The sequence below is a fragment of the Undibacterium sp. Ren11W genome, assembly GCF_049340485.1.
In the GTDB taxonomy this organism is placed as follows: domain Bacteria; phylum Pseudomonadota; class Gammaproteobacteria; order Burkholderiales; family Burkholderiaceae_D; genus Undibacterium.
This window is the reverse complement of sequence record NZ_JBMPPB010000004.1, coordinates 288,358-403,700: the sequence shown is the minus strand read 5'-3', so window position 1 is coordinate 403,700 and position 115,343 is coordinate 288,358. Positions and strand designations below refer to the sequence as shown.

Sequence of the window (115,343 nt, the reverse complement as noted above, 5' to 3'; positions counted from 1 at the left end):
TCGACGTTGGCGATCAGGCGCTTCTCGGGTATCAAGGTAGGATGGACGCGTAATTCCACACCCTTATCGCTACGCTTGGTGATCCCCAACAGCTTGATGCGATAACCCAATTGCTCGGCATAACGGATATCGATCGCCTCTAACTTGGTGATCCCTTCCACATGCGCCTTATTAAACTGCATAGGAATACCGAAAGCGATCGAGGCCATAATCGTTGCCTTATGTGCTGCATCCACCCCTTCAATATCAAAAGTAGGATCAGCCTCAGCATAACCCAGGGCCTGCGCGTCTTTCAGTGCGGTGGCAAAATCAATCCCCTTATCGCGCATTTCGGATAAGATGAAATTCGTGGTGCCATTGATGATGCCGGCTATCCATTCGATACGATTAGCAGTCAAACCCTCACGCAAGGCTTTAATAATAGGAATACCGCCAGCGACGGCTGCTTCAAACGCCACCATCACACCCTTGTCTTGCGCGGCCTTAAAAATCTCATTGCCATGCGTGGCCAGCAGCGCCTTATTTGCGGTGACCACATGCTTACCGTTGGCAATCGCTTTCAAGACTAAATCTTTGGCAATCCCATAACCGCCTATCAATTCAATCACGATATCGATATCCGGATGATTCACGACCAGATTGGCATCATTGACGACTTCACATTCACCGTGAGTCAATTCGCGCGCGCGTTCCACATTCAGGTCTGCAACCATGGTAATTTCAATGGCACGGCCGGCTCTGCGCATAATCTCTTCCTGATTACGCTTTAAAACGTTAAACGTGCCTGAACCGACAGTGCCTATACCTAACAGACCTACTTTGATGGGTTTCATATTGTTTTCGCTAAGTGCTGATTAAAATAAATACACGTGAAGTATACAAACCTAGGAAAAATTTCCGGCTAGCCGTGCCGCCAACCGGTATTACCCAGGCCCTGAGTATAACAAATAGATAAAAAACTAATTGGTGCCGTGACGCTTGCGATAGTTTTCGAGGAAAGTGGCAATCCGTCCAAATGCTTCGGTTAGATCATCTGTATTTGGCAAGAATACCACGCGAAAATGATCCGGTTTAATCCAGTTAAAACCACTGCCCTGCACCAGTAATACTTTTTGCTCGGTCAGCAATTCGTGAATGAACTCCTGATCGTCCTCGATCGGATACATTTTTGGATCCAACTTAGGAAACATGTACAAGGCCGCTTTTGGCTTGACGCAAGTGACACCGGGAATCGCCGTCAGAAGTTTATGCGCCAGATCACGCTGCTTGAGTAAGCGTCCACCGGGGCCGACCAACTCATTGATACTCTGATGACCGCCTAAGGCAGTCTGAATTGCAAATTGGCCAGGCGCGTTTGAGCACAAACGCATCGATGCCAGCATGTTCAAGCCTTCAATATAATCCTTGGCATGTTTTTTCTCACCCGACACCACCATCCAGCCAGCACGGTAACCACAGGACCGATAGTTTTTCGATAGGCCGTTCAGCGTCAGAAACAGCACATCGTCCGCCAATGAAGCGATTGAAGTATGTGTGGCTTCGTCATATAGCGTCTTATCGTAGATCTCGTCCGCGAACACGATCAATTGATGTTGGCGCGCCACGTCGACGATTTGTTGCAAAATTTCCACCGGATACAATGCTCCGGTAGGATTATTTGGATTAATGACGACGATGGCCTTGGTATTGGGCGTGATTTTGCGTTTAATATCCTCGATATCCGGCATCCAGTCTGCGCTTTCATCGCAAACGTAATGCACGGGGGTGCCGCCAGATAAACTTACCGCTGCAGTCCACAATGGGTAATCGGGGGCTGGCACCAGAACCTCATCTCCGCTATTGAGCAGCGCGTTCATGCCCATCACGATCAATTCAGAAGCGCCATTGCCGATGTAAATATCGTCTATGGTCACACCGCGGATAAATTTCTCCTGGGTGTAATGCATAATGGATTTGCGCGGCGCAAACATGCCTTTAGAATCGGTATAACCGGCCGAATTATGCATATTTAAAATCATATCCTGCACAATTTCATCGGGCGGCCCGAAGTTAAAGACTGCCAAATTACCGATATTGAGTTTGATGATCTTATGGCCTTCGTCCTCCATCTGCTTGGCTTTTTCCATTACGGGACCACGGATGTCATAACAGACGTTGGCAAGTTTTTGGGATTTCTGTATAGGTCGCACTGAGCAATCTTTCAACAATTCTAATAGCGATGAGGGGCTAGCAAGGTGCAAAATGCTGCACTGCCAAATACCCTCATTCTGCCCAATGCGCTCCTTTTTATCAATCCGTTTTGTGAAATTGTCTAATAATATTTGCTTTTGAGACGATATTTCCGTCAATCGCAAGCTTTAATACGGAATAGCTCGCAGATAGCTCGATACACGTCGCGGATTTAGCAGTCGCTAGGGCCAATAAAAAATAGCAAAACAGTTAGCAGCATTTTTGTTAAGTTTCGATGAAAAACGCTACAATGCCGCAATTCGAATACTCTATCCGCGTCTTGTTTTTGTGAAAGATCTCAGATTAGCCCTATGAAGCTACACGCCACCAATACCCAGCAATACCAAACCGTCACCGCCTACGATGCACTGGGCGTAGAACTCAATGCACGACGTTTCCAACATAGCTTAATCGTGCTACCCGAAAGCGCGCCCATGGCATGGGAGGTCGCTAGCTTCGACGCTTTGACAACTAGCCACTTCGAACAAATTGCCGCTACTGAACCCGATGTTGTGATCTTAGGCACGGGGAATAAACAGCGTTTCGTTCATCCAAAATTGATTGTTGCGCTGACCTCGCAACACAAGGGCGTCGAGTGCATGGATAACCAGGCTGCCTGCCGTACCTATAACATTTTGATGGCCGAAGGCCGCAAAGTAGCGCTCGCTTTAATTATGGAAGCCGCATGAAAACAACATCCAAGCCCAACTCGCCCTACTCCTCCCCCTACGATACGCCCATTTTATTGGCGGCTATCGGCTTAGCGTTTCTGTTTATCTGGTTCTATATGTTAGGTGCGCGCGCACTGGTACCCACCGATGAAGGGCGTTACGCCGAAATGGCGAGAGAAATGGTGGCCAGTGGCGACTGGATTACCCAGCGCCTGAATGGCATTAAATATTTTGAGAAGCCCCCACTACAGAACTGGATGAATGCGCTCAGCTTTGAAATATTTGGTCAGGGCGAATGGCAGGCGCGCTTATGGACTGGTCTGTGCGGCTTACTCGGCATCGCCGTCAGCGCCTACACTGGCGCTAAGGTATTTAGCCGTCGGGTCGGCATCAGCACAGCATTCGTACTGGGCTCGAGTTTTTACTGGGCGGCCTTAGGCCACATCAATACTCTGGACATGGGCTTGTCCGCCATGATGACACTTGCCTTATGCGGGCTATTGCTCTCACAAAGAACTGATGCCAGCAGTACAGAACAACGCAATGGCATGTTGCTATGCTGGGCCGGTATGGCCTTGGCCACCATGTCCAAGGGCTTGATAGGCTTTGTCTTACCCGGTGCGGTGCTAGTGCTCTACACCTTGATCACGCGTGACTGGGCACTCTGGACCCGCCTCCATATGGGTAAGGGTCTGATCTTATTTTTTGCTATCACCACACCTTGGTTTGTCCTGGTCTGGCAAAAAAACCCTGAGCATCCGCATTTCTTTTTCATCCACGAACACTTCCAACGTTTTACCAGTACGGTGCACAAACGTGGCGGTGCCTGGTATTATTTTTTCCCTCTGCTGGTTTTGGGCATCGTGCCTTGGCTTGGTTTGCTGCTCCAATCACTGTGGCATGCAGTAAGAAATTTTAGTTTTAGTAAGCAAGCTGGTTTTCAGCCGCAAATGATGCTGCTGATCTGGACCGTGTTCATCTTCTTTTTCTTTAGTATTTCCGGCTCTAAGCTTCCCTCTTATATTTTGCCTATCTTCCCCTCAGTGGCCTTACTAATTGCATGCCAGTTAGAAAAAACCTCTGCTTTATCGCTCAGAATTTGCGCCTTGCTGTTTGCCGCCATGGGTTTGGCCGGGCTGATATTGGCCAACAAGATAGGCGACATTAGCGAGATCCCGTATGAAATCCCTTTGTATCAGGCCATGCTGCCATGGACTTATGCCGCAGCGGGCATCACTCTGGTGGGCGGCATCGCCGCCAGTTTGCTGGCGAAACAGCGTAAGGATATGAGCGTGATCATTCTGGCGGCAGCTGGCTTTGTGGCTGGCCAGGCTTTGTTTCTGGGGCACGATAGCTGGGGTCGTTACAATGCAGGTTTGCCGCATGTGGCGGCGATACAAGCTGAACTTAAGCCGGAAACGCCACTCTACGGGGTGGGCTTGTACGAACAATCCTTGCCGTTTTACCTGAACCGCACCATGACACTGGTGGAAGCAAGCGACGAATTAGGTTTTGGACTAGAGCAGCAACCAGAATTGTGGATACCTAAGCTGAGCGATTTTAGCCAGAAATGGCGTGCCGATCATCTGGCAGGTAAAGCAGCAATTGCCATCGTGCGCCCAAATGTGTACGAAGAATTACTCAAGAAACAACTACCCATGCGTGTGATCGCACAAGATCCGAAGCGTATTATCGTGTCAAATATAACGACAACAGCAGCACCGTAAGATCACAAACTATGCCGCATCAGTGCTAAATTTAGGGGGAGTATGACTAAAAACATAGGCAGTTACGCAATAACGACGTGCGTGTTTAAAATATACCCCACCTCAGTATGCTATTAAGTAAATTAAGTAGATAAATAGATTAAATAATTCATCCAAAAAATCCGCCTGACAAGCTGCTTGCAAGACCCAGGGGATTTTGTGCAAACCAGATTCAAGATAGGATAAGCCATGACCAGTGCACTGCCCTTTTTACCATTCACTAAACCGAGCATGGACGAAGAGACCATCGCCGCGGTAGCCAATGTATTACGCTCCGGCTGGCTCACCAGCGGCCCCAACGTACAGGCGCTGGAAGCGCAATTATCAGTGTATTTTGGCGGCCGCCCGGTGCGCAGCTTTAACTCTGGCACCTGCACCATGGAAATCGCCCTGCGCATCGCTGGCATAGGCGCAGGTGATGAGGTCATCACTACCCCTAACTCCTGGGTCGCCACTGCCAATGTGATTATTGAAGTAGGCGCGACGCCGGTATTTGTCGACATCGATCCACGTAGCCACAATATCGACCTCGACAAACTGGAGGCGGCCATCACGCCACGTACCAAGGCCATCATCCCGGTCCACATGTGCGGCCTGCCTTGCGATATGGATAAACTGTATGCGTTGGCCGAAAAATACAAATTACGCGTGGTTGAGGATGCGGCGCAAGCCATAGGTTCAAGCTGGAAAGGCAAGCGCATCGGCGCTTTCGGCGATTTCGCCTCGTTTAGCTTTCAAGTCAACAAAAACATCATGACCGGCGAAGGCGGTTGCCTGGTATTGAACAATGCGGCAGAAGCCAAACTGGCTGAGAAGTATCGCTTGCAAGGCGTCAGCCGCACTGGCCTTGATGGTATCGATGTCGACGTGCTAGGTGGCAAATACAATATGACCGATATCGCCGCGGCCATAGGTCTGGGCCAGATGAAGCATCTGGCTGAGTTCAATGCCAAACGGATGGAACTGGCAAAACACTATTTCACCCTGTTCGGTGCCGATTTCGAAGCGCAGACCGGGGCCGAATTGCCGATCGCCGATTTTGAAAACAGCAACTGGCACATGTTTCACATCGTGCTGCCAGAACGCATCAATCGCGCCGAGTTCATGCAGCAGATGATCGATGTCGGCATCGGCCTAGGCTACCATTATCGCGCCATCCACCTGTTCAGTTATTACCGTGCGCGCGGCTTCACCGACGGCATGTTTCCTATCGCTGAACGTATCGGTAAGCAAATCGTCACCCTGCCTTTATTCCCGGCGATGAACGAAAATGATGTGGCCAGAGTCGTCTCTGCTGTAAAATCCCGCCTTTCTTGAATTTGAGCGTAGCTTGATGAAACCAGAACTCACCGTCGTCATCCCGGTATACAACGAAGAAGCCGGCTTGGCGCAGTTGTATGCGCGCCTGTATCCTGCGTTAGACGCCTTAGCCCTGCGTGGCGTGACCTATGAGGTTATCTTTGTCAACGACGGCAGCCGCGATAATACGGCGCTGTTATTGGCAGACCAATATAGGCTGCGCCCTGACGTCACACGTGTCGTGCTTTTCAATGGCAATTACGGTCAACACATGGCCATTCTGGCGGGATTTGAAGCCAGCCACGGCGACATCGTTGTCACACTGGATGCAGACCTGCAAAATCCGCCGGAAGAAATCGGTGCGTTGGTCGACAAAATGCGCGAAGGCTACGACTATGTCGGGTCGATACGCCGTAAGCGCCAGGATTCGGCATGGCGCACCTACGCATCCAAAATGATGAATCAGGTGCGTGAAAAAATTACTCGCATCAAAATTACCGATCAGGGCAATATGTTGCGCGCCTATGGCCGCAACGTCATCAACCTGATCAATCAATGCCAGGAAGTGAGCACTTATGTGCCCGCTCTGGCCTACACTTTCGCGCGCCATCCCACTGAAATTATGGTGGAACATGAAGAACGTGCGGCAGGTGAATCAAAATATTCGTTTTATAGTCTGATACGCTTAAATTTTGATCTGATGACGGGTTTCTCCATCGTCCCTTTGCAACTGTTCTCCATGATGGGTATGGTCTTATCTGCCGCATCCGGTGCCTTAGTGGTATTCCTGCTGATACGCCGTTTTATTCTGGGTGCCGAGGCGGAAGGCCTGTTTACTTTGTTTGCGATTGCCTTCTTCCTGATGGCGGTCATCCTGTTTGGCATAGGTCTGTTAGGTGAATACGTGGGTCGGATTTATCAGCAAGTTCGCGGTCGCCCCCGCTATGTGGTGCAGACTATCCTTGAGCGCACTGCAGCCGATCACACCGAGAGTCACTGAGATGGCGAACCACACTAACAGCACAGTTGTGTTTGCCTATCACAGCGTCGGCGTGCGCTGCATTAAGACCTTGCTGGCACGGGGCGTACAGATAGACTTAGTGGTCAGTCATGAAGACAACCCGAACGAGACTATCTGGTTTGAATCGGTCGCCGATCTGTGTACAGAGCATGGAATTAAACGGATCACGCCAGAAAACCCGGCAAGCCCAGAACTGTTCGAGCAAATCAAGGCGCTTGCCCCGGATTTTATTTTCAGTTTTTATTATCGCCACATGTTGCCCACCAATATCCTGGCACTGGCCAAGCGTGGGGCTTACAACCTGCATGGCTCTCTGCTACCGAAATATCGCGGCCGGGTACCGGTGAATTGGGCGGTATTGCATGGCGAAACAGAAACCGGCGCCACTCTGCACGAGATGGCAGCCAAACCCGATGCTGGCGGCATCATCGCGCAAACCGCCGTCCCTATCTTGCCTGACGATACCGCCTATGAAGTATTTGGTAAATTAACGGTGGCGGCCGAGCAAATTTTATGGTTTGCCCTGCCCGCTCTGCTCGATGGCACAGCGAAGCTGTTAACGAATGATTTAAGCAAGGGCAGCTATTTTGGCGGGCGCAAACCAGAAGATGGCCGTATCGACTGGAGTCTGCCGGCACAGCAGGTATATAACCTGCACCGTGCCGTAGCACCGCCCTACCCTGGCGCATTTACCGAAGTAGGCGGCAACACTTACGTTATCGGAAAAGCACGATTAGTAGAATCTGTCGCATCTAACAACACGGCAAATTTGCCGCAAGGCTTGTCTGTAGTGGATAATGTCATCTTCGGCGGGTGCGGCGATGGCCGTGCTCTTCAAATAATTGAACTATTAATGAATGGCAAAGTGGTTTCAGCCTCAAGCCTCCAGCAACAGTTGGCCGCCCAATAATTCGCTGATTAGCTCAGCAGCAGCATTTTTAAATAAAGAAATTATCATGAAAAAAGTCCTTATCCTCGGCGTGAACGGTTTTATCGGTCACCATCTGTCCAAGCGAATTCTGGAAACTACAGACTGGCACGTCTACGGCATGGACATGCAAACAGATCGTTTGGGCGACTTACTCAGCCACGAGCGCATGCACTTTTTTGAAGGCGATATCACCATCAATAAAGAATGGGTCGAATACCATGTCAAAAAATGCGATGTTATTTTACCTTTGGTTGCAATCGCCACTCCGTCTACCTATGTAAAACAGCCTTTGCGCGTGTTCGAGCTCGATTTTGAAGCTAATTTGCCTATCGTTCGCTCCGCCGCCAAGTACGGCAAACATCTGGTATTCCCGTCGACCTCAGAAGTATATGGCATGTGCCATGACGAAGAGTTCGACCCTGAACAATCCGAACTTATTTGCGGACCGATCAACAAGCCACGCTGGATTTATTCTTGCGCCAAGCAGTTGATGGACAGAGTAATTTGGGGCTACGGCATGGAAGGTTTGAATTTCACCCTGTTCCGCCCATTTAACTGGATCGGTGCTGGCTTAGATTCTATCCACACACCAAAAGAAGGTAGCTCACGCGTAGTGACGCAGTTCTTCGGTCATATCGTGCGTGGTGAAAACATCTCCTTAGTCGATGGCGGCGCGCAAAAACGTGCGTTTACTTACATCGATGACGGTATCGATGCCTTAATGCGCATTATCGACAATAAAAATGGCGTCGCCAGCGGCAAAATCTACAACATCGGCAATCCTGTGAATAACCACTCAATTCGCGATCTGGCACACATGATGCTGACACTGGCCGCGGAATATCCAGAATACGCAGAAACCGCGAAAAAAGTCGAGTTGATAGAAACCACTTCCGGCGCTTACTATGGCACTGGCTATCAAGACGTACAGAATCGCGTGCCAAAAATCACCAATACCTGTGAAGAACTCGGTTGGGCACCAACCACCACGATGGCCGATAGCATGCGCAATATTTTCGACGCCTACCGCGGTCAGGTAGCCGAAGCTCGCGCCCTCATGGATTAAGTCAGGACTGCATGCCTTCTATCGTCTTAAAAATTGATGTTGACACCTACCGTGGCACTCGCGAAGGCGTACCTAATCTGGTACGCCTGTTAAAGCACCATCACGCTGGTGCCACTTTCTTATTTTCACTGGGAAAAGATCATACCGGATGGGCCTTGCGGCGCGCCTTCCGCCCTGGTTTTTTCCAGAAAGTATCGCGTACTTCGGTAGTTGAACACTACGGTGTTAAAACGCTCATGTATGGGGTTTTTTTACCCGCACCCGACATAGGCAAAGACTGCGTGGAAGAAATGCGTGCAGTACGCCGGGCGGGTTTTGAATGTGGCATCCACACCTGGGATCATGTGGTCTGGCAAGACAATGTCAGAACTCGCGGTGAAAGCTGGACTCAGCAACAAATGCAACAGGCTTATTCACGCTTTCAAGAGATTTTTGGAACCACTCCCAAGACCCATGGCGCAGCAGGTTGGCAAATGAATGACCATGCCTTCAGTCAACTAGCCAGCTTTGGTATGAAATACGCCTCCGATGGTCGCGCCATGCTCAATGACAACGGCTCCCTTGCAAATCCTGCCGCTGGTCCGTATCGCCTGCAAATCGACGGCAAAGTGTCGCCCTGCATACAAATGCCAACCACACTGCCAACCTTAGACGAGTTACTAGGGCGTGAAATCGACGGTGTCGTCATTAACGAGTCAAATATCGCCGCTAGCATACTCAATTTGACGGCAGAGCCAAGAAATCATGTATTTACCCTACATGCTGAACTTGAAGGGCAAAAACTTGCCCCCATATTCGATCAGTTGCTTACTGGATGGCAAGAGCAGGGTTATCAATGCATATCAATGGCGGATTATTACACCAGCCTTGAGGATCAAACACTACCAGAACATCCTTTAACATGGGCAGAATTGCCAGGTCGCTCAGGAGAACTGGTGGCACTGCATTCATAATGGCGGCGGATTTATGGTCGCTGGTGTTTATCCATGTAAATAGCTGGCAAGATCGAAACTGAAATTGGCGACAGACTTTTGCGAATTTCAGTTTCATAGAAAAAATTAAACAACAGCAAGACCAAATACAAAAACGCAACAGTATTTCTCCATTCACCTACAACAGATCAGGAGATCACTTTGGCCGACAGCCCATCTGCACTCAATTGCCTGGTTCCGGATTTTTCTGCCGTCATGACTGGCGACACGCAATTTCAGTTAAGTCACTATAGTGGCAAAACTGTCGTGCTTTACTTTTACCCTAAAGATAATACTCCGGGTTGCACTACTGAAAGCATCGCATTCCGCGACGCTTTCCCGAAGTTCGAAGACGCCAATGCTATTATTTTTGGTATCAGCCGTGATAGTCTGCGTTCACATGAGGGCTTTAAGGCAAAGTTAGACCTGCCTTTTGAACTCATTTCAGACCCAGATGAGGCTTTGTGCGCCATGTTTAACGTCATGAAATTAAAAAACATGTATGGCAAACAAGCTCGAGGCATAGAACGTAGTACATTTATCATTGACGGCAACGGCAAATTAGTGAAAGAATGGCGTGGAGTAAAGGTTGCCGTACATGTCGATGAAGTGTTGGAATTTGTGAGCGCACACGCATAATTGAAATCCTTATTTTTACCTGCCGGAGCCGTTGATGGAGATGATACAAAAGTCTTCCACAGCGGCTTTTTCACTTTTAATTCCATTAAAAGATCAAATCAGTTTCATCGATTTGCTCACCCATAAGCTCTCACACTTTTTATAAGAGGTTCTGATGCCCCTGCCCAAAATGCCGACTAAACCAGCGGCTCTGCTGTCCCCTAAGGACTATCCTAAAGCAGAAAACAAAACTCCGATAAAACCCAGCCAAACAGTGGCAAAACCGGCTGTCACAAAAACACCTGCCAGCACTGCCCGAGTACCAGTTGCAGCTGCGCCGAAAGCGATCGCTAACGTCGCACCAGTTTCGCGCCCGGTAGCAGCGCCGGTCGTCACAAAGGCAAAAGTAGACGTAGCCAAAGCCAGCCCAAAGGCACTCACTCCCGTCACCACCAAAGCGCACGTCAATCCAGTTAAATCGGTGGCCAGTCGCGCCGCAGATAAGTCAGGCATTACCAAGTTATTCGTACTCGACACCAATGTCTTGATGCACGACCCGTCATCCCTGTTCCGCTTTGAAGAACACGATGTCTACTTGCCTATGATCACCTTGGAAGAATTAGACGATCATAAAAAAGGCATGACAGAAGTGGCCCGCAATGCACGTCAGATCTCACGTTCACTCGATGCCTTGGTAGGCGACATCGACCATCACGACATAGACAAGGGTGTACTGTTGTCGAAACTGGGGAATAAAGACGCCAAAGGACGCTTGTTTTTCCAAACCAAATTACAAGGCGGCAGCTTGCCTGTGGGTCTGCCTCAGGGTAAAGCCGACAATCAAATTTTAGGCGTGGTACGTGCCCTGGAGGCAGAGTTCCCGGGGCGCCCTATCGTATTGGTATCGAAAGATATCAATATGCGTATCAAGGCGCGTGCCTTGGGCTTGCCAGCGGAAGATTACTTCAACGATCACGTACTGGAAGATTCCGACCTACTGTACACCGGCATCGTGCAATTACCAGAAGACTTCTGGAACAAGCATGGCAAAGGTATCGAATCGTGGCAAGAAAGCAAAAACGGCACCAGCACCACTTACTACCGTATCACTGGCCCCGTCATTCCTTCGCTACTGGTCAATCAGTTTGTCTATCTGGAACCGAAGAACGGTGAAGCTTCGTTCTACGGACAAGTGCGGCAAATTATGGGCAAGACTGCGGTATTGCAAACCCTGCGTGATTACGGCCACCCGAAACACAGCGTCTGGGGTGTCACTTCTCGCAATCGCGAGCAAAACTTTGCCCTCAATTTGTTAATGGATCCGGAATGCGACTTCGTCACCTTACTGGGACAAGCTGGCACAGGAAAAACCTTACTGGCATTGGCAGCAGGCTTGGCACAGGTGCTAGAGACCAAAACCTACAACGAAATCATCGTCACCCGTGTGACCGTGCCTGTCGGTGAAGATATCGGTTTCTTGCCGGGCACAGAAGAAGAAAAGATGTCGCCTTGGATGGGGGCGTTTGACGATAATCTAGAGGTATTGAATAAGTCCGATAATGATGCCGGCGACTGGGGTCGCGCTGCCACGCAAGACCTGATACGTTCCAAGATTAAGATCAAGTCGCTCAATTTCATGCGCGGTCGTACCTTCGTTAATAAATTTTTGATTATCGACGAAGCGCAAAATTTGACGCCTAAACAAGTCAAAACTTTGGTGACCCGTGCTGGCCCTGGTACCAAGATTATCTGTTTGGGAAATATCGCACAGATAGACACACCTTACCTGACTGAAGGCTCCAGCGGTTTGACCTATGTGGTCGACCGTTTCAAAGGTTGGGCGCATAGTGGCCATGTCACTCTGGCGCGTGGCGAGCGTTCACGCCTAGCCGATCACGCCAGCGAAATTTTGTAAACTTTCAATTTTCATTTCAATAAAAAACGGTGCCACTTACATGGCACCGTTTTTTTTCGACCTAATCCTAAAAACGGGATCAAAATACAAAATAGTACTGACGTACAGCCTCGAACGCTTTGTATCTTTAAAAAAACTTTTATGTGTATGCAAAGAATAAGCCCACAAAGAGAAAAAATATTTTCACATTTGTTTCACTTGAAGGGCATTTTCAATCAGAATGTTATCTGACTTAGCCTTGCCAATATCGCCACAACCAATAATAGTGAGATCTAAGTCAGGATTAACTAAAACAGAAGAAATCATCACTCGTCACTGAGCAAGAAGTGCAAATGAATTCGTCACCCTTACCTATTGGAAGAGATGCCATGCATAAGTATGTAATTCGTAGTCTATTCACGGTTGCAATGACGCTACCGCTCACTATGTCACTGAGTTTGCCACAATTGGCAATCGCAGCAGACACCGAAGAACATCGTTGGAACTTGCAGGATCTCTATGCGAGCAGCGCAGACTTCGATAAAGATGTCGCAAAATTACAAGGCCAGTTAAAAGAAATCTCTAGCTGCAGCGGCCATTTGGGCGACTCGCTGGCGCGCTTTAAAGCATGCATGGATTTGAATGCGGACATGCTCAAACGCTATGCCCGTATCGCCAGTTATGCCTCCCAGAGCCACGATCAAGATACTGGTGCTACGGCAGGACTGGATTTAAATCAACGTTCCGATATCTTAGGTAGCCAGCTTGAAGAAGCAACATCTTTCGCGCGCCCGGAAATTTTACTGATGGGTGAAAAGAAAGTTAAATCCTATTTAGCCAAAGACAAGTCGCTATCCATTTATGCGCACGGTTTAGAAGATATTTTACGCAGCGCCAGCCATACTCTAGATAAGAAAGGCGAAGAACTTATCGCTACTTTCGGCATGGCCACCAATACCGCTAGCGCCGTGTATAGCACTTTATCCAATTCAGATATGCCTTGGCCCAAGGTCAAGCTGTCCGACGGTCAGGAAGTGGTGATTGATCAATCCGCCTACACCAAATATCGCTCGTCAAACAACCGGCAAGACCGTAAATTAGTATTCGATGCTTTCTGGGGTAAGTGGAAAGAATTTGAACGCAGCTATGGCGTGACCTTTTATGAGATGCTCAAAAAAGATGCTGTGTACGCGAAGGTGAGAAATTACCCAGACTCATTGACCCAAGCTCTGGATGGCAATAAGCTTCCACGCGCCGTCTACGACACACTGATAGAGCAGACTCAAGCGAATCTGCCGACCTTACACCGTTACTTCAAATTGCGCGCCAAAATGCTAGGCGTCAAGGATATGGGCTACCACGATATGTACCCAGCCCTAGTCAGCAGCAATCTGAAATTTTCTATCGCCGAAGGTAATCAGTTAATGCTGGCATCGGTTAAACCCCTGGGCGAGGATTATGTCAAAGCCATGAGCAAGGCCACTACCGAGCGTTGGATCGATGTCTACCCACGAGCTAAAAAACGTTCCGGCGCGTATATGAATGGTGCCGCTTACGACGTTCATCCTTATTTGTTGATGAACTTTAACGATGACTATGAATCGGTCTCGACCCTGGCGCACGAATGGGGGCACGCTATGCATTCTTATCTGTCGAATAAAACCCAGCCGTTTGTGACTGCCGACTACCCGACTTTCACGGCAGAAATAGCCTCTACCACCAACGAGGTTTTCTTACTCGATCACATGCTTAAGATCGCCAAATCAGACGATGAGCGCTTATTATATTTGGGCTCAGCATTAGAAAATCTGCGTGGTACCTTCTTCCGTCAAGCGATGTTCGCTGACTTTGAGCGCACAGTACACGCCAAGGTCGATAAGGGCGAATCTGTGACCGGCGAAGCGCTGACTAAAATCTATGGCGACATTTTAAAACGCTATCACGGAGATCAAGATGGCGTGATGAAAATTGATGATTTATACGCGACAGAATGGGCCTTCATTCCGCATTTCTACAACCGTTTTTACGTCTTCCAGTATGCCACCTCGATCGCAGCCGGCTCCATGTTCGCGGACGAAATACTCAAAGGAAAAACTGGTGCCAAGGACAAATATCTGAACATCTTAAAAGCTGGCGGTTCGGCTTATCCATATGAACTGGTCAAGGCAGCCGGAGTCGATATGGCTACACCGGCGCCCTACCAGGCGGTATTTGTGCGGATGAATAAGATCATGGATGAAATAGAAGCTATACAAAAGAAACGTCAATAAAAAATCCATTAAAGGCGATTGCACAATCTCGCCTTGTAGCAAAAGAGCGCATGTACTGTAAAGTAAGTGCGCTCTTTTTTAGCATCTGACAAAATCTAAGCGGAAAAAATTTCCTGTAGAAAGGGTTAACCTAGGGCAGACCTTAAAGCGAGGAAATACGAAATACCAAGCAAGCTTGATCCGCATCAAAAGGAGGAAATGAACACCGGAGTAAAGTAGTAAAAAACACTAGAACGAGACTACCATGCCGGCACGTATTAGCACTCCCATTTCCATCACTATCATTCAGGAAGAGCACGAGCATCTATCGAACATTATGGAGCGTATGTTGAGCTTTGTTCGCAGCCTGCAAGAAGTTAATACTAATGTGGATCTGAGTGTATTCCGCGCAATGCTTTATTACATAGGTCAATATCCAGAGCGGGTACATCATCCGAAAGAAGATCAGTTTTTATTTGCAAAAATAAAAGATCGCACCCATCAACTCGACGTCGAATTAGATAACTTGAGTGAGCAGCATAGCAAAGGTGAATTACTCGCGCATCGATTGCTGACCGCCTTGCAGGCCTATGAATTCGGTGGAACTGAAGCCTTGCCCCACTTTAGGACCCTAGTGGAGCAATACACTCATTTTTATTTTGCCCATATGCGCATGGAAGAAGAGCGCATTATTCCAGTAGCACTACAGGTACTTAACGACGCCGATTGGAACATTGTTGACGCGGCTTTTCTTGAAAACCGAAAGGAAATGGATGACGATGGTCAGCGCTATCATTACGACCAGTTATTTTCAAGAATCATGAGTGCCAGCCCAGGGCCGCAATAATATAGCCTCAAGCAGAAATCTAGCCCTACTTTTTCTTGCGCAATACGGCCAGGGCTGCCACTCTTTTTAACAGCTCTCTATCGTTCCAGGGTTTTTTAAAAATTCCAAACAAACCCTGATACTCGTGAACCCGCGCTTGCAGCTCATCATGTCCGGTAATGGCGATGATAGGAAGATCTTCGGTCTCCATACTACCCTGCACCGCTGCAATTAATTCCAGCCCATTCATGTTTGGCATTTCCAAATCCGTCAATAAGACAGAGAAAAATTCTTGACTTAATTTTTCCATTGCCTCCAAACCGTCTTTTGCCAACTCGACCCGGTAACCTGCGATCTCAAAAATTTTAGCCAATTTAGCCCGTGCTACCGCAGAATCATCGACCACCAGAATTGCCACGCGAATATCAAGTACGGGCGTTTCAGTATTGCTTGAATTGGCACTGTGCCGCGCTCCATCATCCGAGTCCAGCATCTCGATACTTTTCCCGCGTCCAATAAAAAATAAAAAAATGAACACACCTAACAGGATACTGAGCGAAACAGGCAGCAAATACAGACTCAAAAATTCTTGAATCTGCATACCTAAATAAGCAAAAGAAGACGGATTTGTATTCATTCCAGCTTGCTTTAAAAATGTCAAATATCCTTGCTGCTTTGTAAAGCAACAGCAATACCAAAGATAACAAGGCCTAGCTTAAAGAGATAAGCCAGCGCTGTCCAACAAAGCGGTTGCGACTAAGGCTTTGTGTTGCGAAATTGTTTAATGTAGCGTCATCATTTTCCTTGTTGTTTTCAAAGAATGTCGGGCGCAACCCAGTCCTGAAGCATATTTAACCGATAATTAAAAAACAATGCAAAAACATCTATAATTAAACGCTATTGAGCTGTCGTTTTTTTTATTTGTCGAAACAATCATGGAATTTTTAGATTATTTTTGTCGCCTGTTATTCCTTAAATTAACGTATAACAATAAGAGCGGCGATAACACGCGATTTCAGCAAGGCAAATTGAAATAGTTTTCTGCGTCTATCGCCATGCTTAGCTTTCAGTCTATGCTTCTCAGATTTTCATCTATGTCACTCATCGCCTAACGAATAGCGTATCACCGACAAGTCAAAGGGATTGGCGTGAAGACTAATTCACCTCACGAGATAGCGACTATTAGCAAGCATCTGGCACAAGGCCTGCTGCTCGTTTTATGTTACGTATTTCTGTCCAAGCTGGTACTCAGTTTTTACTCGGTCAATGGTCTGGTAACGGTGCTCTGGCCCGCTAGCGGCGTAGCGCTGGGGGGAATGCTATTAGCCGGAAGGCGATATTGGCTAGCCGTTTTCGTCGCTGCCCTGATTACCCAATTATGGGTCATCGATCAAGCACTGCTGGTGTCGCTGCCGATAGCAGTCGCAGCCACGATAGAGCCGGCACTGGGTGCCTGGTACCTAAGACGCAATGAAAAATTCAATTTCGAATTGACGACCATGCGTAGCTTTCTATTACTCACTTTTGTCAGTCTGTTCGCACCTTCTATTTGCGCGTTAAGTGGCACCACAGTATTGTCTATGGCCGGCGACGTTCCTGTATCAGCTTATTCCCGCACGGTGATACACTGGTGGATGGGCGACAGCCTGGGTTTGTTATTGATCACGTCCCTATTACTAATCTGGAGAACCCCGCCAAAAAACTGGCGTCAGTATCCGCGCATGCTGGAGGCGGCGGGGATCGTCACAATGTCGTTTCTAATGGGCCAAATCGTTTTTTTTGACTGGTTTCACGCGCTATTTGGCTATGTCAATCGTGGTTACTGGATGTTCTTGTTCGTCATCCTTGCCGCCGTCAGATTAGGCCGCCATGGGGTTCTCATCATTTTAAGTATAACGACACTACAAGCGTTAGTGGGTGCGGCAACAGGTAAAGGTTTCTTCGGCGACGATCTGACAAAAACCGGGCTTATTAATTTATGGAATTACATTACTATCCTCACCATGTCAGGAATGTTGCTGGCTTTCGTATTAAAGGAAAGGTTCATAGCAGAGAACCAGATTAAGCGTAGCGAGGCAGACCTACAATCCGCCCAGCATTTAGCCCAAATTGGCAACTGGGAATGGAACATCGAGGCCAACACACATACTTGGTCTAGGGATACTTATGAGATTTACGGCCGTGATCCGGCATTGCCAGCAGCTATTTATCCTGAAGTGCTGCAATACTTTACGGCTGACAGTTGGAGCCGACTTTCTGCAGCAGTAGAACAATGCATGGCGCAAGGTATGCCCTACGAATGCGATGCCGAGGTGGTACGTCCGGATGGCAGCCATCGTTGGGTGATAGCACGCGGCGCAGCGAGCTTCAACGAGCAGGGCGAGGTAGTCAAAATGCACGGAACAGTACAGGACATTACCACCAGAAAACTCGCGCAATTAAGTGTGACGGCAAACGAAGAAAAATTTAGGGCCTTGTTTGAGAACTCACCTATCGGCATCATCGCCATCAACCCGACAAATGGTGAAATCGTCAAAGCCAACATTGCAGTGTTAAGAATGTGGCAGATTGACTCACTTAAATCGCTGGGGAATACGATAGAAGAACTGGTTCACCCGGGTGATCTGATCACTTTCAAAACGGGAATACATCAGCTAACCATTGGTGGGGCGGACAACCAGCAATTTGAAATACGTTGCCTTAAAAAGGATGGCAGTTATTTTTGGGCGGAAATCTCGGTTTCCATGCTCAAAGACGCCAGTGGCGAACCCTTGCAATTGATCACCAGTATTGTTGACGTCTCCGAGAGAAAAATTCTGGCAGAAAGTCTGACCAGCTCATTTGAAGAAATTGAAGACCTCTACAATAGTGCCCCCTGTGGCTATCACTCCACCGGCACAGATTTCACTTTTTTTCGCATCAACGATACCGAGCTTTTGTGGATGGGTTATACGCGTGAAGAAGTCATAGGAAAAATGAAGCTATCCGACTTTTACACTTTAGAAAGTAAAAAAACATTTGAAATAAATTTTCCGATTTTTTTACGCGATGGGTACATCAAGGATGTGGAGTTTGAATTTACTTCCAAGGACGGCACAGTAAGAAATATTCTTTACAGCGCGACCGCCATCAAGGACGAGCACGGCAACTACAAAAAAAGCAATGCCGTCATGTACGACATTAGTGAACGAAAAAAAGCCGAACTAGCCTTGCAACTACGCGATCGCTATCAGCGTGCCCTACTGGATAATTTTCCTTTCATGGTATGGCTAAAGGATAAGGATAGCCGCTTTCTGGCCGCCAATCAGCGCTTCGCCGACATGCTCAACGTTGACGACCCGGATGACATGGTGGGCCGCACCGATCTCGATTATTGGGCGCCTGAATTGGCCGCGCAATACCGCGCGGATGACAGGGCGGTGCTAATGAGCGGATTATCGAAAATCGTCGAACAGGAAGTCTCAGAGTCAGGTCGTAAATTATGGATAGAGACCTACAAATCACCGGTAAAATTGGATGGACGGGTGATCGGGACGGTCGGTTTCTCGCGCGATATCACAGCACGTAAAGCCGATGAACAACAATTACGCAAACTCTCACTGGCAGTCGAGCAAAGCCCGGAGAGTATCGTCATTACCAATACCAGCGCCATTATTGAATACGTCAACGAAGCTTTTGTGCGAAAAACTGGTTATCAGCGGGAAGAACTGCTAGGAAAGAATTCGCGCATGCTGCAATCGGGCAACACCGCGAAAAACACTTACGATTCACTTTGGAAAAACTTATCAGAAGGCCGCATTTGGGAAGGTGAGTTCTTTAACCGGCGTAAAGACGGTAGCGAATATGTAGAGCACGCGATCGTCAGTCCAGTTCGTCAAGCAAACGGGCAAATCACCCACTATCTGGCCGTCAAAGAAGATATTACAGAAAAAATCCGCTCCAAAGCGGAGATCCATAGACTGGCGTATTACGATGAGATTACCGATCTGCCGAATCTGGCATTTTTACTCGACAGAGTGACGCAATTACTAGTAACCAACAAACATTCCGACCAGATCAGCGCCTTGATTGCGATCAACCTCGATCGTTTCAAAACCATCAACGACGCCACCGGACAAACGACCGGCAACGCCTTGCTGAAAGCGGTAGGCCAACGCCTAGTCCATATCCTGCGTGACACCGACTTAGTGGCCAGTATCGCGGGCGACGAATTTTGTGTACTGCTGCCAGAATTGGGATCGCAAAATCAAATGACTGCCAATCTGGCATTACAGATTTCGCAGAAAATTCATTCTAGCTTGCATGAAACCTTCGCGATAGGCCGCGAAAAAATTACCCTCACAGCCTGCCATGGCATCGCGCTGTTTCCTAGTGGTAATGAGGACACGCCACTAGAAGTATTGCGGCGTGCCAATACCGCTCTACATCACGCCAAAGCCAGCGGCACCGAGCAAACAGTATTTTTTGAAGAAAGCCTGGAAGAAAGCGCACGGCAACGCTTCTCCATAGAAAGCGAGTTGCATGATGCGATCACGTCAGGCCAATTGCGCCTTTACTTGCAGACACAGGTAGATGCCAATGGCTTGGCAGTGGGTGCCGAAGCGCTCGTGCGCTGGCAACATCCGATACGGGGATTAATACAGCCAAATAGCTTCATCCCAATTGCTGAAGAATCCAATCTCATCATAGAGATCGGAAATTGGGTGCTGACCCAGGTCTGCCAGTTGCTCGCGCATGAAGATGTGGCAGACCTGCCACTACGAATTTCGGTCAATATTAGTCCGCGTCAATTCCGCCAGACGCAATTCGTTGATCAAATAAAAAATGCCTTAGCTAAATCCGGTACGGATCCCAACCACCTGACACTAGAAGTCACCGAGGGTTTGGTGATCGACAATATCAATGACGTCATCGCCAAAATGCACGAATTGAGTACCATGGGTATCCATTTTTCTATGGATGATTTTGGTACCGGCTATTCGTCTCTGTCGTATCTGAAGCGATTACCAATACACGAACTGAAAATTGACAAGAGTTTTGTGCAGGATGTCACGACCGATATGAACGATGCGGCCCTGGTAGAAACCATACTGTCGGTGGCCAAACATTTGCATCTCAGAGTAGTGGCCGAAGGGGTAGAAACGAGCGAGCAGGCTGATTTCTTGAATCAACGCGGCACCGTGATTCATCAGGGATATTTTTTCCACAAACCAGAACCGCAAGCGAGCTGGCTGACAAAATTACAGCAACATCCTGCCAGACTAGAGAATTTTGCAAAACTCTCGCACTCACAAGAACTCGATTCACTTAATGATAAGGACTAGCTCAGCATCACCGCCGAGGTGGAGTGATGTTCGCCTTGGTATTATGGTAGCGGCAAGGGAACGTCTAAAAACCCCATACTCGGGCGCATCGCGGCATCGATTGTACGATGCGATACTCGCAATACCGAGGTATTGCTCCGGTTTGCACCTTGCGCTGCATCCCGATTAAAGGTTTTTTAGAAGTTCCTGCACGCCAGCGCGCATATTCCATGCGGGTTTTCAGCCTATTTTGGCCTGCAGGGCGCATGGAATATGCGTCTTGGGCTTGCCCTTGAAATTATTATGAATGATCGATTGCGCATTTTCTCAAAAAGAAAAGTGCAGCGCTACTTAGTTTCTATCCTGGCATCGCTGCCGCTGCGATAATCAGCTAAACTAGCCATGCTTTTATGCAATATTGTGCAGAATTCAGCAATTAATTTACCCAGCTAGCAAAACCGTTCCAAAATGAACTTATTTGGACTTAGTACTTGTAATTGAGCATGCATAGACCATGCGTGTTATTTTTCGGCCAACAGCCAATTGCTTCAGGAGTACTAACGATGATACAAATTACCGTCGTTTCGTATAATAACGAAACGCCATTCGTAGCAAATACTGCCGTCTTCGGCGCAGAACCCAAAACTTTAGGACGCAGCGAGGATAATTTTTTGGTGTTGCCTGACCCAAAACACAATGTCTCGCGGCTGCAAGCGCAGATTAGCAGTAATGGTAGCGAGCACAGCCTGACCAATCTCAGTCAGGCCAATCCTATGCGCATCAACGGACAAGAAATCGAGGCCGAGCGCGACTACCAGATCCATGCTGGCGACCAGATACAAATTGGCTTATATCAGTTGCGCGTTGATACCTATACCGAGCAATCTAGCGAGTTAGCGCCCCTTGCCGCGGCACCAGTATCAGTATCAGTGCAGCAGGCTCACATCAAGGCTGCACCTGTGGCTGAAGTGCTGCCGCAAGCAAGCACATCCATCGAGGCCGCCACGCCAGTCGAGTCGAGTGACTTATTGCAGGCTTTTTTGAAGGGCGCTGGCTTGCCAGCCTTAAGTCTGACTGCCGGCCTGACGCCAGAACTGATGGAAACCCTTGGCAAACTGGTCGCCACCTCAGTACAGGGAACCATGGATTTAATCGCTCAACGTGCGCTGGTAAAACGTGAAGTAAACGCGGATGTCACTCTGGTCGTATTAAGGAAAAACAATCCTCTGAAATTTTTCCCGGATAGCCAGACTGTCCTGACGCAAATGTTGCGTAAGAAAATGCCCGGCTTCATGGCACCGGACGAGGCGATGGAAGATTCGTATCATGACCTGCACGCCCATCAATTGGCGGTAGTGGCTGGTATGAAAGCGGCGATGGATGCCTTATTGAAAAAAATTCAGCCCGCACTGTTTGAAAAACGTCTGCCCCCTCCTACCCTGCTCGACCATCTGAATCCTGCGCGTCGCAAAGCGGCCATGTGGAATCAGTTCTCTCAGTTGTTTGACGGTCTGACGCTAGACGCCGCAGATGAATTTCAAGCTTTGTTTGGCAAAGACTTTTTGACTGCCTATGAAAAAGAAATTGAGCGTGTCAAGCATGCACAATACACACAGCAACGACAGCAGACATCCTGAAACGAAGCAACGCTATCATGATTTTAGACACGGCTTACATTAGCGCTATTGGTGACCGCAGTTCCAATCAGGACGCTTTGACGCAGGCTAGTGAAGATGAGCTCAGTTGCTTCGTGGTAGCCGACGGCACTGGCGGACACGCGGGCGGTGAAGTTGCAGCTGATCTGGTAACGCAAGCCATCGTCGAAAAATTTTTACAGGAAGCCTCGTTCAGCGCGCATGCGCTACGCTCGTATCTAGATTGGGCCGCTATCAAAGTCGAGCAACACCAGCAGCTCACGGCCAAACACGCCGATATGAGCGCGACCGTAGCCTGTCTGCTGATAGACCAAAGTAATTGCTGTGCCTTGTGGACACATTTGGGCGACACCCGCATTTACCTGTTCCGCTTAGGGAAAATCATCCACGTATCGAAGGATCACAGCATGGCGCAGCGCCTGGTCGACGCCGGTTATGCCAAGTATGAGGAGTTACGCCAGCATCCGCAGCGCAACCAGTTGTACGCAGCAATCGGTGCGCAAGGTGACAGTTTTCCTGATCTCACGCCAGAACCCTTCGCGGTACAAGATGGCGATGCGTTTTTGCTGTGCAGCGACGGTTTTTGGGAATGGGTTAGCGACGATGAAATGGGGCAAAGTCTGCGCCAGGCCTCTAGCAGCGATGCCTGGCTTGCCAACATGAACAAGATCGCAGAACAAAATATTGCAAGAACCAACAGCCGGCGCGATAATTTTTCTGCCTTTGCGATCTGTTTGCATGCACCCACAGTAGCGAGCTAACATCTAGTCCATGAGCATCCAGCACCCAACCATTTCCTCCTCTAGCCAGAGTACAACTTGAATACAGCAGCCCCCCAGGATTTCGTATTGCCACAGGCAAGTGACATGGGTAATGAAAATGCATTGGCTATCGGTACCCGCTTGTCCGACTTTGAAATCACTGGCGTACTGGGTGAAGGCGGCTTCGGTATTGTCTATCTGGCGTTTGATCACTCCTTGCAACGCACCGTCGCCATCAAAGAATACATCCCCGGCACTTTAGCTGGCCGTGCCGCTGACGCATCCGTCGCCGTACGTGCCGAACGCCACAAAGGAACTTTTGAGGCTGGACTGAAAAGCTTCATTAATGAGGCCAGGCTGCTGGCACAGTTTGATCACGCCTCACTGGTCAAGGTTTATCGTTTTTGGGAGCAGAATAAGACCGCGTATATGGCGATGCGCTATTACGAAGGCCGTACCCTCAAAGAAATTATCAAGAACCACCCGGAACTGGTCAATGAAGCCTGGATGAAGTTTATTTTCAAACAAATTCTCGATGCATTAGAAACTCTGTACCAGTCGCGGATTTTGCATAGGGATATCTCGCCGGACAACATCATCGTACAAAAAAATGGCGATGCGGTACTGCTAGATTTCGGCTCGGCCCGCAAAATTATTGGCGATCTAACCCAAGGTCTGACGGTCATATTGAAACCGGGATTTGCCCCGATAGAACAATACGCTGACGACGGCTCCTTGCAACAAGGCCCCTGGACCGACATTTATGCGCTCGCTGCGGTTATGTATTTTACTATCGTCAAAACAGCGCCACCGATGTCCATCGTACGGGTAGTCAAAGACTCCTTACTGCCGCTGCAGACTGAAAGCCATGCGGGATATAGTAAAAAATTCCTGATGGCGATAGATATGGGACTATCGATACAACCGGAGGACCGGCCTCAAACGGTAGACGAATTTCGTCGTTTGCTGGGCATTACAGCTTTCGACTCGGCACGCAATGCAAGTGATAGCAAAACGAGGCGCCCTACTCGTCACGCCGACGTACTCGCGGACGATGAGCCGAGCGCAGGACTTGTATCGCCCCGCTCGGCGACATCGTTCACGGCAGCCCACGCTAAGCCAGGCGATAAGAAGTCTATACTAATAGCAGCAGGCCTTATTTTGCTGTCGTTGCTTAGCGCGGTATATTTTTTTAATGCTCACGACAAGAACAAAACAGCGCCAGTATTGAACAATATCGATATGGAGGCAACGGCGGCAGGCAGTAGCGAGGTAAAACTTGCTATCAAACCTTGGGGCATGGTGTTTGTCGATGGTGAGCAAAATGGCGTTAGCCCACCACTTAAAAAGTTAAATCTCAGCGATGGCAAACATACGATACGCGTTAGCAATCCCGGCTTTCCAGATTTCAGCGCAGAGATAGAGGTAGGCAGGGATAATCCGACTATCATAGAACATGAATTCACCTCAAAATAAACTTATCCCTCGATGAAAAACATTGGCATCAGCAGTATTGTAAAGATCTGGATCGTTGCGTTAGCTTGCATATCGGTGATTGGCTGCGACACAGCCCCTAAATCCCACACATCGAAAACACCAGTTAAAGCAAAAGAGAGCAAAACCACCGCATCATCATCGACTGCACCTAGCGAAACCAGCGCAACGAGCCCAACTAGCGCCTTGCCAACTGCGAGCACGGCCACCCCAAGCAATAGTGCTGCCGATGCCCAAGCATTAAAGGACGGTGTGCTTTTGTACAATAATGGCGACTACAATGCGGCCATAAAATTACTGGCGTCTCCGGCTATTGCGAATAGCAAGAATAAGGCAGTCAAACTAGATGCATTTAAATACGCGGCATTTAGTTATTGCGTCACGGCCAAAGCACAACTGTGCCGTCAACAATTTGATCGCGCATTTAAACTAGATCCAAACTTTGACCTCAGCCCAGCAGAAATCGGTCATCCGATATGGGGTCCAGAATTTTCTAGATCTAAAAACGCACAAAAAAAATAGCCACTCTCAATACCTAGCCTAAATTGAATAGCTCTCGAAGCTTAAGCGTATTTACTAAACGTATTTAATCAGGCCGATTAAAGCAAAAACTGTAATGGCAACGACTAGCAATAAGCGACCAGGTAAAACGTGCTTAGCACGTTTGTTAATCAAGCTAATTTCTTCATTTGCGGATTCTGCTGGAATTAAAGCCAGCAGGGGTGCGGCATCTAGCTTGAGTAATTTAGCATAAGATCGAACGAAGCCACGGGTAGTTGCCAGTCCGGGCAATGCAGCGTAATCATCCATTTCCATTGCCCGAATTTGGCGCGTCGCCAAGTAAAGTTGCGCGGCGACCGCCTCCACGGTCCAACCCAGCGCTTTACGCGCTTCCATTAGTCGTAGTCCGGGAGATGAGATCCCTCCCCCTGCGGCGCCCTGACTTAATTTGGACGAAATAGGCTCACCTAAACGAGAGCCAATTAACTCCGCGTACGCGGTGGGTTCAGCTTTTTCTGGAGCAGTCGCGTTGATCAAATCAGTATCATCCATCAATAATCCCACTCGCGTAATTCAAACCTACTCCTTTAGAAGTCAACCCGCGCCATGCACGACTAACATAAATTTTGCTTACTTTCACACAGTTTTCCTCATCCTTACTAAACATAAGTCATCATCCTAGACCGTTAGTGACAACGAATGCCTAGGTGTACATCGCGGGGCTCATATTCATCGGAAAGAAAAACTAAAGACCGAGCCTCAAGCATAATAGACTTCAATTATTACAAATCTAATAATTTGTAATAATTTAGTAATTATCGTAAGAGTTTATAATGCAAGGACTCTCATAGATAATAAGCCAATTATGATCTTAACTGGAACAGCACAGCCAGTTTTTATCAACATTAGCATAAACATCGAAACTCACTTGCATAGATCACTAGAACAACGTTTACAAAGTAATTCTGATGATTAAGATAGTCGCAATATCGTATGACAATCAGCCTTTAATCCCCAGTCTTAACGCGATTTCTAATGATAAGCCTAGAGGCATTGGACGTCATGATGAAAATTTTTTAATTTTGCCCGATCCTAAGCACTATGTGTCACGTTTTCAGGCGTCGGTTAGAAGTGAGGGAGGCCATCACTTTTTGATCAACTTAAGTCTAGCCAATCCAATTTTAATCAACGATATGGAAATAACTCCCGAGTGCGAGTATGCCATCTCACCCGGTGACAACATTCAAATTGGATTATATCGATTACGTGTTGACGGGGTTCTTTCAAGCAGCATTGAGCGATCGACTAATCGAATGAGGAAACCAGTGTTAGCACTAAAAAAACAAATGACGAAAATCGACGCGTCTGTTAGCACTGGCATAGCAGCGGCGCAGATACCGCCCAATTTTCTTTTACGTAGAGAAAGCGACTTCCTAGCCTTAAACGAAATCGCATTTTCAAGCGAAAAGATGCCACCAAACGCGACATCAAATCTAAAATCAACAACAAAACCAGACTTAGCAGTAAAAGCGATAGATGTCCCGGTAGTATCAGACGAGTTATTCTTAGCGTTCTTGTCTGGTGCTGGACTATCGGGAGTAAAAATTACTTCTAGCCTCACTCCACAACTAATGAAAACGATAGGTGAACTACTCAAGACTCTCGTTGACGGTAGTATGGAGTTGATCTCTCAACGAGCGCTGCTTAAGCGCGATGTTTGCAGTGATCTCACTGTAGTGGTAGTGGAAAAAAACAACCCTATGAAATTTTTTCCAGACAGCCAGAGTGTCTTGACACAAATGTTGGGAAAAAAAATCCCTGGTTTCATGGCGCCAAAAGACGCCATAGCGGACACGTTTTTAGATTTAAAAAGTCATCAATCAGGATTAATAGCTGGCATGAAGGCGGAATTAAATGATCTGTTTTGCCAATTACAACCCGCTAATTTTTCGAAAAAGTTGGATGCAACACATCTTATCGACCTCATTATTCCAAGTCGAAAAAAGGCGAGAATGTGGGACGAATTCTGTGCTTATCACGAGCAATTATCCAAATTAGTAAACTCTGAAGCTGACAATCAGGCCAAGTACGGAAAAAAATTCCAAAGCGCCTACGAAAAAGAGGCTGAAAAGAGAAGCCAACCTCAAGACAAATAAATCGTGCGCGTAGAGAACTGAACAGTGCCAACTACCTCTGCATGCTTTCCCACACCTTTTGCAGGCGTTTGGCGGAAACTGGCATAGGCGTGCGCAACTCTTGTGCGTACAACGAGACGCGCAGTTCTTCCAGTAACCAGCGGAACTCCTGTAATTTAGGATCGGCATCCTGGCCCGTCTTGCGCGGAGTACGCTGCCAAGGCTGCGCTACCGCATTCCATTCGGCCATCAGCTTGGCGTCGCGTGCAGGGTCGGCACGCAACTTATCCATCCTCACCGTCATGGCTTTCAGGTAACGCGGAAATTGCGATAGCTGAGTGAACTCATTGTCAGCAATAAAACGCTTACTGACCAACATCTGCAATTGGCTTTGCATATCGGCCGCGGCTTGCGGATGCGCTTTGAGCGCCTGCAGCTTCTTAGGCAGACCATGATACTCGGCCAAAATCAGTGCTGTGAGTCGCGCGATTTCATTGGCTAAAAGATTTAGCCTGGCCTTGCCGGCATCGCGACGCTGATTAAATTCGCCAGAATTACTCGGCAAGGGCTGTTGTAAAAAGGCACTTTCCAGAGCGACTTGCACGATCTGCTCGCGCAACTCTTCTTGCGAACCCAAAGCCATAAATTGCATCCCCATTTGCTGTAATCCAGGGATGTTTTTTTCAAGAAATTTGACTTGTTCTTTGATCTGCAAGGCAAACAAACGGCGCAAGCCTATACGATGAATGCGCGCTGCCTCGTCAGGGTCGTCGAAGACTTCGATATGGCAATGCGTGATTTTATCGACCAGGGCCGGGTAGCCGATCAGGGTTTGCTTACCTTGCTGTACTTCGAGTAACTCCGGCAGGCTATCGAAACTCCAGCCGGTCAGCTTCTCTTGCCGAATTGCGATAGCTGGATTTAGATTGGTGGCGAGCGCGTTGGGCTGCGCTCCAGCACGCGCAGGGCTTGCGCCAGGCGCGCTCGCAATTTTGCCGGAATCGAGCACGCTGAGTTTTTCTGCGCTGGCAATACGTTGAAAACTCTCGCGCGCCTGCCCGCCGAACTCGGCGCGCAGGTTTGCCAGGGTGCGCCCCATTTCCAGTTGCCGCCCATGCTCGTCAACAATCTTGAAGTTCATCGACAGATGTAATGGTACGACCTCAAATTTAAAATCGGTGCTCATGCAGATCAGGCCAGTCTGTTCGCGGATATCGGCAATCACGGCATCGAGGAAGTTACCTGTGCCGAACTCCTTGCGCTCACAAAATCCAGCCGCATAATTTGGCAGAGGCACGCAATGACGGCGTATTTTTTGCGGGAGCGACTTGATCAAGAGATGTACTTTTTCCTTAATCATCCCAGGCACCAACCACTCACATCTATCGGCAGAGACTTGATTGAGTGAAAACAGCGGCACCGTCAAGGTGACGCCGTCGCGCGCGCTTCCCGGTTCGAAGTGATAAGAAAGCTGCAGGGCGACGCCTGAGACTTGCATGGTTTTCGGGAATAGGTCGGTAGTGATACCGGCCGCCTCATGCCGCATCAACTCGTCTTTATTCAAATACAGGAGTTTGGCATTTTCTTTGCTCGCGTCCTTATACCATTGCTCCAGCAAGACCGCGTTAAACACGCCCGGAGGTAGCAACTTATCGTAAAAGGCGACGATCAACTCGTCGTCCACCAACACATCGATGCGGCGCGATTTGTGTTCGAGATTTTCGATCTCACGTACCAGTTTTTGGTTGTGGGCAAAGAAGGACAAACGGGTCTCTAGCTCTCCTTCCACTAACGCTTCGCGGATAAAGATATCGCGCGCCTCGGCCGGATGGGTTAAGCCGTATTGGATGCGGCGCTGGCTATACACCACTAAACCATACAGAGTAGCCCGTTCGAAGGCCGATACCTGCCCTGCACGCTTCTCCCAGCGTGGTTCGCCGTAGGATTTTTTCAGCAGGTGGCCGCCGATTTTTTCTAGCCATTCTGGCTGTATCTGGGCGATGCAACGCCCGTACAGACGCGTGGTATCGACCAACTCGGCAGCGATCACCCAGCGCCCTGCCTTTTTCGCTAGGCTAGAACCTGGCCAGATAAAAAACTTAATACCACGTGCGCCCAGGTAATGCGCGTCTTCATCGGATTTGTAACCAATATTACCGAGCAAACCGGTCAGCAAAGCCAGATGGAGTTGCTCGTAAGTGGCGGGCGTTTCGTTCAGACGCCAGCCCTGCTCTTTCACGATGGTAAGCAACTGGCTATGCACTTCGCGCCATTCGCGCAGGCGCATCTGGCTGAGGAAATTAGCACGGCAATTATCCTGCAACTGGCGGTTGGTTTTCTTGTGCTCGATTGCTTCTTCAAACCATTTCCAGATTTTCAGGTACGAGATAAATTCCGATTTTTCATCGGCGAATTTCTTATGCGCGGCATCCGCTGCTGCCTGGGCTTCCATTGGCCTGTCGCGCGGGTCTTGCACCGACAAGGCGGCAGCGATGATCAAAACCTCGTGCAGAGCCTGATTGTCGCGCGCAGCCAAAATCATGCGTCCGACGCGTGGATCGAGCGGCAATTTGGCGAGTTGCCGACCAACTGGCGTCAGGTGATTGCCCTCATCCATAGCGCCCAGCTCTTGCAGCAATTGATAGCCGTCGGCAATCGCCCTTCCTGGAGGAGGTTCGATGAAGGGGAAACTCTCTACATCGGTCAGGTGCAAGGACTTCATGCGCAAGATCACCGCCGCCAAGGACGAGCGCATGATTTCTGGCTCGGTAAATTTAGGCCGATTATTGTAGTCTTGCTCTTCGTATAGACGGATGCAAACACCGGCAGCGACGCGGCCGCAACGACCAGCGCGCTGGTTGGCAGCCGACTGCGCCACCGCCTCAACTTGCAGTTGCTCGACCTTATTGCGGTAGCTGTAACGCTTGACGCGTGCCAGACCTGCATCAACGACATAGCGGATGCCAGGCACGGTCAGCGAAGTCTCGGCCACGTTGGTCGCAAGTACTATGCGACGCGCATTCGACACTTTGAAGACGCGCTCTTGTTCCTGTGCCGAGAGGCGCGCAAATAGCGGCAGAATCTCCACATGTGCAGGATGATGTTTGCGCAACGCTTCGGCGGTGTCGCGAATCTCGCGTTCACCCGGCAAGAACACCAGCACATCGCCTGAACCTACGCGGCACAACTCATCGACTGCATCGGTGATGGCTGTCATCAGGTCGCGTTCTTTATCCTTCTCATCATTTTGCACTGGGCGATAACGTATCTCAACCGGATACAAACGCCCCGACACTTCAATCACCGGTGCCGGTTTATCATTGGCATCGGCAAAGTGATTCGCAAAACGTTGTGCATCGATGGTGGCTGATGTAATGATCAGCTTTAAGTCGCGCCGCTTGGGCAGAATTTGTTTTAAATACCCAAGCAAGAAGTCGATGTTAAGGCTGCGCTCATGCGCTTCATCGATAATGATGGTGTCGTATTGCTTGAGCAGCGGATCAGTCTGCGTTTCTGCCAGCAAGATACCGTCGGTCATCAGCTTGACGGAGGCGCCTTTGCTCAAGGTATCGGTAAAACGCACCTTAAAACCTACGTGTTCACCGAGCGGAGAATTAAGTTCCTGGGCGATCCGCTTGGCAGTTGAAGATGCCGCGATACGACGCGGCTGGGTGTGGCCTATCATGCCTTTTTGGCCGCGCCCAAGCTCAAGACAAATCTTCGGTAATTGCGTGGTCTTGCCCGAGCCGGTTTCGCCGCAAACTATAATCACTTGGTGTTTGCGCAAGGCTTCGGCGATTTCCTCCCTACGGCCCGAGACTGGCAATTCTTCCGGATAGCTAATGGTGGGCGGCGGATTGCGAAACGGCAAAGAGACTTGTGCCACTTGAACAGGCACTGGCTCCGGCGTCTCTTTGGGCGTATCCGCCAATGGTCTAGGGCGATGTGGCACAGATTGCTGAGCTTTGCCTTTTTGCGGCAAGCCAGCACTCTCCTTGCCGGGAGTGCGACTATCTCTTAGTTGATCGCGCAACTGACGCAAGTCAGACATCCCGCTTAGCGCTGTGGGTACAGATTTCGGAATGATTTTTTTGGGTGGATTATTCTCTGGCATATCGCTGCGCATTATCCCAGATTTTGCTGCATGGCAGTAAATTGCGAACCACTGTCAGACGGTTTGACAGCAAGGAAACAGGCGAGGATACTGAAATATGGATACGAAGTTGGGAAAACTGATGAGGAGCTGCAAAATGCGACATTTTATCATTGCTTTTTTATCATTTTCACTACTGGCCTGTGCCAGTCCAAAACCACAGCAAGGCGCGCAATATTTACTCAACGACCAGTTGTTTGCGCCCACGCAAACCCCGATTGATGCCGAAAACATTTTCGCCTTGAACGACGAAATGCGCCTCTATCTGGAAGCGCTACTCAATAAAAAAAATCAAAATAAAAGTGCTCAGTTAACATTGTTTGAGGCCCTAAGGAATCAGGCCTACCTGCGTATCGAATATGATTCGGCAATGACAAAAAAAGCAGTACAGACTTTTGAGTCACGTTCGGGTAATTGCTTGTCTCTAGTCATCATGACAGCAGCACTTGCCAAACAACTAAAACTCACAGTGCAATATCAAAATGTTGACGTGGAGCAAGCATGGAGTAGTAACGGCGATCTGCATTTCTCGGCCGGCCATGTCAATATCATTCTTGGAAAAAAAGACAATATTTGGCGCGAGGGCTATGACGCGAGCGCGTCCCTGCTTATTGATTTCCTTCCGCCGGACGAGTTACGCGGTCAAAAAGCGAAACAAATCCACGAAAATACCATCGTGGCCATGTATATGAATAACCGAGCTGCAGAATTATTGGCGAATAAACAGATAGACGACGCCTACTGGTTTGCGCGAGAGGCAATACTGCGAGACCCCGAATTTTTAAGTGCCTATAACACCATGGGGGTGATTTATCTACGCCATCATAATTTGCCGCAGGCAGAACAAAATTTCAGGGCAGTGCTGTTACGCGATCAAAAAAACACCATGGCCATGCACAACCTGGCCGCCACTTTAGGTTTGCAAGAGCGCCAGCCTGAAGCTGCCCTATGGCAAGCTCAATTAAAAAAGCTACAACCATCACCACCTTTTTACTATTTAAACTTAGGCAAACTTGCCATGGATCAGGGCGACTACCAGAAAGCCAAGGCGCTATTTCTCAAAGAACTAGAACGCGATCCGTATTATCACGAACTCCATTTCTGGTTGGGGCTAGCGCATTTCCATTTGGGTGAACTCAAGCTCGCCACCGAGCAGTTAATTTCTGCTCGAGATAACAGTACCAGCAGCGATAGCTACCAGTTGTACCGCGCCAAGCTAGACCGAATAAACTCAAGCGTGCGCCCCTGATTTCCATCAGATGACTGCCGGAGCTATTTCCCAGCCGTAAACTTGTTAACAATCGGCTGTATATAGACGCGCCCTGATTATCGGCGCGTCGATATGTGCAATTGCGCGCGGTATTGTCTATCTGAGCGCTTTTCTCAGTTTATAATTCGCCCATGGAAAATTCTGTTCAATTCGTTCATTGGTTGCGCTCGGTCGCGCCCTATATTCACGCCTTTCGTGGCAAGACCTTTGTGGTTGCGTTCCCGGGAGAACTGGTGATGGCCGGAGCCCTCCCCGTGCTGGCGCAAGATTTATCCTTATTGCATGCGCTGGGCATACGCGTCGTGATCGTGCATGGCTCGCGACCACAAGTAGCTGAGCAACTGGCATTGCGTAACGTAGAAGGCCATTTCCATAATGGCATTCGCATTACAGATATTGCCGGGCTCGAATGCTCGAAAGAAGCGGCCGGTGAATTGCGTCTCGATATTGAAGCCGCCTTTAGCCAAGGCTTGCCAAATACGCCTATGGCACATTCGGCAATACGCATTATTTCTGGTAATTTCGTTACCGCTAAACCTATAGGCATAGTCAATGGAGTGGATTTTCAATTAACAGGCGTCGCCCGCAAGGTTGCCTATGACACTATCCATACTATTTTAGAAGCCGGCAATTTAGTCTTGCTGTCGCCTTTAGGATTTTCACCTACTGGTGAAGCATTTAATCTAACCATGGAAGACGTTGCGGTTTCAGCCGCAACGGCCTTGCGCGCCGACAAATTAATTTTCATCTCAGAAACACCGATGATGGTCGATCTGGATGGCGACGAGATACGAGAACTGTCCTTTATACAGGCGGAGCAAGAACTAAAACTGTCCTACTTGCCAGCAGACTCCGCATTCTATTTAGAGCACGCGATTAAAGCCTCGCGCGGCGGTGTGCCAAGGATCCATATTGTCCCATACCAGACCGATGGCTCGGCATTGCTGGAGCTGTTCACCCATGATGGCGTCGGCACCATGGTGTCATCTGAGAATTTGGAAAGTTTAAGGGAGGCGACGATAGAAGATGTAGGCGGTATCATTAAACTGATAGAACCGCTGGAAGCCGATGGCACTCTGGTGAAACGCGGGCGTGAACTACTGGAGCGCGAAATCAATTATTTCTCCGTCATTGAGCATGACGGTGTAATTTTTGGTTGTGCAGCCCTGTATCCCTTCCCCTTTGAAAAGATGGGAGAAATGGCTTGCCTGACCGTCAATCCTGAAGTGCAGAGCCAGGGCGATGGCGAACGCATACTGAAGCACATGGAAAAACGTGCGCGCCGCGCCGGTTTTCACTCGCTCTTCGTGCTCACTACGCGTACCGCGCACTGGTTCTTAAAACGCGGCTTTGTCAATGCCACGGTTGATGATCTACCTAAAGATCGCCAGAAAATGTATAACTGGCAGCGTAAATCCCTGGTCCTGATCAAGCAGCTATAAATGCCCACTAACACTGATAAATACCATTTGACGGATACACCGTATAATTCTCACCATCGTAAGATTAATTCATAGGAGTTACCATTATGGCCCGTACGGTCCACTGCATTAAACTAGACAAAGACGCCGAAGGCTTAGATTTCCCTACCTATCCTGGCGAACTTGGTAAAAGAATTTACGAAAACGTCTCAAAAGAAGCCTGGGCCGGCTGGCTCAAGCATCAAACTATGCTGGTCAACGAGAATCGTCTGAATCTGGCGGACACACGTGCCCGTAAATATCTGGCAACCCAAATGGAAAAACATTTCTTTGGCGAAGGCGCTGATGCTGCCACCGGTTATGTACCTCCAACCGAGTAAGTCAAGATTCTTCAAAACATAAAAAAAAAGCGACCCGATTACAGGTCGCTTTTTTATTCTCCGGATTTATTTCCCATTTTTACTGCCCGCTTTTATTGCAGATTAAGCGGGCAATGTGAAGAAATCAAATTTCTTCGTACAGTGGCAAAGTCAAGAATTCTGCGAAATCTTCTGAAGTCGACATCTGTTCAAAAATCTGTGCTGCACGATCATATGTTGCACCACCTCCAACTGACTCTTTAACTTTAGCCAATTCTTCAGGGATCATGGCGCGTACCATTTCAGCAGTGATCTTGCGGCCGTCTTCCAAATTACCTTTGCTTGAGCGTATCCATTGCCATACTTGCGAACGGCTGATCTCGGCGGTGGCAGCATCTTCCATCAGATTATGGATTGGGACGCAACCGTTACCCGCCAACCATGCACCCAGGTAATGGATACCGACATTGATGTTATAACGCAGACCGGCTTCGGTGATCGGCATTTCTGGTTGAAAGCTCAATAAATCTTTAGCTGTTACGCTGACATCTGGACGCTGTTTAGAAATTTGATTTGGTGCGTCACCCAATACTTTTGTGAATTCGCTCATTGCCAGCTCAACCAAGCCAGGATGTGCCACCCAACCACCATCGTAACCATCCGTCGCATCACGCGCTTTGTCATTTCGCACGCCAGCCATAGCGATCTCGTTTTTCTCAGGATCGTTCTTGATAGGTATCAATGCTGCCATGCCACCCATTGCAGGGGCATTACGTTGATGACAGGTCTTCAACAACAACAGGGCATAAGAACGCATGAATGGCGCGGTCATAGTGACTTTAGCCCGATCGGCTAAACAGAAATCTTTATCGTTCTTGAATTTTTTGATGCAAGAAAAGATGTAATCCCAACGACCGGCATTTAAGCCTGAACTATGTTCGCGCAATTCGTACAGAATCTCATCCATTTCGAAGGCCGCGAGTATAGTCTCAATCAACACGGTCGCCTTGATGGTGCCTTGCGCTAAGCCGATATCGTTTTGCGCCATGACAAAAATATCGTTCCACAAGCGCGCTTCCAGATGCGATTCCATCTTAGGCAAATAGAAATACGGACCTGCACCACGTGCCAGTTGCTCTTTCGCGTTATGGAATAAGAACAAGGCAAAATCAAAGATTCCGCCAGAAATACGCTTACCATCTACCAGCACATGTTTTTCATCCAGATGCCAGCCGCGTGGGCGCACTACCAGAGTCGCGATCTTATCGTTGAGCTTATAGCTCTTGCCATTTTGTTCCATGCTGATGGTACGGCGTACCGCATCGCGCATATTGATCTGACCGGTGATCTGGTTATCCCAGTTTGGCGTATTCGAATCTTCAAAATCAGTCATGTAGCTATCAGCACCCGAGTTAAAGGCATTGATAACCATCTTGCGTTCTACTGGACCGGTTATTTCTACGCGGCGGCATTCCAGTGCTTTTGGAATAGGCGCAATTTTCCAGTCACCGTCACGGATGTGCTTAGTCTCAGGTAAAAAGTCTGGTAGTTCGCCTGCATCCAAACGCTCAGTGCGTGCCACACGTGCTGCCAGCAATTCCTGACGGCGCGGTTCAAATGCACGGCTCAGTTTAGCAACCAGTGCCAGCGCCTCGGGTGTTAATATTTGTTCAAAGCCAGCCTTAATTTCACCAGTAATTTGCATGCCAGCAGGTAGTGTCAGTTGAGTCATCGTGCTCTCCATCAGATTAAAAAACAATAAAATTGAACGTAAAATTTGAAATTAAAATAGAAATTTTTATGTATACGAACTTAAACACCATTAAGTTTCTCTACAAAGGGAATAACATCTACCAATGTGCGCCCTTCACCATGGGGAACAACACCTAACTCCTCTAATGGAGCGGCAGTACGATTCACCCAAAATGTGGTGTAGCCAAACCATGTGGCACAACAGGCATCCCAACAATTACTAGAAACAAACAATATGTTTTTCGCAGGCATGGCAAACACATCCGGACCTAATTGATACGCCTCCGGCGATGTTTTAAATTTGCTCACGGCATCGACCGACAATAAGTGATGAAACACGTCTTGCATATCAGCCGCATCAACCGATGATTGCAACATATGCGGATTACCGTTCGACAAAATCGCTAGTTTTAAACCTCTAGCGCGCAATTGCTGTAAAACAGATAAATTTTCTGGAAAAGCATGTAGTCGCGCATATTGCCCCATCAAAGCATTCTGCCCCTCCAAATCCAAGATCAAGCCCAAGCGACGACATGAGAATATCAAGGCATCCTGAGTAATTTCCCAAAAAGGCTTATACATACTGCACATACTGCGCAAATGTGTATATTCAATCTGTTTATCACGCCACATTTCAGCTAGGCTAGCGCCACTACCCGGGAAGATTTTCTCACTCAGCTCACGGATTGAATAAACATCGAACAGCGTGCCGTAAGCGTCAAATGCAATTGCTTGAATAGTCATAAGCGAAATATTGAAGTGCAGGCAAAGTATAAAAAACAGTGAAAAAAATCATTTAAACCTGTACGTGTCAGTATATTCATATAATTTAATAGAACTAGCCTAGATTTATCACTTGATCTTTGCGTTTTAGTTAAAGATGAAACGGTTTATTGATTAAAGCATCTATTTTTGTAACAATAGTGCATTCACTTCCAAACAAAAACTTCAACGACGAGCTATGGATCAATTCAAACAAATATCAACATTTGCCGAAGTGGCCACGCGTGGTAGCTTATCTGCGGCAGCTCGTGCCGAAGGAGTCGCGCCAGCCATGATAGGGCGCCGGCTTGATGCATTAGAGGAAAGACTGGGAGTTAAATTACTACAAAGAACAACTAGAAAAATAGCTTTAACGAATGAGGGGGCCGCGTTTCTCGAAGATTGCCAACGCATATTGACAGAATTGGAAGAGGCGGAAACTTCGGTATCAGAACGCAGCGCTCGCGCCAGTGGGCAACTAACTATCTCCGCACCAGCCGGTTTCGGCCGCCAGCACATTGCGCCACTAGTTCCTTCTTTTTTAAGCGAACACAGAGAGGTTAAACTAACACTAAGTCTCAACGACAGAGTGGTCGACTTAATCGGCGAAGGAATTGACGTGGCGATACGCATTGCATCTCTGACTGACTCCAACCTTATCGGAGTCAAATTAGCAGATAACAAACGCGTTGTAGTGGCCTCACCCGGCTATCTAAAGCGACATGGCACACCAGCGAGTTTAGATGAATTAAGTAACCACAATTGCCTGGCATTTAGCGGTGACGGCAGTCAACGCGGTTGGACTTTCCGGCAAAATGGAAAAAATATGGTGATCAAAGTTGATGGCAATATGGTATGCAATGACGGCGAGGTTTTACACGATTGGGCGCTCTCAGGGAAAGGGCTAGCGTGGCGGTCAATGTGGGAGGTTGGCAGCGAAATAGAGGCAGGTAAATTAGTTACCGTATTAGATGAGTTTAACGCACCTGGAAACGATATTTACGCCATCTTTGCCCAGCGCCGCCACCTCCCATTGCGAATACGCGCATTTGTGGATTTTTTAAGGCACGCTTATAGTGATCCTCATTACTGGCAGAAAAAAACGTAGACATAGATGTGCTCGTCACTTGTTTCTATGCTCGTACGCTCAGCCTGAACAAATAAAACTGGAGGTAAAATTAAAACTCTTCCCAGTCATCCTCTTTCGGTTTAGCGACAGCTCGCTTAACTTGAGTCCCGGTACCATTTTCTATTGATTTGATATTGCTTTTTACGCCAGCAGCCTTACCTTGAGGTGCTGGCTTGCTAAGCGGCTTCATCGTCGATGATTTTGAGTCAGAAACATCTACTTTAAAAATACTTACCGCCATGTTCAAGTTATTCGCCTGCTCCTCCATGCTACCGGCCGCCGCCGCCGCTTGCTCCACCAAAGCAGCATTTTGTTGAGTCGCCTCATCCATTTTGGTAATAGCTATATTTACCTGCGATATGCCATCGCTCTGTTCCGCGCTGGCGGCCGTGATTTCGGCCATGATGTCGGCAACTCCTTTAATAGAAATGACAATTTCATCCATGGTTTTACCAGCATCATCAACCAAGCGGGTACCGACATCCACTTTATTGACGGAATCGTCAATCAGGGCCTTGATTTCCTTAGCCGCACTGGCGGAGCGTTGCGCCAAATTACGTACTTCACTAGCAACAACAGCAAAGCCGCGCCCCTGCTCGCCGGCACGCGCAGCCTCCACAGCGGCATTCAATGCAAGAATATTGGTTTGAAATGCAATACCATCAATTACACCAATAATATCGACAATTTTTTTCGAACTATCTTTGATCGATGACATGGTGTGAACTACGTCACCTACAACTTGTCCGCCTTTTTTAGCAACCTCAGATGCAGTCTGGGCCAGAGCATTCCCTTGTCTTGCATTATCGGCATTTTGTTGCACTGTCGACGTTAACTCTTCCATTGACGATGCAGTTTCCTCTAAACTTGCAGCTTGTTGCTCGGTTCTTCCAGATAAATCCATATTCCCTGTGGCGATCTCTGCCGAAGAAAGTGCAATTGACGCGCTACCCTGGCGCACCACAGTGACAGTTTGCACTAAGCTTTGTCGCATATTTTCCAAGCCAGACAACAACTGCCCCATTTCATCAGTAGATGTCGCAGAAATTTTATTTGACAAATCGCCCTTACCGATTTCATCAAACTGCGTCAACATTTCCTTTAAAGGATTTGAAATTGCTCGCAATAAGAAAAAGGCCGAAACAAACACCGCCACCAGCCCCCCTAAAACCCCGATGATATCAACCCAAATAAACAATCTAAAAGCTGCTTGACTATCTTCTAATTTTTTTTCGGCTGTATGGAATTGGTATTCGCTGAGCTGCACAACCTGATCGGAGTAAGCAGAATACATCGGAGGAACAAGCTCCATATTCAACCTATCGGCCTCGCCCACATTAACAGCCTTGACTGCAGCAAGCATAGGTAAAAAGGCCTCTTTTAAATATTTATCTTTTACGGAAGCAACCGCATCGGAGAGTTTTTTCTCTTCAGCATCCTGTGGCAACGCCAAATACTTTTTCCAATGCTCTTCCGATTTCGCTAAAAACCCTTCGACCCGTTTAATGGTATCCGCAGCACCCGGATCTTCTGGATGTGCAATGACCCTATCAATCGCGGTACGGGCTCTTAACTGTAAAATTCTGGAATCACCCAAATTTTCAACACCAGGCAACTGATTTGTAAAAATCTCATTAATGACGGCATTACTATTACTAACACCGTAAATACCCATCGCGCCACCGATGGTCAACATAATGCCCATAAAAAGCATAGTTCCAATTAGCCGCAATTTAATTGTTACATTAAACATAGAATTTCTCTCGTTTTTAGGGTTTGATAAGCATACAAGAAAATTAAATTTAGATATTGATATATGGCAACTAAACAGGAGATTACGCTATCAGTATATGTTTTATTTATAGAAATAAGAATTTTTTGACAAAAAAAATCCCCGACATGTCGGGGATTTTCAATTTGAGCAACTTTAACAAGTTACATCTTTGGGATCGATTAGATACCTTGGATGTTAGAAGCTTGTTTGCCTTTAGGGCCTGTTGTCACGTCGAAAGAAACGCGTTGGTTTTCTTTCAAAGATTTGAAACCTGCGGATACGATCGCGGAGAAATGAGCGAACAGATCTTCGCCGCCTTCATCTGGAGTAATGAAACCAAAACCTTTAGAATCATTGAACCATTTAACAATACCTGTTGCCATTACAATTTCCTATTATTCAGTTAATGTGGGCATTTGCCCGATAGATCGTTTCAACCAAGTAAGGAATGACAGACTGATACTGCACTACTACCTAGAATCTCAACGATGTTCTGATTATACTCATAAATTCACAATAAAGTAAATTTAAATGAAAACAATCTCATTTTACTGCTTATTATTACTTTCTTAGCTTTCTTGTTTGCTGATTTCGACACAAAACTGCTGTGGTAAGAGTCAAACCTTGCCAAACCAGATTTGACCCTCACAAATTTTCAAAATTTAGCGCCCAATACGCCAGCGCTGTACACGCACAATTGCTCCCAACATTGTCAGCCCTACGAGCATTAGCAGCCATTCCGATGGTTCTGGCACAGCACTGACGCTCAGCATCGCATTATCAAATACTGTCGGTGTCACTTTACCGAATTGACCGGAGGTAGCAGCCGGCATCAACTCAAATGTTAATAGACTTCCACTTACAGGATCCGGATTACCAAGCAGGCTCACCTGATCGGCACCATATAAAGATAGCCCGAAGCTAGTCCCAAAAGAACCCGGGGTAGTTAAAAATGCGCCACTAAAACGCAGATTAAAGCTCAAGACTTGCCCGAAGTTCACAGCTTGAAACAAGTCGTTATATGCGCCTTGATTAGAAAATACTGTATTGCCTGTCAAATCCCCAAAGACAGAGCCGGACAATACAGGACTCTGTCCAGATGACAACTGACCCGAAAAATGCGTCAAATCAGCGATCGCCGCAGTGGCGCCGTCTTGCCCTGGATTAAACTGCAGATCTAGCCATCCACTACCAACCAGTTTACTAGTATCGAGCACTACATGATATTGACTGTCTGCACTTGCATTAGCGATCAAACCCATTGTGGCCAGCACGCAGATCACATGGCGAATTTGCTTTATGTTGAAGAAAGATTTCATGATTTTTCCTTTAATTAGAAGTTGCCAGAGAAAACGCTGATTTGATAATTGATCCCGACTTTATTTGGATTGCGGAAAATCAAAGGAAGGCTAAAAGACTGTCCCGGAGCGAGACTGCTAATCGCTGAACTAAGGTACGGTGAGCCATTGTGCTCGCCGCTAGCATTGAGCAAAGTGATGCCGGTGGTCAAACCGCTCAACTCGATTTGCAAAGGCCCCTTCAAAACAGCGCTACCGATATTAGTAATCGTCAAAGTACCGTTAAAGGTCTGCGTGCTGCGATTAAAGCTCAGGCCAGAACTAAGGCTCTTGATCTGCGAACTCACATCGCTAGATTGCGGTTGTAGATTCAAGGCTATCACCACAGGATCGTGATCAGATGAACGGAAAGGAGTCGCTGCGTACAAGTCTTGCACTTTGAACTCAGTGTTGTAATCAATCAGTAAAGGCTCGTCAGCATTGATATGCCACTCAGTAACCCCAACCACTTTCTCGCTGAGAGATTTGCTGCTCAAAGCATGATCGATATAGCCAGACTCACCGTCAAAGACATAGGAATACGGGGCGTTATGTGGTCGTATGAAGCGCTCTATTTCACTCACCAGACCTGCACTTTGCAAGCTTAAGATAGGATCTTCGGCCCCGTAGGAATTGAGATCACCGATCACCAGCACGTCCTTATCGTTCGCCGCTGCCTGCACCTGCGGAATAAAGCTATTGGCCAATCGTTCTGCCTGTTGTATCCGCAATGCGTTCCAACAGCCCTGTCCGTCCGCCTGATCCTGGTTCAAACTTCCATCGTTCGGGCAACTACCTTTCGATTTCATATGATTAACGATGACAGAAAAACGTTTGCCGTTAGCCAGCGCAAAAGTTTGCGCCAATGGTGGCCGATTGTTAATTGCATCGGCATCGGTTAAGGCGGCACCAATCAGCTTCAGTTTTTCGGTTTTGTAAATCATAGCGACCCGAATTGCATCATCCCCCGTACTGGCTGTCACTGGCACATAGGTATAGGCAGAACTACCGATAGCGGCATTCAAACCACTCACAAGATGCGAGAGCGCAATATTGCCGTTATTTTGCATTTCCATCAGACCAAATACATCGGCATCAATCGCCTTCATGGCAGCAACGATTTTTGCACGCTGACGATTGAATTCGTTCAGATTATCAGCACCACGGCAATTGCTAGCAGAAATACTAGTACCGAGTTTGCAGCCCTGGCCGGTCTGGCCATCAACAGTCGCTCCATTGGTAAAGGTACTGAAGAAATTCAAGACATTAAAACTGGCCACCTTAACATTGCCGCTCAAGCTTTCCGGCGCATCACTACGCGCATTGTCGCGTGAGAAAACTGGCACACCAACCGGTTGCAGCTTGTAGCCTGTTGGGCCCGGATTACCCGAAGTGATTAGGCCGAAATCAACTACGCCCACCAGGTCTGATACCGTATCGCCAGCACGTACTGTATTTTCAGCGCCTAGATAGGGTGCGGGATTAGGATTCTGTGCAGATGAAGCATCATCGAGCACGATCAAATTAGCCAGATTTGCTGCGGTCGCAGCTTGTGCCTCGGGCGAGCGTGCCGGGTAACGATTGGTGGGCTTTTCCAGACGTGTGCCAGATAGGCTTAATTGTCCATAACGACCCAAAAAGTAGTTTTGCGACACCACCAGAGGTCGCACAAAGCGCACCAACATGCCCTCGTAACGCTCCCATTCATCGACACTCGCCAATGGCAAGCTGATATTGGTCGGAGTAACGCTATTGCCGTTACTGAGCGTGATGATGGCACTAGGCGCAATCAATTGCGTAATCGTGCGGTTTGAGTCACCAGCAACGAACTCCTGCACCTTCGCCGTAACGCGTAACTTATCGCCGACGGCAACTGCTGGCGCAGTACTAGTAAATACAAAAATACCGTCCGAAGTAGTCGGATCACCATCACCTTGCGGATCTTGCATATAAAAACCATTCGCCATACGCAGCGTTACCACACCTTCAGTGGTTTGCGCGCTTCCGACATAAGGACTGGTAGCGGCACTTCCTTGAATTTGCGGGATGCTGTGCGTAATTCCAATAGCGCCTTGTACCGTCACATTCACGGAGCACGAAGCGGTTTGTCCCTGATCATTGGCAAAATTGATCACGACAGGATAACTACCAACGGCCAGAGTACTGGCAACGTTTAATTGAGCGCTGGCAATGCCGCCCACACTACTAGCTGGCACGATACTAACAAGGCTAAAAGCCGCAGCGCTTCCATTGGCCAAAGTAATGGCATTGACTTGTCCGTCAACATCACTGGCGCTTAGACTTACGCTGCCGCCGTTATTTGCAGCAAGCATCAGGCTGGCTGGGCAATTGGTCGCGATCGCAGGATTCGAACTAGCGCTACATGCATGCAAAGAACTGGTACTATTGCGCGGCGCTGCTGCAAGTGCAGCGAAATCCGTTGCGTTTTGATTGTCATCAGTACAGCCGTCGCCAGCACGGAGTAGCGCGTTGATGTTCGAGCTTAATGGTGCAGGAGCACTTCCTTCGAACGCCGAGGCGGTCGGCCCAAAGCCAACCAGATCAAGAACAGCGGTCGAGCTAGCGCTAGTAATTGCAGTGGCCATATTGACCAGTGCCACTTTACCGGTGGTGCCGGACATCGCTATGGTGCCGACCTTGTCTGGCGTCGGCAAGTTGGTACTGCCTGCGGTGCCAGCAGCCTCCTGCACAAGTAAGTATTGTCCAGGTTGCAAGGTCAGATTTGGCAATGTCGTCACTTGCCATGAAGTGCCGGTAGCAGAAGCATATTGCACACTCCAGCCATTCATACTGACCGCATTGGCACTACGATTAAACAACTCAATAAAATCATTTTTATATACGGCTCCAGAATTACCGCCGCCGCCGTAGACTTGGCTAATCACCACATCGGAAGCGGCCGATGCCGCAGATGCCGCAGATGCAGTAAACGTCAAACTAATGAATAAGGCCGCCAGCACACGAAGTCGATGGTGCTTGTGCTGAGTTGGAAATTGCATAGCGCAATCGATTGCGCGCACTCTCGTATTTATATTGAACAATATGTTTTGTGACATTTGATTTCCTAATTACGCAATTGTTGAAGCTAGGGGTGGTGTTGAACGCATTAGTGCGCGTTCAACCCGTCTATAGAACAAACTGGTGTTAGTGGCAAAGCCACCATAGAGTTACAACAAGTCTTACTTAGCTGCTGGAGATTCAGGGATGCAGATTTTTTCACTAGAGAGTTCAATGACAAAAGAACTCATTGCCATCGCGCTCCTACTCATAACATGTTTTTTGCTTAATTATTATCGAAACAATTTATTACCCCTTCATTACATAGAAAAATTTCGCATAATTACGACACGAAGCTTGCCGACGTGGAACGCAAACTAAGTCGGCACGCAACCAAGCGATGAGGAAATAGTCTTAAAATCTACTCATTAAATTTTTCATTTCCGGTGATTAGGCAATCATTGACACGGATCAATCGCACGCAATTTAGCTAGCCTAGGATGAGATGGTAGACATTTCCCTCTAAGGAGAATCAGGTGATCAAGCTCCATTTCCTCGGTGCCGCAGGCACAGTCACTGGCTCGCGATATTTAATCGAAACCAATGAAATGCGACTCATGGTCGATTGCGGTCTGTTCCAAGGTTACAAACAACTGCGCCTGCGCAATTGGGAGGATCCGCCGTTCGCACCCGGAAGCATTGATGCCATACTGCTTACCCACGCCCATCTTGATCATTCAGGTTACATCCCCTTAATGGTCAAGCGAGGTTACCGTGGGAAAATTTACTGCACGCAAGCTACATATGAATTGTGCAAGCTAATGCTACGAGACTCGGCGCGACTACAGGAGGAGGAAGCTGGCTATCTGAATCGCCATCATCTGTCAAAACATCCGCAGGCTATGCCTCTGTATGATCTGGATGACGCCAATCTCGCACTTAAGCAATTTGTCGTGATCGCACCGCAAGACACACTAGATCTGGGCGGAAATGTCAGTGCAAAGTGGCTGCCGAATGGGCACATTTTAGGCTCTTGCAGCATTGCCTGCCACGTTGAAGGCAAGCATTTTTTATTTTCTGGCGATATTGGCAGGCCGCATGACATTATCATGCAGAATCCAGGGATTCCCGCGCAGCCCGATTACCTGATCGTCGAATCAACGTATGGCAATCGCTTGCATGAAAAAATCCAGCCCGCAGAACAATTAAAAGAGATCATCAACGCCACCGTACATCGCGGCGGCTCGGTATTGATACCGTCGTTTGCCGTGGGACGAGCACAAACTCTCTTGTATCTGCTGTATCAACTACGTAAGAGCGGACAAATTTCTGATTTCCCTATTTATCTCGACAGCCCTATGTCAGAAAGCGCCACCAGTATTTATCAGAACTTTGCCGAGGGTTTGAAGTTGCGGCAAGACGAAGTCGATGCCATGATCGCCATGACAAAATGCATAAAAACGCCAGAAGAGTCGAAGCGGCTCAACAATGAACGCTGGCCTAAGGTGATCATCTCTGCCAGTGGCATGGCAACCGGCGGCAGGGTCTTACATCACATGAAAAACATGGCGCCCGATGATAGGAATGCGATCCTCTTCTGTGGTCATCAAGCCGGCGGCACACGTGGTGAAAGTATGGTCAATGGCGCACAATTCGTGCGCATTCATGGACAAGACATACGCGTCAGGGCCAAGGTAGTGAAGATCGACGGTCTATCCGCGCATGCAGATAGCGATGAAATCATCGCATGGCTAAAATACATCAAAAATCCACCACTGCGCACCTTTATCACGCACGGCGAACCTGCCGCTGCAGACGCTTTGCGCATCAAAATAGAAAGAGAGCTGAACTGGACTTGCGAGGTGCCAGAGCACTTAAGCTGCTATCAAATAGAAAATAAAAATATCGTATCTAGCAAGACCGTGCGCCCGCCCATAAAGCGCGGCTGATTGACGTATCTGATGTGATTTTCTATCAATGCTTTTTAACAGCTAGCCCGCTGCGCATATTCCATGCGGGTTTGCGGGTAGGCATGCCGGACAGCCGCATGGGATATGCGTAAGCCGGGTGGCTGGCTGGAAACCCGCATGGAATATGCGCAGCAGCCAATTTGGCTTCTTAAAACAACAACATAATAAAAATGCCCGCAGTGCAAATGCGGGCATCACGTCTAAGCTAACAATCTTGAGTTGATCAACTCAAATTAAATCAAATCGAAAACTGCCATCGATTCAACATGGGAAGTATGCGGGAACATATTCACCACTCCCGCCTTGGTCATGCGATAGCCGCCAAGATTCACCAGCATGCCAGCATCTCTGGCCAGCGTTCCAGGGCTGCACGAAACGTACACGATACGCTTAGGTTTCAAGTGCGGCGCAAACTTACCGAGATCGATCAATGCCTGGCACAGTGCCATAGCGCCATCGCGCGGAGGATCGACCAGGTAGCGATCGAATTTCCCTAGTGCGACCAGATCTTCGGCGGTCACTTCAAATAAATTGCGGGTACTGAATGATGTCTTGTCCTGCAAACCATTGGCGATAGCGTTTTCAAGCGCGCGCTCAGTTAAACTGGTACTACCCTCTATCCCAACTACCTCTTTGGCAAGAGTGGCGATGGGCAAGGTAAAGTTGCCGAGGCCACAAAACAAATCAGCGATGCGCTCGTCTTTTTGCACATCCAGTAAGCGCAGCGCTCTATCCACCAAGACCCGATTGATATGATGATTGACCTGCGTAAAATCGGTAGGTTTAAACGGCATTTTGACGCCAAATTCTGGCAACAAATAATGCAAATCACTGGTCTCTGGATAAAATGGTTCCGCAGTTTCCGGGCCCTTGGTTTGCAACCACCATTGCACTTTATATTCATCAGCGAAGGCTTTCAGTTTCAGTTCGTCTTCCGCACTTAAGGCAGCCATGATGCGCAACACCAAGGCAGTCACTCCTTCACCGATTGCCAATTCGATTTGCGGCACTTCTTCCAGAATTGAAAGCGAGGCAATCAAGGCGCGCAAAGGCAGCAACATCGCAGAAACATGCGGAGGTAAGATTTCGCAGCGCTCCATATTCGCTACAAAACGGGATTTTTTCTCATGAAAACCCACCAGCACCGTACCTTTTTTGACGACATTGCGCACTGACAGACGAGCCCGATAACGGTAACCCCAGGTCGGCCCATAAATTGGCCGCATCATCATATCCGGCTTCACCTTGCCGATGTGTCCAAGATTATCTTCCAGCACACGCTGCTTCATGGCGACCTGGGCATTGGCGTCCAGATGCTGCATAGAACAACCGCCGCACACCCCAAAATACTCACATTTCGGCGTCACTCTTTGGGATGACTCTTTAAACAAGGTCCCCATATTCGCGGCTTCCCAGCTGGCTTTTTTCTTGAAAGTGTTAAAACTCACCACTTCGCCGGGCAATGCGCCCTCAACAAAAATCACCTTACCCGGCGTACCGTCCTCATTCTCAAGATGACCGACGCCACGCGCATCCATATCGAAGGAGCGGATATTAATTTTATTCATGATGTATGCAGAATGAGCGCTAACTCATGCCCGAAGATGGATTTATTTCAAAGGCGAGATTATAAGAGAAACGAGGAACTGAATCGCGCTTTTTCTTTCAGCTTCGTAAATCGCAAGCTAGAAATCTAGACGCTGCTTGGAACGGTGGTGCTGATTAGAGTAGCGAGTCGCGGTCAACGCCACGTGAGGCAAACGTGCGTTTTAATTTAATCAGGGCCTCTTGCTGAATTTGACGTACCCGCTCTCGGGTAATACCCATTTCATCGGCCAAAGTTTCCAGCGTAGCGGGATCATCATTATCTAAGCCAAAACGACGCATAATCACGATGCGTTGCTTATCGGGTAACTTTGATAACCAATCACGGACTAAGATGGTCATCTCGTGGTGCTCAGCCAAAAGGTCAGGCGTATCGTCGCTATTGCCCGGTAGCATATCCATGAGGCTGGACTGCGGATCATTATCGAGCGGGGTATCAAGCGAAGTCGCATGCTCTGACAGCGCCAATATGTCTTGCACCTCGTCGATAGGTCGCCCCACCAGGTGGGCAATGTCTTCGATAGCCGCATCGCGACCATCCCGTCGTTGCGATTCCAGATGATATTTGGCACGTAAAATCTGGTTCAATTCACGCACCATGTGCACCGGCAAGCGTATGGTACGAGCCTGATTCATGATGGCTCGCTCTATACTCTGGCGTATCCACCAGGTTGCATAGGTAGAGAAACGAAAACCACGCTCGGGCTCAAATTTTTCTATCGCATGCATCAAGCCCAGATTGCCTTCTTCTATCATATCGAGCAAAGCGACGCCGCGATTTATATAATGTTTGGCAATGGAGACGACCAGACGCAAATTATGTTCGATCATTTTTTGCCGCGCCTCAAAATCGCCTTGCTTGGCCAAGGTTGCATAATGCAACTCTTCGGCCATGCCAAATAAAGGACGAGTTCCTATTTGATTGAGGTAGTGCTGAGTCGTATCGGTGGATAACTCGGCCGCCAACACTGTTTTAATCTCATCAATTGGGGCGACACTTTGAGCAATCGGATTATCGTTCTCATCATCAGGCGCATCCTCATCCGCATCCTCAGAAAAATCAGACAGTTCAGCATGCTCATCAATCTGGATCTCTGAACCAGCCTCAGACAATAGCTCAGAAATAACATCTTGACCATCGTCTGAATCGGCTGCTTGCAACTGACAATTGACTGAAGATTTGGGCATTTTTTAAGCTAACTATGATGATAAATTTTATCGAAGCTCACCCGGTGCAATTGAACTATCTACCAGGTAAAAATTTTGCTGGATCAACGGGTTTTCCCTGTTGACGAATTTCAAAATGCAATTTAACTGCATCGCTATCAGAATTACCCATTTCTGCAATTTTCTGACCACGGCTAATCACTTGCCCCTCTTTCACCAAATTCGTTTTATTGTGCGCATAAGCGGATAAAAGAGTACTGGAATGCTTAATAATGACGAGATTACCATAACCGCGGATTCCGCTACCCTCATACATCACTTTTCCAGCGGCTGCCGCAAGTACATCCTGCCCTAACTTACCGCCGATATCCAGACCTTTATTCTTAACATCGTCAAAATTAGCGATGACTTTACCGTCAACAGGCCACATCCAATCTACCGCATCTGATTCTGCAGAAACTGCTGCCGCCACTTTTTCGGTTGGTTTCTCAACTGGCTTTACGGCAGGCACCTCTGGTTTGGCCAGCACCACTGCAGCTCCCCCCATGCTGGAAGAAGAGTCAGGCTTTTGCATCTCCGCCAAAGCTGCCTCTGAATAGGCCTTTTTATCGCCTCTAGGAGTAAGCTTATTGTTAGCTGCGCTGACCGAACCACCTGAAGCAGTCAAGCTCCTGATCTCGCTGCCACTGCCCGAAGTAATACTAGATGTCTGCACCGCGCCATTGGATACAGCATCTGGCGGCGCGACCCGCAATACTTGATCAACTTTAATATCGTTGGGATTTTTTAAACTATTCCAAGCGACGATGTCACTATAACTTTGTCCGTGATCGAGTGCTATGCGAAATAAAGTATCACCCTTTTTTACAACATAATTGAGTTTGGCATCGAACGGGGCTTTAACCGGCACCGCGATGGTGGTGGTTTTATTTGCATCTACACTGCTACGATCAGCTCTATCGACAACTGGAGCATTATTCGGGGTGGTAGTACAAGCGGAGATGCCGATGAGGACGGCACTAGTCAAAACAATCTGTGCTACTACGCTAAATTTCTTCTTATTCATTAACAAATTCCATTTGATCGACTGTTTCATATTACACCCTGTCGCAGAGGGACAAAATGACACTGCTCTAAGATGGAGCTTTTCCATTCCAATTGCGCGACTCGCTCAATTAATTGCAGTACCTGATGTCCCGCACCCACCGGAGCGATCAGCCGACCTCCAATTGTGAGTTGCTCCAATAATGCCTGCGGCACCTCCAAACCGGCCGCAGCCAATATGATACCGTCAAACGGTGCTACCTGAGGCAATCCCAGCATGCCATCACCATAATGCAGGCGGATATTCGGAATACGCATGGGCCGCAAATTATTTTTTGCCAGTTCGTGCAAGGCTTTAATACGCTCTATCGAATACACCTCTTTTGCTACCAGAGAAAGGACCGCCGCCTGGTACCCGCAACCAGTACCAATTTCAAGCACACTTCTTAGCTCACCTCCGTTACGCATAATTTCTATCATGCGCGCCACGATGTAAGGTTTAGAAATCGTTTGATGATGGCCGATGGGTAAAGAGGCATCAATATAGGCCTGGCCAGACAAGCCAGATTCTATAAATAAGTGGCGAGGAATTGCTTCTAGCGCGCCCAATACAACATTATCGGCCACTCCTTGCTGCGCGACTTTGGCCACCATTGCCTTACGTATATTCGCAGACACCAAGGGCTTAGAAGTGTGATCCGGGGTGCTTGGATTTGGACCCGGTATTGCCCTAGCTGTTTGAACACCACTCCGCACTGAAAGAGGATGTCCACCAGATTTAGGCAACGCGTGCTTTACCGCATTGCGCATGGCGGTCTGAGGCATCTCGGTTTTAATTGCTGGCTGATGTCTATCGTCACTGCGTTTTCCTTGCCCCACTACCGCTGATAGCAATAAGGGAAAACGTTTGTCTTTTTCCGTCATGCCAAATCCGCCTGGAGTTGTTGCATCTGCGCTGCATTGGTCAGGTCGACCTGCAGGGGTGTCACCGACACATAATCACGCGCAGTCACATAAAAATCAGTCCCCTCACCTGCATCTTTGACCGCACCTGGCGGCCCTATCCAATAGATATCCCGCCCCTGCGGGTCGAGTGCTTTGATGACGGGTTCTGAAGTATGGCGCTTCCCGAGGCGAGCACTCCTGATTCCCTTGATGTCTTGATAGGCTAAATTGGGGATATTCACGTTCAGCAAATAAGGCAGAGGTAGAGATGGGAAACCACGCATTATCATTTCTCGTGCGATCCGCGCGGCAGCATCCAGATTGCCCCACCCCTTGTCCAATTGCGAAAAAGCGATGGCGGGAACGCCAAACAAATAGCCTTCGGTTGCCGCTGCCACGGTACCAGAATATAGCGTGTCATCGCCCATATTCTGGCCCTGATTTATTCCAGAGACGATCAGATCTGGTCGCGCATCCATAATCGAAGTCAAGGCTATATGGACACAGTCGGTAGGTGTGCCGTTGACGACATAAAAACCATTGGCGGCGCGATGTACCGAAAGTGGTCGATCCAGAGTAAGTGCATTCGAAGTGCCGGAGCGATTGCCGTCGGGTGCGACCACCACAATCTCGGCGATCGTAGCTAAGGCTTCCGCCAAAGCAATGATGCCAGGTGCGAGGTAACCATCATCGTTACTAATCAGAATTTTCATGTCAAGCATTCTACCTGATGCATGAATATAAATTTCTACACAGGTCATTATTTTGCGGCATAATCACAAAATCAAACGATCGTACTATTTTAATTTGGGAATCTAAATATGAAAGCTGTACTGTGTAAAGCTTGGGGCCTTCCCGACACCTTGGTCATAGAAGAACTGCCTGATGTTATACCAGGACCGGGGCAGATCGCGATCGATGTCAAAGCGGCCGGAGTTAACTTTCCTGACGTATTGATCATACAAAATAAATATCAATTTAAACCAGAACTACCATTCACACCCGGCAGTGAGCTTTCTGGCGTAGTGCGTGCCGTCGGTGCGGGCGTCAGCAACGCCAAAACTGGAGACCGTGTGATCGCATTTGTTGGTCACGGCGCATTTGCACAGCAAGTAGTGGTGCCGGCGCAAGCGATTATGCCCATGCCCGCAGAGATGGACTTCGACACCGCCGCCGCAATCACCCTCACCTACGGGACCTCGCATCATGCGGTGCTGGACAGGGCGCAATTAAAAGCAGGTGAAACGATGCTGGTGCTGGGGGCAGCTGGTGGAGTTGGCTTGGCGGCGATAGAAATCGGCAAGGCAATCGGTGCCCGCGTCATTGCGGCAGCATCGACCGTTGAGAAACTCGCCATCTGCAAAGCCCATGGTGCCGATGTCTGCATCAATTACAGCAGCGAAGACTTGCGGGAAGCCATCAAACTGGCGACCGATGGCAAAGGTCCCGATGTGATTTATGACCCAGTTGGCGGGATCTATACCGAACCTGCTTTTCGCTCGATAGGATGGCGCGGACGCTATCTGGTGGTAGGCTTCGCCAACGGTGAAATTCCTAAACTACCTTTAAATTTAACTCTGTTAAAAGGTGCATCCTTAATGGGTGTCTTTTGGGGTGAGTTTGTAAAACGCGAACCGCTCAAAAATCTCGCGGCGATGCGTGAACTGCTTGGATGGTTAAAACAAGGGAAAATCAAACCGCATATTTCGGGCAAATATGCACTCGCCGATACGGCGCAGGCCTTAAATAATTTAGCTGCCAGAAAAGTGACAGGCAAAGTAATTATTCAACCGGAGTTATAACTAGCAAGTAGTGCTTAGTAGCGTTGAATAGGATTTAGTCGTGCTTACACCACTTCAGCAGGTAAGCACGGCACGTTCAAGCTGGTTTGACAGCATCCCCCAGCCAATAACGATCGATGTCTTTCAAATCCCATTTTTTTGCGTCTTCACGCGCGACAATTCTGTCTTGCAAACCAGGGCCAGCCAGATCGAGTAACTCAGGTGTGATGTAAGCTAAAGACTTACTCGAAAAAAACACACGAATTTTCGGCAGCATCAGAGACTTCCCTATCTGCTGTTCAACCACCACACCCAAGCGCCCCGATTGCAGACGTACCAGAGTGCCGACCGGATAGATGCCGATACTCATCACAAAAGCCTGAAACACTTTTTCATCAAAGTGTCCCTTACTCCATTCTGACATTTTGCTCAAAGACTCAGCCGGACACCATCCCGCTTTATATGGCCGATTGGAGGTAATCGCATCGTACACATCACAGACCGCACCCATCTTTGCATACAAGCTAATCTGATCTCCCGCCAGACCTTCTGGATAGCCGCTACCATCCATTTTTTCATGATGATGCAAACACACATCGAGGGATATTGCACTCACGCCTTCAGCTGCGAGCAGCATTTTATGACCCGCCGCCGGATGTTCTTTGACTGAGACAAATTCTGCATCCGTCAACTTGCCTGGTTTATTTAAAATGCTCGAGTCAACCGCCATCTTGCCAATATCGTGTAGCAAACCCGCCAAGCCGGCTTCGCGTGTTTGTTCGTCATCGAGGCCAAGTTGGCGCGACAAGGCAATCATCAAAGCACACACCGCGACCGAATGCATGTAGGTATAGTCATCGGCAGTCTTTAAACGCGCCAGACCTATCAATGCGCCAGGATTACGCATCACCGACGAGGCGATATCCTCCACCAGCGACATCGCCTTTTCCGCATTGATGGCATTCCCCATTCTGGCTTCATTGAACATGGAAAATACCGCTTTTTTAGAGTTATCAACGATACTGGCGGCGCGCCCCAACTCATCATCCATAGACACCACAACGATATCTTTGTAGGCGACGGCAACGTCAGCAATCGGTTCTGGCTCCGACTCTAGCTCTGCTATGGCAGCTTCAGCGATAGGCGCAGCAGGTACTTCAACCACCACCTCTGCCAACACATCGACACCCTTAGCAGTATCGATTACAACTTCAGTAATTGAGGTTTTTAATATCTTATCTAATGCGCCCTGGGTATCGAGCAGAAACGATTTTTGCCAAAAAGGCGAAGCCATCCAAGAACCGCACAGTTCCTGGATAAACATACCGAGTCTCAACTGCTTAACCTTGATTTTTTTCAACATAATATGGCGTGCTCACAATTAAAACGCTGGCGACATGCGGTCAAGATTATCTTTTAAATATCTTCACGCAATTTGAGCTGCGACATCATTTATTCTACAGCAGAGGTGCGAGGCGAAGCTTAATTAAGCGGATTAAAAGGTGCACTAATTAACCATTTGCAACAAATACCAAACCTGATCTAGTAAAAAAATAACATCTGCCCTGCGCGCATATTCCATGCGGGTTTCAAGCCATGCTTGCTGGAGAGGCGCACCAACAGTGCGTCTTCAGCCTATCACCAAAAAAAATATCAGGCTAATTGCTTACCTATTTGGCGTGAGCAGGTGCATAGGCGCAAAAAAATCTTGCATAGCTTGATTGGCAATGAAGCTTAAATTGTAAGGGTGTTCTGAACAGATACTGGCGAAGGACGCACTGGCGGGAATATGCTTGATCTGCTCAGCAATTTTCCCCCACAGCACCAGAAGTATTTTCTTTTCGTCGCTGGCTTTTTGTACTTGATCTAAAGCCGTAAAAACCGCTTGCAACAATGCGCGCCAGGCCAATGCATCTTTGGCCGGCGCAACTTCAGGCCGAAAGACCAAACTGGCATTGAGCAATAAAAAACCTTGCCTTCCTAAATTATCTTGCAGCTCTTTGAGATCTTGTATCAGATCGGAACCAGGCAAGCGCGCTGTGGCAGCGACTGCGGCCATCGCGGCTGAGGTGGTATCTGTAACCTTGAGACGTGCATCGGCGACCAATAACATTTTGATGAAATTTCTCAGCGAGGTGGCACGATTGACCTTCTTGGAGAGACCAGCTTGCGCATCGTTAGACCATAGTTCACGCACGGCACCATCCATAAAACAAACGCCAGTGGCGCTTTCGGCTCGTGGGTAAGGTCCCTCGCCGACCAACACATAATTGACACTAGTGATAGGCAAAGAAAAGGCGGCAAACATGCGCCCGGAGTCCGGCAAAAAAGCGCCCTCTTGCAAGCTAGTTAGATAATCGGGCTTCTCTGCTTGCATCGCGCTTAAACCCTGATTTAAGGCCGGCAGCCAAGATGGATGCGCCAGTTTTAAGGCATTCTGGATCAGCTGAGGAAATTGCTCAGCTAAATTAACCGTGGTTGCACGTTTCATTTAATTTTTACAAAATTTACCCGCAAGCCGCTTAGCGCGAATTTTCTGGCGGTGGCAATGGTGCTGGTGGCGCTGGTAAACTGGCGGTTGGCAATTCCTGATTTGGATTAACCGGAGGCGGATTGGTGGCCATGCCCGAACTCGGCGGGCTAGGGTTAAATGATATACCAGCATTCACGACAGCCTGCGGCAAATCAATTTTTTTGCTAACCCCCGCTTCAGAAACCAAGATAAAAGCGGGATGGACCTCGATCAACTTGACCCCGGGAGCTAATTCTTTCCCTATTGCCAGGGCTTGCTCAGGCCGCCCATCGGTACTAATAATCGCCGCACTGTCTTGCGTCTGAGGGGCAACTACGACGCCCTTTAATTGATAGTTACTTGCCGCCATCTGCGCGCTAGGGCTGCGTCCGAATACAGAGCCCCACTGTCCCAGTAGCTGTTCAAAATTAGAGTTATTTTGTGGTGCAGCAACCGCTCTGGCCTTAGGCTTAAACATCTGTATGCCCCAGTAACTTATGGACATGCATAGGGCAACGAATACAAAAAAACTCACAATCAAAGGCAGACGCTTCATCTCATTCCTTAAACCACAGGCTGATTCGCACTTAGCGAACCAACTGATTAATTTCAATAATCGGCATTAATACTGCCAACACGATCAGCAAAACCACCACCCCCATTGCCAGAATCAGGGCTGGCTCTAACAGGCCAGCAATGGTGAGGGCGCGCCGCTCCAGATCTTGTTCTTGCGCGTTCGAGGCGCGCTCTAACATCGCAGGCAATTCACCGGTCACCTCACCAGCACGTATCATATGAATCAGCATAGGTGGAAAGTGTTTATGCGCCGACAAAGCACGCGCCAGACCAACGCCTTCGCGCACACTCGCAGTAGCCTCCTCAACTTGGGCACGCATCGCTACGTTCGACAAGGTTTCTTTACTGGTTTGCAGTGCCTGCAAGATAGGCACGCCTGAACCGGTGGTAATCGCTAAGGTACTGGCAAAACGCGAGGTGTTTAAACTACGTTCAAATTTCCCGTACAAAGGTGCGGTGAGTAACCAGGTATGCCAACTCATTTTAATTTGCGGGTTTTTCAAAGCGCTACGCCATGCCATAAACGCCGCAACTCCGATCAAGGCCATCAACCACCCCCAGGCTCTGACGAAATCGGACAGCCACAGCATGATCACGGTCAACATAGGGAGCTTCTGTTTGGTATTAGCAAAAACCGAAACGATTTGCGGCACCACATAAGTCAGCAAAAAAATCACAATCGCAAAAGCCACGATAGTGACGATGGCCGGATAGGTAAACGCCAGTTTGACCTTCTGCACCAGCGCATTGCGCCTTTCTATGTAGTCGGCTAAGCGCGACAAAACCCGCGCCAGATGCCCGATCTGCTCGCCCGAAGCGACCAATGCGCAATAAATATCGGCAAAATCATTCGGATGTTGTTTAAGAGCGGCCGACATGGCAGCGCCGGCCATGACTTCAGAACGGATAGATGCGATCAGATCGCGAATATACACGCGCTCTGATTGATCCAGCAACGCCGACAGGGATTGCTCTAGCGGCAAACCGGCTTCTAAAAGACTGGCTAACTGGCGTGTAAACAGAGCCAATTCGACCGTCGATAAGTGCTCGCCAAACAGGCTGCGGCGCTTCTTACCTTGGGCATCCATTTGGTTTGCGATCAACTCAACCATCACCGGCACATGCCCCTGAGCGCGCAGATCTGCACGCGCGGCACGTGCGCTGTCGGCGGTCAGTACACCTTTTTTGCTTGCGCCATTGCTATCTACGGCTTCATATCTAAATGCTGGCACTGGTTCGGCTCTTTTCTACTTGCATTAGTCTGATTATTCTTTTGTCACGCGCAAGATTTCTTCTTGCGTCGTCACTCCGGCGGCCAGCCAGCGCTCACCATCTTCACGCATGGTACGCATACCATCACGCTGCGCCGCCAAACGGATCTCGGACTCGGGCGCTTGATGATGGATCTGCGAGCGTATCGCCTCGGTAGTCTGCAGTAACTCATACACACCAACCCGGCCCTGGTAGCCAGTCTGACCGCAATGCTCACAGCCTTCGGCATGCCAGCGCTGGCCATCAAAACGTTTGCAGTGGCCACAAAGTTTTCTGACCAGCCGCTGCGCCACCACACCAAGCAAAGAGGAAGACAATAAAAACGGTTCAATTCCCATATCCAGCAAACGCGTCACCGCTGCGGCAGAGTCATTGGTATGCAAGGTTGCCAACACCAAATGACCGGTCAGGGATGCTTGCACCGCAATTTGGGCGGTTTCCAGATCGCGAATTTCACCTATCATGATGACATCCGGATCTTGTCGTAAGATCGCACGCAAGGCCTTGGCAAACGTCATGTCTATTTTGGCGTTGACCTGGGTCTGCCCTACCCCAGCCAACTCGTACTCGATAGGGTCTTCCACCGTTAAGATATTTGTCGTGCCGGCATTCACGCGCGACAAGGCGGCGTATAAAGTGGTGGTTTTCCCAGAACCGGTCGGGCCAGTGACCAGGACGATACCATGTGGCTGAGCAATCAATTTATCAAATTGTTGCAAGACGTTTTCACTCATTCCTAAATTACTTAAATCGAGCTTACCCGCTTCTTTATCAAGCAAACGCAACACTGCGCGCTCGCCATGCCCAGTCGGCAGAGTCGAAACCCGCACATCGACAGGTTTGCCACCGATACGCAAGGTAATGCGTCCATCTTGCGGCAAGCGTTTTTCAGCAATATCGAGTTGTGCCATAATTTTGATACGCGAAATCAATGAAGCATGAATCGCCTTCTTGGGCCTGACTACATCGCGCAAAGCACCATCGACCCGAAAACGCACCACCGAAATTTGCTCGAAGGGTTCGATATGAATATCCGAAGCGCCTTCACGCAAAGACTGCGTCAGCAACGCATTAATCATACGTATCACGGGCGCATCGTCGGCCGACTCAAGCAAGTCTTCTATCGCAGGCATATCTTGCATCAGCTTGGCGAGATCGAGATCTGACTCGACTTCGCCAACTACATCGGCGGCGTCTCCACCAGAACCAGCATAGGCTTTAGCGATCAACTCCAGCAAATCGGCATGCGGGATGACTTTTAATCTAAGCCGTCCAAAACGACGCCCAGCTTCAGCGATTGCGCTAGGACTGGTCTGCTTGGAAACCGTCAATTCAATTTGAATCGCATCGGCACTTCCATCTCGACTGGCAAGGACAGAGTAATCACGCGCAAAAGCGTAGGGTAATAAGCGATTTTCTAACATACGGCTTACTTCTCACCTGTGCTGTCGGGCACTTGCGTTTTAGCTTGATTTATCTGATTTACTGACATTGGATTGACCAATTTGCCTTTTTCTATATTCAGATTGAAATCAGACTGACCGCTTTCCAGACTACGTATGTATTCCGCTTTCAGATAGTCATATCGATCCAGGGATACCTTATTGGCTTGCTCGGCAGTTCGTATCACCGTTGGGCGAATAAATACCATCAGGTTCTTTTTCTTGCCGCCTTTGGTTTGATACTTAAATAAATTCCCAAGGAAAGGAATATCCCCAAGCAAAGGAATTTTTTCCGTACCGCTGGTAGTCTTATTATCGATCAAACCACCCAGCGCAATAATGTCGCCATCATCTACCAGGACATTGGTCGAAATCGACCTTTGATTGGTGGTTGGTCCATTTTTATCACCACCACTACCTGGCACCACATCTGACACTTCCTGATAAATTGCCAGCTTCACGGTTCCGCCTTGCGAGATCTGGGGTTTAATCGTCAGTTTAATACCTACGTCTTTACGCTCTACTGTGGTAAATGGATTAGCACTTGGCGTCGCAGTTCCTTGCTGGGCGTAGGAACCAGTGATAAACGGAACGTTTTCACCGACTACGATTTTTGCTTCTTCATTATCCAAAGTAAGCAAGGTTGGTATGGATAAAACATTGTTATTTTTATCGCTGGCGATCGCATGTGCCAGCGCGCCTAAACCTAACTGACTGCCAATTTGTCTAAATATACCTACACTTAATCCATTCGTCGGCAAAACTGATCCAGCTTTTGCGGCATTGCCTGCCGCCAAATTGAATATATTATCGCCAGAAGTACTGAAGGAGGTGGCCCCTGCAACTCGATAATTACTATTTTTATCCCCGGTTGCAGCCAGCCATTGCACCCCAAAATCCAGAGTATTTTCTGGAGAAACTTCGACAATCAAAGCCTCAACATAGACTTGCGCGCGACGCGCATCGAGTTGTTCAATCACACCTCGCAAATTGCGGTACACCGCTTCACTCGCGGTAATGATCAAGGTATTAGTCGCAGCATCAGCCTGTATGAAGCCGCCACCTGAGGCCGACGATTGTGAGCCGCCGGACGAACTCGGCAAACTACTGGCTGATCCTGCATTGGAGGCACCGTCCTTAGACTGACCTGAATTTATTGAGCTCGTAGTACTGGCCGCAGAAAGTCCAGAATTTGAAGAGCTATTGGTCGGCAAAGCGCTATCTGAGCTAAGAATAGAGCGCAAAGTTTGCGCCAACTTTACCGCCTCGGCATTTTTTAGATACACCACATGCACATTGCCTGGCATTGTCGTAGGTTGATCAAGTTTATCGATCAGTGCTTTTACCAAATTCGCGCGTGCCGCGGAGGGAGCTTTCAGTAACACAGAGTTGGTGCGTGGGTCTGCTAGCAATACGGTACGACCAGAATCCCCACCAGCCTGACTCCCTTCCGTCAATCTTAAGACCAAGGTTGCAATATCACTGGCAATCGCATGCTTAATCAGTATCACATCCATATCATTATTCGCAGGGACATCCAGGCCGGCAATAATTTTGCCCAGTCGCTTCAGATTATCCGCGTAGTCGGTAATTACGATAGAGTTATTACCGGGATTTGCGTTAATAGTGTTATTCGGCGAAATCAGGGGGCGCAACACGGTGACGATGTTATTGACCGACTCATAATTTAATCTAAAAATTTGAGTCGCAATTTGATCGCCCTTGACCGTACTCACTTGGGTTGGTCCAGCCTGCAACTTGGCGTCAGCCTCAGGCACTACCTTGGTGTAGCCATCGGCGGTAACCACCGCATAGCCTTGTAAACGCAGTGTAGATGTCAGTAATTTAAATGCTTGCTCTTTAGTCAGCGGCTTTTCAGAAACCAAATTAATCTGGCCTTTGACACGCGGATCAATGATGAAGGTGTTGCCTGTATAGTGGCCTATCGCCTTCACCACAGACTCAATATCGGCACCGACAAAACTTAAAGCAGCAGCGTTTTGCGCGGGATCCTGGGCATAAGCTGGCGGCATCGTAGAAGCAATACAACTGGCACTCAATACAGCGATACCTGGTAATTTACGCCAGCTTAGGGCGTGTCGCACTGCTACGTTCATGGCTGTCATGGTTGCTACTACCTTCAATGGATTTTTTCTCATTTGAACTCTAACGCTATCACATCTTTATCGCCGTCTTTACGACGCTGCCCAAGCAAACCTAGTAGATTCGCCAACTTTTCCTCTTGTCCAGTTTCAGCCTGCGCCTTGCCTGAAAACTGAAACCGACCGGCATTCAAACTGCCATTCCCACTTAATAACATGGGACCTTTAAGCGATGTAAGTACAACATCTGCAATTTGTCCGTGCCAATCAAATGCCAGTCTATAACTCCCTAAAGGTTTAATCGAAGATAAGCGCGATCCCATATCGCTCAACTCCAATTGCATTTTTCCTATGACATCGAGTTTAGTCTCATAACGCGTAAAGTCTAAGCCACTCCAGTTTAAATGCACTTGCCCGGTCGGCCCTATGGTATTGAGCGGCGCGCCTAAACCTTCCAATCGTTCCGGCGGCAGAGATAAACTCGCTGCAGCTACATGCCATTGACTCAAATTACCATTCAACTTCACCGTTTCCGATAGCACCGCGCTGTTCTCAAGCGCAACATCCAACTGTCCCAGCAACAGCATGGGCGATATATGCCAGGAAAAACGACCGGGAAATAAAGGCGTCACTGGCCCACTAATCCCCGATGCACCGCCGACAAAGGCAGAACCACTCCAAAAACTGCCACGCACATCGCCTAAACTCAGTCGCCCCGCAGTTTGCTTTTCTAATATCAAGGCCAACCAACTCGCCGGTAAAAACACAAGTATGGTCGCAATTACACTAGCAATTGCGGTAAGCACCCACAATAATCCTACTCTTTTCGACATATCAGAATGCACTCTTCTGCTGCTTGAGCGTCAACACTACGCTGACCTGTCCTATATCATTCAATGTCGTCAATTTTATTTCCTCGACCGTCAGACGTGCGGCCTTTTGCATTTCCAATAGCCACTCCATCAGATTGCTATACGATGCAGCCGTAATCTGTACGCGAACCACATCATCTGCCGTGGTTAAAGTTTGCGCTTTTATGCCTCGTCTCTGAAGGGAAGATTCGAGCACTTCGCGCGTTACTGGAGTCACGTCAGCAGTCATCTCACCTGCAATTTTTGCGTATTGGCCAGACATCACAGCCATCTCCGCCACCTGCAAACGCAATTGCGGTATCTTCTTTTCCAAATTGGCCCGGTTGCTCAATGCAGGATTAACGAAGATCAAATAAACAATCGCGATGAGAATGCTCGCAATTCCTACACTTAACCATAGCCGCTCACGTGCATCACGTTGCTGCCAAAATGAAACCGCAGCTTCTAACATCATGCTTTGCTTCATTTTCCATCTCCTCGATCAGGTCGTATCTGCAATACACCATCGCTAGTCGACACTAAGACCAAAGAATGTGCCTGCAGACCCGTTTTAAATTGATCGACTTGTAATAAGCCTGCCGATTTTATTTTAACGAACAAACTATGTTCCCTATATTCCATCGTCACGATCGCCGGCGCAGACGGTTTATCGGCCACCATGGCATCCCAGACTTGGGCAAACTGAGCCGACAACACCAAGAAATCATCCGGTGTAGATTCACCCACAAGCTTGCGTGAAAGATTAATTTTTTGTTGCATTTGCAGCAAAGGATCCCGAATAACACTCTCTTTGGGGAAACTTGTGCGATACGTTTGCGTTAATGAATCGTTCAGCGCTTGCGCTTCGCGCTTCATAGACAGCCATTGCAAATTCAAACCAGCCAAATTAATAGTCAGCGTCGCCAAAGCTAAGCCTAAAGGCCAGCGCCATCTATGCCAGTCAAAAGAAGTTTGATTCTCATGCGACACCGAAGACATTAGATTGATAGTGGAAGAATTAAGTCCTGCAATACGCGCAACCCAACCACTGGGCTGGAAATGAAAACGTCCCGCCAACTCAGAGTCTTCTTCAGCCAATTGCTGATACATCTCAATATGCTCAGCCGGAACTGAAACTTTTACTGCGACGCCAGCAGAAAACAAATTCAAAGTTTGTAAAATTTCTTGAACAAGCGCGCTAACCGGTCCGCTAGAACTATTAGAACTTCTCTCTGATCCCAAATCAAAGGTCAAGCCCGCAGCGCTCTGGCCAGGCTGATGAAACGCTAACTCGACTACCTGCTGTTGAGGCTCTATCAAAACGCTCATTGCATCCGCTTGCGTTTGCATCGCCATAGAGAGTGCATATGCGGTTAATTTTTTTGGTCGTAAAACCTGTGCTTCAGCATGCAGAGCCTCCATCCAGGATCGATCGACTGCTGCGATACTGCACGTTCCGTCAACTGGCGTGCTGGCCAACAAGATCAATTCCGAGGTATCGGTTAGCAGTTGATCTTCTATCAAATTGGGTAAAGCCGTTTTCAGCTTTGCGGCAGACATAGGCGGTATTTTCACCGTCAATAATGTGACATCGCTAGCCGCCAGCAGCAGTGTAACTTGGCGCGCAGTCGCGGCTATGCCCTGCAAATTACCGAGAACGTCGTGCCCCTGTTGCTGCACCTCACCATTATCAGATATCAATGCATAAGGACGCGCCAACCCAGCCAAATCACCAGAGGCACGTGCCACGTTTTTGGAGGGCGACAATATATACAGTGTGCTTGCCATATTTTATAAATACCTTTGTGCGTCTTTCTTGAGGCGGATACCGAACCTATTTTTTTTCATCTTAATTTTCTCTTATCCACAGCACCTTGCTTGCTATCACTGTGCGTTCCAGCAATGCGTTCACCTCCAACGCGGAGCGGCTTAATTTGACTTTACCATTGATAAAAAAATAGTTGGTCGAAAAAGAAACACTTTTTGAATTAAGTGCAGTAATTTTTCCGGGAAACCGATTTTCAAAGTCAGCGAGATCTCGAAAATACGCTCTATCGCGACCGGCAACGATAATAGCAGCATCAGTAAGACTTATATTCAGGCAGGCCGACATTACTTCTTTCGATGTTGTATTCAAGTTGATCATGGTTTTTTGCGGCAGCACTGCAATATAGTCCTTCAAACCCTGCAACATATCCGGGGTAAATCCTGTTACCGACAAAAGATCGTCAATTTGACTAAATCGCAAAAACTGCACGTCCGCAGCATTATCGGGAAAACTGGAGTTTGCAGATCTACCGCCCCCCTTAGCCGAGTCACTTGAAGAAGCGGAGCTATCAGATGGGGTCAGTGGTGGCACGACAGGATTCGTTGTCGTGTTTTTTCCAGAACTCGCCCCCCCCGCTAGCAGTTTAGGCTGAGTGGCGGCGATTGCCCCAGCGACGCTTTGTGCTAGCAAGGGATTCAAGCGCAAATTCGTCAGCAAGCGTGCCAATACCGCGGTCTCTTGTATATCGGCGACACCGTTGATGGCAAGATTATTCAAATTAAAGCGAGATTGCGCGTCTGTTATTTTGCCATTCAAACTCGCTTCGCTTTGCTCCGTATCCGCCTTACCGTTTTCCACATATTGATCAAGATGGGTATCACCTAAGGTGACCGCCCAAGGTTCACCCAAATGATCAACATTATTTGAATTTCTTGCATCTTCACGCAAGATTAAGCGTGCCCAATCCAATGCCCCACGCAACACCCATTTTTTTTGTAACTGAAAGCGTTGATTCTCTATCGAGCGCACCTGCACTTGCTGCTGCCAAAACAAACTGGCAACAATCGTGATTGCCAAAGTCGTCAAAAGTAAGGCTGTCACCACAGCAACACCGGTTTGCCTAAGCTTCTTCATGCGGCACCTAGCAAAAACACTTTTAACAGGGGATGCTCGCGCCCTTGCAACTGCAACGCAACTTCAAGACCTGTTTTGGGTGGCACAGCCTTACCACCAAGCTGATTTCCAGACGCAACATCACTGCCTGCCACCCGCCAATTATTTTCACTAGAATTCCAGGTGCGCATTTCAAAAGAGATGATATTCGATTGAAGATTCACCACCGGCATACTGTCAGTGCCACTCAAAGCACTCTGTAAAATACTATCAAGTACGCGCATATCACGCGTGGACTCGGACTCACGTCGACTCAAAACACCTTCAACAACCCGGTAAGCAACCACCTGCAAACGCGTAGGCTGCAGATCGTCGTTGACGATACGTATCATGACCAGATTTTGCCCAGACGCATATAAACTAGTTCGACCTGGCAGTAAAAAATCCCCGGCAATATGGGCACTATCATTTTCCAGCTGGGCAAAGCTAATCTGTATGCCTCTGGTCTGCTCTAGCTCGTTAGTGAGGCTAACCCGCGCCCGTACTATGCTATCGAGGCCGCGCCACCCAAGCACAGCGATGATCGCAAGTATAGTAATCGCTACCAGCAATTCAATTAAGGTAAATCCAGAGGACGGTGGCCGGGATTTAATCACGTGGCACCACCTGCGTCAGCTTGACGATTCTGCGATCAGGATGCGACGCCTCAAACACGAATACCTCTACCCGCCTAAAAGAGGGATTAGGCGTAGATAAAACATGCTCTTCGCAAATCAAATTCATCTCAGCCTGAGGACAGGGAAAACTACGCTCCCCAAATGCGGGCCAGATATGCCCTAATCGGATTTGAGACAGATGATTTTCCGCGGACCAGCTGGCCATCATCGCGCCTCGTAGATCGCCACTATTTTGGGTCAAACTACCAACTGCACGCAAGCTCGCGCCCAAGGCGGTACCGACAATCACCAGGGCGACCAGTACTTCCAGCAAAGTAAAGCCAGAGGGACGAGATGGACGAGCAAATCGGTGGATGAATAGCTGCAAAATAGACTCAGTTCTCACTTATTCAACGATGAAATGGCCAACGCCATCGGCTTTAATAACAACATGGTCATCTCCAACATTCAGATCGAGAACAAAGGGCTTATCGACCGGCTCGCGCCCAAATATGATACGCAAGGGGCCATCGGTACGAGCAATGGGGGTTATAGACAGTTTCACCGGAGTGAGCGCGAATTCACGTTCCCGTAACATATCCAAATCTGAAATAACATCCCATCGATTTTCGGTGCGCACCAAGAAATGGTAACCATTTTCAGTGGCTTCAAATGCGGTAGGCGCATTGCGCACGATGGCTTCCTCACGCGCCAATTGCAGCAACAAGGCGATACGCTGGGCATCAGTCTGCAAACGCTGACGACTACTCTGTATTGTGCTGAATGAAACCGCGCCCAGCATAATGCCGATAATGACTAAAACAACCAGCAACTCAAGCAAAGTAAAGCCGCGCTGAAGCTTGGTTCGTACCTTTAATGGAGTCACTGCGGCGACGCTAGAGGCGAAAAGTTTATAGATCCCACGAACCGATATCGGTGTCGTTACCAGCACCGCCAGGTTGTCCATCAGCACCCAGAGAGAAAATTTCTATTTCACCTTTAATACCAGGTGACAGATATTGATAAGGATTACCCCATGGATCTTTCGGCAATTTATCGATATAGCCACCGGTTTTCCAGCCATTAGCAGAAGGTCCCGCCGTTGGCTTGCTAATTAACGCTTGCAGGCCCTGTTCAGTACTGGGGAAATGCATGTTATCAAGTTTATACAGCTTCAATGCACTCATCATCGTAGAGATGTCCTGTTTGGCGGCGACTATGCGCGCATCATCAGTACGTCCCATGAGTTTCGGCACAACTAATGCAGCCAAAATCCCCATGATAACGACCACCACCATGATTTCTATTAAAGTAAAACCACGTGCAGCACGCGAGACTAAACTAGCAGCCGGTTTACTATGGCGATAGAAATGAAAACTTTGTTTGTTCATAAAATAATAGAGGAAATAAGCCTAATTGATTAAATTAAACATGGTCAAAAACGCGCAATCAGAAATCGTAGCATGAAAATATTACTTTCATATGAAGTTTCACTCCGATCAATACAACTAGTAGATAAAGAGCGCGTTTTCAGCACTGGCAGAGCTGAAAACACTTTACACCAAATATATTTAAGCTCGTTTAAAAAAGTGTAAATGAATTGCAACAATTTTACTTTACTTAGATATCGAGAAAAGCCCCCGCTGAAAAACAACAACGAGGGCTTAGTTTATGAACCAACAAAAATTACTGGATAGTCGCGACCAGACTTGCTCCGTTCACTGCCGCATAGGCTTTCAACAATAAATAGTAGGTTCCGGCAGCAGGAGAATTAATCGTTACTGTCTCAGCGTTAGTGGAGCCATCAGATTTACCGTCATACACCGTGCTGCTAGGTGCCGAACCCAGTTTCGCATACAAGTCGCCGTCACCAGTACCTCCTGATAATTTAAAAGTCAAACTAGACTTACCAGCTGGCACCACGATTGTGTAAGTTTTACTTGCATTGAGCGCAAGCGAAATTCCACTTACACCAACACCACTACACAATACCGTTGCAGATGGTGTACATCCCGGTGGCGTGGTAGTTGAGTAACTCGCCACAATAGATGCACCATTCACTGCTGCATAGGCATTTGCCAGCAAATGGTAAGTACCGGCAGCCGGAGCCGCAATTACGATACTCTCCGCATTACTAGAACCATCTGATTTCGCTAGATACGAGCTAGTGCTTGGCGCAGTAGCTAGTTGCGTGTAGAGATCACCATCACCAGTGCCACCTGACATTTTAAAACTTAGATTACTAGCACCAGCAGGCACAGCGAACGTGTACTTGCTTTGGGCACCGGCCGCACCGGCAAAACTCACCGCGACATCCTTAATCAATACCCCGGCTGGTGGCGTGACAACAGCGCCGTCACTACCTAGCTCTACCGCATAAGCCATCGCCATGCGGGCAAATTTAAGCGCCCCCAAAGCCTGACTACCCGAGTTGGCGTACGTATCGTTCGGCGTATGGATATAGGGATTATCCTGATTGATCAAGGACTCAAACGGCATCGAAGCTGGATAACCTTGTGCGGTCCAAGACGCGTGATCAGAACAGGCATAACCACAGACATCATTACCCACCGTCAAACTTGGCAAATAGGTGGCGATCAAATTCGCTACAAAGCTGTTTTGCGCCGCATTGGTATAGTCGGTATACAGATAAATATCTTTTGCTGAGCCTTTGTAATTAGTCATATCCAACTGCATAACACCGACCACATTGACATTATCAGCTTTAAATTTAGCAGCGATTTCCGCCGAGCCCTTTAGGCCCACCTCCTCCGCGGAATAACCGATAAATTTTAATGTGCGTCGCGGCTTATAGTTATTCGCCAACATAACCCGTATCACCTCGGTCAAACTGGCAACTCCAGAAGCATCATCATCGGCGCCTGGCGCTTTTGCTGATTCAGACCGATCATTCAAATTAATCGAATCAAGGTGACCGCCCAGCACCACGACCTCAGAGCCATTATCGCTACCTTGTATCGTCAAAATAACAGACTTTTGTGCCCAACCGGCATGGGTAAATTGCGCCACCGAGATATCACTACGTGCCGAACTCATTTGCTGCCATTTGGTCTTAAGCCAATTGGAGGCATTCACACCATTGGTCGTCGTGTAATAGCGATTGGGGAAAGCCGACATATCGACGATGGTTTGACCTATGTTACTGTCTTGCATCTGAGTCAAATACGGCGTGACCGTGGCTTGATTATCGATCACATACGAAGGGGCGAGTAGCGCCATCATCTGCATAGGCTGCGTCAAAGCTGCGCGACCGCTAGCCTCGCTGGTATGCGACATAAAACCACCGCAACGATTCAATTTGTGATGTATTGCCCCTGACAAGCCTAAAAGCACAGACTCATCAACCTGTACCAGATGCACTTTTTCTTGTGCCATGATGCCCGCGCCACCAGATTGTAAAACTTTGCTTTCTTTTGCGATGGTCTTGGGCGCTAGTTTTTGCAACTCAGCATAAGCGGCATCACCTAGCGTGATCCAGACTTTATCTGCAGCATATAGATTTGCCGCCCCCATAGAAAAGGCCCCCAACAGCAAGCTAGTAATTAATTTCTTTTGCATGAAAATCTCCGGCCCGGACACAAACATGTGGGCATAGATAAAATAAATACGTTGAAATAAAAAAAGCCTCTCTCAAAAATAGAGAGAGGCGATCAAATCTAGAACCAAGAATTACTGAACAGTTGCTACAAGACTAGTGCCGCTGACTGCAGCATACGCCTTCAACATCAAATAGTAAGTCCCTGCTACCGGGGAATTAATTGTGATCGTTTCTGTATTGGTGGAGCCATCCGATTTGCCGTCGTAGACAGTAGTAGTCGGTGCTGCACCACGTTTTGCGTAAATATCGCCATCACCGGTACCGCCAGACAATTTGAATGTCAGACTAGATTTACCTGCTGGAACGACGATGGTGTAAGTCTTAGTTGCATTCAACGCCAATGAAAGGTTACTTACAGCCGTACCACTACACAACACGGTAGCCGTAGGTGTACATCCACTGGAACCGGTCGAGTAAGTAGCCACAATAGAGGCACCACTCACAGTTGCGTAGGCATTCGCCAACAAATGATACGTGCCCGCTGCTGGTGCTGCAATCAGGATACTTTCAGCATTGCTTGATCCATCTGATTTTGCAAGATAAGAAGTTGTGGTTGGATCAGTCGTCAACTGTACATACAAATCGCCATCACCGGTACCGCCTGACATTTTAAAGCTCAGGTTAGTCGCACCAGTAGGAACTGCAAACGTGTATTTAGAACTTGCCCCAGTCGCACCAGCAAAACCAACCGAGACATCCTTAGTCAACACGACATCATCACCTGGTGGAATAGTTCCGCCACAACCGCCAGTCACACCCACGCTGGCGAAAGCGGCAGTCACATCTGCTACCGCATATCCACGGCTAATTGCTGCCTTCTCGACACCGCATGCACCTTGGTTAAACGTGCTGTTTGCAGTCCAGTGCAGGCGATTGGCGTCAGCCATGACTTCGAATGCCTTACGCACGGTCCAGCCGGACTTTGTCGCTAACAAGTAAAACGCCTTATTGAACACACCGCTGGTGTTATGCACATCCATGCTACTGGTGTACTTGCTGGCATGCCCGATAGAGCGACCATCTTGCTCAGGGTTGGCCATGTAACGCATCGCGCCTGAGCCTTTTTTGATGTCATCTCCGACCATAAAAGTACCGGTACCGCGCATATACCAGGATGCCGCTTCGCCAGCCATATCCGAGAACGCCTCATTCATACCACCCGACATTTGTGAATACACCAGACCTGAATTTTGCTCAGTATAACCATGACTAACCTCATGCGCAGTCACACCGAGAGAAACCAGCGGATAGAAAGTAGAGCCACCATCACCATAACTCATCCCAACACCATCCCAGAATGCATTTTCCCAACCAGCGACATCGTAGTGAATCCGCATTTCCAGCTTGCCGCTGATAGGACGTTGACCTAACCAGTCGTTATACATATTAAAGACGACATTACCAAAGAAATGACCGTCATTCAAAGGAGAATAGGCACCATTCGTAACTTTGTAAGTATTGGTTGGGCAGGTAAATTTGTAAGGAGCGCTAGGTTTAGTTGTTTTATTTAAATAATTATAGGTGGTGACATTCGTGCTATCCATCGCGCAAGTACTAGTCACTTGCAAAGGGCCATAGGTTGAACCACTACCTGCAGATCCATAAGTGTATTGCCCTATTCGGCCATTACCACCAGGTCCGCCAGCCTCTGCATGTGTCATCCCCTCCCACTGCTGGATCACCGCACCCGTGTTGGCATCAAGAATAAAATGCGGACGACTAGCTTTGCCTGTGCTGACAAAGGAAACCACGTAGATCAACTGTGCCTTGTTGTTGGCATCGAGTTTTACATACAGCTTTGATTGATCGTTTTCAGTTCGGGTAACACCAGCTTGTGTCTTGGCGCGACTCAAAGCCTGTGCCGCTGAATACAGGGGTTTGACGCTGGCGATATCATTGGCGATGTTGTTTACCATAGAGCCGGAAAAAGAGGCTTGCGGCTGATTTGCGGCGACGTGCTGAACGATACCCTCACCCCACACTGGGACGCCTTGGTGCAATTGCTCAAAACGTGTCACCACTTTGCCATTAGCGTATTTAACGCTGCGCAACTCCCGAATATCTGATGCCGCCAAACCGAGTAACTCATGCGTCTTGGCCTGAGTCAGTGCAGATCTGGCCGCTGGAAGCGGTGAATTATCAAGATTGACGCGATCTGCCGCCATAACATTGCAAGCTGCTGCCACTAAAGTCACTAACAACAATGGGCGCGACACTTGCTGCAATTTCAAATTTTTTTCCATTTTATTTCCTTTATTTTAATTGTGCGGGAATTGTTTCCCTTGGATACAGGAGTCCATTCATGTGGATAACACGAACATCGACCAATTTAAAAACAGTTGGATTGGAGTAGAGATAGGGCCACGAATCTAACTCCCAGCTACGACGCTGAACCAGACATGACGCATTCCAAATCGAATTTGTAACAGTCATCACTATTCCCCAAATAGCTGAGGACTAGTAAATCAGACATCAAATCGATTGAAAATACAGGCGTTGTTTTCCCACAATGCGAAATAAATAGAGGTGACGCTCTAAACCATAGAAAGTTTTGTAGAAACGCCAAGGAGATAAAAAAACAAGATTAATTAACAATAAAGCTCGTGAAAAAACTCCATTACATCATAAAAAGTAAAATAATTTTTTACAAAAATAATCAGAGTTTTTTCTCAAAATACTAACTGGTATTAGATGCATCATGAATAACTTTATGTTTTCGCATTGGAAAACAAGCTAAAACCTGATACAAAATACTTACACTTATTTACAACTGGTATTAATGCAGCAATCAAACCAGTCGCAATGGCAAGCTGCGCAAACGTTTTCCTGTTAACTGAAAGATAGCATTTGCCACCGCTGGTGCAATTGGCGGTACGCCGGGTTCGCCGATTCCCTCTGGCGATTCGGCACTCTTGATGATGACAGTTTCTATTAGTGGCGTATCGTTCATGCGCAAGGCTGGATAATCGTGGAAATTGCTTTGCTCTATCTGTCCGTTTTTAATCGTGATCTCGCCGTATAAAGCGGCAGTAAGTCCAAAAATCACCGCAGACTCCATTTGCTGCGCGATGATATTCGGGTTGACCGCGATCCCGCAGTCGACTGCGCAAGTCACTTTATGCACGCGGATTTGATTATCCTGAACCGAGACTTCGGCCACTTCAGCCACGATAGTGCCGAAAGACTGGTGCAAGGCCACACCTAATGCGCGCCCCGCCTGCGCTGGCCCGGCTTTAGCCACTGCGGCATCCAGCACCGCCAGATGACGCGGATGTTTTTTCAAAAGTTCGCGCCGAAATGCCACTGGCTCCTTGTCGGCAGCGACGGCCAACTCATCGATAAAGCTTTCTTTAAAGAAGGCATTGTGCGAATGCCCGACCGAGCGCCAAAAACCCAGCGGCACCGGGGTAGGCACGATCACATGAGAAATTTTTTGATGTTCAAACTCATATGGCATGTCGAACTCGCCCTCGGCGGTGGTCTTGTCCGGCCCTGCCCCCATCAAACCAAAGGTCCGTTTCAAGACCTGATGCGTGATAGAACCGGATGCCGACTTATTCTGGTAGCCAGTAACCTTGCCGCTAGCATCGATGGCGGCACTAAAGCGCGCTAGCGCGGCTGGCCTATACATATCGTGCGACATATCTTCTTCGCGGCTCCAGATCACCTGCACTGGTGCGCCCTTGGTCTGCATCGCAATGGCAACCGCTTGCAGCACCATATCGACCTCTAGCCTACGGCCAAAACCGCCGCCCAGATAACTCATGTGCAGGTTCACATCCTCGCTCTTGATGTTGGCTACTTTGGCAGCTACACCGACAGCCACGCTAGGCACCTGAGTCGAGACCCACAGGTCCAACTTGCCATCCTTAAATTGTGCGGTGCAGTTGATAGGCTCCATGGCCGCATGTGCCAGAAATGGTGCGCGGTATTCCGCCTTAATGAGTTTTGCCGGATTGGCGGCCAATGCCGCTGCCGGGTCGCCTTGCTGGTAATAGGTAAAACCAGATTCATTATCGAGTTTTTCATTCAACTCTTTATAGACATCAGCACTAGAAAGAGCGGCATGTGGGCCAGCATCCCAAATGACGGGCAAGGCCGCCAGCGCCTGCCTGGCTAACCAATACGATTTCGCCACCACGGCGACACCGACGACCCCAACCTCGCCGACCGCTTGCGAAAAATCAACAACCTGCACCACGCCAGGCATGCCCTTGACTGCACCCGCGTCGATTTTCTTTATTTTTCCGCCTATGGTCGGACTCATTTTCAAAGCGGCATACAGCATGCCAGGCAAACGGGCATCAATCCCAAATTGCGCGGTGCCATTCACCTTGCCGGCAATATCGGTACGTGCTTGCGCAGTGCCGATCAGCTTAAAATCTTTGGTTTGTTTCAAACGAATTTCACCCGGCTCACTACCCACCGCCTTGGCTGCCAGATCGCCATAGCTAGCTTTTTTACCTGAAGGATGCGACACCACGCCGGCATTGACGCTACATTCGGCAGCAGCGACGCCCCACTCTTTGGCTGCCGCTTGAACTAACATCGCACGCGCCGTGGCACCAGCTTCACGCAACGGCATCCAGGCATCCTTGACACTGGATGAGCCACCGGTAATCTGCAGTCCCAATTCACGCGCCAACTTAGCGGTCAACCATTGCGCGGTCTTTTTCAAACTACCTTGGTCATCAGTGTGAAATGGCAAGCCATCGGCCATCATGGCGACATTGCCGTAAATTTTGTCGATAGGCGCATGCATTGGCTTGACACTAGTCATCGCCACATCGAGCTCTTCTGCTACCAACATTTGCAATGCAGTATGGATACCCTGTCCCATCTCGCTTCTATGCATGGCAACGCTGACAGTGCCATCTTTGGCTATTTTTACCCAACCATTCAAAGTCACCTCGCCGTCCGTAACCGGTAATGGCGACGCTCCATGCAAACGCTGACGCGGCGGCAGCACGCCCCAACCAACTACCAAAGCACCGGCGACACTTAAACCACCTAAGATAAAACGGCGGCGCGAGGGTTTTTTTGCTGCTGTCATGTTGCTGTCTCCATTATTTGAGTTTTAAGGGGCTTACACAAAATCGTCCCAGCGTCGTTGCACTCGCCTCACCGTCCTAACCTACTGTCTTCGGCGGCACGCCTAGCTGGATCAATTTTGTGTAAGCCCTATTTTTAATTAAGATTAAATTACACAGACATTTAAGATAAAAATTTAAGGCACTTGCTTTAGCGATTACGGCGCGGATAACCCTGCGCAAGAATTCTGGTCCAGACCAACTCTTTACTCTCTGGCGACATAAACACCCAATCGGCCACCTCGGCCACGGTGCGTCCGCAACCGCGACAGACATCGTCAAACGTGGTCGAGCAAACCGCCACACAAGGCGTATCAGGGCGTTCTTTGCTATCGCCCAGTATAGAGTTTTGCAATTTTTTATCAGTCATAAATGCTAAGTCAATATCCATCAGCCGCCATAGTAACCCTAACCGATGGCCTCAGGTTTGGTGCGCCACTTCTATTTGGCGAGTCTAACTGGCGATTCTGGGTCGGTCGGTAAGCATAGCAAAATGGCAGCGAAGATTGACACCACAGCACCTACGGTAGGACAATCTGGTCTACGCAGGTTTTTTGAACCTGCAATCTACGCTACATCGACGTCACATTTCAAACATACTTTGTTTCAAACAGTGCCCCTCTGGAGACGCAATCCCCATGCGCCTTACAGAGCCGACAGGCTGGAAACCCGCATGGGGATTGCGCAAGCGCCTAGTGCCATTAAAAAACTCAGCATCTAAATTCAAATTCAGCTCACGCGTTGAGCAAGGCCGCTTAGTCGGCAATTTAGCGCCGACTCAGAATTAAACCTTTACCACCAAAGAACAAAATGACTCAAAATTTCTTCCAATCTTTCATACTGCTGATACTGGTCACCGACCCGTTTGGCAGTGTACCTATCTTTGTCAGTGCGCTCAAGAACGTTGCCCCCGCGAGGCGCTGGCGCGTGGTGGTGCGCGAATGCGCGATCGCGTTTGCCTTACTATTGTTATTTATGTTTTTCGGTAAGCACTTTTTGGTGGCGCTGCAATTATCCGAAGTCTCGCTGCGTATAGGTGGCGGCGTGATCTTATTTCTGATTGCCTTGCGCATGGTTTTTCCTCAAGAAGGCGGAATTTTTGGCGATGCCGAAGGCGACCATGAACCTTTCATCGTACCGCTGGCAATCCCTTTGCTAGCCGGCCCTTCGGCGCTGGCCACCGTGTTGCTATTTTCATCCGATAGCCGAATGGACGTAGCGATACACGTTGCCGCATTGACCGCAGTAGCGGTGGTCTGGCTAATCGTCTTATTGAGTGCAGAACGCCTGCAACGCGTGCTGGGCATCCGCGCCATGACGGCGTTTGAACGTTTGATGGGTTTGATACTGACTGCCATGTCAGTCGAGATGCTACTGGCAGGTATCAGAGATTATCTGAAAACCCTGAGCTAAAGGCGGCAGCAAGCTGAGATGTACTTTTTATAGGCATCTCAGCGGCAAACAACTTACTGTTAAAAGTAAAATAGCCCAGTAAAAACAGGATCAATGCGATAGCAAACTGCTTGAAAAATTGCTTGTTCATAAAAGCCTTACGAGTAAGTTAAATGGTTTTATCGCGCTGCATCTGCTCTATCTCGGCCTGACTATACCCCAGACTCTGCAAGACCTCAGCATTATGCTGTCCCAGTTTTGGCCCCAACCACAGGGTTTGTCCCGGCGTGACTGACAACTTGGGACTAATCGCCGGCAACTTCACTGGCGTGCCGTCGGCAAAGGCATGCTGTTCAAACATCTGACGCGCCACGAATTGCGGATCATCCATCATGTCGCGCACCGAGTAAATTTTACCTACCGGCACATCGGCAAGCGCGAGTATTTGCAATGCGGTATCGATGTCCTGGGTAGAGCACCAGGTCTGAATTGCGGCATCGATCTCGGCAGTGCGTGGCACCCGCCCATCGTTACGCGCCAGTTGCTGATCATTCGCCATATCCTCGCGCCCAATCGCCAACATCAATCGGTGGAAAATCGCATCACCATTGCCGGCAATGACAATATTCTCGCCGTCGCCAGTGGTATAGGTATTCGAAGGTACGATGCCAGGTAAAGCGCCACCAGTACGCTCACGCACCACACCAGCGTGATCAAACTCGGGCACGAGGGATTCCATTAAATTAAACACCGATTCATACAAGGCCACGTCAACCATCTGCCCCTGCCCTGCAGCACACTCTGCGCCTTGCTTGCCATTCCAGCGCCCGCCCGTCACATCTCTATGGCGCAAGGCCATCATGGCACCGATCACGCCATGCATGGCAGCCACCGAATCGCCGATAGAAATACCGACACGCACCGGCGGTCTATCTGGATGACCGGAGACATAACGCAAGCCGCCCATGGATTCGGCAATCGCACCAAAGCCTGGCATATCTTTCATAGGCCCGGTCTGGCCATAGCCTGACAAGCGCACCATGATGGCAGCCGGATTAATCGCCTTCAGATCGTCATAGCCTAGCTGCCATTTTTCCAGCACGCCAGGGCGATAATTCTCAATGATGATGTCGGCGTCCAGCGCCAGTTGGCGCGCGATCGCTTGCCCTTGGGGCGACTTCATATTCAGAGTGATACATTTTTTGTTCCGTGCCTGCACGCTCCACCACAAGGAGGTGCCGTCTTTCAAGACGCGCCATTGACGTAGCGGGTCACCGCCATCGGGTGATTCGACCTTGATCACCTCGGCACCAAATTCGGCCAGCATGCGTGAGCAAAACGGCCCGGCAATCAGGGTGCCTAATTCCAGCACCTTGATCCCAGCGAGGGGGCCAGCGTTTTTTGCGGTCAGATTTGTCATCAGAATTGCATTCCTAATGATGTTAGAAATGGCATTAGAAACAGCCTAGAAAATTTAAGTTGCGCGCCTATCGAGCATGGCGCGTGCGATCGTACCGGCATCGACATACTCCAACTCACCGCCGACTGGCACACCGCGCGCTAAACGTGTCACGCCCAAGCCGCGCGCTTTTAAAGTTTCACCTATGTAGTGCGCGGTGGCCTCTCCTTCATTGGTAAAATTGGTCGCCAACACGACTTCTTTCACCACGCCATCGGTGGCGCGGGTAATCAGTCTATCCAGATGAATATCTTTAGGCCCTACCCCATCGAGTGGCGATAAACGTCCCATCAAAACAAAGTACAGGCCCTTATACGTCAAGGTCTGTTCTATCATCAATTGATCGGTAGGCGTCTCTACCACGCACAGCTTGGTCGCATCGCGCTCAGTATCGAGGCAAGTCTCGCATTGCTGATTTTCGGTGAAGGTATTACAGGAAATGCAGTTCTTGATCTTCTCTAGCGCATTGTTCATGGCGCGCCCTATCATGGCGGCCCCTTCGCGGTCATGCTGCAGCAAATGGTAAGCCATACGCTGTGCAGATTTTGGCCCGACTCCGGGCAAGCGACGCAAGGCTTCGCTGAGTAATTCAAGACTGCTGAGGGATTTCACGAGGGGATCTTAGAAAGAGAGTGTGTGCAGCTGCGCCCACAGAAGGCGCAGCACAGGCGGCGAGGTATGAATTAAAACGGCATTTTGAAGCCGGGAGGCATAGGCATGCCGGCTGTCAGTCCGGACATTTTTTCGGCGCTAGTGGTTTCTGCCTTACGTACCGCATCATTGAAGGCTGCTGCCACCAAGTCTTCCAGCATATCTTTGTCGTCACCGAACAGGGATGGATCGATGGTGACACGTTTGACGTCATTTTTGCACGTCATGACGACCTTCACCAGACCAGCACCGGATTGTCCTTCAACTTCGACCAGGGCCAATTGATCCTGGGCTTTTTTCATATTGTCTTGCATTGCTTGCGCTTGCTTCATCAAGCCTGCGAGTTGGTTCTTCATCATAATTTTCTCCTGAAACTAATTTAACTAACTTAACAAATTTAAATAGGTTTAACGCTGCCGCTGGCAATAGTTGCGCCGAATTCTCTCATTAAAGTCTGTACGAAGGAATCGTTGCGTATAGATTTTTCCGCTTGCACCTGACGTGCAGCACGCTCTGCCACCGCTTGCGCATTGGCGGTTTGCTCTACTGCGCCGATTTGCGTCTCTATGCGCACATCACGACCAAAACGTTCAGACAATGCGGCGATTAGTTTATCTACGCTACCCGACGACAATAAGGTTGGCAAAGGCACGCGTAAATGAAATACCACGGCATTGCCATTCATCTCGCACTTGATCAACTCACTTTGCTGCGCCAGTTGCTGAGCAACGGCGCGCACCGGTAAAGATGCAGCCAGATTTGGCCAATGTCCATCCCAGTTCAACTCAGTGACAGGAACCACGATCAACGCTCTGGCACTCATCGCAGGAGGGACTTCGGCATCAGCAACAACCACAGCGGCGGCTACAGCCGGAGTATCTACTCGTGCGGCAACAGGCGTGGCAGCAGGAACTGGCGTAGGCGCACGAACCGCAATCGGCGCGGACATGGAAGGATAGGCTGTTGGCTTGCCAGCAGGTGCCGCAGAAGACGAAAACATCAGATCATCATCCCAGGGCGGAGGCATATCATCCATCCCGGCTGGTTCAAACTGGATTTCCTGGATTTTTTGGACTGCCGAGACTTCTGCGGCAGGCGCAGCGGCAGCCGCAACTACCGGCATAGCTGCGACCGCAGGTGCGGCTACCACGGCAGTTGGCGGCACAATAGCGGCTGGCACTGGGGCAACGGCAAGCACAGGTGGCACTACCGGCTCGACAACTGCTGCCGCTGCGCGTGTACCAGAACTGCCGCCCAAGGCTTTATTACTGCCGGCACGGGCAGCAGCCAATGCTGCCATGGCAGGACTAAGCGCGGGCTTTACTGACGCATCAACGGCGGCAACAGCGGGAGCCGATGTAGATACGGGCGTAGATACGGGCGTGGATGTAGTCGCTGATACCGCGACCGGCAACGGCGTCACGCTAACGGGCTTATGCGGAGCAACTGGGGCGGTAAATGCAGGAGTTGCAAGGTTCGCAGGCGCAGCCAATGGCAAAGCACTGCTGCTACGCACCGAATTGACCGGAGTCACTGCCAACGGTGCACTGGCAACTCGGGCGAGCGGAGCACGCGCCATCGGCGCACTACCAGATTGCCCATGATCACCGGCACCGTCAGCCGGACGGAAAGCCAGCATACGCAGCAAAGTCATGCTAAAGCCGGCATATTCATCCGGCGCCAAACCCAACTCGTTACGACCATGCACCACAATTTGATAATACAGTTGGATTTCTTCCTTGCCGAACAGCTGCGCCAGGCGCATCAGCTCGGCACGTTCGGGCAGATCTTCGGCTATCGCCGCTGGCACCATTTGGGCGATCGCGATCTGGTGTAATAAAGTACCCAGATCTTGCAATGCCGCCTTATACGACAGACTACGCGCCGCCATTTCGTCGGCGACCGCTAATAAGCCTTTGCCGTCTTGCAGCGCCAAGGCATCGAGCAAGCGTAGCAAGTAGGATTGATCGAGCGAACCCAGCATACTTTGCACTGCGTCCAGCGTGACCTTGCCAGCAGCATAGGCGATCGCCTGATCGGTCAGCGACAAGGCATCGCGCATAGAGCCATGCGCGCCCTGCGCCAGCAGACGTAAGGCTGGGACTTCAAATTCTATGTGTTCTTGCCCGAGAATATTATCCAGATGGCTAACGATGTGACCGGGCGGCATCTGCTTGAGATTAAATTGCAGACAGCGCGACAATACCGTGACCGGGATTTTCTGCGGATCGGTGGTCGCCAGAATAAATTTCACATGCTCGGGTGGCTCTTCCAGTGTCTTCAACATCGAGTTGAAGGCATGGTTGGTCAGCATATGAACCTCATCGATCATATACACTTTAAAGCGTGCATTCGAGGGGGCGTAAATCGCTTGTTCCAACAAGGACGCCATCTCATCGACACCGCGATTCGAGGCCGCATCCATCTCTATGTAATCGACGAAGCGACCAGCATCAATTGCAGTACAGGCGCCGCACACACCGCAAGGGTGGGCCGTAATGCCGGTTTCGCAATTGAAAGCCTTGGCCAAAATGCGCGACAGCGTGGTCTTGCCAACCCCGCGTGTTCCTGTGAACAGATAGGCGTGATGCAGCCGCTGCTGCTCCAGAGCGTGGGATAAGGCACGAACCACGTGCTCTTGCCCCACGAGCGTTTCAAAGCTCTTGGGACGGTATTTGCGGGCGAGGACTTGATATGACATCCCGCAATTTTACCTTATCTGAAGCGCAAAAAAAATGCGCTGAGCGATAAGCATGTCAAATACCCGCTCAGCCATACGCGCAGAGCGCAAATTTCGCGTTCCCGCCAAAATTCGTGGGCAACAACATACAGAGATTAATTGCTGGGGGTTTTAATCAACTGGCCGTTTTTCATCACAAACCGAACCTGGGTCATGGCTTTGATATCCACAGTAGGATCGTCGCTAACGGCAATCAAGTCGGCATATTTACCTACCTTGATACTGCCCAGCTTGTCTTTCCAGCCCAGTAAGTCGGCACCATTAATAGTCGCCGACTGGATCGCCTGCATCGCCGTCATGCCATATTGCACCATGATGGCAAATTGTTTACCGTTGTCGCCATGCGGATACACGCCCGCATCAGAACCGAAAGCCATTTTCGCGCCGCCTTGCAAGGCCTTACGGAAATTATCTCTTTGCAGTTGTCCAATTTCTTTTTCCTTGATCAAAGACTCGGGCAAGAAACCTGCTTTTTCACCGGCACTGAGGATAAAGTCGTCGTTGTAGACGTCCATCACCAGATAAGTGCCGTTCGCCTTGGCCAGCTTAATCCCCTCGGCATCGATCAGGCTGGCATGTTCTATCGAATCAACCCCGGCTTTAATTGCATCAATAATGCCGCTCGCGCCATGCGCGTGGGCCGCGACCTTGCGCTCGAGTTTATGCGCTTCTTGCACGATGGCCTGCATTTCTTCCAGCGTATATTGCTGAGCGCCAGCGGCATCGCCCTTAGAAAGCACGCCGCCAGTGGCGCAAATTTTGATCAGATCGGCACCGTATTTTGCCATTTCACGCACCTTGCTACGCGCCGCCCAGGGACCGTCGGCGACGCCTTTACTCACATCGTTATATTCAGCCGGTAGCAAATTATTATCGCAGTGGCCGCCCTTGATGCCTATCGCATAGCCAGATGCCAGGATGCGCGGGCCAGGGAAATCGCCGTCATTAATCGCATCCCGCAAAGCCACGTCGGCAAAGCCATCCGAGCCCACATCTCTAACCATGGTAAAACCGGCATTGAGTGTATCGCGCGCCGCACGCACGCCATACAAGGCGGAACGATTATTCGAACTGGCCAAGCCGCTATACCCGTGCATATAAGGATTACTGGTCAAATGCGTATGCGCATCGATCAATCCAGGCAAGACGCTGGCATGGCTCAGATCGATCACTTTTGCACCGGTCGGTATCGCTGTGTTGGCCGCACTGCCGACGGCGACGATACGTTCGCCCTCGACCACGATAATTTGATCGCGCAGCACCCGTCCACTCTCGACATCGACCATGCGCCCGGCCTTAATCACCGTGACTGTCGCTGGCGAGGCAGGTGCAGCATTGGCAGTCAACATTGACGCACTGAATAAGCTAAGACCCAAAAAGCTAGCAGTTGCCGCCAGCAATTTTGAAGTCAATTTTAATGTCATCTTGGAAGTCATAGAGGCGCTATTCAGAGTAGACAAACCGTATCAGCCCCAGCCAATCGCCGATTATATCTGTGCAGAAATATAGCATAAGGCATGCATTGCACGCCGCCGCAATTGCGCCGAAAAATGCAAAATGGCACCAGGCCAACGCGCAATAGGCATGCGGGTTTCCAAGCTACATGGCTGCCAACCCGCATGGAATATGCGCGCTGGCGATGTCCATAAAATTTAATTGTCTAGTTTGACGCAGGATTTCCAGGCACAGTAACTACCGCAGCCTTACTTCAGCCAAGCTATTCAGGCTCATCATGCGCAGACTGAGCCTGCATGGAGGCGATGATCTGCCCTTCCTGCGCGCGTAGTTCGCGCCTCAGGGCCGCCACTTCCTGATGCAAAGCGCGTATATCGCCATGCAATTCACGCTCAAACTTGGCCTCTTCTTCGCCGACAAACAGGGCGGCAATATTCGCGGTCACGATAGAGAACATCGCGTACCCAAGCAAAACAATAAATACTGCGAAAATTTTTGAGGCCGGCGTCGATGGTACAAAATCGCCATAGCCAACCGTTGCGACCGTAGAAAACGCTAGCCACACGCCATCAGCATAATTGAGCACGGTCGGCTCCAGCAAATAGAATCCGGCCCCGGCGCTGGTCAACATCAATAAAGTGAGCACGATAAGCTTAATCAGATAGCCTGGCTTCATGTGGCGCAGTATCAGAGTGGCGATGCGCACCACAATTAAGGTGCACAAACCCAAGCGCAGCAACCACTCCAGCGCACTCCACTGAAAATGCGAAGGGAAAGCGCTGGCGATGCAACCGAAAATAATCGCAATATCGAGCATCATCTTGCCTCTGCGGCGCGCAGTATGTCTATTTTTACGCCACTGCCATACTGTATCGCCCAACATCAAAGCGGCCGTTGTGGCATACAGCGCATGGCCGGCCAAGCGCGCGGCTTTGATTTCGCCGTCCAGCAATAAGTAAAAAGCGGGGATACTCAATAGCAAAGCGAGCAGTAAAACCGGGCGCGTCAGCCAGGCAAAAAATTGCTGCGTTTTAGGCGAAACACGAGCCATTTTGATCTCCTGCCCATAAGGCTTTTTGTCGTTTTATTTTCTAGCTACAAGTTGGGCAAAGCGCACACGTACCAACTCCAGCATCCACCTTCATGATCACCAATTGAGAGCATTCACCATTGACATTCATCAATAAGCGGTACTAGCAAGCCGCAATAAAATTCAATTCGCGATGAGTTGGACACAAATCGGACACAAATCAGGCAAAAAAAATGGTAAAAGCCAGTTAAGGTCCAGGCAATTCGGGGCTCCAACCAAGCGCGCCATCGCCTTCAGTCAGCCTAACACCCGTCCGCGCATCGCCTTACTCAGACCGCGCTTTACTTTACTCTCTACCCTGCGCATTTGCGAGCCACGGCTAGGCTTGGTGACGCGGCGCATAGTCGGTACCACGTTTGCGAGCAAAATAAATTCTCGCAGACGTTGCAAAGCTTCCACTTTGTTTTTCTCCAGACTACGCGAACTCTGTGCCTTGATCACGATCACTCCGGCATTATTAATACGCTGATCCGATACCGCCATCAAACGCTGCTGATACTCAAGCGGCAGAGAAGAGGCGGCGATATCAAAGCGCAGATGGATAGCGCACGACACTTTATTCACATTTTGCCCACCCGGACCTTGCGCCCGTATCGCATTAAAAACGATCTCCCTGAGCGGGATCAAGATGCCAGGACTAATTTCCAAACACTTGGCGTCTGGGCTTTCCATACGATTATTCCCACTTTCTATTTTTTAAAGGCAGAAAAAATTTTAGCACCTGCCCGCTTACGCATATGCCATGCGCCTTACAGACCTGGCAGGCTGGAAAGCCGCATGGAATATGCGCCGCCAGCCTATGCCAATTTTAAATCTAATCGCAAGAACCGCTGCTTCAGATTTTCTGCAAGCGCAGCGCCATTTCGGCGGCCGACAAAGGTTTGCTGAACAAATACCCCTGAAACTGATCGCATTCCTGGCGCTGCAAAAACGCCAATTGTTGCGGAGTTTCTACCCCTTCGGCGATCACCTTCAGATTCAGACTACGTGCCATTGCAATGATCGCTGTGACAATCTCAGTACCATCCTGATCATCGCCAATATCCATCACGAATGAGCGGTCTATCTTCAAGGTATCAATCGGCAGGCGCTTCAGATAGCTCAGGCTGGAATAGCCGGTGCCAAAATCGTCGATAGAAATCTGCAAACCTAGTTGACTCAATGCGCTCAAGGTGGCGACCACTTCGTCGGTCTTATTCATCAGGCAGCCTTCGGTAATCTCCAGCTCCAGACAGCGTGGATCCAAGCCGGTATCTGCAAGTATGCTAGTAACCGTCGCCAAAAGAGACTCATGGTGTATCTGTATCGCCGACAGATTAATCGCTAAATGGGGCAAGCGGTAGCCGCGCGCCTGCCATTCTTGCAGCTGAGCACAGGCACTACGTAACACCCACTCGCCGATGCCGACGATCAAGCCGGAACTCTCCGCCAGCGGGATAAATTGCACTGGACTGATCAGACCCAATACCGGATGCCGCCAGCGCAGTAAGACTTCCATCGCTTCTATCTGGCCACTCTGAACCCCGACAATAGGCTGAAAATTTAAGAAAAATTCGTTTCTTTCTATCGCCCGGCGTAAGTCCGTCGTCAAGGCATAATGGCTCACCGCCAAACGATTCATCTCAGCATGGAAGAACATAAAGTGATTGCGCCCCGCCTCCTTGACCTGGTACATCGCGGTATCGCTATTTTTGAGTAAGACATCGACCTCATCACCATCATGCGGCGACACCGCGATACCGATGCTAGAACCTACGTACACGTCCCGTTCACCGATTTTAAAAGGCGCAGAGAGGATAGTTTGCAGTTTTTTGGCCAGTGTCGCGGCATTTTTCGGCTCGTCGATTTTTGGCATGAAGAGGATAAATTCGTCCCCACCTTGACGCGCCACTACATCATCGCCGCGCACACAAGAGCGCAAGCGATCTGCTACTTCGATTAATAAGAGATCGCCCACATCGTGTCCCATAGAATCGTTAATCGCCTTAAACTGATCTAAGTCGATAAACAATACGGCGGTCATGTTATGTTTAACGCGGGCAAGGTCCAGCGCTTGTTGTATCCGCTCACGCAACAGGCTACGATTGGCTAAACCGGTCAAGCCATCATGGGTCGCCATGTGCAGCATCTCTTGTTCGACTTTTTTACGCTCGGTAATGTCTATCCGTATTGAGATATAACTGACCACCATGCCACTGGCATCTTTCATAGGCACGATGGCAGAATCTACCCAATACAGCTCGCCGGTTTTACTCCGGTTACAGATCACCCCACGCCAGATTTCCCCTTGCGCTATTACTTCCCACATCTGCGCAAAAAAACCACTAGGATGCAGACCCGAGTTTAGAATGTGGTGATCCCTACCGATCAACTCTGCCGACTCAAAACCACTGATCGCAACGAACTTAGCATTTACCTTCGTGATGCGGCCGCGACTATCGGCAACCGAAACGATCGCATGCTGATCGATCGCCTGCATATAGGTCGATAACTCAGAAAAAGCCTGCTCTACGCCTTGTTTGGCATGCAGCAGCGTATTCACCGTCAAGGTTTCGAGTTCGGATTTTTCTAATTGGATCTGGGCGTTTTGCAAAAATTTTTGCTGCTGCACGAAGCGCCAGTTAAACCAGAAGATGGCGCCAAAACTACCGATGAGGATGGCGAAAATAAAGATACTGGTGCGATTAATCTGGCTACCGGCCAATAGTTCAGCTTTATCAAGGGGAATCGTGATCGACAAAGCACCGAGCAATTGATGCTGCTGCCACTGCTTGCCGATTTGCACCCCTTGGGCACCACGTAACTTTAAGATCTCGCTAGTCTTTTCATACACATTGTGGCAACTGGCACAAGACATTTGCGAAGCTGGATCGGCCGACAGGTAACGTAATACCCGACGACCGTCCTGAATCTCAAATCGAGACACCGCCTGCCAGTCGATTGCCGCCTGAGGATTTGGCTTATCCTGGGTCTCTAACTGCGGCCAGGCCCAGCGCAAAAAGTCATCCGCCAAACCCTGACCAGGCTCCAGGTTCCACTTACTGACAGGTTTATATTCATACAGCTTATCGGCATTGGCCGACGAAGCCTGCCCCACCAATTTTAAGAACTGGGCGGGGATAGGCACATGACCTGGCCGACTGGCCGAATCAACGCTAGGACCAAAGCCATCATTCTGTAGTTTCCCGGCAATTTCCAGTGCATACACAGAACGCGCCGTGGTGGCTTGACTTGCCACAATTTTCGCAATCGTCAAAGCCTGGTGTTCTATGGTCCGGTTAACTGCCTCGCGCACCACCAGATAGCCGAGCAAACAGGCTAAGCTAAAAACAGCAATTAAGACGACAAAGGATCGTGAACTACGATTCATACTCTCTACCTAATCAAATTCTGTAAGTCTTGCAACAGATTAGCTATGCCAATACGGCACACACAGGCCTAGCCAAATGGCTGAAATTCCAAATCCAGGGACACGCCAGCCTCACCGAGAATTAAGGGTAAAGCTTGCGCAATATCTGCGACATGCTTGTGGCTAACAGAGCTGACAAGCGCTGGCTCAGTTGACTAAGGTCTAGGGCATCACGCGCGCCCTTCCAGACATCCACAAAGTCCGACATATTTTCGCTCAGCACCGCCTCTACCTCGGTTTGCCAAAACAGTGGCGCTTCGCCTTCGGCGAAATTGCCACGACCGCGGCCAAAATGCGCCACCGCCAGATAGCGTAGTAGCGCTGCCACCAACAGCGAGCGCAAAAAATCATCTGAAAAGCGCAGCTGTGGATGCTTCCTGTCAGTGCTGGTATTGAACGCCCAAGCTGCGCCGGCAAAACTGAGCGCACCGAGAATACCACCAACTAAGGCCCCGCCACCAAAACTTAAGCCACCCGCCATCAAATCGGCAGACAAACCCGTCGCCGCGCCGGATAACATGGCACCGAGTAAGCCAGCTTGTTTGGCATCCACGGGCGCGCGCACCACATACTGTTGATGCACGCGCTGATTGATTTTATGCGCAGCACCAGCATCTAGCCTATGCAGTTTGAGCAACTTAGCGGTAGTGGCGAGCACACTCTCATTGAGGCGTAACATCAATGGCTGCAGCGCTTTGTCATGGCGTTTTTGCTCGCGCTGTTTGCCCATACCGATCACCTTCAAGACCGTGCTTAACATCGCAGCGTCTTCCTGCGGTAGCGCTTCTACATCTTGCGCAGCCTGAATTAATTGCAGCGCAATCAAGGCCATCGCTGCCTGAAAACGGCTTTCATTCTCTTGCTGCCAGACCTGAAACAGGCTGGTGTAGGCGGACTTTTTATCGGCAGGAATCAGCTCGGCTAAGGCATCATAAAAAACCCGCTCATGCACCCAGCAGCGGGCAAAAGCATCCAGCGCCAGCACTTTTTGAACTACCGGATACGCGGCCAGATATGTCTGCCAGCGCTGCAACTCTGCCGACTCTTCCTGATGCGGCCGTGGCGGCCCCATTTGATTGAGTAAAATCACCACCGGCTTGCCTAACCATTGCAGTATCGCCATCTCGGGTGCCAGATAGCCGGCATCGTGCGGATCTTCAGATGAATTCACCAGATACAGCACCACATCCGCCGCCTCACGCGCCGTTCTCAGCGCTTGCTGACTCAGCCAAAAAGAACGATCACGATAACGGTCCAACACTTCGCGCAAAAACCAGCCAATAGGGTTATCCGACATACCCAGGCGCTTAGACAGACGCACGGAATCACCAAAGCCCGGCGTATCCCAGAGCAGCAGCTGATCGCCGGCCGGGTTCTGCAACAACGTATGCGACTCCGACAAACTGGTCACGTGCGGCGCATCACGCACCTCTCCTACATCAAGCCCCATCAGGGTTCTGGCCAACGTGGTTTTACCGGCATTGGTATGAGAAATGAGCGCAATTTGTATCTGCAGCGGAGTACTAAATGGCGTAGGCATAAGGAAATTTATTAGAAATCAATGTTAAGCGATCAAAGTTCAACGATCAAAGTTCAGGCAGACTAGCCCGAAGAGCCCGGCCAGCCGCGCGCTAGATCATCCGTGCTACGCTGAGTATCGCGTAAGTTCACCACCATGCACGCAACCTGATGGCTCGCACAAAATTGCCGCCATAGCGCGATACGTTCCTGCATGCGCTGCGCACCACCGGCTTGCGCGCCGACCCGCTCCAGATAAGCAGATTCGTCCAGCAAGGCCGCTACACTAGCGGCCGCGCCACCCTGCACAAAATAGTCCAGAAAAGCACCATGATTCTCTTGCTCAGGCGTGGCGCTGAGATTAAATAAAAGCATCGTCAATGCTTTTGCGTTCCTCTCTGAGGCGTCTGGCTTCAGGGCCGCATGCAGTTCTTCTCCATACGCGGTTGAAGGCCGCAACATGACGCGCACCTGTTCACCCAGTAAGCTCTGCGCCAGTGTCGTGAGATTTTTATCGCGGGCCTCGTCTAGCGTAAAGCCATAAGGAAAAACCCGCAATAACTGCTCGACCGCAGGGCCGATTTTTGCCGTCAGTTTTTGAAAATACGGCTGCGCCAGATTCAGCGAAAAGTTATTTCGCAGACGCCGCTCTTGCCAATACGCCAGTAAGGCCAGCGCCGTTCTTGGAATAATCACGATCAGCAGCAGCGTGCCCGCATATAAATGCACCCACAAAGCACCATCGGAACTAGCCACAGTTTGCGGCAGTTGCAGCGCCTGCACTTGCGCCAGCGAAAACCCTGGCAATAAAAATACACGCTGCACCGGCATAAACAGCAACGACAGCATCGCATGCACCTGCCCGGCATTGAGAAAGGTACTTTCCCATCCGGCCACATACTGCGACAAGGTGCCGCGCACATACAAAGAAATAATCACGCCCAGCGAAAAACTGGCGGCACTAAGATGGATGATACGACTGGCACGCGCTGCCAGCAGCGGGCCACTGAGCTGCAACCAATCGGCACTAAATTTACCCAAAGCAGTGACAAGCACAGCAGGCGTCGCACGCGGCAATCGGGTCGCTGCAGAGAGCGCAAAAACGGCGCTGCGTTTGAGCCCGGCAAAACTACCCCGCCCCACTCCCGGAAAAATCATCTGCGCCAGCAGCAAAACGTAAACCAATAAATTCCACCCGACAATCAGCAACAAAGGAGCCGACAACAAATCGACCCGATGCGGATCACTAATTCTATCGAGTAAGGCCCCGCACAAAAATGCCAGCAAAGGCAAACCCCAGCCGACTGCCGCCAATCGACTCTTACCAGCGACAAAGCGAGCCAGACCAGAGTGACGCTCAAGAATTTTTTTCAGAACTTGCTCGGCCCGGGTTTGCAAAAACAACTCCGGACTCAGCGCCACCCGCTGTTCGGCCGCCGCCCATTGCGCCAACTCATTGGCACTACGGCTAGCGTAGGAGCGATCATCGTCACTTAATATCTGGCGCTCAGCATCGGCATTCTCGATTGCCTGCACCAACACTATATTTCGGACCAATGATTCGTTCATGAAGCTCCTGATTTATTTGCCGGCGAATGGCAATAGAAAAAAGAACATTATAACGCTATCGAATTGATGCTAAAAGGCAAAGAAACATCAGGGAGATAAGTTACCCCCTTAAATGCCCATCCGATCAAGTTCAAGCACAAAAAACCGCTATGCGCATATTGCGCAAGCTAGCTGGGGCCGATAAAGCACGCCGCAATGCGATACGACGATCCCCCTCAAAGGGTGCGCTGCGTAATCGCCTAGTCTGCCGATACGCATCCTAGACTACTTCTGTGAAATTAAGCAAATAGAGGGAGTATTTTTAAGAGCGCGCATCCAATATGCGCTAACTGCCATGAATTCGCTGATACTGGCAGGAGTATGCCTTACAAGTTAAGACCACACCAAGAATAAGGACGGCTATCGCCGCCAGCGTATTGCGCCGCATAGTATCTCCAAACCGCGCTAGTTGCGCGCCTAACCCACACTGGAGTCAACAAGGCCAATCAGACGCAAATAATTTCCGTCGGGAACGCGGTCATGTGGCGATACGTCAGTGCCGTTCATTGTGCGCAGCGGTACTCGATGATTAAGCTCTAGAAAGGATGAGCACCTTCTTTAGTACTTAACGTTTGAGTCAGGGCCGAGCCAGCTTGCTGGCGATCCCCTGGATTGAATTGTTAGAAGGTTTACGGTTTCGCATCAACGTCGATCCTTAGCATTCTGGCATCGGAGGCGATAAGGTCATAGCGTTCGACGAAAGAGTGAATCTTTTCTCTGTTATCGCCGTAGGTGTAGCACCACTTTTCACAGGCTTGGCCAATAGCGGAGATCAGTTTTTGTAGGTTGTAATATCCAGTCTTGGTTTCGTCCAACACCACGTCAGGATGAATTTCACCAACGTAAGCAACTAACCTTCTAGCCTTGCCCGATTGTACTTTTCGCGAATCTAGATTGCTCATGTGCAAAAGAGAGTTTCGGTGCTCCCACAACTCTTCTGATGTGATGTTTAGGGATGCCATGTCAGCATAAGTGTTGAGCCACTTAACGAAGATGTTTTCACTATGACCATCTCCGAACTCCACAAATGCTATTGAATCTATGGCGACAACTAGAAGCTTTACCGCAGATACATAGTGCTGCTTTTGAAACAAAATACGGACAGGCTGAAAGAAGTCCGCATTTATGAGGCCGGTAAAGTCGAAGCCCGCTTCAGTGAAAAATGTTCCAAAGTAATCAACTGACATTGTCGAGCCTGCTAACGAATAGCGTTTATCCGCCGCACCAGAACGCAAAAATAAGATCCGCGGACTGCTTGCGGCGGATAAACCATATTGGACTGAAGCGCCTCCGCGACGGCCACGCCGGAGATTGTAAGCGATGCGCTTTCCGTAGCGCTAGCAATTTGACCATCAACCCGGCATTCGCAATCTTTGCGTAGGGTGCGCCATGCGCACCATTTGAAGCGATACTCGCCAAATTTACCTGCTGCCGATCCAGAACCAGCCGTGCGCATTCCCCCCCTACCGATGTGAACTCGGTGTGGCGTAATGGACTTCATCTATTACGTCGCATCAAATTTCAAAACAGGCAGCGCCACTGCGCATATTCCATGCGCTTCCTCAGTCACGCCGACTGGAAAGCCGCATGGGATATGCGCGTTGGCGAGGGTCGTTTTTAGCTTCCACGCAAGACTTTAGTTTGCCCCCCCGATTGCGCTATGAGCCTACGTGGGCAGCATAGTGACCGCCCACAACAAAAAAGCCGCCTACTCAAAGTGAGTAATGCGGCTTTCTCGGCTACACGACAATGTCGGCAGCGTATTGATGGAGGAGAGAGAGGGATTCGAACCCTCGGTACGTTCGCACGCACGCCTGATTTCGAGTCAGGTACATTCGACCACTCTGCCACCTCTCCAGGTGTTAACTTTTACTGCAAAAAAACTCTAGCAGGTCGACGCTAGAATTTTCTACAAAATTTATACTTGGCTGTTTAACTGGCATTTTGTAAAAAATTTAGAACGACTTAATTTTTTACAAAATTACGATATGGTGCGTTTTTTAAACCAACTATATCTTCACACAGAAATCGCTCTGAACTCCGAGCAACTTAAGCAAGCCCGCAATTATAGCAAGAATTTTTCTTTTCATCGCATGAATTTTCGCACTACATTTCAAAAGCACCCTAGGCTGATAAAAACCCACTGTAGACATACTGCTGTCACATATTAACCTTACCATAGGGAAATACTTGCGTTAAACAACAATGGGTATATCGCTTACATATCCATCTCGACTTATGCCGCTAGACATGCCACCGAAGACAGCAGATAGCGCGACTAGGCGAGCGCATCGATACTAGCGCGATTTTGCGTAAGTCTTCATTTACTTCAATTTTTACAAGGCACCTTCAATGGATTGCGCAATGACTGACGACACCCTTGAATATGCTTTTTACGAAGCAGTTTCAGATTCCGTAACTAGCGAAACTTTAAGTCAGGAAAAAAACGCTGCTGTACTGACGCAACTACATCGCATCATCCGCCATCAATTACTCAGTGCGCGTTTTCAGCCCATCATACAAATGCATAGCGGCGAGATACTCGGCTATGAGGGCTTGATACGTGGCCCGTCTGATAGTGCGCTGCACTCTCCTCTCAATTTATTTAAGGCCGCGGCGGAACATCATTTAACCGTGACCGTAGAACATCTATGTCGCCGTATCGTGTTAGAACAATTTGCCGCGCTAAATTTACCGGGCAAGTTGTTTCTCAATGTCAGTCCGGAGTGTCTACTACAACGCGACGCCAAGCATGGTGAAACCCTGGACTACATCCACGAACTGGGCATCAATCCGCAACGTGTAATTATAGAACTGACAGAATATCAGCCTACCCATGATTACAGCTTGCTAAGGGAAGCGGTTCTGCACTATAGAAATATGGGGTTTGAGATTGCGATTGATGATCTGGGCGAAGGTTTTTCCAGTCTGCGCCTGTGGTCTGAGCTCAAGCCTGAGTACGTAAAAATCGATATGCACTTCATCCAGGGCATCGATCTCGATCCGGTCAAAATGCAGTTTGTAAGATCGATACAAAGCATCGCCGAGCAATGTGGCACCCATGTCGTAGCCGAAGGCATAGAAACGCAAGCCGAATTAATCGCGATACGGGACTTGGGCGTTAGTTGCGGCCAGGGTTATCATATTGCCAGACCGCACGCGACACCCGACAAGGCGATTTCTGCCAATGTCGCCAAGCTCTTGAGCGGACATCTAAGCAACGGCAAACTACGCCAAAACGCGCGATTTGAACCTGAGTCGACGATAGAGAAAATACTCAAAACCCCGATCACGGTCAGATCCAGCATGCTCAACAATGAGGTTGACGCTCTGTTTTTACGCGATCCGAAACTGCAGATTATTCCGATTGTCGACGATGGCATTGCGATTGGGCTCATCAATCGCTATCACATGATAGATTGCTTCGCGCGCCCGTTTCAACGTGAGTTGTATGGCAAAAAGGCGTGCACGGTTTTTATGGAGGCATTGCCGATTATCGTCGACAAGAACACTAGCATGCAAGAGGTCAGCCACATCATTGTCGAGGCCAATCCCGATCAATTAATCAATGGCATCATCATTACCGATCAGGGCCAGTATTTAGGTCTGGGGACCGGCCCGGATTTGATGCGTGAAATAACTCAAATGCAAATCAAGGCGGCGCGCTACGCGAACCCTTTGACGCAACTACCGGGTAACGTGCCCATCAATGAGCATATCGACGAATTATTGCAAAAGCACACGTCCTTTGTCGCTTGTTATTGCGACCTCGATCACTTCAAACCATTTAACGATATGTATGGTTACCGGCGCGGCGACGACATCATACAAATGACGGGTGAAGTACTTATGCAGCATTGTGACGCGCAACATGATTTCATAGGACACATTGGCGGCGACGATTTTATTATCTTATTTCAGAGCAGCGATTGGGAGCAGCGCTGCCAGGCGATACTGGAAAATTTTGCTAGCGCGATACAAGATTTTTACAGCCACGAGGATAAGGCGCATGGCGGCTACCTGAGCGAAGACCGGCAAGGAAAAAAGGTATTTCACCCGTTGGTCAGTTTATCGCTGGGCGTAGTGAAGTCGCGCCCGCAACAATATTATTCGCATCATCAAATATCGATCGCGGCTTCTGATGCCAAAAAGCAGGCCAAGAAAATTCATGGCAACAGCTTGTTTATCGATCGCCGTAGTGAAACGGAAGCGAACAGTCTGCAAAAATAAAAAAACCGGCATTGCCGGTTTTTTTATAGCTTGATTTAGCTTGGCCTAGCTTTATTCCGCGGTCGGCGTCAATTTTTCTATGCCGGCCATATATGGACGCAAAGCTTCCGGTATCAGCACGCTGCCATCGGCTTGTTGATAGTTTTCTAAAACCGCGACCAAAGTACGGCCCACTGCCAGCGCCGAGCCGTTCAAGGTATGCACATACTCGGTTTTGCCTAACGCATTACGGAAGCGCGCTTGCATGCGGCGCGCCTGGAAATCACCCATATTAGAAATCGATGAAATTTCGCGGTAAGTATTTTGCGCCGGCAACCAGACTTCCAGATCGTAGGTTTTGCAAGATCCAGGACCTATGTCTCCGGTACACAAGCTCAATACGCGGTAAGGCAAACCGAGTTTTTTCAGTATCAGTTCAGCGTGAGCTACCATTTCTTCCAGCGTTTCAAACGACTTCTCTGGATGCACCACTTGTACTAATTCTACTTTATCAAACTGATGCTGGCGTATCAGGCCACGCGTATCGCGACCGTAACTGCCGGCCTCGGAGCGGAAACAGGCAGTGTGCGCTGTCATCTTAATCGGCAAGGCATCGAGCGCGACGATTTCATCGCGTACGGTATTGGTTAAGGTGACTTCGGCAGTAGGGATCAAATACAGAGTCTCGCCATCCCCCTCTTGCCCGCCCTTTTTCACCGCGAACAAATCTTCTTCAAATTTAGGCAATTGACCGGTACCGCGCATGGAGTCGGCGTTTACCATATACGGTGTGTAGTATTCGGTATAGCCGTTTTCCAAAGTCTGGGTATCGAGCATGAATTGCGCCAACGCACGATGCAAACGAGCGACTCCGCCTTTTAACACTGAAAAACGTGAGCCGGTTAATTTCACGGCCAATTCAAATTCCAAGCCCAGTGCCGCGCCCAGATCGACGTGATCTTTCACTTCAAAATCAAATACGCCCGGGGTTCCGACTTTACGTACTTCTACATTACTAGTCTCATCAACGCCGACTGGCACCGATGCATCCGGCAAATTAGGAATCGCCAGCATGAAATTAGTCATCAGTACCTGCACTTCACCCAGACGTAGTTCCGATGCTTTCAGTTCATCACCGATACCACCAACTTCTGCCATGACCGCTGAGGCATCTTCGCCCTTGCCTTTTAGCATACCGATCTGCTTGGATAAGGAATTGCGCTTACCTTGCAATTCTTCAGTACGAGTTTGAATTTGCTTGCGCTCCGCTTCTAAGGCATTAAAACTTGCCACATCAAGTTTAAATTTACGGGTTGCCAGGCGCGCAGCGACGCTGTCTATATCTTTGCGGAGTAGTTGGATATCAATCATGATGGACAGAGGCTAAATTATTAGTGTAAAGGAATCGGCTATTGTAGCAAGTGCGGCGAAATTTCCGTATAAAATCTGCCAAATTGGACCAGATATAGGTTTCTAGCTGAATATTTACGTATTATTATTGACATCATATTCAGACAAAACCTCAGCATAGCCATTGCTAATCAACGCCCCTACTCTACGCCAGACCAGCTCAAATGAAACCAGAACTCCCGCGCGACCAGATCAGCCGTCTGGAACAACTACCCAATATAGGCAAAGCGGGTGCTGCGGACTTGCGACTGATAGGCATACAGCATCCCAGCCAATTGATAGGACGCAACCCCTACGATATGTATGAAGATCTCTGCCTAGCCACCGCCAAACGCCACGACCCCTGCGTCTACGATGTATTTATTGCTGCGGTACGCTATATGGAAGGCGGGCCGGCACTTCCCTGGTGGGCGCATACCGAGGAACGCAAAGCACACCTAAATAGCAAGAAGCAATAAAGTCTTAGCTCGGGTAAAATATGCGCAAAAATAATGGTGCACGCCAAGATTATGCGTTTCAAACCGGATCTCCAGACGTATCTGAAGCCGGTCCCGCCCAGAATAAACCCTATTCCTGACAAATTTACTCAAGTTTGCTATACTTGAGTAAATAGCTCGGGATTAGATCAATAAATCCTGTCCTGCTGCACTTAGATTTTACTGTGGGAGTACCCAACTCATGCGCCTGACAACCAAAGGCCGTTTTGCTGTAACGGCAATGATAGACCTGGCTCTGCGCCAGGATAAAGGACCAGTGACTTTGGCCGGCATCAGCCAGCGCCAGGACATTTCCCTTTCCTATTTAGAGCAATTATTCGGAAAACTGCGCCGCCATGAGATAGTTGAATCGGTGCGTGGTCCCGGCGGCGGCTATCATCTAGCCCGCAAAGCCCAAAACGTCACTGTGGCAGACATCATTATTGCCGTCGATGAGCCGCTCGATGCCACCCAATGCGGCAGCAAAGGCAATTGCCACGGCAGCGATCACGACAATGGCATCCATTGCATGACGCATGACCTGTGGTCCACGCTTAACGCAAAAATGGTTGATTATCTTGATTCTGTGTCGTTACAGGATCTGGTTAATCAACAAAAACAAAAAACTTTGGATAAAAACGTCGTTGTCATGCGCCCTGTGCATGCTGTCCACACCGCTACTTGATAATTTGGAGTATTTAATGAACGCCCCTTTAACAAAAAATCTACTCGATACATTGAAATCACCGCACTTTCCTATTTATATGGATTATTCGGCGACGACGCCAGTTGACCCACGTGTGGCCGACAAGATGATCCCGTTTTTGCGCGCCCAGTTTGGTAATCCGGCATCACGTAGCCACATGTATGGCTGGGATGCGGAAGCAGCGGTAGAAGAAGCGCGCGGCCAGGTTGCCGCACTGGTCAATGCCGACCCGCGTGAAATCATCTGGACCTCAGGTGCTACCGAAAGCAATAACCTGGCATTGAAAGGCGCAGCCCAGTTCTACAAAGCCAAGGGTAAGCACATCATTACCGTCAAGACCGAGCATAAAGCCGTCTTAGATACCGTGCGTGAATTAGAGCGCCAGGGTTTTGAAGCGACCTATTTGCAACCGCAAGACAATGGCCTGATCACCATCGATCAATTAAAAGCGGCAATCCGTCCGGATACAATTCTGGTGTCAGTCATGTGGGTAAATAACGAGATAGGCGTGATTCAGCCTATCGCCGAAATCGGCGAACTATGTCGCGAAAAAGGCATCATTTTTCACTCGGATGCGGCACAAGCGACCGGTAAAGTCGTCATCGATCTGGAAAATACAAAAGTCGATTTAGTCTCTTTCTCGGCGCATAAATCCTATGGCCCAAAAGGTATCGGTGCTTTGTACATACGCCGCAAACCGCGCGTACGTATTGAGGCGCAAATGCACGGCGGCGGGCACGAGCGCGGCCTGCGCTCCGGCACCCTGCCACCGCACCAAATCGCCGGCATGGGCGAAGCTTTCCGCATCGCCAAAGAAGAGATGGAGAGCGAGTTGACGCACGTTCGAAGCATGCGCGATCGTCTCGCCAAAGGTTTGCAAGAAATTGAAGAAACCTATGTTAACGGCGACATGGAACATCGCGTACCGCATAATTTAAACGTCAGTTTTAATTATGTAGAAGGCGAATCGCTGATTATGGCGATTAAAGACATCGCTGTATCTTCAGGCTCCGCCTGTACTTCCGCCAGCCTAGAACCGTCCTACGTATTACGTGCACTGGGTCGTAGTGATGAACTGGCGCACAGCTCGATACGCTTTACCATCGGGCGCTTTACTACCGAAGAAGATATCGACTTTACGATCAATCTATTAAAAACCAAAGTGGCAAAACTGCGTGAACTGTCACCACTATGGGACATGTTTAAAGACGGGATAGATATTGCATCTATCCAATGGGCGGCGCACTAGTTTTTGCGCATACACTGAAACAACTTATTAGAGGTATCAAAATGGCATATTCAGAAAAAGTATTGGATCACTACGAGAATCCACGTAACGTCGGCGCTTTCGAAAAAGGCGACGAAACTGTCGGTACCGGCATGGTAGGCGCCCCCGCTTGCGGCGACGTCATGAAACTGCAGATCAAGGTCGGCGCGAATGGCATCATTGAAGACGCCAAGTTTAAGACCTATGGCTGCGGCTCGGCGATTGCTTCTTCATCGCTGGTAACCGAATGGGTTAAGGGTAAGACTTTAGATCAAGCACTATCGATCAAAAATACCCAGATCGCTGAAGAACTGGCTTTGCCACCGGTAAAAATTCACTGCTCAATTTTGGCCGAAGATGCAATCAAAGCAGCGGTATTGGACTACAAGACTAAACACGCGGCAGAGCAAAACGCCTGATGTTGGTATTGGATGTTAAGTACTAAATTTAAGCTTTGGCTAAAGTATTAAGCATTAAATATTACATATTCCGGATTAAGCATTGGAACGATCATGACTATCACATTGACTGAAAAAGCAGCTAAACACGTTACTCGCTATATGGAAAGACGCGGCAAAGGTATCGGCCTGCGTTTTGGCGTGCGCACTACGGGCTGCTCAGGCATGGCATATAAACTGGAATATGTGGACGAAGTGGGCAGCGACGATCAGATTTTCGAATCGCATGGTGTTAAGGTATTTGTCGATCCAAAAAGTTTACCTTACATCGACGGGACCGAACTCGATTTCGCACGAGAAGGCTTGAATGAGGGCTTTAAATTCTATAATCCCAACGTCAAAGACGAATGTGGTTGCGGCGAGAGTTTCCGGATTTCATAGGCGTTAGCAGATGCAGAATCATTTTGAGCTGTTTCAGCTACCGCAGCAATTTTCCATCGATCTGGCGGGCCTGGATGCCGCTTTTCGTGAAGTACAAATGAAGGTGCATCCGGATAAGTTCGTCCAGGCCAGCGATGCGGAAAAACGCGTTGCTATGCAATGGTCTACCCGCGCCAATGAAGCCTATCAAACTCTGAAAAAGCCTTTGAAGCGCGCCACCTATTTGTGCCAATTGCAGGGCGTGGATTTGCAAACCGAATCCAATACCAGCATGCCTGCCGCTTTCTTGATGCAGCAAATTGAATGGCGCGAAGCCTTTGATGATGCGCGTATCGCTAAAGATCAGCCAGCCTTGTTGGCGTTAGAGGCCGAGCTGCGCGCGGCACTCAAATTGCAACTGGAGCAGGTCGCGCAGGCACTGGATGCCCAAGATTTTTCTTTGGCGGCACAACAGATACGCGCCTGCATGTTCCTGGAAAAATTCATGAACGATATCGCGGCTTTAGACGAATAAAAATACGTAACACCGAATAACCCGGCAAAATAATTTTCTCATTTTGCCCTTATGCGATGGCTTGCCATCCACCCTACATTCATCATGGCTCTACTGCAGATTTCCGAACCTGGCATGTCCACCGCACCACACCAGCACAGGCTGGCCGTTGGCATAGACCTGGGCACGACCAATTCACTGATAGCGACTGTACGCAACAGTATTCCTGAAGTTCTCAACGATGAAGAGGGCCGCCCCTTATTGCCATCGGTAGTGCGTTATCTGCCTAACGGTCACGCGCATATTGGTTACAAGGCGCAGGCAGAACAAAGCAACGACCCGAAGAACACGATTATTTCGGTCAAGCGCTTCATGGGTCGCGGCTTGAAAGATATCGCGTATGCCGAACACCTGCCTTACGATTTCCACGATGAACCAGGTATGGTTCAGCTAAAGACTGTGGCTGGCATAAAAAGCCCGGTAGAAATTTCGGCGCAGATACTGGCGACACTTAGGCAGCAGGCCGAAGATGCGTTGGGCGACGATCTGGTCGGCGCCGTCATTACCGTACCCGCCTATTTTGACGATGCCCAGAGACAAGCGACCAAAGACGCCGCCAAACTGGCTGGACTCAATGTACTACGCTTATTAAATGAACCTACGGCTGCTGCAATCGCCTACGGCCTGGACAATGCCTCTGAAGGCACCTATGCGGTGTTCGATCTGGGCGGTGGCACTTTCGACATCTCTATCCTCAAAATGAGTAAAGGTGTATTTGAGGTGCTCTCCACCGGCGGCGACTCGGCCCTGGGCGGCGATGATTTTGATCACAGGCTATTTTGCTGGATACTACAAGAAGCCAAGTTAGCGCCTTTATCTGACGAAGATACGCGCATGCTGATGACCAAAGCACGCGAGGCAAAAGAGATTTTGTCGACCAAAACTTCTACCTACATAGACGCCAAATTACTATCAGGCGAAAGCGTACACCTGCAAATTCAGGCCAGTAGCTTTGTCGAAATGACGCAGAATTTGGTGGTAAAAACCATTACGCCTTGTCGCAAGGCTTTGCGCGATGCCGGTCTGGCCATTGATGATATCGACGGCGTTGTGCTGGTTGGCGGTGCCACCCGCATGCCTCACGTACGCAAGGCGGTTAGCGAATTATTTCAGACCACGCCACTGGCCAATATCGATCCGGATAAAGTAGTGGCGTTAGGCGCCGCAATACAAGCCAATTTATTGGCCGGCAACCGCGCCGCCGGCGACGACTGGCTATTGCTAGACGTGATTCCGCTATCATTAGGCATAGAAACCATGGGCGGACTGGCCGAGAAAGTCATCCCGCGCAACTCCACCATTCCATGCGCACGCGCCCAGGAATTCACCACATTCAAGGACGGACAAACCGCGCTGGCAATTCATGTGGTGCAGGGCGAACGTGAGTTGGTCAGCGATTGCCGTTCACTGGCACGTTTCGAACTACGCGGGATTCCACCGATGGCAGCTGGTGCAGCTCGCATACGCATCACGTATCAGGTCGATGCCGATGGTCTGTTGTCGGTCTCGGCACGCGAACTGCGTTCTGGCATAGAAACGTCGATTACCGTCAAACCATCTTACGGCTTAGCTGACGGAGACGTAGCGCGCATGCTACAAGACTCTTTCACCTCCGCCGAGGGCGACATGAAAATGCGCGCCATCAAGGAAGAGCAGGTGGAAGCCGAACGCATTTTACTGGCAACGCAATCTGCCCTGCTTGGCGATGCAGGCTTACTGTCTGCGGACGAACAAAACACGATTGCCAGTTTGATGAGCGAAGTCAGCAATCTGACCCACACAGAAAACCTAGACGCGCTCCATGCTGCCATAGTGGCACTGGCAGATGGCACCGAAGAATTTGCCGCCAGACGCATGGATCAAAGTGTGCGCAGCGCTTTAGCTGGCAAAAAACTAGAAGATATTTCCTGAATTGAGATAGAGGACAGCATGCCACAAATTATCGTACTACCTCACGCCGAGCTTTGCCCTGAAGGTGCCGTCATTGATGCAGAAGAAGGCCAATCCCTGTGTGAAGCTTTAGTTGAAAACGATGTCGCGATTGAACACGCTTGCGAGATGTCTTGCGCCTGCACCACTTGCCATGTGGTGATACGTGAAGGCTTTAAGTCATTAAATGGATCTAGTGATGATGAAGAAGACTTACTCGATGCCGCCTGGGGACTGGAAGCCTGCTCGCGTCTATCCTGCCAGGTCAAGTTAGGCAAGCAAGACATCACCATAGAGATTCCTAAATACACGATCAATCACGCGCGTGAAAATCACTAAACCGCTTTTTTGCGGTGAGTTTAACTAACTAGGCCAAGACAAGACGGCAAGAAGGGGAAACATATGAAATGGACTGATAGTTGGCAAATCGCGCAAGCACTTTACGACAAGTTTCCAGATATAGATCCCCTCACCGTACGCTTTACTGATCTGCACAACTGGGTCATAGCGCTAGCCGGATTTGATGACGATCCGCATCACGGGGGCGAAAAAGTATTAGAGGCCATACAAATGCGCTGGATAGAAGAAGCAAAGTAAGATTGCCGACTTGCCGAAATGCAAAAAACCTTTTACCATTAAAGAAAATTACTATTCGTTGGCTCTTTAGTATATTTTTGCGAATAGAAAATGCGCTTCAGGAAAATTCTTTCTAATACAAAAACTCATAAGCATTAACAGCAAACCATTAATTTGCCGCTTAATGAATATTTTCGCCAGTCCGACGACGCAGTACTGCAAAAGGATCTCGCAATGCAGTTTCGACAATTTCTCTACGCGCTACGTAGTCGAATCACTTTACGGCTAGCAATTATCCTGGCGGTCGTTTTCGGTCTTTTCTTTCCAGCAGCTTTACTGATCCCCTATCACTTACGCACTATCGAAGTTGGGGCGCGCATCAAGGTCGCAGCCGACCATCAACGGCTCACTGAAATACTCTCGGTCATACTGAGCGAACCACTCTGGCAAATCACACCAGAGATCGCCAACATCTCTAGCGAAGTGGTGTATTCCGACCCCAGGGTCGCGAAGATTGAAGTCATCACGCTACCTGATCGCAAATCATTTATTACTAATGATGTAAGAATGCACAGCCAAACCGGGCCGTTTACCAGCTTGAGCCGCGAAATTAAGCATGGCGAGCAAGCCATAGGCGAAGTAAAACTAACTCTGGCCGAAGATTTACTCAGAGAAGATCTGGAAGCTGATTTCCGGCGTTACGTCAGTACTGGCGTCTTGTCGCTGCTATTGGCTGTCGCTTTCATCCTAATGGTCTTGCAATGGCGCATGGTACAGCCTATCAGGCGTTTAATGAGTGAATCCGCACGCCTGGCCAACGGACAACTGAGCGAACCGATTGCCCTCAATCGTGGCGACGAGTTAGGGCAATTAGCCTTGAGTCTGGAAGCCACCCGGCAAGCCCTACAACGTAGCTTCCAGGAACTCGAGGTAAAAAATCAACAATTGCTTGAGTATTCAGGCGGCTTGGAATCCAAGGTTAAGCGCCGCACCCAGGAACTTGAGGATGCGAATATTAGTCTGGAAAGCGCCCTCAATAACGTTAATTCAGTACAAAACGAACTCGCCAGGGTCGAGCGCATGGCAGCGCTAGGCTCTATGGTGGCCGGGGTGGCACATGAACTCAACACACCTCTAGGTAACTGTTTACTGGTATGCAGCACGCTGGAGGATGAAACCCGGCATCTGGTGCGCCTGATGAACGAAGGCGGTATGCGGCGCTCTGATCTGACTAAATATACAGAAACGGCGACAGAATCGACTAAATTATTACTGCGTGGATTGCAGCAATCGGCACGTTTAGTGGGCGACTTTAAACAAGTTGCGGTCGATCAATCGAGCGCACAACGACGCCATTTTAACCTTTTGGTAATGCTACAAGAGCTGGTGGCCTTACTGGCCTCGAGCTTGCGCAAGACCCCGTTCATTCTGGAATTGAATATTCCTGACAATATTACTTTAGACAGCTACCCTGGCCCCTTAGGCCAGGTCTTTACCAATTTAGTCAATAACTCTGTGGCGCATGGCCTGGATGGTCTGGATAGCGGGCATATGCGTTGCAACGCCGAACTACAGGACGATCATGTGCTGATCACGTTTGAAGACGATGGATCCGGGATCCCGCCAGATATCATCAAGCGTATTTTTGAACCGTTTTTCACCACCAAATTTGGCCAGGGCGGTAGTGGTTTGGGGTTGAGTATTACCTTCAACATCATCACCAATGTGCTAGGCGGCGAGATCAAAGTAAGCAGCGTGATAGGCCAGGGATCCCGCTTTGAAATCCGCATACCTTTGGTCGCGCCTGGCAATCCAGAATCCGCGAACCCGCTGCTCAACAATTAGTCTGCAAACGACCAGGCGCAAATCGTCAAACCCTTGTTGTACCAGACCGTAACAGATTAAGGCAAATGTGCATCTTGCAGACTGCATCACATTTGGCGCATCCACTGCAGCCATAGCACCAAGCAAAAGTGCAGCGCAAGTAAAAATACCACATACCCGCCCCAGTATCATTTCAATGCGCAGTCAGCACATGCGTAAATGAGCATTTTATTGAAAAATGTAGGGGAGTATATTTCTTACACCTAGGGGTCTTACCTGAAAACGGGTTAACAGTTACAATCGCACAAAACTTTTTTGGCTCATCATGCAACAATACCTAGACTTCATGCGCCATGTTCAAGAACATGGCGCGATAAAAACTGACCGTACCGGTACCGGTACGCTGTCTGTTTTCGCACATCAGATGCGTTTTGATTTGAGCCAGGGCTTCCCCCTGGTCAGCACAAAAAAGCTGCATCTCAAATCCATCGTGCACGAATTAATCTGGTTTTTGGCCGGTTCTACCAACATCAAATACCTGAAAGAAAACGGCGTCTCAATCTGGGATGACTGGGCCGATGAAAATGGCAATCTGGGCCCCGTATATGGATCGCAATGGCGTAGCTGGCCCCTGCCCAACGGTGAGCATGTCGATCAGATTGCCCAAGTGGTAGAGCAGATCAAAAACAATCCGGACTCACGCAGGCTGATCGTCTCAGCATGGAATGTCGCCGACATTCCAAACATGAAATTACCGCCTTGCCATGCGCTGTTCCAGTTCTACGTCGCCGATGGCAAACTCTCCTGCCAACTGTATCAGCGTAGTGCCGATATTTTTCTGGGCGTGCCTTTCAATATTGCTTCGTATGCCTTGTTGACCCACATGATGGCGCAGCAAACTGGCTTAGAAGTCGGTGAATTTATCTGGACCGGTGGCGATTGTCACCTGTATGCCAACCATCTCGATCAGGTTAAAGAGCAACTCTCACGCAGCCCCCTGCCTTTGGCTAAGTTAATTATCAAACGCCAGCCCGAGTCTATTTTCGATTATCGATTCGACGATTTTGAGTTCGCCGATTATCAGTTTCACCCACATATCAAAGCGCCAGTCGCAGTCTAGAGGAGCATTTCATCATCATGTCATCGCTCACGATTATAGTTGCCACTGATAAGAAAAATGGCATAGGGATACAGAACACGCTGCCATGGCATCTGCCTGAGGATCTCGCGCATTTCAAGCGAACCACCAGCGGCCATGCCATTATCATGGGAAGAAAAACCTTTGAATCTATCGGCCGGGCCTTGCCAAATAGACGCAATATCGTCATTACCCGCAATCCAGAATGGCAGCATGCGGGCGTCGAGAGCGTTAGTTCACTGGCGGCGGCGCAAGCTCTGGTGGCGCAAGAGCATGCTTACATTATCGGTGGTGCCGAGATTTACCAGCAGGCTTTAGGCTTAGCAGATCAACTGATCATTACCGAGATAGACCAAGAATTCGCGTGTGACGCATTTTTCCCGGAAATAACGCCACAAGCATGGAAGGAAGTTGAGCGAGAGTCGCAGCACTCGGACGCCAACCAATTCAATTACGCATTTGTCATATATAAAAGAAGATAGGAAATAACATGTCAGCAGAAGGTTTTCACGTACACGGCCCGCATGATCATGAGCTCGAGCATGCGGCACACGGCAACGACCAGTTCGCCAGCAAAATTGCCGTCATGACCGCCATTATGGCAACGGTAGGCGCGCTCTTCGGCTTTCAAGGTGGTGCCACCCAAAATGACGCCGCCATGTTTAAAAATGAAGCAGCAATTAAAAAAACCGAAGCTGCCAATCAATGGAACTTCTACCAGTCCAAGTCCAGCAAACAAAATCTGGCTGAATTGGCGATGATACTTCCGGGTGCCGACGTCGAAAAATACAAGACCAAAGTAGCGCGCTACGACACAGAAAAAGAAGCGATTAAACTGGTCGCAGAAAAATTTGAAGCTGAATCGACAGAGTGGGATAAAAAATCCGAAGCGGCACTGCATCAGCACCATCGATGGGCGCAAGCAATGACTGCCTTGCAAATTGCGATTTCACTGGCCGCCATCACCTTGCTGACCAAGAAAAAATGGCTGCAATTTACCTCGTATGGCGTCGCAGCTGCGGGCGTTGGCATCGCGGCCTTAGCCTGGTTACATATCTAAAAAAAGAAAATAAAAAAATGAAAAAATATCTCGCTCTTGCCTTACTGTTTGGAGCATCGTTTACTGCATTGACTGCCCACTCTCAGGTTCTCGATTTCGCACAGCTCACACCTACTCCTTATATACAGGGAAATGTTAACTTTTCCTTAGGAGCCGTGGTCATCTCTGCACCTAAGTACTCGGGTTCGGATGAGCGCCGCATTGCCGCCTATCCAGCCTTCGACGCACAATGGAAAAATGGCGTATTTTTCAGTGCAGTATCAGGTCTTGGCTATAACTTCTCCAAAGACCCGATGCTGCAATACGGCGTGCGCATGACCGCCGAACCAGGACGCGACGAAACAAAGTCAGCTAAATTAAAAGGTCTGGGTGATATTGATACCACGGTAGAACCTGGCGCATTTTTCAACTACTACATCAACCCTACCTATGCGGTTCTGTCCTCATTGCGCTACGGCTCTGGCATCGACCACAACGGAGCGCAGTTGAGCCTGGGCGGCCGCTATTTCCGGCCTATCAATGCGCAACATCGCTTCTCGGCTTTGTTCAGTGTGAATTGGGCAAATGGCACCTATATGCAATCTTATTACGGTGTCAGCGCGCAGCAAGCCGCTGCCAGCGCTTATAGCCAATATGCAGCGGGTGCTGGCTTGACCGACATGAAAATCGGCGCCAACTGGCATTGGAGTATAGACACCAACTGGACGCTGATTACCGGCACTTCGGTGAAACATTTACTCGGTGACGCCGCCAATAGTCCGTTCGTATTTCAAAAAACGCCGATCACGGTGTTTTCATCGGCAAGCTATAGATTCTAAAGTTCACAGCACAAAAAAAATCTGTATCACGTCAAAGCGATACAGATTTTTTTGCATCTTGGTATGCCCTACTCAACCAATTGAAGCGATTTACTTCTTCAAATCTTTTTCCATTTTATCTGCGGCTTCTGCTTTTTTCTCATTCATAGCAGTTTTAGAGGCTTTTTTATTTACGCCCAGTTTTTCATCCGCTGCTTTCACTTTAGCTTTGTAACTAGCAGAAGAAGCTGCATCTAACTCACGCTTGACGACCAAAGCATCTTTTCCTTCAGCCGCAGCTGCCTTAGCTTTCGCCGCATTTTCTTTCTTCTCTGCAGCCAACTCCGCTTTAGCCTGTGCTTTGCTTGCGCTGTATTCTTTGCGTGCCGCTTTAACTTCCGCTTTTTTCGCCTTTTCCGCATCACTCATTGCAACCCGACCTTGCACAATAGGGTCAGTAGAAGTAGTTGCCGCTTGCACTGCATACGGGCTCGATAACAAAGCCAAAGTCGCCAGGATATTAACAATTTTATTCATTTTATTTCCTTATAAATTTAAGAGAAAGAGCTTTTTACCACAACAAAAAGATAGCATTCAACAAACAAATACTCAAGTACTTGTTCTAGTCTCAGCACAGATAGCCACAAATGAGATGAAAACGCCGCAAATAATATGCAGCCATTGGTAATTGATACGCACTAGCTTGAAGACCTCAAAGCCTAGAGTCAAACGAGCGACCTATAATGATGTGCAAACAGCATTTTTTTGCAAAACAACAAAGTCAGTTATATTGACAGATGACAACAGCATGAAATCTTTGAAATTTGGACTTATTTCAGCGTATTTTTTTACATCTGTGTCCACATATCTGAGAGAATTCGATTCTTTAAAATTTTTGGCGCGCAAGCGGTTTAGCTAACTTGCCCAGGCGTCTCCCTTGCAACAAGCTTTTTTGGAGACTTCCATGAAATTCCGCTTTCCCATCGTCATCATTGATGAAGATTTCCGTTCTGAAAATACCTCTGGTCTTGGTATTCGCGCGCTTGCCGATGCCATGGAAAAAGAAGGCATGGAAGTACTGGGCGTCACCAGTTATGGCGATTTATCCCAATTCGCTCAGCAACAGTCACGCGCTTCGGCCTTTATTCTCTCCATCGATGATGAAGAGTTTGGTACTGGCTCGGATGAAGAAAGTGATCTCGCCTTAAAACCGCTGCGCGCCTTCGTCGAAGAAATTCGCTACAAGAACTCTGACATTCCTATCTATCTGTATGGTGAAACGCGCACCTCACGCCATATCCCTAACGATATTTTGCGCGAACTGCATGGCTTCATTCATATGTTTGAAGATACGCCTGAGTTCGTAGCACGCCACATTATCCGCGAAGCGAAGTCCTATCTCGACAGCCTGGCGCCGCCGTTTTTCCGCGCGCTGGTGCATTACGCTAATGATGGTTCGTATTCCTGGCACTGTCCTGGCCACTCCGGTGGCGTGGCGTTTCTGAAATCACCTATTGGCCAAATGTTTCACCAGTTTTTTGGTGAAAACATGCTGCGTGCCGACGTCTGCAATGCGGTCGAAGAACTTGGCCAACTATTGGATCACACCGGCCCGGTGGCCGCGTCTGAGCGCAATGCCGCACGTATTTTCAATGCAGATCATTGCTACTTCGTTACCAACGGCACCTCCACCTCGAATAAGATGGTGTGGCATTCTACGGTTGCGCCTGGCGACATCGTGGTGGTGGATCGCAACTGCCATAAATCGATTTTGCATTCCATCATCATGTGTGGCGCGATTCCGGTGTTTCTGATGCCGACTCGCAATCATCTGGGCATCATAGGACCGATCCCGCTGGAAGAATTCACAATGGAAAGTATACGGCGCAAGATAGAGGCCAATCCTTTCGCACGTGAAGCCAAAAACAAGAAACCGCGCATTCTGACCATCACGCAATCGACTTACGATGGCGTGCTCTACAACGTAGAAACCTTAAGAGAAATGCTCGATGGCGAAATCGATACCCTGCATTTTGATGAAGCCTGGTTACCGCATGCGACCTTCCATAATTTCTACCAGGATATGCATGCGATAGGCAAAGACAGACCACGTGCCAAGAAATCGATGATCTTCTCTACGCAATCTACTCACAAATTGCTAGCCGGTATTTCACAGGCATCGCAAATTCTGGTGCGCGAATCACAAACGGTTAAATTGGATAAAGATAGCTTCAATGAAGCCTATCTGATGCACACTTCGACCTCGCCGCAATACGCGATTATTGCCTCTTGCGATGTGGCTGCCGCCATGATGGAAGCACCCGGCGGTACCGCTTTAGTGGAAGAATCTATCGTGGAAGCACTCGATTTCCGCCGCGCCATGCGCAAGGTCGATCAGGAATGGGGTAAGGACTGGTGGTTCCAGGTCTGGGGCCCGGAAACTCTGTCAGAAGATGGCATGGGCTCGCAAGAAGACTGGATGATACGGGCAGAAGACGACTGGCATGGCTTTGGCAACTTAGCGCCTAACTTCAATATGCTCGATCCGATTAAGGCCACCATCGTTACCCCAGGCTTATCGCTGGAAGGTAAATTTGGCGAGTCCGGCATCCCCGCCTCCATCGTCACCAAGTATCTGGCTGAGCACGGCGTGATCATTGAAAAATGTGGGCTGTATTCATTCTTCATCATGTTCACTATCGGCATCACCAAGGGCCGCTGGAATACTTTGCTGACGGCGTTACAGCAATTTAAAGACGATTACGATAAAAACCAACCGATGTGGCGCATCTTGCCCGAGTTTGCTGCCGCCAATCCGCGTTACGAAGGTTCAGGCTTAAAAGATCTGTGTCAGAGCATCCATGAGGTCTACAAATCGCATGATGTAGCGCGCCTGACGACAGAGATGTATTTGTCCGATATGCAACCGGCAATGAAACCATCGGACGCTTTCTCCAAGATGGCGCACAGGGAACTGGATCGTGTTTCTATTGATGACCTGGAAGGCCGCGTCACAGCGATTTTATTGACGCCTTACCCACCGGGCATCCCTCTGCTAATCCCGGGCGAGCGTTTCAACAAGACTATCGTCGATTACTTGAAATTTGTGCGTAGCTTTAACGAGCAATTCCCAGGTTTCGAAACCGATTGCCACGGCTTGGTCAAAGCAGAAGTCGACGGCAAACGCGGTTACTTTGTTGACTGCGTCAGGCTAGGTGCTGAGCTCGCAAGTTAAGACCGGAATAGGCTAGCGTTAAACAAAAAGGACCTCACTGAGGTCCTTTTTTTATACTACTCTAGCAACACAAGACTTAAAACTTGAGACTTAAAACTTAGGCTTTAGGTAAAGTCACGCCGCGTTGTCCTTGATACTTGCCGCCACGGTCTTTGTACGAGGTTTCGCAAATTTCATCGCTCTCAAAAAACAGCACTTGAGCGCAGCCTTCGCCAGCGTAAATCTTAGCTGGCAAGGGTGTCGTGTTGGAAAACTCTAAAGTCACATAACCTTCCCACTCTGGCTCGAACGGGGTCACGTTGACGATGATGCCGCAACGCGCATAGGTCGATTTACCTAGGCAGATCGTCAATACGCTACGTGGAATACGGAAATATTCTATGGTACGTGCCAACGCAAATGAATTCGGCGGGATGATGCAGACGTCGCCTTTAAAATCAACGAAGGATTTTTCGTCAAAATTCTTAGGATCAACGATGGTGCTATTGATATTGGTAAAAATCTTGAACTCATCGGCACAGCGAATATCGTAACCATACGATGAAGTGCCGTAGCTAACGATTTTCTGACCGTTTTCTTCGCGTACCTGACCTGGCGAAAACGGCTCTATCATGCCCTGCTCCTGCGCCATGCGGCGTATCCACTTGTCTGACTTAATACTCATGCCTTACTCCTGCCAATTGATGTTGGGTGGAATTTTACGCGAATTCAGTGAGTAAATCTGCGTTTAGCCAGCTAAAAATCGGCAAAGCTTGCTTAAATTCGCGCTTTATCCGAATCGCAGAAGATTTTAATCAAGACGCCAGAAAGCTTTTGGCCTGCGCTATCGACAGTGTGGGCGGCAGAGCCACGTTGTTTTTGACCGCCGTCAATTCGGCCAAAATAGAGATGGCGATTTCTGCCGGGGTTTTACTGCCTATATACATGCCTACCGGACCGTGCAACCTGGCCAGTTCGGCGTCGCTAAGGTCAAACTGTTTCAGCCGCTCACGCCGTTTTGCATTATTCAGGCGAGAACCAATCGCTCCAACGTAAAATGCTGGCGACTTCAAGGCTTCCATCAAGGCCAGATCGTCGAGCTTAGGGTCGTGCGTGAGCGCTACCACCGCGCTACGGCTATCTAAGCGCATCTCCAGCACCAGATCATCAGGCATGGCATGCAGCAATTGCACGCCCGCCACTTGCCAGCCATCGCGGTATTCTTCACGCGGGTCGCAGACCGTCACCTGATAATCCATCCCCACTGCGATACTGGCCAGAAAGCGTGACAATTGCCCGGCACCGATGATCAACAGACGCCAGCGCGGGCCATGTATGCTAGTGAGTGCGTCCGCGGACAAGCACAAACTCGCGTCTGGAGTTGCCGGCAGCAAACTGACCATGCCGGAGTCTAAAGCGAGTCGGCGCGCCACTAATTCATGCTGACTCAGGCGTTGCAATAATTCTGGAATCCGGCTTTTTTCAGACAGCGGCTCTATCGCCAATTGTATGGTGCCGCCGCAAGGCAGACCGAAACGATGCGCCTCATCGGCCGTGATGCCATAGGTAAGCAACTCAGGCAGCGCGAGATTGATACCCTCACGCTTGACTCTATCAATCAGATCATCCTCAATGCAACCACCAGAAACTGATCCGACCACGCGTCCATCCTCACAAATGGCCAGCGTTGCCCCTACTGGTCTGGGACTAGAGCCCCAAGTCTTGATCACCGTCACCAGCGCCACCTGATGCCCGCCAGTGAGCCAAAGATCACAGGTTTTCAAGACTTCCAGATCGATACTATCCATTGCTCTACCTCAAAGCCAAAACGCTATGCGCAATATCCATGCGCCTTGCAGCCGGTTTTAGGCCTGAAAGGCGCATGGATACTGCGCAATCGAAAATAAATTATTTACTGGTGCGCAGCTCAGCGGCAGCGCTCTTGATCGCAGCTCTGATGCGCGGATAGGTGCCGCAGCGGCAGATATTGCCGCTCATGGCGTTATCGATATCGCTATCGCTAGGATTTTTATTCTCCGCCAAGAGCGCGGCAGCGCTCATCAACTGACCGGACTGGCAGTAACCACATTGCGGCACATCGTGGGCGATCCAGGCTTTTTGCAAGACATGTGAATTGTCGCTCGATAATGATTCTATGCTCGCCACCTCCTTACCGGCCACGCTAGCGAGCGGAGTTTGGCAAGAGCGCACCGGCGCACCGTCCAGATGCACAGTACAAGCACCGCACAGCGCAGCTCCGCAGCCAAATTTAGTACCGGTCAATCCCAATTCATCGCGGATCACCCACAACAGCGGGGTATCAGCCTCAGAATTACAAGTCACCGGTTTACCATTCATCTTGAAACTGATCGTCATTTTTGTCTCCATCTGGTTTCAGTTTGAAACCCTCTTTATCAGCTTACACATCAGGCTGAGGTTTTACTTAGACTGGCATTGTGCATTACCGCCACCTCATTTTGCCGTTTATTTTCAGGCTTATTTTGAATCTTACTTCGAATCTTACTTTTTATATGCAGCAAAAAACAACTGCTGACCATCCACTTTAAAAGCATTGATCGCGGCTTGACCTGGTGCTGAAGTGAGCCAGTTTATCAGGCTATTGGCACCCTCAATATTGATATCCTTGTACTTTGCAGGATTCACCGCGATGATGCCATACGGATTAAACATCTTAGCGTCCCCCTCGACCAGTACAGCCAACCCAGTCTTGGCACGGTAAGCACCGTAAGTGGCTCTATCGGTCAGCGTATAGGCCTGCATTTGCGCTGCCATGGTCAAGACCTCGCCCATGCCTAAGCCCGCCGACACGTAAGCGCCCGCCTGCGGTTTGCCGCCAGCTTCTTTCCAGTAAGCCTGTTCCATTTGATCGGTGCCGGAATTATCTCCGCGCGACACAAACTTAACTTTCGCTGCGACGATCTTGCGCATGGCTGCAATCACATCATGACTGCCATTGATGCCAGCTGTATCCTCAACTGGCCCGACAATAATAAAATCGTTGTACATGACATCGCGTCGATTGACGCCATGGCCTTCTGCCATAAATTTATCTTCGGCAGCGCGGGCATGCACCAGCGTCACATCGACGTCGCCATTCTTAGCCAGCTCCAGTGCCTTACCGGTACCAACAGAAATCACATGAACCTTGATATGTGTCTGCGCCTCAAACTGCGGCAACAAGACTTTGAGCAAACCAGAATTTTCGGTGCTAGTTGTGGTCGACAATCGTAGTATCGACTCCGCATAGGCAGTGAGACTGGCACCGTTACATAACAGAGCCAAGCTCAATAGCAGCGTCCATTTCCGGTTCAGATAAGTCATATATTCTCCAAAAGATTAGACTGTAATTTTCGCATGCTTTCTCACTCTACGGCTGTTATAGCGTTGAGTCAGACTCTGCCGACCAGGCGATTTCGCACTGTCAGGTGCTAACAACAACAAATACAGGCGATCATTCATTTCCGGAGCGAAAGATCGCAACAAAATTTTTAGGCTCTTGATTTACAATGCCAGACCACTTAAGACTTATGCAAAATTGTCCCAGCTAGGCGTACCGCCGAAGACAGTACTTTAGTACGGCAAGGCGAGTGCAACGACGCTGCGGCGGTTTTGCGTAAGTCCTACAAATCAATAAAAATAACTCGGAGACCCGCGTGCTAACACTCAAACAAAAAATATCCGCCATTCCTGAAGGTGCCGGTGCCCTATTTTTCATACAAATATTTGCCACACTAGGGTTTGCGGTTCTTTATTCGACGCTGGTGCTGTACGCCACCAAGAAGCTCAACTTCAGCACCAAGGATGCGACCGCGATTATGGGCGTGTTCGGTGCGTTTAACTATGGCCTGCATTTATTCGGTGGCTATTTGGGCGGCCGCTTCATGAGTAACCGCAACCTGTTTGTCGGCGGCATGGTGGCGCAAGTCATAGGCTGCGCCTGCATCGCTGGCGGATCGGTGTCGCAATTGTATTGGGGACTGGCGTTTTTCCTGACTGGCAGCGGCCTCAATGTCACCTGCCTCAATCTAATGCTGACACAAAGATTTAAACCTGAAGATACGCGCCGCGAAAGTGCCTTCCTGTGGAATTATGCGGGTATGAATCTGGGTTTTTTTGTCGGTTTTACGGTAGCGGGTTACTTCCAATTAGAGGAAGACTACCCTAGCCTGTTCATCTTCGCCACCGTAGGAAATTTTCTTGCGATCGTGTTGGCCGGTTTCAACTGGAAAGTATTGGGCGATTTGAATACCCGTTTATTAGATGCCACGCCTAAGCAGTTTAAGTGGCGTTTCCTGGTTGGCCTGGCGATCCTGGTGGGCTTAGTACCCTTAGTGCATGTGATGCTGCAACATGCTGAATTGAGCGGCAATCTGGTCATCAGCATAGGCATACTGATAGCGATCATTTTGACCGTGCTGACGCTCAAACATAAGGACCTCAGAGAGCGAAATAATATGTGGGCCTATCTGATGCTGACCCTGGGCTCCTTAGTGTTTTGGACTTCTTACACAATGGCACCAGTCGGTCTGCAATTATTTGCAGTGAATAATGTCAATCGCATGGTGTGGGGTATAGAGATCGCACCGCAGTGGATACAAAACATCAATAGCTTCGCAATTATGGTCGGCGGCCCGCTAGTAGCGATCTGGTTCGACAAGTTGCGCGCAAAAGGCTGGAACATTGATATCCCAAGACAGTTCGCCGCCTCGCTACTCTTGATCGGTGCTGGCTTTTTAGTTCTGCCGCTGGGCATTTCGCTGGCCGGTGCCGATGGTTTGAGTGCTTTTAAATGGATAGCCATCAGCTACCTGCTACAGAGTCTGGGAGAATTACTGATCTCGCCGGTAGGTTACGCCATGATAGGTAAGCTGGCCCCGCGCCAATACCAGGGTCTGATGATGGGGACGTTTATGCTGTGCACTGGCGTAGCCTCAGTATTGTCGAGTTACTTCTCTGGCTTTATTCCAGAAGCAAGCGAAGGCCTGGCAAATTCCACCAACCCAACCTATTACAGTATTTTTTCAAACTTGGGCTGGGGTAGCGTCGCCGTTGGTGTCTTGATGGTGATCCTGGTACCGACTTTGCGCAGGCTGATTAAAGACAATCCGACTAGCGCAGCACCATCGCAGTCCTGAGCACCGCGTAGTCTATAACTACAACGGGGTGAAGCGTTGCAGCATCACTCCGTTGACTTCCACCATCTCAAAAAATACGTCTTTAGGTCGGGTCCAGACACTGCCATTGTGTGAGCGATACACGATCACCGGTGTCAGATCGGACTCTTGGGTGGCCTCGCACACCAGCTCATAAATACCGCCTTTGTAGTGGCGATAAAGCTGCGGCCGACTGGCTGCCTTTTTCGACGTTTTAGCTGCCGGAACGGGTTTAGCCACGGCAACCGCCGCAGGTGCCGCACTAAGTTTCGCCAGATAGGCAGGTACTTTGGCCGCCGTCAGCGCATTGATTTGCTGCAGCAAAGACGGCGCCACACTGCGCATACCGTAACGTTCGCCCAGATGTGCGCCTACATGCAGCAACAAAGCTGATGCCACTTCCGCATCCGCCTCGGCCCTATGCGCATTACCTTTGAAACGTATCCCCAGCGTGGCGGCCAAGGGACCTAAGGAATAAGAACTTAAGCCGGGATACACGCGGCGCGCCAATTTCACCGAACAAATCAGACCATCGTGCTGCGAACGCATGCCCAGTCGTGCACTCTCGGCTTGCAGAAATTTCTCGTCAAAACTGGCATTGTGGGCTGCCAAGGTATCTTTACCTATGAACTCAAGTAATTCAGGGATCACTTCTGTCGAGGAAGGGGCGCGGTTCACCATGGCCTGGGTGATACCGGTCAATTGTGTGATGAAGGACGAAATCCGCACATTGCAGTTAATCAGCGAGACATATCTATCCACCACCTCACCGCCCACAATCCGCAACGCCGCCACTTCGGTCACGCGATCACCTTGATCCGGACTCATGCCGGAGGTCTCAAAGTCGATCATTACTATCGGTTTTTCAAACATTCTTTACCATCCTGCGGGAACTAAAATTAAAATAGGCACTCAATCTACAATAAGAAAAAACTCTGACGCGCTTTTGCTGCATTGTAAACGCTGCTCGA

At 49.2% G+C, this 115,343-nt stretch carries 95 protein-coding genes and 1 tRNA gene (1 of these 96 running past the window's edge); 42 read left to right on the top strand and 54 right to left on the bottom strand.

Features of this window, described 5'->3' with window-relative positions:
• Window positions 1–833, bottom strand: partial view of a homoserine dehydrogenase gene (locus ACO0K8_RS12410; RefSeq protein ID WP_422946957.1) — the 5' portion only. Its footprint begins 478 nt before the window's first position; the window shows 833 of its 1,311 coding nt (coding positions 1–833); it begins with the start codon at window positions 831–833; the stop codon falls past the left edge of the window.
• 126 nt (window positions 834–959) lie between these two features.
• A complete protein-coding gene (locus tag ACO0K8_RS12405; RefSeq protein ID WP_422946956.1) occupies window positions 960–2,189 on the bottom strand; it encodes a pyridoxal phosphate-dependent aminotransferase in 1,230 nt (409 codons plus the stop codon).
• A 351-nt stretch (window positions 2,190–2,540) separates the two neighbouring features.
• Here ACO0K8_RS12405 and ACO0K8_RS12400 point away from each other — a divergent pair, with 351 nt between their 5' ends.
• From ACO0K8_RS12400 to ACO0K8_RS12350, 11 genes are all read left to right on the top strand, one after another.
• Window positions 2,541–2,918, top strand: a complete 378-nt coding sequence (locus tag ACO0K8_RS12400) for an Mth938-like domain-containing protein (RefSeq protein WP_422946955.1) — start codon at window positions 2,541–2,543, stop codon at window positions 2,916–2,918.
• Window positions 2,915–4,627 (top strand): glycosyltransferase family 39 protein, encoded by a 1,713-nt coding sequence (locus tag ACO0K8_RS12395; RefSeq protein ID WP_422946954.1) that lies wholly within the window; start codon window positions 2,915–2,917, stop codon window positions 4,625–4,627. The genes ACO0K8_RS12400 and ACO0K8_RS12395 overlap by 4 nt, the downstream gene beginning before the upstream one ends.
• A 228-nt stretch (window positions 4,628–4,855) precedes the next feature.
• Window positions 4,856–5,983 carry a DegT/DnrJ/EryC1/StrS family aminotransferase gene (locus tag ACO0K8_RS12390; protein ID WP_422946953.1) on the top strand — a complete coding sequence of 376 codons (1,128 nt, stop codon included), beginning with the start codon at window positions 4,856–4,858 and terminating at the stop codon, window positions 5,981–5,983.
• A gap of 16 nt (window positions 5,984–5,999) precedes the next feature.
• A complete protein-coding gene (locus ACO0K8_RS12385) occupies window positions 6,000–6,965 on the top strand; it encodes a glycosyltransferase (RefSeq protein ID WP_422946952.1) in 966 nt (321 codons plus the stop codon).
• A 1-nt stretch (window position 6,966) separates the two neighbouring features.
• Window positions 6,967–7,896, top strand: a complete 930-nt coding sequence (locus ACO0K8_RS12380) for a formyltransferase (protein ID WP_422946951.1) — start codon at window positions 6,967–6,969, stop codon at window positions 7,894–7,896.
• Window positions 7,897–7,942: 46 nt separating this feature from the next.
• Window positions 7,943–8,983 (top strand): bifunctional UDP-4-keto-pentose/UDP-xylose synthase, encoded by a 1,041-nt coding sequence (locus ACO0K8_RS12375; RefSeq protein WP_126128966.1) that lies wholly within the window; start codon window positions 7,943–7,945, stop codon window positions 8,981–8,983.
• 11 nt (window positions 8,984–8,994) lie between these two features.
• Window positions 8,995–9,936: a polysaccharide deacetylase family protein gene (locus ACO0K8_RS12370; RefSeq protein ID WP_422946950.1), complete on the top strand. Its 942-nt coding sequence runs from the start codon at window positions 8,995–8,997 to the stop codon at window positions 9,934–9,936.
• A 180-nt stretch (window positions 9,937–10,116) separates the two neighbouring features.
• Window positions 10,117–10,593 carry a peroxiredoxin gene (locus tag ACO0K8_RS12365; protein WP_422946949.1) on the top strand — a complete coding sequence of 159 codons (477 nt, stop codon included), beginning with the start codon at window positions 10,117–10,119 and terminating at the stop codon, window positions 10,591–10,593.
• 154 nt (window positions 10,594–10,747) lie between these two features.
• Window positions 10,748–12,487, top strand: coding sequence for a PhoH family protein (locus ACO0K8_RS12360; RefSeq protein ID WP_422946948.1), 1,740 nt, complete (start codon window positions 10,748–10,750; stop codon window positions 12,485–12,487).
• 368 nt (window positions 12,488–12,855) lie between these two features.
• Window positions 12,856–14,736, top strand: a complete 1,881-nt coding sequence (gene pepF, locus ACO0K8_RS12355; RefSeq protein WP_422946947.1) for an oligoendopeptidase F — start codon at window positions 12,856–12,858, stop codon at window positions 14,734–14,736.
• A gap of 244 nt (window positions 14,737–14,980) precedes the next feature.
• Window positions 14,981–15,562, top strand: coding sequence for a hemerythrin domain-containing protein (locus ACO0K8_RS12350; RefSeq protein ID WP_422946946.1), 582 nt, complete (start codon window positions 14,981–14,983; stop codon window positions 15,560–15,562).
• A 25-nt stretch (window positions 15,563–15,587) separates the two neighbouring features.
• On the opposite strand, the gene ACO0K8_RS12345 is transcribed toward ACO0K8_RS12350, so the two are convergent.
• Complete coding sequence (locus tag ACO0K8_RS12345; RefSeq protein ID WP_422946945.1) at window positions 15,588–16,178, bottom strand: response regulator; 591 nt, start codon at window positions 16,176–16,178, stop codon at window positions 15,588–15,590.
• A 511-nt stretch (window positions 16,179–16,689) separates the two neighbouring features.
• Between ACO0K8_RS12345 and ACO0K8_RS12340 the strand changes: the two genes are divergently transcribed.
• The 4 genes from ACO0K8_RS12340 to ACO0K8_RS12325 all read left to right on the top strand — a co-directional run bounded on the left by ACO0K8_RS12340 (window position 16,690) and on the right by ACO0K8_RS12325 (window position 24,736).
• Window positions 16,690–20,865 (top strand): PAS domain S-box protein, encoded by a 4,176-nt coding sequence (locus ACO0K8_RS12340; RefSeq protein ID WP_422946944.1) that lies wholly within the window; start codon window positions 16,690–16,692, stop codon window positions 20,863–20,865.
• Window positions 20,866–21,407: 542 nt separating this feature from the next.
• On the top strand, window positions 21,408–22,481 hold the full coding sequence (gene tagH, locus ACO0K8_RS12335; RefSeq protein WP_422946943.1) for a type VI secretion system-associated FHA domain protein TagH: 1,074 nt from the start codon (window positions 21,408–21,410) through the stop codon (window positions 22,479–22,481).
• A gap of 17 nt (window positions 22,482–22,498) precedes the next feature.
• Window positions 22,499–23,260: a PP2C family protein-serine/threonine phosphatase gene (locus ACO0K8_RS12330; RefSeq protein ID WP_422946942.1), complete on the top strand. Its 762-nt coding sequence runs from the start codon at window positions 22,499–22,501 to the stop codon at window positions 23,258–23,260.
• Window positions 23,261–23,317: 57 nt separating this feature from the next.
• Window positions 23,318–24,736, top strand: a complete 1,419-nt coding sequence (locus ACO0K8_RS12325) for a protein kinase domain-containing protein (protein ID WP_422946941.1) — start codon at window positions 23,318–23,320, stop codon at window positions 24,734–24,736.
• A gap of 2 nt (window positions 24,737–24,738) precedes the next feature.
• Here the strand turns inward: ACO0K8_RS12325 and ACO0K8_RS12320 are convergent, their stop codons facing one another.
• Window positions 24,739–25,020 (bottom strand): hypothetical protein, encoded by a 282-nt coding sequence (locus ACO0K8_RS12320; protein WP_422946978.1) that lies wholly within the window; start codon window positions 25,018–25,020, stop codon window positions 24,739–24,741.
• Between ACO0K8_RS12320 and ACO0K8_RS12315 the strand changes: the two genes are divergently transcribed.
• Entirely contained in the window at window positions 25,007–25,276 is a 270-nt protein-coding gene (locus ACO0K8_RS12315; RefSeq protein ID WP_422946976.1) for a TssQ family T6SS-associated lipoprotein, read from the top strand. The genes ACO0K8_RS12320 and ACO0K8_RS12315 overlap by 14 nt on opposite strands.
• A gap of 54 nt (window positions 25,277–25,330) precedes the next feature.
• Here the strand turns inward: ACO0K8_RS12315 and ACO0K8_RS12310 are convergent, their stop codons facing one another.
• Window positions 25,331–25,819 carry a helix-turn-helix domain-containing protein gene (locus ACO0K8_RS12310; protein WP_422946940.1) on the bottom strand — a complete coding sequence of 163 codons (489 nt, stop codon included), beginning with the start codon at window positions 25,817–25,819 and terminating at the stop codon, window positions 25,331–25,333.
• 404 nt (window positions 25,820–26,223) lie between these two features.
• Here ACO0K8_RS12310 and tagH (ACO0K8_RS12305) point away from each other — a divergent pair, with 404 nt between their 5' ends.
• Entirely contained in the window at window positions 26,224–27,411 is a 1,188-nt protein-coding gene (gene tagH, locus ACO0K8_RS12305; RefSeq protein WP_422946939.1) for a type VI secretion system-associated FHA domain protein TagH, read from the top strand.
• A 31-nt stretch (window positions 27,412–27,442) separates the two neighbouring features.
• On the opposite strand, the gene hrpA is transcribed toward tagH (ACO0K8_RS12305), so the two are convergent.
• Window positions 27,443–31,441 carry an ATP-dependent RNA helicase HrpA gene (hrpA, locus tag ACO0K8_RS12300; protein ID WP_422946938.1) on the bottom strand — a complete coding sequence of 1,333 codons (3,999 nt, stop codon included), beginning with the start codon at window positions 31,439–31,441 and terminating at the stop codon, window positions 27,443–27,445.
• 199 nt (window positions 31,442–31,640) lie between these two features.
• Between hrpA and ACO0K8_RS12295 the strand changes: the two genes are divergently transcribed.
• From ACO0K8_RS12295 to ACO0K8_RS12285, 3 genes are all read left to right on the top strand, one after another.
• A complete protein-coding gene (locus ACO0K8_RS12295) occupies window positions 31,641–32,792 on the top strand; it encodes a tetratricopeptide repeat protein (protein ID WP_422946937.1) in 1,152 nt (383 codons plus the stop codon).
• Window positions 32,793–32,944: 152 nt separating this feature from the next.
• Entirely contained in the window at window positions 32,945–34,255 is a 1,311-nt protein-coding gene (gene argA, locus ACO0K8_RS12290; protein ID WP_422946936.1) for an amino-acid N-acetyltransferase, read from the top strand.
• Between the two features lie 86 nt (window positions 34,256–34,341).
• A complete protein-coding gene (locus tag ACO0K8_RS12285; RefSeq protein WP_422946935.1) occupies window positions 34,342–34,614 on the top strand; it encodes an oxidative damage protection protein in 273 nt (90 codons plus the stop codon).
• Window positions 34,615–34,738: 124 nt separating this feature from the next.
• Here ACO0K8_RS12285 and aceB read toward each other — a convergent pair whose 3' ends face one another.
• A complete protein-coding gene (gene aceB / locus ACO0K8_RS12280; RefSeq protein ID WP_422946934.1) occupies window positions 34,739–36,325 on the bottom strand; it encodes a malate synthase A in 1,587 nt (528 codons plus the stop codon).
• A gap of 80 nt (window positions 36,326–36,405) precedes the next feature.
• Window positions 36,406–37,089 carry a haloacid dehalogenase type II gene (locus ACO0K8_RS12275; protein ID WP_422946933.1) on the bottom strand — a complete coding sequence of 228 codons (684 nt, stop codon included), beginning with the start codon at window positions 37,087–37,089 and terminating at the stop codon, window positions 36,406–36,408.
• Between the two features lie 217 nt (window positions 37,090–37,306).
• Here ACO0K8_RS12275 and ACO0K8_RS12270 point away from each other — a divergent pair, with 217 nt between their 5' ends.
• Window positions 37,307–38,215, top strand: coding sequence for a LysR substrate-binding domain-containing protein (locus tag ACO0K8_RS12270; RefSeq protein ID WP_422946932.1), 909 nt, complete (start codon window positions 37,307–37,309; stop codon window positions 38,213–38,215).
• A gap of 70 nt (window positions 38,216–38,285) precedes the next feature.
• On the opposite strand, the gene ACO0K8_RS12265 is transcribed toward ACO0K8_RS12270, so the two are convergent.
• The 4 genes from ACO0K8_RS12265 to ACO0K8_RS12250 form a co-directional block, all read right to left on the bottom strand.
• Window positions 38,286–39,989, bottom strand: coding sequence for a methyl-accepting chemotaxis protein (locus ACO0K8_RS12265; RefSeq protein ID WP_422946931.1), 1,704 nt, complete (start codon window positions 39,987–39,989; stop codon window positions 38,286–38,288).
• 200 nt (window positions 39,990–40,189) lie between these two features.
• Window positions 40,190–40,393, bottom strand: a complete 204-nt coding sequence (locus tag ACO0K8_RS12260; protein ID WP_126128948.1) for a cold-shock protein — start codon at window positions 40,391–40,393, stop codon at window positions 40,190–40,192.
• Window positions 40,394–40,672: 279 nt separating this feature from the next.
• Window positions 40,673–41,329 (bottom strand): NF038129 family PEP-CTERM protein, encoded by a 657-nt coding sequence (locus tag ACO0K8_RS12255; protein ID WP_422946930.1) that lies wholly within the window; start codon window positions 41,327–41,329, stop codon window positions 40,673–40,675.
• A 14-nt stretch (window positions 41,330–41,343) separates the two neighbouring features.
• Complete coding sequence (locus tag ACO0K8_RS12250; protein WP_422946929.1) at window positions 41,344–44,367, bottom strand: ExeM/NucH family extracellular endonuclease; 3,024 nt, start codon at window positions 44,365–44,367, stop codon at window positions 41,344–41,346.
• A 537-nt stretch (window positions 44,368–44,904) separates the two neighbouring features.
• On the opposite strand from ACO0K8_RS12250, the gene ACO0K8_RS12245 reads away from it, so the two are divergent.
• Window positions 44,905–46,314, top strand: a complete 1,410-nt coding sequence (locus ACO0K8_RS12245; protein ID WP_422946975.1) for an MBL fold metallo-hydrolase RNA specificity domain-containing protein — start codon at window positions 44,905–44,907, stop codon at window positions 46,312–46,314.
• A gap of 254 nt (window positions 46,315–46,568) precedes the next feature.
• Here ACO0K8_RS12245 and rlmD read toward each other — a convergent pair whose 3' ends face one another.
• From rlmD to surE, 5 genes are all read right to left on the bottom strand, one after another.
• On the bottom strand, window positions 46,569–47,903 hold the full coding sequence (gene rlmD / locus ACO0K8_RS12240; RefSeq protein ID WP_422946928.1) for a 23S rRNA (uracil(1939)-C(5))-methyltransferase RlmD: 1,335 nt from the start codon (window positions 47,901–47,903) through the stop codon (window positions 46,569–46,571).
• Between the two features lie 154 nt (window positions 47,904–48,057).
• On the bottom strand, window positions 48,058–49,128 hold the full coding sequence (gene rpoS / locus ACO0K8_RS12235; RefSeq protein ID WP_422946927.1) for an RNA polymerase sigma factor RpoS: 1,071 nt from the start codon (window positions 49,126–49,128) through the stop codon (window positions 48,058–48,060).
• A 55-nt stretch (window positions 49,129–49,183) separates the two neighbouring features.
• Window positions 49,184–50,173 carry a peptidoglycan DD-metalloendopeptidase family protein gene (locus ACO0K8_RS12230; RefSeq protein WP_422946926.1) on the bottom strand — a complete coding sequence of 330 codons (990 nt, stop codon included), beginning with the start codon at window positions 50,171–50,173 and terminating at the stop codon, window positions 49,184–49,186.
• Window positions 50,174–50,199: 26 nt separating this feature from the next.
• The gene (locus tag ACO0K8_RS12225; protein ID WP_422946925.1) at window positions 50,200–51,075 is read right to left on the bottom strand and encodes a protein-L-isoaspartate(D-aspartate) O-methyltransferase; all 876 of its coding nucleotides are present in this window, start codon (window positions 51,073–51,075) and stop codon (window positions 50,200–50,202) included.
• On the bottom strand, window positions 51,072–51,809 hold the full coding sequence (gene surE / locus ACO0K8_RS12220; protein ID WP_422946924.1) for a 5'/3'-nucleotidase SurE: 738 nt from the start codon (window positions 51,807–51,809) through the stop codon (window positions 51,072–51,074). Before surE ends, ACO0K8_RS12225 begins: the two co-directional genes overlap by 4 nt.
• Window positions 51,810–51,917: 108 nt before the next feature.
• Between surE and ACO0K8_RS12215 the strand changes: the two genes are divergently transcribed.
• The gene (locus ACO0K8_RS12215; protein ID WP_422946923.1) at window positions 51,918–52,898 is read left to right on the top strand and encodes an NADPH:quinone oxidoreductase family protein; all 981 of its coding nucleotides are present in this window, start codon (window positions 51,918–51,920) and stop codon (window positions 52,896–52,898) included.
• Between the two features lie 76 nt (window positions 52,899–52,974).
• On the opposite strand, the gene ACO0K8_RS12210 is transcribed toward ACO0K8_RS12215, so the two are convergent.
• From ACO0K8_RS12210 to ACO0K8_RS12125, 18 genes are all read right to left on the bottom strand, one after another.
• A complete protein-coding gene (locus ACO0K8_RS12210; protein WP_422946922.1) occupies window positions 52,975–54,240 on the bottom strand; it encodes an HD-GYP domain-containing protein in 1,266 nt (421 codons plus the stop codon).
• Between the two features lie 303 nt (window positions 54,241–54,543).
• Complete coding sequence (locus ACO0K8_RS12205; RefSeq protein WP_422946921.1) at window positions 54,544–55,368, bottom strand: uracil-DNA glycosylase; 825 nt, start codon at window positions 55,366–55,368, stop codon at window positions 54,544–54,546.
• Between the two features lie 31 nt (window positions 55,369–55,399).
• Window positions 55,400–55,945 carry a type II secretion system protein N gene (locus ACO0K8_RS12200; protein WP_422946920.1) on the bottom strand — a complete coding sequence of 182 codons (546 nt, stop codon included), beginning with the start codon at window positions 55,943–55,945 and terminating at the stop codon, window positions 55,400–55,402.
• 31 nt (window positions 55,946–55,976) lie between these two features.
• Window positions 55,977–57,197 carry a type II secretion system inner membrane protein GspF gene (gene gspF, locus ACO0K8_RS12195; RefSeq protein ID WP_422946919.1) on the bottom strand — a complete coding sequence of 407 codons (1,221 nt, stop codon included), beginning with the start codon at window positions 57,195–57,197 and terminating at the stop codon, window positions 55,977–55,979.
• Between the two features lie 33 nt (window positions 57,198–57,230).
• Window positions 57,231–58,661, bottom strand: a complete 1,431-nt coding sequence (gene gspE / locus ACO0K8_RS12190; RefSeq protein ID WP_422946918.1) for a type II secretion system ATPase GspE — start codon at window positions 58,659–58,661, stop codon at window positions 57,231–57,233.
• A gap of 5 nt (window positions 58,662–58,666) precedes the next feature.
• Complete coding sequence (gspD, locus tag ACO0K8_RS12185) at window positions 58,667–60,838, bottom strand: type II secretion system secretin GspD (protein ID WP_422946917.1); 2,172 nt, start codon at window positions 60,836–60,838, stop codon at window positions 58,667–58,669.
• Window positions 60,835–61,614 (bottom strand): type II secretion system protein N, encoded by a 780-nt coding sequence (locus ACO0K8_RS12180; protein WP_422946916.1) that lies wholly within the window; start codon window positions 61,612–61,614, stop codon window positions 60,835–60,837. The genes gspD and ACO0K8_RS12180 overlap by 4 nt, the downstream gene beginning before the upstream one ends.
• A gap of 1 nt (window position 61,615) precedes the next feature.
• Window positions 61,616–62,119: a type II secretion system protein GspM gene (gspM, locus tag ACO0K8_RS12175; RefSeq protein WP_422946915.1), complete on the bottom strand. Its 504-nt coding sequence runs from the start codon at window positions 62,117–62,119 to the stop codon at window positions 61,616–61,618.
• Window positions 62,116–63,420 carry a type II secretion system protein GspL gene (gene gspL / locus ACO0K8_RS12170; protein ID WP_422946914.1) on the bottom strand — a complete coding sequence of 435 codons (1,305 nt, stop codon included), beginning with the start codon at window positions 63,418–63,420 and terminating at the stop codon, window positions 62,116–62,118. Before gspL ends, gspM begins: the two co-directional genes overlap by 4 nt.
• 61 nt (window positions 63,421–63,481) lie before the next feature.
• The gene (gspK, locus tag ACO0K8_RS12165) at window positions 63,482–64,534 is read right to left on the bottom strand and encodes a type II secretion system minor pseudopilin GspK (protein ID WP_422946913.1); all 1,053 of its coding nucleotides are present in this window, start codon (window positions 64,532–64,534) and stop codon (window positions 63,482–63,484) included.
• Complete coding sequence (locus tag ACO0K8_RS12160; protein ID WP_422946912.1) at window positions 64,531–65,169, bottom strand: PulJ/GspJ family protein; 639 nt, start codon at window positions 65,167–65,169, stop codon at window positions 64,531–64,533. The genes gspK and ACO0K8_RS12160 overlap by 4 nt, the downstream gene beginning before the upstream one ends.
• On the bottom strand, window positions 65,162–65,557 hold the full coding sequence (gene gspI, locus ACO0K8_RS12155) for a type II secretion system minor pseudopilin GspI (RefSeq protein WP_422946911.1): 396 nt from the start codon (window positions 65,555–65,557) through the stop codon (window positions 65,162–65,164). The genes ACO0K8_RS12160 and gspI overlap by 8 nt, the downstream gene beginning before the upstream one ends.
• Window positions 65,558–65,575: 18 nt before the next feature.
• Window positions 65,576–66,136: a GspH/FimT family pseudopilin gene (locus tag ACO0K8_RS12150; protein ID WP_422946910.1), complete on the bottom strand. Its 561-nt coding sequence runs from the start codon at window positions 66,134–66,136 to the stop codon at window positions 65,576–65,578.
• On the bottom strand, window positions 66,081–66,560 hold the full coding sequence (gspG, locus tag ACO0K8_RS12145; RefSeq protein WP_422946909.1) for a type II secretion system major pseudopilin GspG: 480 nt from the start codon (window positions 66,558–66,560) through the stop codon (window positions 66,081–66,083). The genes ACO0K8_RS12150 and gspG overlap by 56 nt, the downstream gene beginning before the upstream one ends.
• Window positions 66,561–66,855: 295 nt before the next feature.
• Complete coding sequence (locus ACO0K8_RS12140) at window positions 66,856–68,748, bottom strand: M20/M25/M40 family metallo-hydrolase (RefSeq protein ID WP_422946908.1); 1,893 nt, start codon at window positions 68,746–68,748, stop codon at window positions 66,856–66,858.
• 111 nt (window positions 68,749–68,859) lie between these two features.
• Complete coding sequence (locus tag ACO0K8_RS12135) at window positions 68,860–71,031, bottom strand: M4 family metallopeptidase (protein WP_422946907.1); 2,172 nt, start codon at window positions 71,029–71,031, stop codon at window positions 68,860–68,862.
• A 545-nt stretch (window positions 71,032–71,576) separates the two neighbouring features.
• Window positions 71,577–73,841 (bottom strand): molybdopterin cofactor-binding domain-containing protein, encoded by a 2,265-nt coding sequence (locus ACO0K8_RS12130; protein ID WP_422946906.1) that lies wholly within the window; start codon window positions 73,839–73,841, stop codon window positions 71,577–71,579.
• A 188-nt stretch (window positions 73,842–74,029) separates the two neighbouring features.
• Window positions 74,030–74,248, bottom strand: coding sequence for a DUF1289 domain-containing protein (locus tag ACO0K8_RS12125; RefSeq protein ID WP_422946905.1), 219 nt, complete (start codon window positions 74,246–74,248; stop codon window positions 74,030–74,032).
• Window positions 74,249–74,371: 123 nt separating this feature from the next.
• Here ACO0K8_RS12125 and ACO0K8_RS12120 point away from each other — a divergent pair, with 123 nt between their 5' ends.
• Together ACO0K8_RS12120 and ACO0K8_RS12115 are read left to right on the top strand one after the other, a co-directional pair.
• Entirely contained in the window at window positions 74,372–74,599 is a 228-nt protein-coding gene (locus ACO0K8_RS12120) for a hypothetical protein (protein WP_422946904.1), read from the top strand.
• Between the two features lie 89 nt (window positions 74,600–74,688).
• Window positions 74,689–75,291, top strand: coding sequence for a MarC family protein (locus ACO0K8_RS12115; protein ID WP_422946903.1), 603 nt, complete (start codon window positions 74,689–74,691; stop codon window positions 75,289–75,291).
• Between the two features lie 148 nt (window positions 75,292–75,439).
• On the opposite strand, the gene ACO0K8_RS12110 is transcribed toward ACO0K8_RS12115, so the two are convergent.
• From ACO0K8_RS12110 to ACO0K8_RS12055, 12 genes are all read right to left on the bottom strand, one after another.
• The gene (locus ACO0K8_RS12110; RefSeq protein ID WP_422946902.1) at window positions 75,440–76,690 is read right to left on the bottom strand and encodes a CaiB/BaiF CoA transferase family protein; all 1,251 of its coding nucleotides are present in this window, start codon (window positions 76,688–76,690) and stop codon (window positions 75,440–75,442) included.
• A 54-nt stretch (window positions 76,691–76,744) separates the two neighbouring features.
• Window positions 76,745–77,341: a recombination mediator RecR gene (gene recR / locus ACO0K8_RS12105; protein ID WP_422946901.1), complete on the bottom strand. Its 597-nt coding sequence runs from the start codon at window positions 77,339–77,341 to the stop codon at window positions 76,745–76,747.
• 71 nt (window positions 77,342–77,412) lie between these two features.
• Window positions 77,413–77,739, bottom strand: coding sequence for a YbaB/EbfC family nucleoid-associated protein (locus ACO0K8_RS12100; RefSeq protein WP_422946900.1), 327 nt, complete (start codon window positions 77,737–77,739; stop codon window positions 77,413–77,415).
• A gap of 38 nt (window positions 77,740–77,777) precedes the next feature.
• Complete coding sequence (locus ACO0K8_RS12095) at window positions 77,778–80,081, bottom strand: DNA polymerase III subunit gamma/tau (protein WP_422946899.1); 2,304 nt, start codon at window positions 80,079–80,081, stop codon at window positions 77,778–77,780.
• Between the two features lie 134 nt (window positions 80,082–80,215).
• A complete protein-coding gene (locus tag ACO0K8_RS12090) occupies window positions 80,216–81,544 on the bottom strand; it encodes an amidohydrolase family protein (protein ID WP_422946898.1) in 1,329 nt (442 codons plus the stop codon).
• A 293-nt stretch (window positions 81,545–81,837) separates the two neighbouring features.
• Window positions 81,838–82,626 (bottom strand): potassium channel family protein, encoded by a 789-nt coding sequence (locus ACO0K8_RS12085; RefSeq protein WP_422946897.1) that lies wholly within the window; start codon window positions 82,624–82,626, stop codon window positions 81,838–81,840.
• Window positions 82,627–82,902: 276 nt separating this feature from the next.
• Complete coding sequence (arfB, locus tag ACO0K8_RS12080; RefSeq protein WP_422946896.1) at window positions 82,903–83,337, bottom strand: alternative ribosome rescue aminoacyl-tRNA hydrolase ArfB; 435 nt, start codon at window positions 83,335–83,337, stop codon at window positions 82,903–82,905.
• Between the two features lie 163 nt (window positions 83,338–83,500).
• Window positions 83,501–86,035 carry an EAL domain-containing protein gene (locus ACO0K8_RS12075; RefSeq protein WP_422946895.1) on the bottom strand — a complete coding sequence of 845 codons (2,535 nt, stop codon included), beginning with the start codon at window positions 86,033–86,035 and terminating at the stop codon, window positions 83,501–83,503.
• 121 nt (window positions 86,036–86,156) lie between these two features.
• A complete protein-coding gene (locus tag ACO0K8_RS12070) occupies window positions 86,157–87,614 on the bottom strand; it encodes a DUF3482 domain-containing protein (RefSeq protein WP_422946894.1) in 1,458 nt (485 codons plus the stop codon).
• A gap of 62 nt (window positions 87,615–87,676) precedes the next feature.
• Window positions 87,677–89,161, bottom strand: coding sequence for a DUF2868 domain-containing protein (locus ACO0K8_RS12065; RefSeq protein WP_422946893.1), 1,485 nt, complete (start codon window positions 89,159–89,161; stop codon window positions 87,677–87,679).
• Between the two features lie 668 nt (window positions 89,162–89,829).
• Complete coding sequence (locus tag ACO0K8_RS12060) at window positions 89,830–90,435, bottom strand: hypothetical protein (RefSeq protein WP_422946892.1); 606 nt, start codon at window positions 90,433–90,435, stop codon at window positions 89,830–89,832.
• A gap of 532 nt (window positions 90,436–90,967) precedes the next feature.
• Window positions 90,968–91,057 (bottom strand) — tRNA-Ser (locus tag ACO0K8_RS12055).
• Window positions 91,058–91,564: 507 nt separating this feature from the next.
• Here ACO0K8_RS12055 and ACO0K8_RS12050 point away from each other — a divergent pair.
• Window positions 91,565–93,430, top strand: a complete 1,866-nt coding sequence (locus ACO0K8_RS12050) for a GGDEF domain-containing protein (protein WP_422946891.1) — start codon at window positions 91,565–91,567, stop codon at window positions 93,428–93,430.
• A 51-nt stretch (window positions 93,431–93,481) separates the two neighbouring features.
• On the opposite strand, the gene serS is transcribed toward ACO0K8_RS12050, so the two are convergent.
• Entirely contained in the window at window positions 93,482–94,780 is a 1,299-nt protein-coding gene (gene serS / locus ACO0K8_RS12045; protein ID WP_422946890.1) for a serine--tRNA ligase, read from the bottom strand.
• Window positions 94,781–94,983: 203 nt separating this feature from the next.
• Between serS and ACO0K8_RS12040 the strand changes: the two genes are divergently transcribed.
• The 14 genes from ACO0K8_RS12040 (at window position 94,984) to ACO0K8_RS11975 (ending at window position 106,005) form a co-directional block, all read left to right on the top strand.
• Window positions 94,984–95,277, top strand: a complete 294-nt coding sequence (locus tag ACO0K8_RS12040; RefSeq protein ID WP_422946889.1) for a helix-hairpin-helix domain-containing protein — start codon at window positions 94,984–94,986, stop codon at window positions 95,275–95,277.
• A gap of 220 nt (window positions 95,278–95,497) precedes the next feature.
• Window positions 95,498–95,980, top strand: coding sequence for a Fe-S cluster assembly transcriptional regulator IscR (gene iscR, locus ACO0K8_RS12035; RefSeq protein WP_422946888.1), 483 nt, complete (start codon window positions 95,498–95,500; stop codon window positions 95,978–95,980).
• 16 nt (window positions 95,981–95,996) lie between these two features.
• Window positions 95,997–97,250, top strand: coding sequence for an IscS subfamily cysteine desulfurase (locus tag ACO0K8_RS12030; protein WP_422946887.1), 1,254 nt, complete (start codon window positions 95,997–95,999; stop codon window positions 97,248–97,250).
• A gap of 41 nt (window positions 97,251–97,291) precedes the next feature.
• Entirely contained in the window at window positions 97,292–97,687 is a 396-nt protein-coding gene (gene iscU, locus ACO0K8_RS12025; RefSeq protein WP_422946886.1) for a Fe-S cluster assembly scaffold IscU, read from the top strand.
• A gap of 93 nt (window positions 97,688–97,780) precedes the next feature.
• Window positions 97,781–98,107: an iron-sulfur cluster assembly protein IscA gene (gene iscA, locus ACO0K8_RS12020; protein WP_422946885.1), complete on the top strand. Its 327-nt coding sequence runs from the start codon at window positions 97,781–97,783 to the stop codon at window positions 98,105–98,107.
• Window positions 98,108–98,117: 10 nt separating this feature from the next.
• The gene (gene hscB, locus ACO0K8_RS12015; RefSeq protein WP_422946884.1) at window positions 98,118–98,621 is read left to right on the top strand and encodes a Fe-S protein assembly co-chaperone HscB; all 504 of its coding nucleotides are present in this window, start codon (window positions 98,118–98,120) and stop codon (window positions 98,619–98,621) included.
• An 84-nt stretch (window positions 98,622–98,705) separates the two neighbouring features.
• On the top strand, window positions 98,706–100,571 hold the full coding sequence (hscA, locus tag ACO0K8_RS12010; protein WP_422946883.1) for a Fe-S protein assembly chaperone HscA: 1,866 nt from the start codon (window positions 98,706–98,708) through the stop codon (window positions 100,569–100,571).
• Between the two features lie 18 nt (window positions 100,572–100,589).
• Window positions 100,590–100,928: an ISC system 2Fe-2S type ferredoxin gene (fdx, locus tag ACO0K8_RS12005; protein ID WP_422946882.1), complete on the top strand. Its 339-nt coding sequence runs from the start codon at window positions 100,590–100,592 to the stop codon at window positions 100,926–100,928.
• A gap of 63 nt (window positions 100,929–100,991) precedes the next feature.
• Window positions 100,992–101,186, top strand: a complete 195-nt coding sequence (gene iscX / locus ACO0K8_RS12000; RefSeq protein ID WP_422946881.1) for a Fe-S cluster assembly protein IscX — start codon at window positions 100,992–100,994, stop codon at window positions 101,184–101,186.
• Between the two features lie 213 nt (window positions 101,187–101,399).
• Window positions 101,400–103,010, top strand: coding sequence for a sensor histidine kinase (locus tag ACO0K8_RS11995; RefSeq protein ID WP_422946880.1), 1,611 nt, complete (start codon window positions 101,400–101,402; stop codon window positions 103,008–103,010).
• Between the two features lie 304 nt (window positions 103,011–103,314).
• The gene (locus ACO0K8_RS11990; protein WP_422946879.1) at window positions 103,315–104,109 is read left to right on the top strand and encodes a thymidylate synthase; all 795 of its coding nucleotides are present in this window, start codon (window positions 103,315–103,317) and stop codon (window positions 104,107–104,109) included.
• 17 nt (window positions 104,110–104,126) lie between these two features.
• The gene (locus tag ACO0K8_RS11985; RefSeq protein WP_422946878.1) at window positions 104,127–104,609 is read left to right on the top strand and encodes a dihydrofolate reductase; all 483 of its coding nucleotides are present in this window, start codon (window positions 104,127–104,129) and stop codon (window positions 104,607–104,609) included.
• A gap of 8 nt (window positions 104,610–104,617) precedes the next feature.
• Window positions 104,618–105,187, top strand: coding sequence for a DUF4337 domain-containing protein (locus ACO0K8_RS11980; protein WP_422946877.1), 570 nt, complete (start codon window positions 104,618–104,620; stop codon window positions 105,185–105,187).
• Window positions 105,188–105,204: 17 nt separating this feature from the next.
• Window positions 105,205–106,005 (top strand): MipA/OmpV family protein, encoded by an 801-nt coding sequence (locus tag ACO0K8_RS11975; RefSeq protein ID WP_422946876.1) that lies wholly within the window; start codon window positions 105,205–105,207, stop codon window positions 106,003–106,005.
• 90 nt (window positions 106,006–106,095) lie between these two features.
• On the opposite strand, the gene ACO0K8_RS11970 is transcribed toward ACO0K8_RS11975, so the two are convergent.
• Window positions 106,096–106,521: a hypothetical protein gene (locus ACO0K8_RS11970; RefSeq protein ID WP_422946875.1), complete on the bottom strand. Its 426-nt coding sequence runs from the start codon at window positions 106,519–106,521 to the stop codon at window positions 106,096–106,098.
• A gap of 427 nt (window positions 106,522–106,948) precedes the next feature.
• Between ACO0K8_RS11970 and ACO0K8_RS11965 the strand changes: the two genes are divergently transcribed.
• On the top strand, window positions 106,949–109,219 hold the full coding sequence (locus ACO0K8_RS11965; RefSeq protein WP_422946874.1) for an Orn/Lys/Arg decarboxylase N-terminal domain-containing protein: 2,271 nt from the start codon (window positions 106,949–106,951) through the stop codon (window positions 109,217–109,219).
• A 97-nt stretch (window positions 109,220–109,316) separates the two neighbouring features.
• Here ACO0K8_RS11965 and dcd read toward each other — a convergent pair whose 3' ends face one another.
• The 4 genes from dcd to ACO0K8_RS11945 form a co-directional block, all read right to left on the bottom strand.
• Entirely contained in the window at window positions 109,317–109,883 is a 567-nt protein-coding gene (dcd, locus tag ACO0K8_RS11960; protein ID WP_422946873.1) for a dCTP deaminase, read from the bottom strand.
• Window positions 109,884–110,013: 130 nt separating this feature from the next.
• A complete protein-coding gene (locus tag ACO0K8_RS11955; RefSeq protein ID WP_422946872.1) occupies window positions 110,014–111,006 on the bottom strand; it encodes an XdhC family protein in 993 nt (330 codons plus the stop codon).
• Between the two features lie 100 nt (window positions 111,007–111,106).
• Complete coding sequence (locus tag ACO0K8_RS11950) at window positions 111,107–111,574, bottom strand: (2Fe-2S)-binding protein (RefSeq protein ID WP_422946871.1); 468 nt, start codon at window positions 111,572–111,574, stop codon at window positions 111,107–111,109.
• A gap of 144 nt (window positions 111,575–111,718) precedes the next feature.
• The gene (locus tag ACO0K8_RS11945) at window positions 111,719–112,540 is read right to left on the bottom strand and encodes a substrate-binding domain-containing protein (RefSeq protein ID WP_422946870.1); all 822 of its coding nucleotides are present in this window, start codon (window positions 112,538–112,540) and stop codon (window positions 111,719–111,721) included.
• A 332-nt stretch (window positions 112,541–112,872) separates the two neighbouring features.
• Here ACO0K8_RS11945 and ACO0K8_RS11940 point away from each other — a divergent pair, with 332 nt between their 5' ends.
• On the top strand, window positions 112,873–114,354 hold the full coding sequence (locus ACO0K8_RS11940) for a peptide MFS transporter (protein WP_422946869.1): 1,482 nt from the start codon (window positions 112,873–112,875) through the stop codon (window positions 114,352–114,354).
• 18 nt (window positions 114,355–114,372) lie between these two features.
• Here ACO0K8_RS11940 and ACO0K8_RS11935 read toward each other — a convergent pair whose 3' ends face one another.
• Window positions 114,373–115,224 (bottom strand): DUF1653 domain-containing protein, encoded by an 852-nt coding sequence (locus ACO0K8_RS11935; RefSeq protein ID WP_422946868.1) that lies wholly within the window; start codon window positions 115,222–115,224, stop codon window positions 114,373–114,375.
• Window positions 115,225–115,343 lie beyond the last annotated feature (119 nt).

Coding starts and splice junctions, on each gene's coding strand:
- ACO0K8_RS12400 (WP_422946955.1), top strand. CDS start 2,541: ATGAAGCTACACGCCACCAATACCCAGCAATACCAAACCGTCACCGCC.
- ACO0K8_RS12095 (WP_422946899.1), bottom strand. CDS start 80,081: ATGTCATATCAAGTCCTCGCCCGCAAATACCGTCCCAAGAGCTTTGAA.
- ACO0K8_RS12345 (WP_422946945.1), bottom strand. CDS start 16,178: ATGAATACAAATCCGTCTTCTTTTGCTTATTTAGGTATGCAGATTCAA.
- ACO0K8_RS11985 (WP_422946878.1), top strand. CDS start 104,127: ATGTCATCGCTCACGATTATAGTTGCCACTGATAAGAAAAATGGCATA.
- ACO0K8_RS12135 (WP_422946907.1), bottom strand. CDS start 71,031: ATGGAAAAAAATTTGAAATTGCAGCAAGTGTCGCGCCCATTGTTGTTA.
- tagH (WP_422946939.1), top strand. CDS start 26,224: ATGATTAAGATAGTCGCAATATCGTATGACAATCAGCCTTTAATCCCC.
- argA (WP_422946936.1), top strand. CDS start 32,945: ATGGAAAATTCTGTTCAATTCGTTCATTGGTTGCGCTCGGTCGCGCCC.
- ACO0K8_RS12085 (WP_422946897.1), bottom strand. CDS start 82,626: ATGGCTCGTGTTTCGCCTAAAACGCAGCAATTTTTTGCCTGGCTGACG.
- ACO0K8_RS11945 (WP_422946870.1), bottom strand. CDS start 112,540: ATGACTTATCTGAACCGGAAATGGACGCTGCTATTGAGCTTGGCTCTG.
- ACO0K8_RS12370 (WP_422946950.1), top strand. CDS start 8,995: ATGCCTTCTATCGTCTTAAAAATTGATGTTGACACCTACCGTGGCACT.
- ACO0K8_RS12090 (WP_422946898.1), bottom strand. CDS start 81,544: ATGACATTAAAATTGACTTCAAAATTGCTGGCGGCAACTGCTAGCTTT.
- ACO0K8_RS12265 (WP_422946931.1), bottom strand. CDS start 39,989: ATGTTTAATGTAACAATTAAATTGCGGCTAATTGGAACTATGCTTTTT.
- ACO0K8_RS12120 (WP_422946904.1), top strand. CDS start 74,372: ATGGCAGCGAAGATTGACACCACAGCACCTACGGTAGGACAATCTGGT.
- ACO0K8_RS12125 (WP_422946905.1), bottom strand. CDS start 74,248: ATGACTGATAAAAAATTGCAAAACTCTATACTGGGCGATAGCAAAGAA.
- ACO0K8_RS12150 (WP_422946910.1), bottom strand. CDS start 66,136: ATGGACAACCTGGCGGTGCTGGTAACGACACCGATATCGGTTCGTGGG.
- ACO0K8_RS12295 (WP_422946937.1), top strand. CDS start 31,641: ATGCGACATTTTATCATTGCTTTTTTATCATTTTCACTACTGGCCTGT.
- ACO0K8_RS12075 (WP_422946895.1), bottom strand. CDS start 86,035: ATGAATCGTAGTTCACGATCCTTTGTCGTCTTAATTGCTGTTTTTAGC.
- ACO0K8_RS12130 (WP_422946906.1), bottom strand. CDS start 73,841: ATGACAGCAGCAAAAAAACCCTCGCGCCGCCGTTTTATCTTAGGTGGT.
- dcd (WP_422946873.1), bottom strand. CDS start 109,883: ATGAGTATTAAGTCAGACAAGTGGATACGCCGCATGGCGCAGGAGCAG.
- ACO0K8_RS11970 (WP_422946875.1), bottom strand. CDS start 106,521: ATGAATAAAATTGTTAATATCCTGGCGACTTTGGCTTTGTTATCGAGC.
- ACO0K8_RS12275 (WP_422946933.1), bottom strand. CDS start 37,089: ATGACTATTCAAGCAATTGCATTTGACGCTTACGGCACGCTGTTCGAT.
- ACO0K8_RS12050 (WP_422946891.1), top strand. CDS start 91,565: ATGACTGACGACACCCTTGAATATGCTTTTTACGAAGCAGTTTCAGAT.
- ACO0K8_RS12110 (WP_422946902.1), bottom strand. CDS start 76,690: ATGACAAATCTGACCGCAAAAAACGCTGGCCCCCTCGCTGGGATCAAG.
- ACO0K8_RS12210 (WP_422946922.1), bottom strand. CDS start 54,240: ATGTTGAAAAAAATCAAGGTTAAGCAGTTGAGACTCGGTATGTTTATC.
- ACO0K8_RS11980 (WP_422946877.1), top strand. CDS start 104,618: ATGTCAGCAGAAGGTTTTCACGTACACGGCCCGCATGATCATGAGCTC.
- gspD (WP_422946917.1), bottom strand. CDS start 60,838: ATGAGAAAAAATCCATTGAAGGTAGTAGCAACCATGACAGCCATGAAC.
- ACO0K8_RS12255 (WP_422946930.1), bottom strand. CDS start 41,329: ATGAAATCTTTCTTCAACATAAAGCAAATTCGCCATGTGATCTGCGTG.
- iscX (WP_422946881.1), top strand. CDS start 100,992: ATGAAATGGACTGATAGTTGGCAAATCGCGCAAGCACTTTACGACAAG.
- aceB (WP_422946934.1), bottom strand. CDS start 36,325: ATGACTCAACTGACACTACCTGCTGGCATGCAAATTACTGGTGAAATT.
- rlmD (WP_422946928.1), bottom strand. CDS start 47,903: ATGAATAAAATTAATATCCGCTCCTTCGATATGGATGCGCGTGGCGTC.
- ACO0K8_RS12270 (WP_422946932.1), top strand. CDS start 37,307: ATGGATCAATTCAAACAAATATCAACATTTGCCGAAGTGGCCACGCGT.
- rpoS (WP_422946927.1), bottom strand. CDS start 49,128: ATGCCCAAATCTTCAGTCAATTGTCAGTTGCAAGCAGCCGATTCAGAC.
- ACO0K8_RS11995 (WP_422946880.1), top strand. CDS start 101,400: ATGCAGTTTCGACAATTTCTCTACGCGCTACGTAGTCGAATCACTTTA.
- serS (WP_422946890.1), bottom strand. CDS start 94,780: ATGATTGATATCCAACTACTCCGCAAAGATATAGACAGCGTCGCTGCG.
- iscR (WP_422946888.1), top strand. CDS start 95,498: ATGCGCCTGACAACCAAAGGCCGTTTTGCTGTAACGGCAATGATAGAC.
- pepF (WP_422946947.1), top strand. CDS start 12,856: ATGCATAAGTATGTAATTCGTAGTCTATTCACGGTTGCAATGACGCTA.
- ACO0K8_RS12200 (WP_422946920.1), bottom strand. CDS start 55,945: ATGAAGCGTCTGCCTTTGATTGTGAGTTTTTTTGTATTCGTTGCCCTA.
- ACO0K8_RS12040 (WP_422946889.1), top strand. CDS start 94,984: ATGAAACCAGAACTCCCGCGCGACCAGATCAGCCGTCTGGAACAACTA.
- ACO0K8_RS12390 (WP_422946953.1), top strand. CDS start 4,856: ATGACCAGTGCACTGCCCTTTTTACCATTCACTAAACCGAGCATGGAC.
- ACO0K8_RS12230 (WP_422946926.1), bottom strand. CDS start 50,173: ATGAATAAGAAGAAATTTAGCGTAGTAGCACAGATTGTTTTGACTAGT.
- ACO0K8_RS11955 (WP_422946872.1), bottom strand. CDS start 111,006: ATGGATAGTATCGATCTGGAAGTCTTGAAAACCTGTGATCTTTGGCTC.
- ACO0K8_RS11965 (WP_422946874.1), top strand. CDS start 106,949: ATGAAATTCCGCTTTCCCATCGTCATCATTGATGAAGATTTCCGTTCT.
- iscU (WP_422946886.1), top strand. CDS start 97,292: ATGGCATATTCAGAAAAAGTATTGGATCACTACGAGAATCCACGTAAC.
- ACO0K8_RS12375 (WP_126128966.1), top strand. CDS start 7,943: ATGAAAAAAGTCCTTATCCTCGGCGTGAACGGTTTTATCGGTCACCAT.
- ACO0K8_RS11950 (WP_422946871.1), bottom strand. CDS start 111,574: ATGACGATCAGTTTCAAGATGAATGGTAAACCGGTGACTTGTAATTCT.
- ACO0K8_RS12395 (WP_422946954.1), top strand. CDS start 2,915: ATGAAAACAACATCCAAGCCCAACTCGCCCTACTCCTCCCCCTACGAT.
- ACO0K8_RS12250 (WP_422946929.1), bottom strand. CDS start 44,367: ATGCAATTTCCAACTCAGCACAAGCACCATCGACTTCGTGTGCTGGCG.
- ACO0K8_RS12380 (WP_422946951.1), top strand. CDS start 6,967: ATGGCGAACCACACTAACAGCACAGTTGTGTTTGCCTATCACAGCGTC.
- fdx (WP_422946882.1), top strand. CDS start 100,590: ATGCCACAAATTATCGTACTACCTCACGCCGAGCTTTGCCCTGAAGGT.
- ACO0K8_RS12140 (WP_422946908.1), bottom strand. CDS start 68,748: ATGCAAAAGAAATTAATTACTAGCTTGCTGTTGGGGGCCTTTTCTATG.
- hscA (WP_422946883.1), top strand. CDS start 98,706: ATGGCTCTACTGCAGATTTCCGAACCTGGCATGTCCACCGCACCACAC.
- ACO0K8_RS12030 (WP_422946887.1), top strand. CDS start 95,997: ATGAACGCCCCTTTAACAAAAAATCTACTCGATACATTGAAATCACCG.
- iscA (WP_422946885.1), top strand. CDS start 97,781: ATGACTATCACATTGACTGAAAAAGCAGCTAAACACGTTACTCGCTAT.
- ACO0K8_RS12215 (WP_422946923.1), top strand. CDS start 51,918: ATGAAAGCTGTACTGTGTAAAGCTTGGGGCCTTCCCGACACCTTGGTC.
- ACO0K8_RS12225 (WP_422946925.1), bottom strand. CDS start 51,075: ATGACGGAAAAAGACAAACGTTTTCCCTTATTGCTATCAGCGGTAGTG.
- ACO0K8_RS11990 (WP_422946879.1), top strand. CDS start 103,315: ATGCAACAATACCTAGACTTCATGCGCCATGTTCAAGAACATGGCGCG.
- gspL (WP_422946914.1), bottom strand. CDS start 63,420: ATGGCAAGCACACTGTATATATTGTCGCCCTCCAAAAACGTGGCACGT.
- hrpA (WP_422946938.1), bottom strand. CDS start 31,441: ATGTCTGACTTGCGTCAGTTGCGCGATCAACTAAGAGATAGTCGCACT.
- ACO0K8_RS12330 (WP_422946942.1), top strand. CDS start 22,499: ATGATTTTAGACACGGCTTACATTAGCGCTATTGGTGACCGCAGTTCC.
- ACO0K8_RS12070 (WP_422946894.1), bottom strand. CDS start 87,614: ATGCCTACGCCATTTAGTACTCCGCTGCAGATACAAATTGCGCTCATT.
- gspM (WP_422946915.1), bottom strand. CDS start 62,119: ATGAAGCAAAGCATGATGTTAGAAGCTGCGGTTTCATTTTGGCAGCAA.
- hscB (WP_422946884.1), top strand. CDS start 98,118: ATGCAGAATCATTTTGAGCTGTTTCAGCTACCGCAGCAATTTTCCATC.
- arfB (WP_422946896.1), bottom strand. CDS start 83,337: ATGGAAAGCCCAGACGCCAAGTGTTTGGAAATTAGTCCTGGCATCTTG.
- tagH (WP_422946943.1), top strand. CDS start 21,408: ATGATACAAATTACCGTCGTTTCGTATAATAACGAAACGCCATTCGTA.
- surE (WP_422946924.1), bottom strand. CDS start 51,809: ATGAAAATTCTGATTAGTAACGATGATGGTTACCTCGCACCTGGCATC.
- ACO0K8_RS12385 (WP_422946952.1), top strand. CDS start 6,000: ATGAAACCAGAACTCACCGTCGTCATCCCGGTATACAACGAAGAAGCC.
- ACO0K8_RS11975 (WP_422946876.1), top strand. CDS start 105,205: ATGAAAAAATATCTCGCTCTTGCCTTACTGTTTGGAGCATCGTTTACT.
- ACO0K8_RS12260 (WP_126128948.1), bottom strand. CDS start 40,393: ATGGCAACAGGTATTGTTAAATGGTTCAATGATTCTAAAGGTTTTGGT.
- ACO0K8_RS11935 (WP_422946868.1), bottom strand. CDS start 115,224: ATGATCGACTTTGAGACCTCCGGCATGAGTCCGGATCAAGGTGATCGC.
- gspE (WP_422946918.1), bottom strand. CDS start 58,661: ATGTTAGAAAATCGCTTATTACCCTACGCTTTTGCGCGTGATTACTCT.
- ACO0K8_RS12350 (WP_422946946.1), top strand. CDS start 14,981: ATGCCGGCACGTATTAGCACTCCCATTTCCATCACTATCATTCAGGAA.
- ACO0K8_RS12205 (WP_422946921.1), bottom strand. CDS start 55,368: ATGAAACGTGCAACCACGGTTAATTTAGCTGAGCAATTTCCTCAGCTG.
- gspK (WP_422946913.1), bottom strand. CDS start 64,534: ATGAAGAAGCTTAGGCAAACCGGTGTTGCTGTGGTGACAGCCTTACTT.
- ACO0K8_RS12115 (WP_422946903.1), top strand. CDS start 74,689: ATGACTCAAAATTTCTTCCAATCTTTCATACTGCTGATACTGGTCACC.
- ACO0K8_RS12285 (WP_422946935.1), top strand. CDS start 34,342: ATGGCCCGTACGGTCCACTGCATTAAACTAGACAAAGACGCCGAAGGC.
- ACO0K8_RS12100 (WP_422946900.1), bottom strand. CDS start 77,739: ATGATGAAGAACCAACTCGCAGGCTTGATGAAGCAAGCGCAAGCAATG.
- ACO0K8_RS12360 (WP_422946948.1), top strand. CDS start 10,748: ATGCCCCTGCCCAAAATGCCGACTAAACCAGCGGCTCTGCTGTCCCCT.
- gspG (WP_422946909.1), bottom strand. CDS start 66,560: ATGAACAAACAAAGTTTTCATTTCTATCGCCATAGTAAACCGGCTGCT.
- ACO0K8_RS12065 (WP_422946893.1), bottom strand. CDS start 89,161: ATGAACGAATCATTGGTCCGAAATATAGTGTTGGTGCAGGCAATCGAG.
- ACO0K8_RS12180 (WP_422946916.1), bottom strand. CDS start 61,614: ATGTCGAAAAGAGTAGGATTATTGTGGGTGCTTACCGCAATTGCTAGT.